We start from the raw sequence: 115,343 nt of genomic DNA on the forward strand, positions 1-115,343 counted from the left end.
TTCAATCGATCGTTGGTCATAGTTCTGACACGACCAAAGGTATTACCTACAACAACTGGATCTCCAACATGTAGAGTACCTTGTTGTACAAGTAATGAAGCAACAGGTCCGCGACCCTTATCCAACTTAGCTTCAATAACAGTACCGACAGCTTTTTGTTCTGGATTAGCTTTCAATTCAAGAACATCAGCTTCAAGTAGAATCATTTCTAGCAATTGGTCAATATTTGTACCTTGTTTAGCAGAAATATTAACAAAGATAGTGTCACCACCATAATCTTCAGGAATCAAATCATATTCCATCAATTGTTCAGTAACATGTTGTGGATTTGCACCTGGCTTATCGATCTTGTTAACTGCAACGATAATTGGGTCATTAGCAGCCTTAGCATGGTTAATAGCTTCAATTGTCTGAGGCATAACACCATCATCGGCAGCTACGACTAGAACAACGATATCAGTAATATCAGCACCACGAGCACGCATATTTGTAAATGCAGCATGTCCAGGTGTATCCAAGAATGTGATTAAACGATCTTGAAGTCTTACTTGATAAGCACCGATATGTTGTGTAATTCCACCAGCTTCACCAGCAGTAACATGGGTATGTCTCAAATGGTCAAGCAATGTTGTTTTACCATGGTCAACGTGTCCCATGATTGTAACAACTGGTGGTCTAGTAACAAGATTTTCAGTATTCTTTGTTTCAGCTTCAAAGTATTTGTCGATATCAGTAATATCTTCTTCAACTTTTTGCTCAGCATTAATACCGTAATCTGTTGCTAATAATTCAATTGTATCTTTATCCAATGATTGGTTTTGGTTGATCATGATTCCAAGCATAAATAACTTCTTAACGATTTCTGCTGGTTCACGATGCAATGTCTTACCCAAATCTTGAGCGTTCATACCCACTGTATAATTAAGTGTTTCTGGCAATGGACGTTCTTTTCTTTGTGGCATAACCTTCTTTGGTTCAGTACGTTTACGTTGTTGACGTTTTCTCTCTTTTTTCTTCTTACGAGTACCAAATGGGTTAGCTAAGTTAGTCTTATGACCAAAATTACGGTTTGGTGTTGCATTTGGCTTCTTGTATTCTGCCTTTGGAACTTCAACCTTTGGAGTTGGTGTAGTCGATGGCTTAGCTGCTGCAACTGGTTTACGAGTTGCATTATTGTTAGAAGAATTATTTGAGTTTACTGGTCTATTATTGTTGTTATTAACACGTCTTGAATCGTTAGGACGATTGTTTGAATTGTTATTACGGTTATTCGAATTATTTCGTCTATTGTTGTTAGGACGGTTAGTAACACGACTAGCATCTTGGATATTTGTCTTGTACTTATCTAGATACTTATTACCAGCACTTTGTCTTGGTCTTGGTGCTTGAGCAGTTGTTTGATCACGTCTCTGATTATTGTTTGTACGACGATCACGAGATTGAAAACTTCTGTTGTTATTGTTGTTTCTATTGCCGTTGTTATTGTTATTACTATTGTTGTTGCGACTAGTATTGTTGTTATTACTGTTGTTATTTGGACGATTGTTTGAATGACTGTTAGTGTTATTCGAACTGTGGTTATTATTGTTGTTATTGTTACGTCCATGATTGTTACTATTGTTGCTGTTATGGTTGTGTTCGAAATGACCCTTACCTTTGTTTGGATCACGTCTTACAGCAGTAATTTTAATTTTTGTCTTATGGTCACCACTTTCACCATTAGACTTTTCTGATGTGTTTTTTGCATCAGAATGAGCAGCTGCTTTATGGGCAGCTGGTTTTGTATTTTGTGTACTTGTTTTAGCACTTGAGGCTAGTTTAGCATTAGTTGCTACAGGTTTTGAACTTGTGGCTGGCTTACCACCTTTTAAGTTACTAACAAGTTTCTTTTCAGTTGCTTCATCAACTGAAGACATATGATTCTTAACATCAATACCTAGTTTGGCAGCAGCATCAAGTACAGCTTGATTTTCAACACTATTTTCTTTGGCAATAGTATAGATTCGTTTTTTGGCCATCCTATCACACTCCTTATTTTTCCATAATTTCGTTTAACCTTCTAGCAATTCCAAGATCAGTTATACCCATAACTTTCCTATCCTTACCAATTGATTTTTTTAACTCTTGACTCGTAAAAGATGCATTCAATGGAACTTTATAAAAATCAGTTTTGTTTGAAATCTCTTTTTTTGTTCTATCACTACAGTCACTTGCAATTATAACCAATTTCACGGTATTGTCACGAACTCCTTGCAAAGTTAGCTCTGTACCTGAAATAATTTTGCCAGCACAGACTGCAATTCCTAAGAAATTTAAGAAATCTTTTTTCAATGTTTCTTACCTAAATCCCCGAATAAGTCCATTCTAGCCTTTTGATGGTCGACAAATTCAAACAACTCATCATAAAAATCAGGAGAAACCTTAGTAGAAAAAACTTTTTCAAGAATTTTCTTTGATTTGGCTTCTTTAACGGCTTCTGGATCTAATCCGACATATGCTCCTCGACCAGATTTCTTTCCAGTTGGATCAATGGAAATATTGCCATCTTTGTCTCTGACAATTCTCACCATTTCTCTTTTTGGATACATCTTATCTGTCAGCACATCTTTTCTCATAGGTATTTTTCGTGCTACCAAATCCATCCCCCCTTTATTCTTGATCAGTATCAGAATCTGAAGTTGTTGTATCTGTATTATCATCAGAATTGTTTTCTGGAATGTTCTCGACATCATCAATATCGACATCTTGGTCATTATCGTCAACAAATTCGACTTGTGATTCAGGCTTGATATCAATCTTATATCCTGTCAATTTAGCAGCAAGTCTAGCATTTTGACCTTTCTTACCAATTGCTAATGACAAATGATAATCAGGAACAATAACCATACATTGTTGTTTATCTGTTTCATCAAACTGAACAGCAATAACTTCAGCCGGATTCAAAGCATTAGCAATATAATCGACTGGATCATCGACATAAGGAACAACATCAATATTTTCGCCACTAAGTTCATCAACTACAGCTTGTACACGTGCACCCTTAGGTCCAACACATGTTCCAACTGGGTCAACATCAGGATTATCTGATTTAACAGCAATCTTTGTCCTGTCTCCAGCTTCACGAGCAATAGAAACGATTTCTACTGTTCCATCATAAATCTCAGGAACTTCTTGTTCAAAAAGACGTTTTACCAAATCTGGATCTGTTCTTGAAACAAACACTTGTGGTCCCTTAGTTGCGTTCTCAACTTTCGTTACATAAACACGAACTCGATCACGAGGGTTGTAAGTCTCATTTGGCATCTGATCATTCTTTGACATAACAGCTTCGATTTTACCAAAACTAATATATACAAATCTATTATCGCTACGTTCAACGATACCTTGAATTATTTCATGCTCATACTGACTATATTCATTATATATGATGTCACGCTCAGCTTCACGTACACGTTGCATAATTACTTGTTTAGCTGTTTGAGCAGCAATTCTACCAAAGTCTTTAGGTGTTACTTCATATCGAATATGATCACCTAATTCATAACCTTTACTCTTTTCTTGAGCTTGAGCCAAAGTAACTTCTAAACGTTCATCAGCGACTTCCTCAACAACTTCTTTAACAGAGTAAACGTGAATGTTACCTTTTTTTGCATCAAATTCTACTTCAACGTTTTGAGCTTGATTGTAATTACGTTTGTAAGCAGCAACAAGTGCGGCCTCAAGTGATTCGATCACATACTCTTTTTTGATACCTTTTTCTTTTTCAAGCGCATCTAATGCGTCAACCATTTCTTTTGTCATGCTATTCTCCTTAGAATTCTATCGCAAGTCGAATTTTTGCAATCTTATCTCTAGTAATGTTTACTTGCTTTTTAAGATTTTTAACTTTAATTGTGAGTTTGATTTCGTCATCCGTTACTTCGGTCAAAGTACCTTCGAATGCCTTACTACCATCAATTTTTTGATAGAGTGAAACATTAACATAATCACCTTCATAATTACTTAAATCTTCATCATTCTTGATGGGACGTTCTGCACCAGGAGATGAGACTTCAAGGTAATAAGCTGGATCAATAGGATCTAACTCATCAAGCTTTTCACCATATTCTTCACTGATAAGTGCACAATCATCAATCGTGATTCCACCTTTTTTATCGGCGTAAACTCTTAAATACCAGTCACCACGTTCATGTACAAACTCCAAGTCAACTAAGAAAAAATCATGTTTTTCTAGGATTGGCTGTAAAATATCTTTCAATTCATCAATTTTATTGTTCAAATCGGCCCTCCAAAGTAATCGGCAATAAAAAGAGTGAGCATTTCTGCTCACTCGTTCACGATAATCAACTGTAATATAATTTAACACACATGACGCTAGAACGCAACCATGGAAAGCGTTGAAGCCTAAAATAGAGACAATTGATTTTCATCTGGCATTCCATCAAGTGCATGATTTTCTGTCATATATTCAATTACTGTTTTAGAAACCTTACCTCTGATGCCCAAATCCTCTTTTGAAAGGAATGGTTGTTCTTCTCTAGCAGCAACTATTTGCTTAGCAACGTTGTCACCTAGGCCTGGAATAGCGTTGAAAGGTGCCAACAAAGTTTTGTCGTCGATAATTTTAAATTCAAATGCATCAGACTTTTCCAAGTCGACCATTTTTATATTAAAACCTCTTTCAAGACATTCGTTAGCAATTTCCAAAACCGTCAATAAATTCTTCTCTTTAGTTGAAGCTTCCATACCTTTATTATTGATCTCTTGCATGGCATTTTTAACTGCCTGTTTACCTGAAGTCATGGCCACAAGGTCGTAATCATCAGCACGGACAGACATATATGCACTGTAATAGAACAATGGATAATGCACTTTGAAATAGGCAATACGTAATGCCATCAAAATATAAGCAGTCGCATGAGCCTTAGGGAACATATACTTAATTTTCAAACAAGATTCGATATACCAATCTGGCACATCAGCATCTTTCATCGCTTGTTTCCACTCATCTGGAATACCACGTCCTTTACGAACATGCTCCATAATTTGGAAAGCCATTTGTGAGTCCATACCCCAATGGATCAAATCCATCATGATATTATCACGACAACCGATAACTTCCTTCAGAGTAACAACACCTTTGTCTATCAATTCTTCAGCATTACCCAACCAAACATCAGTACCATGGGATAATCCAGAAATCTGTAGTAATTCAGCAAATGTCGTAGGATGAGTTTTTTCTAACATTCCACGCACAAATCTCGTACCAAATTCGGGAACTCCCAGTGTACCCGTCTTAGAAAAAATCTGTTCCGGAGTAACACCAAGTGCTTCGGTTCCAGAGAACAAAGACATAACATCTTTATCATCAACTGGAATAGTAAGCGGATCGATTCCTGATAAATCTTGAAGTGTACGGATCATCGTTGGATCATCATGACCCAGGATATCCAATTTCAAAATATTGTCATGGATAGAATGGAAATCAAAATGCGTTGTTTTCCAAGCAGCATTTTGGTCATCCGCTGGAAATTGATATGGCGTGAAATCAAAAATATCCATGTAATCAGGAACAACAATGATTCCGGCCGGATGTTGACCAGTTGTACGTTTAACACCTGTGGCACCCATTGCCAAACGAGTTTCTTCAGCATTTCTCAAATTTTGTTCAGTTGTCTCTTCATAATTTTTAACATATCCAAAAGCAGTCCTGTCAGCAATAGTACCAATTGTTCCGGCACGGAACACATGATCCTCACCAAAAAGTACTTTCGTATAATTATGTGCAACTGGTTGATAGTCACCAGAGAAGTTCAAATCAATATCAGGAACTTTGTCACCTTTAAAACCTAAGAAGGTTTCAAAGGGAATATCTTGTCCATCTTTGACCAATTCAGTCCCACACTTAGGACATTTTTTATCCGGTAAATCAAATCCCGAACCTACTTCACCTTTGGTGAAGAATTCAGAATATTTACACTTAGGACATCTATAATGGGGCGCCAAAGGATTAACCTCAGTAATTCCGGTCATTGTCGCAACGAAACTGGAACCAACGGAACCACGGGAACCAACTAAGTATCCATCTTTATTTGATTTGTAAACTAAACGTTGTGAAATCAGATAGATAACTGAGAAACCATTTCCGATAATACTCTTCAATTCCCTATCCATTCGTTTTTGAACAATTTCAGGCAATGGATCACCGTATAACTCATGTGCTTTGTTCAAAGTCAAATTGCGAATCTCATCTTCGGCTCCATCCATTTTGGGAGTATATAACTTATCTTTAACAGGCGAAATTTCGTCAATTGAATCCATTATTTTCTTAGGATTATCAACAATAATTTTTTTAGCTGTTGCTTCATCTAGGAAATTGAATTCATCAAACATTTCATTAGTCGTTCTAAATTGAACATCTGGCAATGTTTGTCTTGATAATGGATTACCCTTAACAGCTTTGATTACAATATCTCGATAAATTTTGTCATGCTCATCTAGGTAATGAACATCTCCAGTAGCGACGACTGGCTTGTTGATTTCCTCACCAAGTTTAATGATATTCTTTAAAATTTCTTCCAATGAGTTCTCATTATTAACAATTTTTGCATCAAGGAGATGTTGGTAAACAGGCTTTGGCATAACTTCAAGATAGTCATAATATTGCGCAACTTCACGGGTCTCGTCATAACCCTTTTGCATCATAGTTGTAAAGACTTCACCATCTTTACAGGCAGATCCAACAAGAATTCCCTTACGATATTTATTCAACATCCTTCGAGGTACCCTGGCTGTCCGGTAATAATATTGTGTCATTGAATACGACACAATTTTAAACATATTTTTTAATCCTTCTTGAGTTTGCGCCATCAAAATAGCATGGCTAGGACGAGCTTGCTTGTATGCCTCTTCTCCACCAACGTGATCATTCAACTGCGAAATATTTGTCGTAGAAAATTTTGCTTCCAATTCATCAAAAAGTTTATACATCAAATATCCAGTAGTTTCAGCATCAGAATTAGCTCTATGATGATGTTCCAAAACAATATTGTATTTTTTGGCTAAAGAATCCAATTTGTGATTTCTATACTCCGAATGCAGAGTACGAGACATTTCCAATGTATCAATAACGGGCACGGACACACGGTGATGACCTAATCTTCCTAATGCTGAATTCAAGAACCCAATATCAAAAGTAACATTGTGTCCAACCAAAACATCATCGCCAACAAAATCAATAAATTTCTGAATAATCGTTGCTTCATCAGGTGCATTTTCCACCATGTCATCAGTAATACTAGTCAAATTTGTCGTAATTTCAGAAAGTGGATGACCTGGATTGATAAACTCGTCAAACGACTCCAGTATTTCCCCGTCTTTCATTTTTGTTGCAGCCAACTCAATAATACTGTCATAAACAGCTGATAATCCGGTTGTTTCAACGTCAAAAATCACATATTCAGCAGAATTCAAGTCTTCATCTCGTAGATTGTACGCGATTGGATTCCCTTCATCGACTAGATCGATTTCAACACCATAACCAATTTTTACACCAAATTTTTTACCGGCAGAAAACGCATCTGGGAAGGCTTGAAGTGCATGATGGTCTGTAATGGCAATTGCAGGTTGACCCCAATCACTAGCACGCTTAACTAAAGCGGTCGCACTTGGAATTGCATCCATTTGGCTCATATTAGTATGTGCATGCAACTCAATCCGTTTTTCGCCTTCTTCAGCAGTGTCTTGGCGAGTATCATGCTTAATAATATTAATATCATTTGCCATAATGACCAATTCACGAGAAAAACTATCTTCTTGAATATTTCCACGAACTCTGACCCAAGCACCTTGATCTAATGCCTCAAAAAATGCTTCATCTTCTTCACCATTAGAAAATTTCTTAATACTGAATGATGAAGTATAATCAGTCACTTTTACAATCAATAACTGACGACCAGATTTTAACTTTCTAACATCCTTGTCAAAAATATACCCCTCAACGACCTTGTTACGATCCTCTTCGTTAATTTCTGACATTGAAATAATTGGTGTATCATCAGTGATTTTACGACCAATTTTTTTGATATTACCAGCCGAAGCAGACTTAGCAGGTTTATTTTTTGATATCTCTTGAGCTTTAGTCTGAAATTCTTTCGTCTTTTCAGCGTTGGATGCATTTAACTCGTCTATTTGAGCTTGTGACTGTGCTTCATCAACGTTTACCCGGATTTTAAAACTTGGGAAACCTAAATTACTGTACTCAGATTGAATACTATTAATTAGCTCACCATCCATGAAATCAGCCATGAAACCGTTAGACACAGTCAAGAAAACCTGACCGTTTTCAAAATGTGGTGGGTTTTCGACCATTAATTGGGAGACAACTGGTGAATTAACTTCAGCATGACTCAAGACATATTTCCAGTAATCGTGTACCAATTTCTCATCAAGTGGAGAATTAGGCACATTGATCGCAAAGTCAACATTCGCAATATCCTTAAATCCATTATTCAACGCTTCAGTAAAAATTTGGAAATCATTAAATTGAAGGACACTACTGAATTCAAAGAAAAAAGTCCACCTTCTAGATTTCTTGTGGACTTCCACTTTTGATAATTCTGCAGAATCAAAAATACTATTTGTCTGCAAAATATCATCAAGCTTTATTTGTTTGATCAGAATTTTAAATAATTCGTTATTATCTGACATATTTTACCTTTCGTAAATAAAAAAGGCCTAAGCCTCATTACTGATTCTTAAGCAATATTTTTACTGAATTTACTAATTCATCTTTGTTTACTTCAATTGTTTCGCCGGTACTTCTAATCTTAAGTTCAACAATTGAATCGGCGGCCTTTTTACCAACAGTGATTCTAATAGGCATACCCATTAAATCTGAGTCTGCAAATTTAACACCAGGACGTTCGCCCCTATCATCGATCAAGACGTCATAACCTTCATCTTGAAGTAATGATACTACTTCATCACTGAGTTTTCTTTGTGTATCATCTTTGTAATTAATAGGTACAACATGTACTTGGAATGGGGCCAAACGAACTGGCCAAATAATACCATTCTCATCATTATGTTGTTCAATAATTGCTGACAACAAACGAGAAATACCGATACCATAACTACCCATAATGATAGGTTTTGCTTTTCCATTTTCGTCCAAGAATGTAGCACCAAAATCTTTAGAGAACTTAGTACCAAGTTTGAAAATATGTCCAATTTCAATACCACGATTGAATTTAAGAACACCTTTTCCATCAGGAGATTTCTCACCTTCTTTAACGATTCTTACATCGTTAAATTCAGGCATGTTTTCGCTAATATCTTCAAAGTTAGCATTGATGTAATGTTTGTTTTCAACATTTGGACCAAGTGCAAAGTTTGATAATCCTTCTAATGAGCTATCGTAAACGACACGAACATCATCACTCATTCCTTTAGGACCAATAAATCCAGGAACACTGTGGAATAATGAAACTACTTGTTCAGGAGTTGCTTCGTCAAGGAAGTCAGCTTTGACCAAGTTCTTCAATTTAACGTCGTTTACTTGATAATCTCCACGGATCATAACTAATACTGGTTTTTCATCAGCAATATAAGCTACAGCTTTCATGATCTTTGAAGCATCAATGTTTAGCAGTTGTGCCAAACCATCAATAGTGTGTACGTCAGGAGTATCAACAGTTTCGATTGCTTTATGTTCTTCAACAGGAAGTGGATCAAGTTTACTTGATGCCATCTCCAAGTTAGCTGAGTATTCACTTGTATCTGAATAAGCAATTGTATCTTCACCAATTGCAGCAACAGCGTTAAATTCTTTAGAGTCTGTACCACCCATTGGACCAGCATCACCTAAAATAATACGGTAGTCCAAACCACAAGCGTCAAATATATTACGGTATGCTTGCTCCATGTCGTTAAAAGCAACATCGAGTTGTTCTTGGTTTGCACTGAATGAATAGGCATCTTTCATAATGAATTCTCTACAACGTAGTAGTCCATAACGAGGACGATCTTCATCTCTATATTTAGCTTGCATTTGATAAAGCAAAACTGGTAGTTTTTTATAACTATTGAGGTTTTCCTTCATTACTGTTGTGAAAGTCTCTTCATGTGTAGGTCCAAGCATGAATTCACGATCATGACGATCTTTAAATGTGAATAAAGTGTCTCCATAAGTCTCATAACGTCCACTTTCTTTCCAAAGATCAGCTGGAAGAAAAGCCGGCATGTTCATTTCAACACATTCGATTTTTGCCATTTCTTTACGAATAATGTTTTCAATTTTTAAAATTACAGACCATGAGAGCGGTAGATAACTGTATGCTCCAGCAGCTACTTGTCTGATATAACCAGCACGTAGCATGAGTTGGTGACTTACAGCTTCTGCGTCAGAAGGTGTTTGTTTCAATGTAGGAATATACATTCGAGATTGTTTCATGTGGTATGAGCCCCCTATTTAATAAAGAATCTTTGAATATCGTTCCAAGTTACAGCAACCATCAGAACTACAAGAATTCCGACACCTATCAATGATATAACTGTTTCATATTCTTCTGGGATCGGTTTTCTTCTAATAGCTTCGACAATGTTCATTACAATTTTCCCACCATCTAGAGCAGGAATAGGAATCAAATTAACAATTCCTAAGTTTAATGAAAGCATTGCCATAAATTGTATCACTTTTAGTAATCCCATTGAAGCCGCTTGCGAAGTCATTGAGTAAATCCCCACTGGACCAGCTAGTTGGTTAATATTAAACCCACCAGAAATCATCTTACCCAAAGCTCCGAAAATCTGAGCAGTAGTTTGGATCGTGTAAGTGAAACCATATTTCAATTTGGCCAAAACACTGTTATCGGTTGTAGCCTTAATACCAATCATACCGTATTTTTGACCTGATTGGGTAACAGTTTTGGGAATCAAAGTAACTTTGTGCGTTCCATCACTTGATTTAACTTTTAAATTAACTTTCTCACCGGGCTTTTGTTGAATTGCAGAAACTAACTTGACCCAGTTAGGTGTTGCTTCTCCGTCAACACTTAAAACAGTATCTCCAGATTTTAAGCCAGCTTTTTGAGCAACACTACCGCTCTCAATGCTGTTAAGTTTATTAGTATTGACGATTACGCTGTTCATCATAAATGCTGCAAGAATCGACAATAATATTGCTAAAACGAAATTATTAAATGGGCCTGCAAAGTTAGTGATCATTCTCTTCCAGACAGAAACTGACTGTAATTGAACGTCTCTAGGTGCAATCTGAACTTCAGTGCCATCTTCTTCAACAATTGTTGCATCGTGATCAACACTATATTTCTTTAATTCAGATTCATCACCGTTTTCGTAGCCCTCGATAAATAAATCATCAACAAGATCTGCTTTTGATACTTGAACGGGAACACCGTTAGCATCGTAAACTTTACTTGAAGTGATAATTTTTGAAACTTTTCGTTCATCATTTAAAACCAGTGAAGTCATTGTTCCTGGTTTAATTTCTGAATCGTCTTCTTGAGCCCCAGCCATGCGGACATAACCGCCTAATGGCAGAAGCCTCAAAGTATATGTAGTACTATTTTTGCGGTATGCAACGATTTTTGGTCCCATTCCGACCGAAAACTCGCGTACCAATATTCCTGATTTTTTGGCAGCATAGTAATGTCCAAACTCATGAACAATTACCAAGATACCAAAAACAATTATAAATGTAATTACCGCGGTCATTTTAACCTCCAAGAAGCGATTAGACTAAACCAAAAATGTGTAACATAGGTAAAACAATCAACATACTGTCAAATCTATCTAAGATGCCACCATGTCCAGGTAAAATATTTCCAGAATCTTTGACCTTATAAAAACGTTTATAAGCAGATTCTATTAAATCACCAATTTGGCCAAATGCAGATAGCACTAGAGCAATGATTAACATATTGATCATTGAATACTTCTGAGGAACAAAAATCATATATACGCCTGCAAGAACTAACGCGCAGATAACACCAGCAATAGTTCCTTCCCAAGTTTTGTTGGGACTGATAGCTGGCCACAACTTGTGCTTACCAATTTTACGTCCAAATGAGTAAGCTCCAATGTCAGTTGACCATACCACGATCAAGGCAAACATCAATAAACCAAGACCTCCAGCTGAATTTCTCACTGATGCCAAATAATGGAATCCAATTCCAACATAAGCCATAGTGATAACGGACACACTGGCATCTTCAAAATTAAACTTGTTCTTCGAAAATACAGTTACCATCAGCAACAAAACCACAAAGATATAAAAAATATCTAATCGATTAAATCCATTTGGTAACCACCCTTTGTAAAAATTAAGTGGCACTGCCAAAGACAGTGTCCCTAAAATAGTGATTAAAAAATCAATTGAAACAATAATACGCTTACGCATAATATATATTTCAAAAACTCCAACCATCGCTAACGCAGCAGCAGCAATCTCTAACCAAATTCCACCAAGAAGCAAAATCGGAATAAAAATAGCAAGTGCGATAACAGCTGTTATAACTCGTTGTTTCATAGTTATCCCCCAAAAATCATACAGTACCGAATCTCCGGTCTCTGTCATTAAATGTCTTAATATCCTCAATCAAATTATCAGATGTGAAATCTGGCCAATAAGCATCATCAAACACCATTTCGGTGTACGCCATTTGCCACAATAAGAAGTTGGAAATACGCTCTTCTCCACTTGTTCTTATCAATAAATCAGGATCTGAGTAATCACCAAGTACACTGGTAAATAATTCTTTCGAAAATAAATCTTCATCAATTTCGTCAGGATCGATTTCTCCAGCTTTAGATTTTCGAGCTAAAATCTTTGCTGCATTTACTATTTCTGCTCGTCCGCCATAATTAAACGCAAAATTAAGGATCATTCCTGTATTATCTTTTGTATCTTCCATTGCTTTTCGGACTACTTTTTTTGTCTTCGCTGGAAGATCATCTTTGAATCCAGTAATCACAACTTTGATATTTTCTTTGATCAAATCAGGCATGAAAACTCCAAAAAAATCAACCGGCAATTTCATCAAAAAGCTAACTTCAGTCGTTGGTCGTTTCCAATTTTCAGTTGAAAATGCGTACAAACTTAGCACCTTGACACCAAGGTGACTAGCTTCCGTAGCAATCCTTTTAACGTTATTCATACCTTCCTTATGTCCGGCAATGCGCGGTTGTCCACTTCTCTTAGCCCAACGACCATTTCCGTCCATAATTATCGCAATATGATTTGGCACTCTTAAATTTATGTTCTGCCCATCGATATTTTTTTCTGTCATAGCCAATCATTCCGAAGGTTCTATCCTTCAGTGATTTCCTTTTCTTTTGCTTCAGCAAGTTTATTGATTTGTTCAACTGATGAATCAGTTAGTTTTTGAATTTGATCTTCAATATCATGGAAATCATCTTCAGTAATGTCGCCATTTTTTTCTTGTTTCTTAATTGAATCCATAGCTTCACGACGAACATTTCTAACAGCAACACGTGCTGATTCAGCTTCTTTACCAACTTGTTTGGCAATTTCTTGTCTACGTTCACCAGTTAGCTGTGGAATAACCAAACGAATTACATCACCATCATTTGCTGGATTTGAACCTAAATCAGCAGAATTGATAGCATGTTCAATATCATCCAAAACTGTCTTATCGTATGGAGTTACCAATAGGACACGTGCTTCAGGTACATTGATCGATGCTACTTGGTTCAAAGGAACAGTAGCTCCGTAATAAAGTACCTTAACATTATTCAAAATCGAAGCATTAGCTTTACCAGCACGAATGTTAGCAAGACTACGGTTCAATACCTCGATAGTTTTGTCCATATTTTCTTTACCTTTTGTAATTGCAACGTTTTCAGTCATTTGTACCACCCTTTATAATTGTCCCTATATTTTCGCCTTGTACAACTTTACGAATATTTTCTGGTTCGTTTAAATTAAACACAATCAATGGAATATTGTTGTCCATTGATAATGAAGATGCGGTAGAATCCATAACCCCAAGGTTCTTGTTAATGATATCAAGTTGTGATAGTTCATCATATTTCTTAGCATGTGGATCTTTTTGTGGATCTGCAGAATAAACACCATCCACATTGTTCTTAGCCATAAGAATGACATCCGCTTCAATTTCTGCAGCTCTCAATACTGCGGTGGTATCGGTTGAGAAGTAAGGGTTACCTGTTCCACCGGCAAAAATTACAACACGGCCTTTTTCGAGATGTCTTACAGCTTTTCTTCTGATATATGGCTCAGCTACTTGACGCATCTCAATGGATGTTTGTACTCGAGTAGGAACATCTACTTGTTCCAATCCGTCTTGCAATGCCAATCCATTCATTACAGTAGCCATCATTCCCATATAATCAGCCTGAGCGCGATCCATGCCCATCTCTGCTCCTGTTTCACCACGCCAGATGTTACCGCCTCCACAGACGATTGCAACTTGGACTCCTAGTTGTTGAATACTTTTGATTTGTTCAGCAATTTTCTTAATTACTGGAGGATTGATTCCAAATCCCTTTTCTCCGGCTAATGCTTCACCAGAAACCTTTAATATAACTCGATTATATTTAATATCAGGCATAAGTGCTCTCCTTTAATTTTGCTATTAAACATTTTAACATAATCACTATAGCTAGTTTGACCTAACTTTTAATTTTACACGAAAATGTCCCAAGATAAAAGAAAAGACCGCCCAATTCTAAAAGAATTAAGCGATCCCCATCATTACTATTTATTATTTCATTTGGTCCATAACTTCTTGTGCAAAGTTTTCTTGGGCCTTTTCAATACCTTCGCCTACTTCAAAGCGAACATATGAAACAAGTTTACTGTTTTTTGATTCAACAAATTGTTGAACAGTTAAATCTGAATCCTTAACGAATTCTTGATCAGCCAAACTAATTTCTGACAAGAACTTGTTAACACGACCTTCAACGATCTTAGGAATGATCTTTTCAGGCTTACCTTCAGCTTTAGTTTCTTCTGTCATAACTTCCTTTTCATGAGCCAATACATCAGCAGGAACATGATCACGGTCGATATAACGAGGATTAATAGCAGCAACGTGCATAGCTACATCTTTAGCAGCTTGTTCGTCTGAGCCATCAAGAATTACAACAGCGGCAATTAAGCCACCATTATGTAGGTATGAACCGAATACTTGTGAATCAGTCTTGTCTAACACTTGGAAACGTCTCAAAGTAATCTTTTCACCGATAACAGCAGTTAAGCCAGTAACAGCTTCTTGAATAGTTTGATCGCCAATCTTAAGTGCAAGTGCATCATCCATTGTCTTTGGTTCATTTTCAACAACAGCTTTACCGATCTCATTTACGAGAGTCTTAAACTTGTCATTAGATGAAACAAAGTCAGTTTCTGAGTTAACTTCGATGACAGCAGCTTTGTTGCCAGAAATTTCGATATGTGCCAATCCTTCAGCAGCAATACGATCATTCTTCTTAGCAGCTTTAGCAATACCTTTTTCACGAAGTTCATCGATAGCTTTTTGCATGTCTCCATCAGTAGAAACTAATGCTTTTTTAGCATCCATCATTCCTACACTTGTTTTATCACGCAATTCTTTAACTTGAGCAGCAGTAATTTTAGCAGCCATTAAATATCCTCCAGTCAGAAAGAAAGCCATCCATAATAGATGACTCTCCAAAATCTAAATTATTTATTATCGTTAGCATCTACATTATCAGATTTTTCAGCGACATTTTCAATAGATTCGCCTTGATCTTTTGAATCTTCTTTAGCAAAGTCATCAGAAGTTACTGAATCTTCACCTTGTTTACCTTCAACGATAGCATCAGCCATCTTTGAAACGATCAAACGTACGGCACGAATAGCGTCATCGTTTGAAGGGATAATAACATCGATATCGTCAGGGTCAGTATTTGTATCAACCATAGCAACGATAGGAATATTAAGCTTTTTAGCTTCGTTAACTGCAATATTTTCTTTATGAGGATCAACAATAAACATAACATCAGGAATTCTTGGCATATCTTCGATACCACCAAGGAATTTCTCCAATTTAGCTTGTTGTTTCTCTAACAAAGCAACTTCTTTCTTAGGTAGGCGTTCGAATGTTCCATCTTCAGCCATTGCTTTGATTTCTTTTAATCTCTTAATACGTTTTTGGATTGTGTTCCAGTTTGTCAAAGTACCACCTAACCAACGATGGTTAACATAGTATTGACCGGCACGTGTTGCTTCTTCTTCAATAGCGTCTTGTGCTTGTTTCTTAGTACCAACAAACAAGAAGATACCATCATCACCGGCAACGGCCTTCATATAGTTGTATGCATCATCGATCATGCGTACTGTTTTTTGCAAATCAATGATATAAATACCATTTCTTTGTGTAAAGATGAAAGGTTTCATCTTAGGGTTCCAACGTCTTGTTTGGTGACCAAAATGTACACCGGCTTCAAGAAGTTGTTTCATAGAAATAACTGACATAAAAATTTCCTCCTGGTTTTTTCCTCCACTCTGAATCACTTTCAGTTGATACGCTATATGCGAACCTTCAACCAAATCATCAGGTGTGTGTATTTTCAATACAAACAAACATTATAATAGATAAATTTATCAAAATCAAGCAATACTACCAAGTAATTCCATTGTCCTTCAATAATTCTTCCTTGTGACTTCTGGACAATTTCTTGATTGCTATCTCTCTTTTGAGTGCTGCTGATTTATTTTCAAGTTTTTCCGTATACAAAAGCTTAACTGGCAACCGTACTTTTGTATACTTAGCTCCTTTGCCAGTATTGTGTGTAGCTACCCTTTTCTCGACATTATTTGACGTTCCCGTATAAAATGTCCCATCTGAACAAAGTAATATATAAACAAAATAACCTTTATCCGTTGATGATTTTTCTTGCTTCATTCGTTAATTCATCCCCACTGTACATAACTAAATCAGGAAGTATCTGGACGGACGCAGTCTTAACTGTTTTGATTGCATCAATCAAAATCAAGTTTGAGTTTGTATCCGACCTACTTCTGACAAACCTAATTCTCTTTGGTTGGATCATATTTTCATTCATTTTACTTAACAACTCGGTTAATCTTTCAGGTCTATAGACCATAAATAAATGAGAATTTTCCTTTAACAATATCTTAGAAACTTTCAAAATCGTATCCAAGTTGGTCATTATTTCATGTCTAGCAATTGCTAACACTTCATTATCTTTTATTTTCGTCGCTTGTTCTTTCAAAAAATACGGTGGATTGCAGACAATCGTATCAACGGTATCGTGATCAATATATTTTTGAATGTTCTTCAAATCGTCATTTATTTCTGTAACTTGTTCACTAAGATTATTTTCAACAATACTAGTCTGTGCCAGATCAGCTAATTTTTGTTGGATCTCGACCAAAAAAATCCTTGCTGACGTTTTTGCTGCCAAACTTAGACCAATCGCCCCATTTCCTGAACAAAGATCAACAACAGTACCTTTTTTTGACGGTTTTGCGAAGTCATATAGTAATATAGTGTCAAGATTAAATGAATACAATGATTTATCTTGATTTATCGTAATTTCACTGTTTGCTATAATATCCTTTGATATTTTTGTCATGATACACCTACTTTGTGGTATTTTAGAAAAGAATAATTTGTTGGGAGATCACTTTATGTTTTATAAATTCATTAGAGTTGTTGCTCGTGTAGTTGTTTTTATTGTAAATGGCAGATTTAAAATAGTCGGCAAAGAAAATTTACCTGATAAGCCATACATTGTGGTTGCACCACATAGAACTTGGTGGGAACCAATCTTCTTTGCACTAGCAATTTCACCAAGGGAAGCAACATTTATGGCGAAAATTGAATTGTTTAAAAACCCTATTTTACGCTTTATTCTGGAACATTCCCATGCCTTTCCTGTTGATAGAAAGCATCCGGGACCTTCGGTAATAAAGACTCCTGTTAAAGCACTTAAGAATAAAGGACAAGTATTGATCATGTTCCCATCAGGAACTCGATACTCAGAAGACCTAAAGGGTGGGGCTTCATTGATTGCAAAATTATCCAAAGCTCCATTGGTGCCAGTAGTATACCAAGGACCAGTCAAGTTTTCCGATTTACTGAAACACAAAAGAGTAACGGTTGGTATTGGTCCAGAGATCGACTTTGATTTTAAAGCAAGATTAAATGAAGAACAAACTCAAAAAGTTAATGATGATATGGAAAAGTCATGGAATGCTATTGATAAAGAAATTGATCCTAATTTTAAATACATCCCTGATAAGTCAAAACAAAAGCCAGAAGAATAATATTCTTCTGGCTTTTCTTATATAGAATTTTTTCCAATATCTGATCGATAAAAAACATTGTCGGTATTGATGTCTTCAAGATATGAATATATTTTATCTTTTGCATTTTGAATATTATTAGCATGCGTTTGAACACAGTATAATCGGCCACCGTCACTGATGAGATTAGTAGAGTTCTCTATTACACTGGCAAAATTTAGGTTATATCGACAACTTTGAAACTGTTCTTTTGTACCAATATCTTTACCAATATCAGGATTTTCTGGATATCCTTTACTTGCTACAAATACTCCCAAATCAACGCCATCGTCACGCCAATCCATATTATCGACAGTTTCACCATTTAAGAGAGTATCAATAACTTTAGACAAATCAGACTTAAGCCTTGGTAATACAACTTCAGTTTCAGGGTCACCAAATCTAACATTAAATTCAATAACTTTGATTCCGTCGCCAGTCAAAATTAGACCTGCATAAAGGATTCCTTTATAACCAAAGCCCTGTGCATCCATTTCATGAACAAATGGCTTTAGAACTCGTTTATATGCTTCGAAGACGACGTTTGATTCAATATTCTGAACTGGGCAAATTGCTCCCATACCTCCAGTATTCAATCCCTCATCGTTATCTAGTGCACGTTTATAGTCTTGCGCAATTGGCATTGGATAGAAGTTAGGCCCATCCACAAATGCCATTAATGAAAATTCCTCACCTGCTAGAAATTCTTCAATGACAACCTTGGTTGAATCATATTTATGATCAACTAGCAACGAGTGCAAAATATCTATTGCTGTATCTAAGCAGTCAACGATATAAACACCCTTTCCACTTGCCAATCCATCTGCCTTAATAACTATCGGATATTGATTCTTCTTCTCAATATATTCGATAGCTAATCCAAAATCAGTGAATTCTTCATAAAACGCGGTCGGAACATTCGCTGATTTCATAAGATTCTTAGCAAATATTTTGGAACCCTCGATCTGTGCTGATTGTTTATTTGGCCCAAAAATCTTTAATCCTTGTTCGTTAAAGCAGTCAACAATACCTTCAACTAACGGTAACTCTGGACCCACAATTGTGTAATTAATATCGTTTTCTATTGCAAAGTTCGCTAGTTTATCGAATTCTGTTTCCTTGATATCGACGGTCTGAATACCAAATAATCTCATTCCAGCATTACCTGGGGCACAGAAAACATCGTTAAATCGATCCGAATCTTGTAAAGATTTACATATCGCGTCTTCTCTTGCTCCAGATCCAACTACTAATATTTTCATATTATTCTCCATTAATTAATGTTTGAAGTGTCTTCTGCCTGTACATACCATTGAAATCCCATACTTGTTAGCCATATCGATTGAATCTTTGTCGTGAATAGAACCACCTGGTTGGATTATAGCAGTTACTCCGTGAGTTGCGGCAAATTCAACACAATCATCCATAGGGAAAAATGCATCTGATGCCATAATAAATGGTGTCTTGGGGTTATCCTTAAATGTATTTTCTGCTTGCTCAATCGCAATTTTAGCAGAACCAATACGATTCATTTGACCAGCTCCAACACCCAAAGTCATGTCAGTTGTTGCAATAACAATTGCATTACTCTTCACATGTTTAACGACTTTTTGACCAAATAACAGCGCTTTGATCTCTTCGTCAGTAGGTTGTTTTTCAGTTACCACTTCAAAATCATCGATTGAATCTACAACAGTATCTCTTTCTTGGACCAGTAATCCGCCAAGAACTGAAGTATAGTCAAATTTATCTGCTTCTTTTGCCTTACTGAAATCTAATGTAAGCAATCTGATATTCTTTTTGCTTTCAAGGATTTCAAGCGCTTTTTCTGAAAAACTTGGTGCAATGACAATTTCTAGAAAAATTTTATGCATTTCGTTTGCGATTCTTTCATCAACTTCACGGTTGACTACTACAATACCACCAAAAATTGACATTGTGTCGGCTTCATACGCTTTTTGCCATGCTGTATAGATATCTTCTTGATCTGTACCGATTCCACATGGGTTCATATGCTTCAATGCAACAACTGCAGGTGTATCAAAATCAGAGACGATTCTGATTGCAGCATCAGCATCTCGAATATTATTAAATGACAATTCTTTACCATGCAATTGTTCTGCTGATGCGATTGAATATGCTGTTGGCATTGAGTTCTTATAAAATGCTGCTGATTGATGTGAATTCTCACCATATCTTAATGATTGTTTGAATTCCAAAGGAATTGTTTTTGATTCAGGGAATGTTTCACCAGATATATCTGTTAAATAATTTGAAATAATTCCGTCATATTCTGCTGTATGTCTGAATGCCTTAGCTGCCAATCTTTGTCTAAATTCCAATTGACTATCGTCATTTCCATCCGCTATTTCTTCTAATACCGAAGCATAATCATTTTGATCAGTAACAACATATACACTTGCGAAATTCTTTGAGGCTGATCTCAACATTGATGGACCACCGATATCAATTTGTTCGATGGCAGACGCAAGATCTATGTTCTCTTTTGAAATAGTTTCTTTAAATGGATATAGGTTTACACATACCAAATCAATTGTTTCGATATTCATTTTTTTAAGTGTTTCCATATGCTTTGGATCTGAACGTTTTGCTAATAATCCTGCATGGACCTTTGGATGCAATGTTTTAACACGTCCGTCTAGTATCTCGGGAAATCCTGTAACTTCATCTATCTCAGTTACATCGATTCCATTATCCTGTAATTTTTTGTAAGTTCCACCAGTTGAAATGATTGAATAACCTTGAGTTATCAATCCTTGAGCAAATTCTACAATTCCAGTTTTATCTGAGACACTGATCAGTGCATTTTTCATTTTATTCCCACCTAATTAAATTTTTTTAGTAAATCTAAAACAACTTCTGGGTATATTTCGTGCTCTTTTTCATGAACTCTTGCTTCCAATGTATCAACAGTATCGGTATCTAAAATCGGTACTACTGCTTGTCGAATGACAGGACCTGTATCAACACCTTCGTCTATGTAATGTATAGTTACACCAGTTTGATTTTCTCCTGCTTCAAAAGCTCTTTCAATTGCTTCTAGTCCTGAATATTTAGGCAAACATGATGGATGAATATTGATTATTTTTCCTGGATATTGTGATAGCAAAGTTGGAGTAACGACCCTCATATAACCTGCTAATAAAATGTAATCAATTTTAAGTGGGGCCAGCTTTTCCACTATCGCTTGTTCATACTGAGAACGATTTTCATAATCAGACAATTTATTTACAAAGACCGGGATATTTCTATCCTGGGCTTTTTTTATGACTTTTGCTTTAGGTTTATCACAAACTAAAACAACTATCTCAAGTCCTGATTCTAGTAATCTTTTATCATCAGCAAGTGCTTCAAAGTTTGTTCCATTTCCTGAAGCAAAAATTGCAACTCTCATTTTATGCCTCCGATCAGTTCAACTGATTTATCTTTCCTTGAGACAACCTCACCAATTGTAAAGCCTTGGCCCGGCTTATCTTGATTTAAGATCCGCAGTATTTTTTCTTCTTCTTTTGGATCGACTGCAACTACCATTCCCACACCCATATTAAAAATTCCAAACATTTCTGAATCAGTCAATTTTCCATACTTTTGGACAACTTTAAATAACTTAGGAACATTCCAATATGATGGGACAATTTTTGCCGCCAAATTATCTGGTAACATGCGAGGAATATTTTCAAAGAATCCACCACCAGTTATGTGGGCAATTCCATGAATCAATTTTGTTTCTAGTAGCGGTAATATTTCTTTCGTGTAAATTCTAGTAGGTGTTAGAAGTAAGTCACCAAGTTTATCATCAGGAAACTCTTCTAACTTAGAATCATAATTAAAATCGTTATCCTTGAAGAAAATTTTTCTGATCAATGAAAAACCGTTGGAATGTAAGCCACTTGATGCAATTCCAATTAATTTGTCACCATCTTTAACATTGAGTGGCGACATTAATTGGTCTTTTTCAGCAATTCCGGCGGCGAACCCAGCAACGTCATATGTTCCGTTTGGATACATATCTGGCATCTCAGCTGTTTCTCCACCGACCAAATCAAGTTGTCCTTGTTGGCAGCCTTCCAATACACCCTTAATTATTTCCTTAACTTTGCCATCAACTTTTCCGATTGCAATGTAATCTAAGAAATAAGCTGGAACCGCACCTTGAGCTAGAATGTCATTCACACACATTGCTACACAATCGATACCCACTGTATCGTGTTTGTCGACTTGAACAGCCAAAAGTAATTTCGTCCCCACTCCATCATTACTAGAAATAATTACTGGTTTTTTATAACCTTCAGGAATTTCAAATGCTCCACCGAAATTTCCGATGTTTGTGTTAGATGAACCTTTTTTTGATAAAGACTGTTTAACAAATTTTGAAACTTCGTAGCCAGAATTAACGTTCACTCCGGCTTTCTCATAAGGATTCGTCATAGTTACTCCTTCCGAAAGTTATTACTCACCTGTAACATTTTTTTCATAATCATAAAGAGGTGTTGGATAATCACCATTAAAATACGATAGATCCAAACCTTTGTACGGAGCATCAAAATCTAATCCAATGGCAGAAATCAAACCTTCTTCACTTAAAAATTCTAGTGAATCTGCTCCAAATTGTTGTCTCATTTCTTCATTACTTTTATGTGCCGCAATCAATTCACTGCGGTTTTGAATATCTATCCCATAAAAGCTAGGAAACTTGAATGGTGGCGAAGCAATTCTAAGATGAACTTCAGTAGCTCCGGCATCCCTCAACAATTTAACTATGAATGCACAAGTAGTACCGCGAACAATAGAATCATCAACTAAAACAACACGTTTTCCGTCAACTACACCCTTTACTGCGGCCAATTTCTGACGGACACTTTTTTCTCTAAGTTCTTGATTTGGTTGAATAAATTCTCGTCCCATGTATTGATTCTTGATCAATCCCATTTCGTATGGCAATCCACTCGCCTCGGCATAGCCGCTTGCTGCTGACAATGAAGAATTAGGAACTCCGACTACAATATCTGCTGGGACGGGCTTCTCTTTGGCAAGATTGATTCCCATATGCTTTCTTGAAGTATGGACATTAACTCCCAAAATGTTGGAATCTGGACGAGCAAAATAAATATATTCCATTGAGCATATTGCCATCTTTGTTTTTTCAGTCCAATGATCAATCTTCATTCCATCATCGTTGATAGTAATCAATTCACCTGGATTAACATCCCTAACAAACTCAGCTTGAACGGCATCTAGTGCACACGTTTCACTGGCAACAACATAGCCACCTTCAGGAAGCTTTCCGATAGAAAGAGGTCTAAATCCATGAGAATCTAATGCCATATAGAGAGCATCTTTAGTCAGCAATATATATGCGAAACCACCATGGATTTGTCGTAATGAATCCTTTAACTGATCAACAAATTTTGATTCTTTAGAATGACGTATCAAATGCATTAAAACTTCTGAATCCGAACTTGATTTGAATATATCTCCAACTTTTTCAAGTTCCTTTTTTAATGTAATTGCATTTGTTAAATTTCCATTATGTGCTAAAGCAAATTGCTCATCGGTAAAGTCGAATAATAATGGTTGAACATTTTCAATCTTATTTTCACCTGCAGTTGAGTATCGAACATGACCAATTGCTGAATCACCAACTAGAGATGCAAGTAATGATGGTTTGTAGAAGACTTGTGATAAGAGCCCTAAGTTTCGATAACTATGTAATTTTCCATTATCGTTACTAACGATTCCGGCGCCTTCTTGCCCACGATGTTGCAGGCTGTGAAGTCCCAAATATGTCAGGTAGTTGGCATTCGATGCACCCCAAACTCCAAACACACCACACTCTTCGTGCAATCCTTTTATTTCATTAAGCAAGGTATAGCCTCTTTCCAGTTTGACAACGCATCATTAAAATCAATCTGAGCGTTAGAATCACTTGTTTTAATTTTTAAAGATTTGCTGTTAGAAACTTCCCCAATGTATGTACCTAATTTACCGATCAATTCTTCAAATCTATCTTTGTTTTCGGGAGCCACTGAAACTAAAAATCTTCCCGGTGTTTCTGAAAATAATTTTGCACTGTTCATTTGGATGTCAACATCAAAGCCGAGTTTATTTGCAAATGCAGACTCTGATAAAGCGACAGCCAATCCACCTTCTGATAAATCGTGTGCACTTTGTAAAAGTTTAGATTCAATTGCTTTTAGAACAGTTTTTTGAGTCTCCTCAACCTTTTCCAAATTAATTTCGTTTAGTAAGCCAGTGACATCTCCTGTTTGCATCTGTTGCAACTCAGAGCCATTAAAGTCATTTCCAGTATCACCAACAACATAAATCAGATCACCTGATTGTTTAAAATCCTGTGTAGTTACATTATCAATATCTGAAATAAGTCCGACCATACCGATCATTGGGCTTGGAAAAATTGCTTCATCATTGAACTCGTTATATAAAGAAACATTTCCAGAGATAACGGGAACTTCTAGTTTTTTACATGCAGAAGCAATACCTTCAACACTCTCATTGAATTCCCAGAATATTTCAGGTTTTTCCGGATTACCATAGTTCAAGCAGTCAGTAATACCAATTGGTGTTGCTCCAGAGGCAATCAAATTACTTGCAGCTTCCAGGACGGTAATTTGTCCACCAATGTACGGATCAACATATACCAATCGGGAGTTTCCATCATTAGTCATTGCGATGGCTTTCTTTGTATTACGTACACGAACAACTGCAGCATCACTACCAGGCTTTACCACGGTATTAGCCTTGATTTGAGAATCATAAGTCTTGTAAAAATACTCTTTGGATGCAATTGTTGGCTGCTTAAGAATGCTTAACCAAGTATCTTTTAACGAGGATATTTCAGGTTGAAATTGTTTTTTAGCTTCCTGAGACATGACACGCTCTGGTGCTACACCGACATGCTTATATTCTGGTGAGTCATCAACTAATCCTGCTACTGGGATATCACAGACCAATTCACCGTGTTGATAAATTCGATATTGTCCATCAGATGTAACTTTACCAATGACGACAGCATCCAACATTTTATCGGTGAAGAAATCGATAATGTCTTGCTTAAATTCAGGTTTTACACAAAGAACCATTCGTTCTTGAGATTCAGAAAGCATGATTTCATACGGTGTCATTGCAGTCTCACGTTGAGGAACTTCATCTAATTCTAAAATCAATCCGCTTCCAGCTTTAGAAGCCATCTCAGCTGTTGAAGAAACTAGTCCTGCAGCACCCATATCTTGAATACCCATTATCCAATCAGAATGTTTGTGAACCAACTCAATACAAGCATCCATCAAAAGTTTCTCCATAAAGGGATCTCCAACTTGAACAGCTGAACGTTGTGTTTTGTTCTCATCAGTAAATTCATCTGAGGCAAATGTTGCACCATGAATACCGTCACGACCAGTTTTGGCACCGACATAGACAATTAAATTATCATTTCCGGTGGCCTTTCCGTATTTAACATCTTCATGATTGATAATTCCTAAACACATGGCGTTAACAACTGGATTATTCTTGTATCTCTCTTGGAAGGATATTTCACCTCCAACTGTTGGTATACCAATACAATTACCGTATCCACCGATTCCGGAAACGATTTCCGAAGCCAGATATTTTGTATGAGTGTTATCCAAATTTCCAAATTTCAAACTATTCAACAGAGCTATGGGAGTTGCACCCATTGAAAAAATATCTCTGATAATACCTCCAACACCTGTTGCAGCACCTTGATATGGTTCAACAGCTGACGGATGATTGTGACTTTCAGCCTTAAACACAATAGCCTGATCATCCCCAATATCAATTATTCCAGCATCTTCACCAGGACCAGCTAATACTCGTTTACTTTTATTAGGTAATTTTCGTAACACATTTTTTGAATTCTTATATGAACAATGTTCACTCCACATAACTGAAAATAAGCCTGCTTCTGTATAATTTGGCAAACGTCCTAATATGTTTTCAGAAATATTTTTGTACTCTTCATCACTCAAACCCCAAGATTTATACAATTTGGTATCTAGTATCTTTTCGGCAGTTGGTTCAGTCATCTATAGATTCACCCTATTCATATGTGATTTTAAAATCGATTGAAACATTTTTAAACCGTCATCTGATCCTACAATTTTTTCCAAAGCACGTTCTGGATGAGGCATCATTCCTAATACGTTTCCTTTAGAATTAATGATTCCAGCAATGTTATCAACACTTCCATTGATGTCATTAACGTATCTAAAGACGATTTGATCATTCGCCTTCAACGTCGAAAGAGTGGCGTCGTCACAGTAGTAGTTACCTTCACCATGTGCAACAGGAATGTTAATACTTTCTTTTTTAGAATATTCACTGGTAAAAATTGTTTGATTGTCTTCAACAATCAACTCAACTGATTCACAAATAAATTTATTTTGACGATTTCTGATCAACGCACCAGGAAGTAAACCAATTTCAGTTAAAATTTGAAATCCATTACAGATACCTAAAACTGGCTTGCCTTCGTGTGCTAATTTTTTAATTGCTGGGATGATAGGTGCTTGAGCTGCAATTGCACCGCTTCTTAAATAATCACCGTATGAAAATCCACCTGGAATCATTACTGCGTCATATTCATCAAGTGAATTTTCACGGTAATCAACCATTTCTACTTCAGCGTGAATTCCGTCCTTGATTGCATAGAACAAATCCTTATCACAATTAGAACCAGGAAATACGATTACTGCAAATCTCATTTTGCACCCTCCGCATTGACAATTTCGTAACGATAAGTCTCCATATTTGGGTTAGCGAGCAATTTATCACAAATTGTATCAATTTCTGTATCAATATCTTTTGCATCATCTGTAAAGTTGATTTCGAAATATTTGCCCATTCGGACACCGTTAATATCATTGTGACCCATTCCATGAATTGCAGTTTCAATCGCTTCACCTTGGGGATCAAGAATCGATTCTTTGTAAGTTACATATACTTTTACAAGTGTCATATTATTTGGCTCCTTCTAATCGGTTCAATACTTTTTGATAGGTTGTAACTAAGTCAGCTTCATTTTTACGGAAAACATCTTTATCTAAGGATTGATGACTTGTTTGATCCCACAAGCGACAATTATCTGGTGAAAATTCATCAATCAAAATTATTTTGTTATCTACGCGACCAAATTCAAGTTTAAAGTCGACTAAATCTAAATCATCCTTATCAAACAATGTTTTCAATAAATCATTTATCTTCAATGTTTGAGATTTAATATTCTTCAATTCTTCAGCTGTAGCAATGTTTATCGATTCTATTTGAGATTCATTTATCGCAGGGTCACCCAATTCATCACTCTTGAAGTAATATTCAATAACTGGTGGGTTTAGTGACTTACCTTCTGTAAGTGCAAATTTCTTTGCAAAACTGCCGGCAATTTTATTTCTTAACACTACTTCAATTGGAATCAGCTCTGTTTTCTTGACCAATTGCTCATGGTCAGAAACATTCTTGATCAGATGTGTTTCAATACCATTTTTTTGAAGGTAGTCATAAATAAATGCAGAAATTTTACAGTTAAGACTCCCTTTTCCAGGAATCTTTTCCTTTCTAACTCCATTAAATGCAGTTGCTTGATCCTTATAGACAACCAACAATTCCTCGGTGTTATCAGTTTCAAACAAATCCTTGGCTTTTCCAGAATACAAAAGTTGATTACTCATTTAGATTGCTCCTAATCATTCCAAATTGGATTTTCTTTTATTTGTTGAATCGATGAATCTACATCTTCAGTCAAAATTGTGATGTGGCCCATTTTTCGATTGTATTTACTGTCACTTTTACCATAATCGTGAAAATTCCAGTCTTCATGATCGGTTATTTGATTTTTCGCAGGTTCTAGATGTTGCCCAAGTAGATTTACCATTATTGCTGGTTCAAACAATTTAACCTCTGGCATTTTCCAATCACACACTCCAAGAATATGAGCATCAAATTGTGAAATGTTACATGCCTCTATGGTCAAATGTCCGGAATTATGGGGTCTTGGAGCAATTTCATTCACATAGACTTTGTTTTCAGTATCGATGAAGAACTCAATACACATTGTTCCCACCAAGTCCAACTTATTTGCGATAGATCTAGCAATCTCATACGTTTCAACTGAGATCGATGTTCCAACTCTTGCTGGACAATTACTGATATGAAGAATGTTATTGTGGTGTTCATTTTCGATAAGAGGAAATACAGAATGTTCATGATCAGAATTTGACGATATAACGACTGAAACTTCCTTTGAAAGTGAAATCCTTGATTCCAATATGCAAGTCCCTTTTGAAATCAATTCTTCAACTTCATCCTTGTCGTAGCCTTCATCATCAATTCTTAGTTGGCCTTTACCGTCATATCCACCTTCAACGGTTTTTAAAATAATCGGATATTGAAGTTTTGATATTGCAATGACAAAGTCTTCCACTGAATTGACAATGGCATGAGGAACTACTGGAAAATGATTTTCTGAAATAAATTCTTTTTCTCTAATTCGATTTTGAGTTACTAATAACGCTTTTGAACCCTGGGGTACATCAGTGTATTTTTTTATTTCGTTAATAGTTTCAGCATCAACATTTTCAAATTCGTATGTTAGTACATCGCATTCTTTTGCCAATGTGATTAAAGAAGTTAAGTCGTCATATTCAGCGACAATTTGTTTATCAGAAACCTGAGCAGCTGGACAATTGTCTGTTGGATCCAAAATTATAACTTTAAAACCCTTTTCTTTGGCAGAAGCAGCCATCATTTGACCTAACTGTCCCCCACCGATAATGCCAATGGTTTCTCCGGGTAAATGTACTTTATTCAAACTGTTTCCCACTTTCTACAGATTTGTCGTGCATCTTATGTTGATATTCTGACAAAGTTTCTAAGTAAGTAGAGTTACTTAGTGCACAAATTCTAGTTGCCATAAGTGCTGCATTGATTGCACCAGCCTTACCAATAGCCATGGTTGCCACTGGAACGCCTCCTGGCATTTGCACAATGGAAAGTAATGAATCCATACCATTCAACGCCTTTGATTGAACTGGTACGCCAATTACTGGTAAATCTGTCGTTGCAGCAAGCATTCCTGGTAAATGAGCAGCACCACCTGCACCAGCAATAATTACCTTATTACCCTTGTATGCAGCAGTTTTTCCAAAATTGATCATTTCCTGTGGCATACGGTGTGCAGAAATAACATGAACTTCATAACCGACCTTTAATTCTTCTAAAGTATCGATTGTATTTTGCATCGTTGATAGATCCGAAATCGAACCCATAATAATTGCTACATCTTTCATAAGCCATCTTCTTCCTTTAAGCATGGTTTCAGTTTAGCAAGATTATCCGTGTTTTACAAGAAATTGACGTATATTATGCAATATTTGTTAATTAAAGTTCGTATTATAGGGTTAATTATTTAATTATTATATTATTGATATATCTTTAGTTCGGCTTTTATGAAATCCGTTGCATAAAAAAAGACCAGATATAAGTGAAGCTATATCTGATCATAAAATATTAGTTGTTTTTCTTTTGTTGTGCCTTCATAGAAGCCATTACTTGATTCAATTTCTTTTGTGAAGGTTTTTGTCCCATCTGAGACATCATTTGTTTTACCATATCTGCACTAATTGGTGGATTGTCTTGGAAATACTTCTTCATATACCATCTAGCAACGAAGAATCCAATTACAGCACCAGCTAGAATACCTATAACGGCAGCAATGATTATTGGCCACATAAAATTATTCACCCTTTCCTTACTGTACATATATTACATAAAAATATCATTAATTGAAAGGCTTAATCGTCCCGCAATCCCTTTTCACGTTGAATCTTACGAACTTTTTCAGGAGTTACTTCTTTCCCTGACTTATCAAAAACACGCATTGTTTCAATTTGAGACTTGAAACCTTCTCTAAAGTTCTGTAGATACTTCTTACGAAGAGCACGTTGTTCTTCTTCTTCTTCCTTAGTAATGGTGCCTTCCTTTGCCTTTTTGGCGAGGGCATTTAACTTTTGTACCAATGATTCATTTTCTGACATTAATTACACTCCCTATATACCGAACACTTGTTTGAATTATATACCATGTTTTGATACAATCTAAATAAGATACTAACAATGAGGTGTTCTAATGTCAAAGAATGAAGGATCTAAACAGGCTCAAATACTTGAGTGCATACACGACTACTTAGACGAACATGGTTATCCACCAACAGTTCGTGAAATTTGTGAGGCCGTTGATCTTTCTTCAACTTCAACAGTCCACGGACATATAACAAGGCTCGAGAAGAAAGGTTACTTACAAAGAGACCCTACCAAACCTCGAGCACTTGAATTAACAATGGCCGGATTGAATTTAATCGGTATTAAATCAAAAGAAATTCCTATTATCGGTGCAGTTGCTGCTGGTCAACCAATTTCAGCTGAACGTGATTATGAAGGTACTTTCCCACTACCACCAGACTTAACTCGTGATTCAGGGGAATTGTTCATGTTGGTAATTCATGGTGAAAGTATGATCAACGTTGGAATTCTTGATGGCGATCAGGTTATCGTCCATGAACAAAGTACTGCAAGTAACGGCGAAATCGTTATTGCAATGACAGAAGATATTGAAGCAACATGTAAGAGATTTTATGCAGAAAATGGTCATTATCGTCTTCAACCGGAAAATGATACGATGGATCCAATCATTTTAGATAACGTCGAAATCGTTGGTAAAGTTGTCGGTCTATATAGACCTCAGATTTTTTAACATTAAATTCAACCACAAAAAAAGGACTTGCATATGCAAGTCCTTTTTTAATTGCGATATTAGATATCACGACGACGTTCTTTGATACGAGCAGCCTTACCTTTACGATCACGTAGATAGTAAAGTTTGCTACGGCGTACACGACCGTATCTAACAACATCAATCTTGTCAACACGAGGTGTGTTTAGTGGGAATGTTCTTTCAACACCAACACCACTACTCATCTTACGTACAGTATATGTAGCTGAAATACCTGTACCATGTTTCTTGATTACAACACCTTCGAACAACTGAATACGTTCACGTGAACCTTCAACAACCTTAGCATGGACACGAACAGTGTCACCAGCGCGGAAGTCAGGAATATCAGAACGTAATTGTTCTTTGGTAATGTCTTGAATTAATTTATTCATTAATTATTTCTCCCTTACCGACACTCATACATATCTTCTTCATAATACACAGCGGAATATCGTTGATTATGTGTTTAAACACTCTTACTATATTACATTATTTGTTTTTGCTTGTAAACTAATTTTCAGAACGAATTTCACGAAGTAATTTTTTCTCTTCATCAGTCAATTCAATTGTTTTTAGTAAATCAGGTCGACGGTCTAAAGTCTTACGAAGTGCTTCTTTTAAACGCCAAATACGGATTTTTTCGTGATTACCGCTTATAAGGACATCTGGGACCTTTTTGCCTCGAAAATCTGCTGGACGAGAATACTGTGGATATTCCAACAAACCATGTGAAAATGATTCTTCTTCAGCTGAGAAATTATTACCGAGGACTCCTGGAACAAATCTCATGGTAGCATCGATCATACTCATCGTTGGTAGTTCTCCACCAGTCAAAATATAGTCGCCAATAGAAACCTCGTCAGTTACTAGATCCTTGATTCTTTCGTCAAATCCTTCATAATGTCCACAAATAAATACTAAATTATCTTCTTCAGCAAAATCTTTGGCCATTTTCGTATTGAAAGTTTTACCAGCTGGATCAAGTAAGATAACACGTTTCTTACCTGGTGTTTTCTTTTCAACAGCATCCATTGCATCGTAGATTGGCTGTGCCTGTAGTAACATCCCTGCCCCACCACCATATGGTGAGTCATCCACATGATTCTGCTTATCGGTCGTATAATCTCTAAAATCAACAATATTCAAATTAAGTAGACCTTTTTCTTGGGCCTTACCAATAACTGATTCGTTCAATGTATCAAACATTCTTGGAAAAATACTTAAAACTGTTATATCCATTAATCTATCAATCCATCCGGGATCTCAACATTTACTACTTGATTCTCAAGATCCACATTTTTTACAACATCGTCAATATAAGGTATCAAAACTTCTTTGTATTTGCGACCTTTAACGACCCATACATCATTAGGACCCAATTCCATTATTTCGGACACAGTCCCAATTTCACCTAATTCTTGGTCGATAACTTTCAAACCTATAATTTGATTGTATAAGAATTCTCCATCTTTTAGTTCAGTTGAAATTTCTGAATTAGTAAACAATTCATAATTCTTAAATTGCTCAACATCATTTATATTATCAAAGCCTTCAAATTTTACTAAAATAAAATTCTTGTGCTTTCTAGATGATTCAACTTTAAATTCTTTCAATCCATTATTTTGTTTCATAAATAATGTTGAACCTGGCTTAAATCTTTCTTCTGGAAAATCAGTGATTGCTACAATACGCAATTCTCCTTTGATTCCATGAGTATTGACTATTTTGCCAACTCGATAAAGTTTATCTGCCATAAAACTCTCCATTTGATAAAGAAATAGGACCATGATAAAAACAAGTTTTATCTGATCCCATCAATTATCATTATTTTGAATATTTGCTTTCATGGTATTTTTGCATTAAACCATGTTTTTTAAGCAAGTTATGAACTGTATCTGAAGGTTGTGCACCTTTTTGCAACCAGTCCATGATCTTGTCATCTTCAAGCTTCAATTCTTCTGGTTGTGAAATTGGGTTGTAGTAACCAACTTGTTCGATGAAGCGGCCATCACGTGGTGCACGTGAATCAGCAACAACGATTCTATAAAATGGTCTTAATTTACTACCCATACGTTTCATTCTAATCTTAACTGACATTTATTGTTCCTCCTAAGTACTTAACTTTGATAGTATACACAAAAAAAGGGAACGTGTAAAGTTTTTTTCTTTACACATTTCTTTTTTTAATTACTCTTAAAACGCTTGATCTTCTTCATACGTTTTTTCTTATTCTTTTTATTCTTACGAACCATTGAATGCATGGCCATTTTACCCAAACGACCAGAAACACCATTTCCCATCATTTGATCCATACCATTCATGTTACCTTTACTCATTTGTTTCATCATGTCACGTGATTGCTTGAATTGTTTGATCATTCTATTTACTTCTTGAACAGATCTACCAGAACCTCCAGCAATTCTCTTTCTTCTTGAAGGATTCAATAAACCTGGATCTTCACGCTCAGCAGGAGTCATAGAATAAACAATAGCCTTGAGATGAGAAATATCTTTCTCATCAATATTAATATTAGCTAAGGCTGGATTATTTGCCATCCCTGGAATCATCTTCATAATTTCATCCAGTGGACCCATCTTTTGGATCTGATCCATTTGGTCGATGAAATCATTGAAGTCAAAACTATTTTGTTTGATCTTTTCAGCCATATCTTCGGCTTGTTTTTGATCATATTCAGTTTGTGCTTTCTCAATAAGAGTAAGCATATCACCCATACCTAGAATACGATTTGCCATACGGTCAGGATGGAAAACATCTAATTGATCTAGTTTTTCACCTTGTCCTATAAACTTGATTGGTTTTCCAGTAACGGAACGAATTGATAAGGCAGCACCACCACGGGTATCACCATCTAATTTGGTCAATACTACACCAGTTATATCTAATTGTTCATCAAATCCAGCTGCAACCTTAGCTGCAACTTGACCAGTCATGGAATCAGCAACGAATAAAATTTCATTAGGATGTGCCAATTCTTTGATACGTGTTAATTCATCCATCAGCTTTTCATCAATTTCAAGACGACCAGCAGTATCAATGATCACATAATCGTTTTTATCTTCAGCGGCCTTAGCCAATCCATTTTTTACAATTTCAACAGGATCTTTATCGGTACCTTCTTCATAGACAGGAGCACCTACTTGTTGACCTACTGTTTTCAACTGTTCAATGGCAGCAGGACGGTAAACATCGGCAGCAATAAATAATGGTCTAGCTTTATCGTTGGCCATCAAATATTTTGCTAATTTACCAGCTGTTGTAGTTTTACCAGCACCTTGAAGACCAACCATCATGATGATTGTTGGAATATGTGGTGCTTTGTTTAATGGGACAGCTTCTGTACCCATTAACTTTGTCAGTTCATCATCAACAATTTTAATAACTTGTTGTGATGGAGTAAGACTGTCCATTACTTCGGAACCAAGTGCACGTTCGCGAACTTGTTTGACAAAGTCTTTAACAACATCGAAGTTAACATCAGCTTCGAGTAAAGCCATTCTAACTTCACGCATTACCTGACGGACATCATCTTCTGATAATTTACCTTTTCCTCTTAACGAAGAAAAAACCTTTTGTAGCCTTTCACTTAAACCTTCAAAAGCCATATTTAACTCCTATTACATTTCATTTATTTTTGAAATACGTCTAACCAACTTCAGTAATTCCTTATCACTGGAATACTTTGACCTTACTACATTATTCAACTGACTGGCTATATCGTCAATCTCTTGAGTTCTATCAACGAGCTGCAGGTCCTCTTCAAATCGTTCTAAAGAAGCAACTGAACGATGAATGTTATCCAGGACTGCCTGTCTCGAGACGCCTAATTGTTCAGCAATCTCGCTTAACGAAAAGTCCTCAACATAATACAAGTCCATGTATTTATCTTGTTTTGTAGTAAGTAAAGAATGATAAAAATTATATAACAAATTTATTTTATTTGTTTCATCAATATCCATTTTATTCTCCAGAACCGACGATCAATTCCTTGAATAAGCCATAAATAAATTTCTCAGCATCAAAGTCACGCAAATCATCCATCTGTTCACCTAGTCCAACCAGTTTTACAGGTATATGTAGCTCATTTCTGATTGCTAACACGATACCACCTTGTGAACTGCCGTCAATTTTTGTCAAAACTATTCCTGAAACATCGGTTGTTTCATTAAATTGCTTGGCTTGACTCAAAGCGTTTTGACCAGTTGATCCATCCAATACTAATAAAACTTCTTGTGGAGATTCTGGCAATTCTCTAGTGATAACACGTTTGATTTTTTCCAATTCGCGCATTAGATTTTGCTTATTCTGTAAACGTCCAGCTGTATCAACCAACAGTATATCAAAGTCTTCTTTAATTGCACGTTGAACAGCATCGTATACAACAGAGGCAGGATCGGTTTGAGCAGCCTTAGCTTCAACTGGAACATCCACACGACGTCCCCATTCTTGTAATTGCTCGATAGCTCCAGCTCTGAAAGTGTCACCTGCAGCAAGTAAAACTTTTTTATCTTCTGCTTGATAACGATGAGCTAGTTTTCCGATTGTTGTAGTTTTACCAGCCCCGTTGACACCAACAAATAGAAAGACTGTTGGTGTTTTGTCTTGACTAAAGTGTAAAGAATTATCTTCTTCCTTACCTTCTTCATCGTACATATCAACTAACTTTTGAACGATTACATCAGAAACTTCAGAACGTTTTTTAACATTCTTCAATTTAACTTCTTCACGCAATTCGTCTGAGATTCTCATCGCAGTTTCATAACCAACATCTGATTCAATCAAAAGTTCTTCGAGATCATCAAAGAAGTCCTCATCGACACTTCTAAAATTAGCCAAAAATTTATTGAAACGATCACTAAATGAAGTCCGACTTTTTTTAAGTCCTTCATCATATTCTTGAACATCATCAGTTTCTTCTGCAGCAGTTTCTGAATCTGAATCTGTTTCTTCAGAACCAGACTCTTCAGATTGTTCTTCTACATCTTCTTCTGACTCATCACTTGTATCGATTTCTTCATTTTCTTTTACTGATGAATCCGAAGCTTCAGAAACATCCTCATCTTGAGAATCTTCTGAATTCAATTCATCCGCGCTAGAAGCATTTGATTCATCGGTTTCGGTAACGTCAGATTCATCTGATGATGTTTCTTTATTGTCAGTTGCTGGTTCTGAATCGTTAGACTCCTCTTTAGCAATATCCTCGGAAGCAGATTCAACGTCAGATTCTTTGGATTCTTGACCAACTTCTTGTTGGTCTTTTTCTTCTTTTACTTCTTCATCATTTTTACCAGTAAATGCTTTTTTAATTCTGTCAAAAAGTCCCATGAATTACTCCTCTTCTTTTACCTCAACTGAAAGGATCCTCGAAATTCCAGATTCCTCCATCGTCACTCCGTATAGGCGATTGACATTCATCATAGTTCCCTTACGGTGAGTGATTACGATAAATTCGGTACTATCATCATAACGTTTTAAATAATTTGCGAATCGATAAACGTTTGCATCATCCAACGAAGCTTCGACTTCATCAAGGATACAAAATGGAACGGGATTTACTTTTATAATTGCAAATAACAAAGTAATAGCCGTTAAGGCTTTCTCTCCACCGGACAATAAACTTAATCGTTGGAATTTTTTCCCAGGTGGTTGAGCAATTATTTCGATTCCAGTTTCTAACATATTATCAGGTTCAGTTAAGACCAGTTTAGCACGTCCTCCGGCAAACATTTCAGGGAAAATCACTTCAAACGCTGCTGCGACATCATTGAATGTTTTTCGGAATCTAGTAATAACTTCATTATCCATCTCGGACATGGTATCTAGCAATTGCTGTCTTGCCTGGACCAAATCATTTTGTTGTTCAGTCAAGAATTCATATCTATCTTTAACAGCATCATAATCGTCGATTGCTGAAAGATTGACTGTTCCTAATTCATTAATTCCCATTTTCAGCAAATGTGCTTCATGTCTTAGCTTTTCAGTGTCTATCTCTTCATCTTCGATATCTTGGATTGCCGCTTCATAAGTTATCTGAAATTGTTCAGATAAAGTATCTAGACGAGAATCCATCTGATTAGATAATTTGGTAGATTTAATTGCTAAATTCTCTTGTTGATCTGATGCAGATTTTTGTAATTCAAAATTTCTCTGAGCTTCATCATTTAAAGTTTTTGATTCTTCATCTTTTTGAGCACGAGTATCTTGAAGTTTTTTCAATTCTGTCTTGATAGACTCGACCTGTTCTTCTAATGAAGAAACTTGCGTCTTGATTTCGGAATTGCTTGAATCTAACTGACTTCTTTCTGAATTCAATTCTTTAAGCCTTGATTGTAAAACCTTGTTTTGTTCATCATCAGACGATATTTCAGAATTGAGTCGATCGATCTGTTCTGACTCGTTTTTTTGATTACTTTTAACAACTGCTAATTGCGTTTGGTAATCCTGAACTTGTTTTGTAGTTTGAGCAAGCTCAAAGTCAAAATCGCTTAATAATTTCTGCTTTCTTTCAATATCAGCCTGAAGATCAACTATTCTTTCCTTTAGTCCTTTTGATTCAGAAACCTGTTTAGCAAGGTCATCTTCTATTTCTTGTCTCTCTTGCTGAGTGTTCTTTTGATTGTATTGGAGAGCTTCTTGCTGTTCTTGAAGATGCTTTTGTTCACTTTCAAAGTTAGAAAGTTGTGAATCCAAAGTATTTTTGGAATCATTATATTTTGTCAGACTTGTGCTTACTTCATTAAGTTGATTTCGATATTCGATCAAATTGTTTCGTAATCTTTGAACATTTGACTGTTTTTCATCTAACACATTTTGTTGCTCTGAAAGCTTCTTTGTCAATGAAGAAAGCTCTTCTTTACGGTTCAAAATTGCCGTGTTAACACGTCTCTGTTGACCACCAGTCATTGATCCACCTGCATTAACAACGTTTCCGTCAAGTGTGACAACGCGATATCGACGATTAACTGTTGCTGATACTTTAGTCGCAGCATCAATGTCATGCGCAATCAATAGGTTTCCCAAAATGTTTTCTACAATGTTTGAAACTTTCTGATCAAAATCCACCAAGTTACTTGCTACACCAATAAATCCATCAACATTTTCGGCTTTTGACAAATCATTAGAGTTTATATTACGCCCTTTAATGATATTGATCGGTAGAAAAGTAGCACGACCTCCGTGTTGTTGTCGTAAGTAATTGATTGCTTTTTTGGCAACATTCTCATTTTGGGTAACGATCGATTGGAGTTGATTACCAACGACTGTTTCAATTGCCAATTGATATTCTTGTGGAACACGGATAAGTTCAGCGACTGCACCGATAATTCCACCGATTTTTTCACTATTATTTAAAACATTTTTAGCCCCGTCATAAAAACCAGCATGTTCTTGTTCCATATTTTCAAGGACATTTTTACGCGCCTTGGTTTCTTGCATTCGTTCCAGTAACTGTAAATAGTCTTGATTTTCGCTTTGACCTTTTTCAGTTACATCTTTGATCGACTGCTCCAAAGATTGTGACTTATCCACTAATTCCTGATTATCATCAACAAGCTTTTTAATTTCAGCCTTAGAATTTGTGATTTTTACATTTGAACTATTTAGATATCTAACAACTTCGGCCAATCTTTTCTCTTGCCCAGCAGAAGAGGAAGCAATTCGAGTTAATTGCTTGTTGGAAAACTTTTGTTCATTGCTATTAGAAACTTGCTTCTGTAGTGCTTCAACATACTCATTTCTGGAATCAGTAATGCTCTTGTTGATGTCTGCAGGGGTTTTATCCTGTAACTGTTTAACTTCCCGTAGTTTTTTAGATAGATCATCGATTTGTTTCTGATAGTCTTTAACTTTTAATTGACATTCTTGTAATTTTTTAGTTCTATTTGATTTATCACTCGATAAATCATTTAATTGATTCTGAATTGAACTCTTAGTGGACTCATTAAAACCATTTCTTTCGTCTGAGACAGCGATTTGTCCATTCAATTGCTCTAATGAACGAGTTTTTGAAACCAATTCCGATTGTCTGTTATCAATCGAATTAGCAATTTGATTGATTTGAGAGCGATTATCATTTACTTGTCTGTTGGACGATTTGACCTTCTCATCAATTTTTTGAAGACTAGCTTTTACTTCGTCAAGTTCACGTTGAGTAGCTTTTTTTTGCTCAGATAAGTCTTTGATTTCCAATGCCAATATTTGTTGGTAAAGTGCATCATATTTACCTTTTTGCTCTTGGTAATCTCTGGCAATACTTGCTTGTTCTTTTAATGGTTCCACTTGTTTGGATAATTCTGAAACAATATCAGATACACGATGTAAATTATCAGTTGTATCTTCTAATTTGTTTTCCGCTTGGGTTTTCTTTTGTTTAAAAAGTGCAACTCCAGCAGATTCTTCAATGATCGATCGTCTTTCAACTGGTTTACTATTAAAAATTTCTTCAACACGGCCCTGGGAAATAATAGAAAACGACTGCTTACCCATACCAGAGTCCATAAAAATTTCATTAATATCTTTCAATCGACAGTTTTTATTATTGATCGAAAATTCGGTGTCACCATTTCGAAAAAGTTTACGCTTGATGGTGACATTTTCTTGATCTGACTTTAGTTCGTGATTGGAATTATCGAATTGTAAAGTTACTTCGGCACGATTCATTTGTGGTCTGGTAGCACTACCGGCAAAAATGACATCGACCATTTTGTCTCCACGTAAACTTTTGGCTGATTGTTCACCCATGACCCAACGAATTGCTTCTGTAATATTTGATTTTCCACTACCGTTTGGTCCAACGATACCCGTTATTCCCGATGTGAAATCAATTTTAGTTTTATCAGCGAATGATTTGAATCCGTTGATGGTTAACGATTTTAAAGGCATGAAATAACTCCTATAATTCTTCTAATGCTCTCTTTGCTGCCATTTGCTCAGCATGTTTCTTGCTATATCCAAAGCCCTTTGAGAGTACTTTCTTGTTAACGATAAGTTCTATTTCAAACTTTTTATCGTGGTCAGGTCCTTCTTCGTCTATCACTTGATAATTGATATCGACTTCACCTGCTTGTTGTAACTTTTCTTGAAGATGTGTCTTAAAATCTGTATCTTCAGAAAACTCACCAGATTCAATATGAGGATATACGACCTGAGTTAAGAATTTTTCAACAACGTCATTCCCCTGATCAAGGTACAGGGCACCGTTGAATGCTTCAAAAATATCTTCCAGTAATGTATGTCTTTGACGTGCACCTTGTTTTTCTTCACCACGTCCAATTTGTAAATACTTATCGATCTCAATCTGTTTTGCAAATCTAGCAAAACTGTCAGTTCGAACAATATCTGATCTCAAACGTGTTAATTTACCTTCTGGCAATTCTGGAAAATGCGTAAATAAGTACTCTGAAATATTAATTTCAAGCACAGCATCCCCTAGAAACTCTAATCTTTCATAATCACCGATATTCAAATCACGATGCTCATTGTCATAGGAGGAATGTGTCATTGCTCTTTCGACCAAATTATGATCACGGAATGTAATCCCATAATCTTTTTCTAGTAATTCAAAAAATTTTGGATCAAGCATAGTATGACCTCCTTCAAATACTTATCATTATACTAAATTTTACCTGTAAATAATTGATTAGCCAAAAAAAATAAGACCAATGGCCTTATTTTGTATGATTACTGATGTAAGTTACAGCATCTCCGACTGTTAAAATCTTTTCTGCATCTTCATCAGGAATTTCTGCGCCAAATTCTTCTTCAAGTTCAAGCACAAATTCTACCAAGTCAATTGAATCAGCGTCCAAATCTTTAGTAAATGAAGTTTCCTTTTTGATTGTAGCTTTATCAACTTCAAATTTATCTGCTAATAAAGCAGTGATTTTATCAAAAATTTCTTGTTCACTCATAGGTTCTTCTCCTCAAATATATTACTTTTCTTTATTCATTTTTTCAAAATAAGTATTTGCCTTATTTACTGTGTCGTTAAGCAACATATCATAAATTTGCTTAACTGTGTAGAAAATTGTTTCAACATTGGCTGCACCATGGGCTTTGATAACAGGCGATTTGAGACCCAATAACACGGCCCCACCAGCTCTGGAAGTATCAAACATATCTTTTATACCCTTTAGTGACGGTGCAACGATGGCGGCACCTAGTTTAGTAAAAATACCGTTATCCATCAAGGCCTTTTTTAATTCTTTCAACAGAATTGTAGCGGTACCTTCAGTAGCTTTCAAGGCTGCGTTTCCGGTAAATCCGTCAGTAACGATTACGTCGGCAACTCCAGCTAGTAAGTCCCCTGATTCAACATTTCCAATAAAATTGATTTCTTCAGTATTCTTTAATAGGTCAAAAGCTTCTTTATGAAGAGTATCGCCTTTGTCTTCTTCAGTACCATTATTCAACAATGCAACTCTAGGTTCTTTTATTTGTTTAACATCTGTTGCGTAGATTGAGCCCATTACTGCCCATTGTTGCAAGTATGTTGCTTTTGCTTCAGCATTTGCTCCAACGTCTAAAATGTTAACACCTAGTGGTGAATTTGTGACTGGCAAGGTTGGCATTAATGCTGGACGATCAACCTGTTTGATACGACCAACAATGAAGATACCTGCAGCAAGTAATGCACCAGTATTTCCAAGTGAAAATAATGCATCAGTTTCACCATCTTTAACGGACTTGGCTGCACGAACCATTGATGAATTTTTCTTAGATCTGATTGCTTTAACAGGCTCATCAGTTCCCAAGATTTCTTCATCAGTATGAACAATCGTTATATTCTTTGAATCTTTCAAATACTTCTTGATTTGTTCCTCATCACCGTAAAGGACGAACTCCAAGTCGGACCATTCGTCACGAGCTTTTTCAATACCCTCAACAACAACTTGAGGCGCATTGTCTCCACCCATTGCATCTACAGCTATTTTCATTTATTATTCCTCACTAATCGAAATTATTTATTTGCTCAAATTCAGCACTCAAGAAAGATTTTAACACTTTGTTTTCTGGTTTTTCCAGTTGATTTGAATCCTTAAATATTTGTTCAGCTTCTATTTGGGCTGTTTCCAAAATATTGATATCAGTAATGGGATTCCCAACTTTAAAGTCAGGTAGTCCAGATTGCTTATTACCTAAGAGATCACCAGATCCTCTCATCTTCAAATCTTCCTCTGCCAGAACGAATCCGTCAGTAGTTGAAGTCAGGATTTTCATTCTTTCCAATGCAATATCGTTTTTAGGGTCAGCAATCAAAATACAATACGATTGTTTATCCCCACGACCAACTCGACCACGCAACTGATGCAACTGTGACAAACCGAATCGGTTGGCATCATAGATTACCATTACAGTCGCATTGGGGACATCGACACCAACTTCGATAACTGTTGTCGAAACTAAAACATCAATTTTATGACTACTAAACTCATCCATAACACTTTCTTTTTCATCATTTGGCATCTGACCATGAAGAAGACCAATATGATATTTAGGTGCATATAACTCATTAAATTTATCAAAAATCAATTCAGCATTTTTCAAATCAATTTTCTCAGATTCACTTATCAATGGCGTGACCACATATACTTGTGCATCATCTTGTAATTGCTTCTGAACAAACTTATACATCTGCTCAATTTTTTGACTGCGGATCCAATAAGTTTCAATGGCCTTCCGACCAGCAGGCAACTCGTCTATTCGAGAGACATCCATATCACCATATGTCGTGATTGCCAAAGTTCTTGGGATCGGAGTAGCCGTCATTGCTAAAACATCAGGGTTATTTCCCTTTTCACGCAAAGCTTTACGCTGATTTACACCGAATCTATGTTGTTCGTCGATGACGATAAAACCTAAATTTTTGAACGAAACGCTATCTTGGATCAAGGCATGCGTACCGACAATAACGTTGATCTGGCCATTAGCTATATTTCCAGCAATCGTATCGTGCTCTTTTTTTGTCTGCGACCCAGTAAGGATCCCAACTTTTAATTTTAATGGGGTCAATAACTTACTTATTTTGTCAAAATGTTGCTGAGCAAGAATTTCAGTCGGCGCCATAATAGCCGCCTGATAACCTGCAGTGACAGAAGCTAACATTGCGATTACAGCCACAACTGTTTTACCAGAACCAACATCCCCTTGCAGTAATCGATTCATATGATGACTAGATTTCATATCCGCCAAAATCTCGTCGACAACTTTGCTTTGGGAATCTGTTAATTTAAACGGAAGAGTCGATAAAAACTGATCAACAAAACTCTGATCGTATTTCTCTTCTATTCCGTCACCATCTTGCCTGTCTCGAGCTTTAATACTCTGGATCCCACATTCAAATAAGAAAAATTCTCGAAATTTAGCACTACGCCTGGCAGTTTCACTTTCTGATTCACTGTCTGGAAAATGCATCCCTTTAACTATTTTTTGATCATCTAACAGTTCATATTTCTCACGAATCTCACTCGGAATGACTGTCTGAATGTCATCCTGATACTTATCAAAAGCTTGTTTTATCAAATTAACTAAAGTCTTTTGATGAATATTTTTGTTGACCGAATATACTGAATCAATTGAACCTTCAGAATGAGAGTCTCCAATAACTTTGATTCCAGTCAATGCTCGTCTGGTCTCATTCCACTTTCCATAAACCGCAACTTCGTTACCAGTTTCAAATTTATCCTTTAGCCAAGGTTGATTGAAAAAAGTGATCATAATAGATTCATTTTCAACCAGTATACGGACATTCAATCGGTTTTTTCTATATCCAAAATGAGCGACAACAGGATCGCTAGCAACGACACCTTTTAACAGTATCTTTTCCTGATCAACGGCTTCATCTAGACTCTTTACTTCCATATCCTCGTATCGAAAAGGAAAATAAAATAGTAAATCATAAATGCTCTTGATTCCAAGAGATTTAATTGCTTGCAAACGTTTTGGTCCTACACCTGGTAATGTCGAAACTTCGATGTTTTGTAAATTCATTTTCCCCTCCTCATTCAGAATAATAAAAGTTTATAAATATAATTTTAACACCGATAAATTTAAAATAGCCAATATCCCATTTTAGATATTGGCTATTTTTGAAATAATTTTATTCTACTGCGATCAAGTATGGATATACTGGTTGATCACCTTGATGTACTTCTGTCTCTAAGTCTTCATAATTATCTGAGAGATAATCAGAAATCTTTTGTGCATCGTTTTGATTACCATCTTTACCAACCAAAATAGTAATAGCTTCACTATCTTCATCGATCATTTTATCAAGCATTTTTTCAGTTGCTTGAAGAATGTTTTCATCATCAACAGTAATCTTACCGTCAACGATTCCCATGAAGTGACCCTTTGTGATCTTCAAACCATCAATTTCAGTATCACGAATTGCTTGAGTAACTTGACCACTCTTAACTGTATCTAGAGAATCTTCCATATTTTCTTTGTTCTCATCAATATCAGACTCAGGATTAAATGACAACATAGCAGTCATCCCTTGAGAAATGGTCTTAGTCCCAACAATAGCTACTGGAATGTCTACTAAACCAGCTGCCTGTTTTGCTGCCATTATGATATTACCGTTGTTTGGCAATACAATAGCACGTTTAGCGTTTGAAGACTTGATAGCATCAACGATATCATTTGTTGAAGGATTCATTGTTTGTCCACCACTAATGATGTTTGTTACTCCAAGGCTTTGGAACAATGTCGATAATCCATCTCCAGACGACACGGCAATTACCGCATAATCAACAGGCTTTTGTGGATCAGCTTTTGGCAAATTATTGACGGAAGTTTCTTCATCATCATCAACAATTGTTTCATGTTGAATACGCATGTTATCAATTTTTACTTTGACAAGGGAACCAAATTTGCGGCCCTCTTCCCAAACTTTTCGAGGATAATTCGTATGAACATGGACCTTAACGACCTCATCATCGGATACAACAATCAATGAGTCACCAATTTTACTTAAATAGTCTCTCATCTTGTCATTATCAAATGTTTCATCACTCGTTGCATCTTTGCCTAATTCAACCATCATTTCGGTACAGTAACCGTTCTTGATGTCTTCTGAAGTAAATTGACCTTGAACAGATTGATGATGAGTTGCATTCACCATTTCATCCATTTCAGTTTCATCAGGTGTATGTTCCTCACCCGCTGGAGAAGCTACGCCAGTCAATCCTTCCAAGAATCCTTCATATATAAATACAAGACCTTGGCCACCAGAATCAACAACTCCAACTTCTTTTAAAACTGGTAGTAATGATGGTGTCTTTTCTAATCCGACTTTGGCACCATCAACAACAGCTTGCATCAATTCAGCTACATCGGTACTACTCTTAACAGCTTTCATACCAGCTTCAGAACCGAATCTAGCAACTGTAAGGATTGTTCCTTCGACTGGTTTCATAACTGCTTTATATGCAGTTTTAACACCGTCATCAAATGCTTTCGCAAGATCTAATGCAGACAATTCTTCCTTAGATTCAATACTTTTTGAAAATCCTCTGAACAATTGAGAAGTGATAACACCAGAATTACCTCTGGCACCCATTAATAGGCCCTTAGCCAAAGCTTTACCTAAAACCCCTACAGATTCCGACTCTGATTCATTAACGGCCTTAAAACCGCTTTGAACGGTCAAACTCATATTTGTACCAGTATCCCCATCAGGAACAGGGAACACGTTGAGTGAATTTACGAATTTTGCATTTTTTTCCAGGCGATGTGACGCCACGCGGACCATATCAGAAAATTCTTTCTTAGTAATACGTTCTATACTCAAAATTTCTCCTCCAACCAGCAATTCCTATTTAATATCATCTAAAACTTTAATTCCCTGTACATAAACATTCACAGTGCCAGCTGGTGTTCCAAGCATTGTTTCTAGATTATATTTAACTTTTTCTTTTAAGTTTTTTGCTACTTCGGATATTTTAATACCATATCCGACAATGATATAGACATCAACGGCAAGTTTTTCATCTTCTTGATGAATAACGACACCTCGTGAAAAATCTTCACGATTCAAGATCGTGTTCATGCCATCACGCAATTGATTCTTGCTTGCCATACCAACAATACCGTATATGTCAGCAGCAGCGCCACCAACGATAGTTGCAACAGTATTATTTGATACATCAATTTCGCCATGCTTTGTTTTTATTGTAATTGCCATTATGGATCCTCCTATCTGGATCAATGTACTATAAACATTAAAATTCTATCATAGCAACATTTTTATTGAAAGATTTTCGCCCAATATAATTCGACTATTGATTTAGAACTTTCATTATGGTAAATTAGTCAGGTGATATTTTAAAGAAAACATGTAGCCAAAGGAGGTCGGTCCCATGGCAAAAGATATTATTACAGGCCGTAAGACTGTGTTCGGTAACAAACGTTCACATGCTCTCAATCAATCAAAACGTTCTTGGAAGCCAAATTTGCAAAAAGTTCGTATTTTAGTTGATGGTAAACCTAAACGCGTTTGGGTTTCAGCAAGAGCTTTGAAATCAGGAAAAGTTACTCGTGTATAATCTAATCATTTAAAAAAAGACTAACAATTAATTGTTAGTCTTTTTTTAATGCCTTCTTATCTCGACTTTGAATAACAGCAATTACGCCACTCTCAAAGTTAAAATCAATCGTTGAGTTAACAAACTCATTACTGGCCCAACTGATTGGATGATTTGAACTAAAATCCTTTAGTTGATATTTAGCGTCAACCAAATTCAAGCCTGTAACAGGTCCAAGATTAACAAAACCAACGTATTTCATTTTATTTTCATGATAGATGGTATAGCTACCTGGCCTAAAGAACCGGACTGTATTTGTCTCAGATTTAAAATACATTTTGTCATAAAAAGTTTGAAATCTTTTATCAAATGGAAGAAATAGGTTCACTAAGAAATGATCTATCCTACCACCTGTTGCTCCATAAATATAATATTCATCAGCATCAAACTTTTCATGAGCTGCTAATATGGTTAGTTCTGAATCAGTATCGTCTTTCTCAGGTGGAAATTTTTTGAAACAAGGAATATTCTCTTTTAGCAATTTTTGTTCTTTTTTATTAATCGAATCAAAATCACCAATGGCCATTTTTGGCATCACACCGTGTGAAATAAGATATAAATTGCCACGATCTGCCCCTACCCATTCACCAGGAATGGAGGCTGCATTATTCAGCAATTCATTTGGATATTCACTTGTTGGACCACCTAAAAGAATATTTATTCGTTTCATATTAATTACTCTGCCGCACTTTGTCTTAATTTATCTACCTTTTCAGCAAACTCGGCTTCACTTTCACCATTAAATAAATATGAGCCTGCTACAAAAATATCTGCACCAGCATCAGAACACTGTTTGATAGTTCCAGCATTTATACCACCATCAACTTCAATTTCAAAATCATCTGCTGCTGAAGTTTGTCTTAATTGATCTAATCTTTGAATTTTTCTAAGCATACCTGGAAGGAAACTTTGTCCACCAAAGCCTGGATTGACTGTCATTACCAAAATTTGATCAATTATTGGGAAAAGCTCTTTAACGTTTTCCAAAGGAGTTCCAGGATTAACAACGACCCCTGCTTTGGCGCCTAAACTTTTAACTAATTCAATAGATCTATAAATGTGATTTGTGCTTTCTGTATGGATCAAAACAGTATCTGCACCAGCATCAACGACTGGCTTGATGTATTGATCAGGATTGTCGATCATCATATGAACATCAAGTGGTTTGTCAGTTACTCGTTTCATCCCTTCAATAACACTAGGACTAAAAGACATGTTTGGAACAAAATGTCCGTCCATAATGTCGATGTGGAATAAATCTGCACCGGCTTTTTCTGCCATTTTTACGTCGTGTTCCAAGTTCATAATGTCAGCTGCAAGTATTGATGGAGCGATTTTCTTTGTCATAGGTTTTCCCCCTCAGTATCTCTTCTTGTAAGAATTTATTTCATTTAGAAAATATAAATAATTGTCATAGCGACTTCTCATAATTGTACCAGATTCGACCATTTCTTTGACCTTACAACCTGGTTCATTTACATGTTGGCAGCCTCTGAACTGACAATCAGCGCTGAATTTAACAAATTCAGGAAATAAATTAGGTAGTTCCTCTTTGTCGATCTCAATTAATTCTAGTGATGAAAATCCTGGTGTATCAGCAACCAATCCACCAGCAATCTCAAACAGTGAAACTTGTCTGGTAGTGTGCTTACCACGATTTAAAGTTTGAGATATTGGAGCTGTTGCGATAGATAATTCAGGATTGATGTGATTTAACAGAGTAGATTTTCCAGCACCAGACTGTCCGGTAAAGACAGTAACTTTATCAGTAAAAAGTGCCTCAAGTCGTTTTACCTGCGCATCATTATAACTATCTTTATCTTCAAATATCTCATAATCAGCCTCATGATAACCAGAAAGTGCTTTAATCAAATTCTGATATTCGTCTTCACTGATCAAGTCACCTTTCGTCAAATAGATAACCGGTTTAATATCATTATGCTCAATATTGACCAAAATTTTATCTAACAGATTACTAGAAAATTTAGGCTCTATTGCTGAAGTTACAACAATCGCTTGGTCGATATTTGCTATCGGAGGGCGAACTAAACTATTGGTCCGTGGTAAGAGTTCCATGATATAGCCTAGATCTCCACTAGCCTCGTATGAAACCATATCGCCGACAATTGGCTTTATCCCTCGTTTACGAAAATTCCCTCTAGCTCGCGTACGAACTAACTCGTCACTTTCACTATCAAGAACATCGTAAAATCCACTTATCGACTTGATAATTTTTCCTTCTCTAATCATTTACTACCCACTCACTGAACCACTAAGTATCGTCGAGTTATCTCGCTCCACTGTGTAGTTCCCAGTTTGACCATCTTTTACATTAAAGCTCAATATTAATGGCGTGTCTTGCGTAATACTCATAGTTCTATAAGGTGTTGAAATGCTATGTGATGAATCTCCGAGGTAAACTGTGACCTTATTAGGACTTCCAGTGCCGTCATCTTTATATGGTATCGTGATCGACCTGGACAAAGTCTTAGTATTCCCAGAATTATTATTATCTTTGTCTTTATCTGAGCCATCATTATCGGATGGATCAGTTCCTTTAGAAATTGTTACTGACAATGTTCCGCCAGATGAAATAACACTATTTGCTTCTGGACTCTGGCTGATCAATAGACCTTCAGCAACAGAACTTGAATAAGCATAATTAACATCCAGTTCAACATCGATCTCATTAGCATAGTCTTGAATACTCTTCAAATTGTAACCAGTTAAATCTCGAACATGAATAACCTTTTTCTTTTTAGCACTAGAAGCTTTGGCCAAAGTAAGCGTCAAAGTCTGTTTCTTAGCAACAACTTTTTCACCTTTTTGAACACTCTGTTTCAAAATAGTTCCGGCAGTATAGTTATTGTTTGAAGAATACTTTAACTTGACCGTAAATCCACGTTTCTTCAAATTATCGGAAACGTCTGAGTAATTCTTACCTACCAAGTTAGGCATGGTGTAATACGTTGCACCAAGACTAACAACTAAATTGACCCTTGCACTATTTTTGAGCTTTAATCCCTTGGTTGGAATTGAACGAATAACATGTCCAGCTTCAACATCATCATCATTTTCTTTTGAAATATTTCCAACTTGAAGATTCGAACCTTTTAGCATTACTTTAGCTTGCTTCAAGGTCAAATTACTCAAATCGGGAACAGTAGTTTCTCTATTGCCTTTAACGCCTAAGAAAATCATGAAAATAATCAATAACGCTGCAATAACAGACGCAATAATTATATTCCTACGTTTATTATCTTTACCTTTTGATTCTTCGTGGTTGGTATCCTTTTTATCAGGATCAATAGAGAATATTGGTGGCATAACCTTTGTAGCGCCTAGATCATCATGAACTATCGGTACAAATTTTGCTTCACCGGCACGTTCTGGCAACAAACAAGTATTCAAATCGTCGTACATCTGACTGACAGATTGATATCTTTGTTTTGGATCCTTTGCAGTTGCTTTCAGTACTACGTTTTCTAAGGCTGTAGGTATGTTAGAATCAATTTTCTGTAAATCAGGGACATCTTCCTTAGAATGCTTCAAAGCAACTGAGACAGCTGTATCTCCCTTAAAAGGCACAGTCTTAGCCAAAAGTTCAAACAAGATAATTCCCAGCGCATAAATATCAGAAAGTTCAGTAGCTGATCCTCCACGAATCTGTTCAGGTGACATGTAATGTACTGAGCCTAAAAGTGAATTGGTTCTCGTGATAGAACGGTCACTAAGAGCTAGAGCTATTCCGAAGTCAGAAACCTTCACCTGAATTGGATCTTTTGAATCATCAACTAAAATATTTTCAGGCTTTAAATCACGATGAATAATTCCATGCGCATGTGCTTCAGATACTGCGGAACAGATCTGCTGCATGATTGCGACAACCTCATGATAAGGAATTGGAAAATTATTTCTTATATATTTTTTTAAATTAGGTCCACTGACATATTCAATGATAATGTACTGATTTCCATGATCATTAACAACATCCAATATATTGACAATATTTGGATGTGACAATGTTCCTGTAGCCTTGGCTTCACGCTCAAATCTACGTTTAACTGATTCATCATCCTGTAAATCATAACGTAAAGCTTTAACGGCTACCTTTTGATTTGTTTTAGTGTCGTTGGCTAAATAAACATTGGCCATACCACCTTCGCCAAGAGTTCTAATAATCTCATAGCGTCCTCCAACTAGGTAACCTTTATCCATCTACTTGTTACCCCCGTCTTCCGAGGTAAAAAGTAGAGCCGTAATATTATCACGGCCACCGGCCTGATTTGCTTTTTCGATCAATAGATGGCATTTTGCGTCAAGACTTAGCTTTTGAGAAAGAACACTTTTGATTTCAGCTTCTGTGACCATATTTGTTAAACCATCGGTACATAACAAAATTATCGAATCATCTACATCATCGAAATTTTTGATCCGAGGCTGAACGGTCTGTGAAACGCCCAGTGTTTGAGTAATGATATTCTTCTGAGGATGGTTTTCTGCTTCTTCAGGACTGATCTGCCCTGTCTCAAGCAATTCGTGAACCAATGAATGATCAACACTAAGTTGTTCAAGTTCTCCGTTGTAATAACGATAGCAACGAGAATCTCCAACGTTTACGACCATCATTGTTTTTTCTACAAAGAAAACTCCGACCATCGTTGTACCCATACCACTCAAATCATCGAATTGATTGGAAACTGAGATTATACGATCGTTTTCTTTACTAATTTCCTTGATGACCCATTCGCGGAGGTCATCTAAGTCTGAAATATCTGTCTCCTCAAATGTATGTCCCAAATGTGAAACAGCCATATCAGATGCAACATCTCCACCTCTGTGGCCACCCATACCGTCTGCGACAATACCAAATATAATGCCTTTTTTATTCTTAAAGACATTTACATAATCTTGATTATTTTCTCTAAGTTTCCCAACATCAGTCAGCAATGCATAATCCATTTGTTTTGACCTTACCTCATTATTTTTTTCGTCTAAAGGCGGCTACAAAAAAACCGTCTGTGAAATAATCATCTGGTAATAATTTTAATACGCCGTCATGAACATTCTTGTCCAGAACATTTTCATGTTTAACTGGAACAACTTCATAATTATCATGATCAGCTAAAAACTTCATAACTACATCTTCATTTTCTTCAGCATCAAAGGTGCATGTACTGAACACTAACATGCCATTGACCTTTACTAAGTCCTTCAAACTATCCAAAATTTGTAATTGAATTTTTTGTAGATTCAATAAATCTTCTGGTTGTCTGAAATAACGTAGCTCTGGCTTACGACGAATCAATCCTAATCCTGAACATGGAGCATCAACCAAAATTTTGTCGAAACTCTCTGGGGCAAATTGATCCTTAGCTTTTCTGGCATCTAATGCCTTAGTTCTTATTATATCCTCATAACCCAGTCTATGGCTATTTTCTTGTATTAGTTTAGTTTTAGGTTTGTGAATATCTAACGCCATTACTGATCCGTTTGTCAAAAGACTAGCGATATGCGTCGTCTTACCACCAGGTGCGGCACAACTATCCAATACTTGGTCTCCATCCTGTAAATCTAATGCTGGAGCGACCATCATTGAACTTTCATCTTGGATCGTAAACAAGCCTTCACGAAATTCATCTGTTTCGATCAAGTTACCACTTGGACAAGTCAATCCAACTGAAGAAATCTGACTTGGTTTCATTTCAAATCCAGATTCTGCCAATCTAGCAGTCAATTCTTCAGGAGTGATTTTATTAGTGTTGACTCTAATAGAAATATGCGATGGTTGGTTGATCGATTGCAAGATGCTTTTTGTCTTATGAACACCTTGTTGTTTGACCATAAGTTCAACAAGCCATTGTGGTGTACTGTAACGAATACTCATTGAGTGCTCTGAATTTCCCTTTGGTAGATCTCTAAAACCATGTCGCTGATAATTTCTCAAAACCGCTGTGACAAAATTACCTAATCCATCATTTTTACCGTTTGCTTTAGCAATTTCGACAGATTCATTGAAAATAGCATGTTCAGGAACTTTATCCAGATATTGAATCTGATAAATCGCTGTCAGCAAAAGAATATTTACCCAATCTTCAACTTTCTTGCCAGCAATGTATGGTTCTAATTGATATTCGAGAATCATTTTATGTTGCAATACCCCATATACAATATTCGTCATCAATCTAGAATCAACGTTTGATACGTCACTTCTCTTTAAAATATTATTGATTTCAATATTTGAATATGCTTTATTCTTCAAAATTCTTGTCAGTGCTTCGACGGCTAATGCTCTTGGATTATCTTTCATTTATGTTGACCACAACTTGTCCTTCTTCTAAATTTTTACCAGTTCCATTTATATAATTTGCTACGTCCATTACTTTCTTACCAGCAGGTTGAATTTTTTTGATAGAGACGCCATTTCCATCCCCTGCAACTATAACTAATTTCTTTTTTGTGATTTCAAAAACTGTCCCAGCTTTTAAATCTGTATCGATATTTTCAACAGCCGATTTGTATATTTTGGTTCTTTGACCATCTATATTGACCCAAGCTCCAGGTTCGGGACTCAATGCTCTGATATGATTAAAAATTTGTTCGGCTGATTGACTGAAATCAAGATGCTCTTGTTCTTTTGAAATGTTTGGTGAAAACACAACTTCATTTTCATCTTGTTCAATAGAATCTGATGTTCCATCTAAAATATCTGGAATTGTCTTCAATAATAAATCCCGACCGATAACGGCTAACTTTTCAAATAAACTGCCATTATCGTCATCAGCTTCGATCGGTAACTTTGCAGAACTAATAATATTACCAGCATCCATAGCTTTGACCATGTACATTATTGTGATACCAGTCTCCTTGTCACCGTTGAGTAATGACCATTGGATAGGTGCGCCACCACGATATTTGGGTAACAATGATCCATGGACGTTGATAGCAGCAACTTTGGCAGATTCCAGAAATGAATTTGGTAGGAACTGTCCATATGCAGCAGTTATTATCAAATCGACATTCAAAGCTTTTAATTCGCTGACCTCTTCACTGCCAGGCAATTTTGCTGGTTGATAAATTTTGAGACCATTTTGTTCTGCCAGCTCTTTTACAGGGCTTGCTTGCAATTTTTGCTTTCTACCAACTGGCTTATCTGGTTGAGTTACAACTGCTTGAATATCGTATTTGGCATCCAATAAACCTTGGAGAACAGTTGCAGAGAAATCTGGAGTTCCTAAAAATATCACACTTGTCATTTAACATACCTCACTTAGTCAATGTGTTGTGGTTCATTATCGATCGCAATGGAAAAACCACGTCTGGCTTCCCCTTGTGTATCATTTAATATTTCCATTAATTTTTCGTGTAATTTTGGTTCATGCTTATATTTTACAATAATTTGATAAAAATATTTATTCTGTTTTCTAGCTATCATAGTTGGACTAGGTCCAAGCAAGATTGCTTTATCTGATAATGCTGTCTGTAACTGTTTTTTCAGCCAAAAACTTTGTTTCAATGCCTGACTCTCAATTTGATGAGAAACACTGATCAAGGTCGTGAAATAATATGGTGTATATCCGGACTGATGTCGTAAATACATCTCTTGTTTATAAAAGGTCTCATAATCCTGCATCGCGGCATCCTTAATAGCATAGTGATCTGGATTATAAGTTTGAATTATAACGTGACCTTCTTTTTCAGCACGTCCAGCACGACCACTTACTTGCGTCAATAATTGGAATGTACGCTCACTGGCACGATAGTCAGAAATACTCAAAGTCGTATCAGCATTTATTACCCCTACTAAAGTAACATTTGGAAAATCTAATCCTTTGGCAATCATCTGTGTACCTAACAAAATGTCGGCCTCATGCTTACTAAATTTTTCAATTAAGGCAGCATGAGAACCTTTCCTACGAGTCGTATCGACATCCATTCTCAAAACTCTTGCATCTGGATAAATTTCATTTAACTGTTTCTCGATATTCTCTGTTCCGGTTCCATAAAAACCGATTTTCTTACTCTTACAGTTAGGACAGATATGAGGAACATTTTCTTCGTGACCACAATAATGACACTTCATTTTTCCCAAGTTTTTGTGGTAAGTCAAAGATACATCACAATTGGGACACTTCAGAACAAAACCACATTCACGGCACATCAAGAATGATGAATAGCCTCGACGATTAAGCAAAACTATCGCCTGTTCTTTTCGTTTCAAAACACGCCACAAATTATCTTGCAATAATGGTGAAAAATCGCCTTTTACAGCAGAATTTTCAGCATTACGCATATCAACGATTTGAACATGTGGCAAAGCATGATTATTGATACGTTTAGTCATATTGATCAGCTTATAAACACCTTTTTGAGCACGAGCTCTAGATTCCAAACTAGGTGTTGCACTTCCCAATACTAATGGACAATTATTATAGTCTGAACGCCATTTTGCGACATCCCTAGCATGATATCTAGGATTGTCATCTTGCTTATAACTTGCCTCATGTTCTTCATCGATGATTATCAAGCCAATATTATCAAGTGGAGCAAACACTGCACTTCTGGCACCGACGACAACTTTGACACTACCATTTTCAATTCGTGACCATTCATCGTATCTTTCACCACTCGACAGACCACTGTGCAAAACCGCCACCTGATCTCCAAATCTACCAATAACTCGATTGACCATTTGCGGAGTTAAAGATATTTCTGGAACCAACATTAATGCCGTTTTTCCTTGTTCTAAGGCTTTCTGGATAGATTGGAGATAAACTTCAGTCTTTCCACTTCCAGTGACTCCTTCTATCAGAAAGGTATCAGATTTATCATCAACAATTGAGTCACTTATATCCTTTACGGCAGTAGATTGTTCTTCGGTTAATTCTAAGTTACTTGTTCTTTCAGGGTTTATCCCAACTGGTTTACGTCGTTTAGTTATCTCAATAAACTTCAATAAATTATTTTTTTCAGCTGTCTTGAGTGTGGCTCTTGTGATTTTAAATTGATTTTCCAGATTGCTTACTTCAATTGGTAAATCATCATGATGAGACAACAAAAAATCAACAAGGTTATGTTGAGCCTTGGCGTTACTACGTAATTTGTCTTTGGCTTCAAGTAGTTGATCAGTATTTAAATCGGTCGTTATTACTTGTCTAGTTAATGAATTAGCTTGATTTTCCACCACATATTCAATATCTATTTTATGAGCACGCTTCAATTTTGCAATTTTTCTCAGAGTTTGTTCTTCGGTGTCTTTGGTGATTTCCAAGGTTAATTGGTTGTCTAATAACTTCTTTACGTCCGCATCGTTTTCAAATCCTTCTGATGCAACTACAAATTGTTTGTATTTGGCGCGCATTACATTTGGTAACATCGTTTGTAAACAGGAGATTTGGAACGCATACGTGGTGTCGGCCAACCAATATGACAACTTGATCATTTCTTGAGATAGAACTGGTTTTACATCAATTACCCTCTCGATTGGTTTCAACTTACCTGTGAAGTCACTATGGTCTCTGACTTCCATTACAAATCCTTGAACTTTACGTTTACCTTTACCAAAACCAACTTCTACTCGAACTCCAGGTATCACGACTTCAACTAATGAATCTGGTATTTCATATTCAAAAGGACGATTCGTTTGCATTGTTGGTACATCAACAATTACTTCAGCTACTGCCATGATTTCACCTGCCTAACCTCAAAATATTATTTCTAATAAAAAAACCTTCACAATTATCATTTTGACAATCAGTGAAGGAACAAATTAATTTTCGTCTTTTTTCTCTTCTTCAACTTTTTCGGCTTCTTTTTCAAGAAGAATTGAATCTGGATCGATTTCAATTTTATCATCAGCAATTTCTTCAAATGCTTTTCCGATAGTTCTTGGTGATTCGTAGTGGTTCAATAATTCAATATCCCCAGCTTCTAATTCATGTGCTCTTTTGGCTGCTAAAACAGCAAGTGAGTATCTCGAATCAACTCTGTCTAATAATTTATCAATTGATGGATAGCTTATCATATTAGTCTTCTCCTATTATTTTTTTATATTTATCAATAACACGTGGCACTCTTAAGTGTTCACTTCTTATTATACCTTCAATTTTTTTGACTGCGTTAGGTATTTTATCATTAACTACGGCATAATCATAGTTTGACATCATTTCGATTTCTTTTTTAGCTTGTTCCATTCGCTTATCGATCGTCTTTGCATCATCTGTTCCACGATGTGTAATTCGTCTTCTCAAACTAGGAAGGTCAGGTGGTGTTAGGAAGATATAAACACCATCAGGCATCTTCTCACGAACTTGCATAGCTCCGTTGACTTCGATTTCAAGCAGGACATCAGTACCAGCTTCTAGTTTCTCGTTAACGTATTTCAATGGTGTTCCATAATAATGATCAACATACTTGGCATACTCAAGCATACCACCATTTTTTATTTCATCCTCGAATTGTTCGTTCGTGCGAAAATAATAATCTACACCATCTTCTTCACCTGGACGCATCTCACGAGTTGTCATTGAAACAGAATAGTCGAATCTAATTGAAGACTTATTCAACATTGCTTTTCTAACTGTCCCTTTACCAACACCTGAGGGGCCAGACAAAACTATTAACATACCTTTTGCTGACATTAACTTATCCCTACTATCTATATATATTGTTATCTATCTTGCAATAGAATTGGTCTATTTTCAAGAGTTTGCGAGCATAACAAAACAAAATAATTAAGAAAACTTAAGAATAAGTTGCTAATGCGAACAGAAGTTCGTATACTTGTGATACAAACAAATGTTCGGGGGAAGTAAAAAATGCAACTACAAACACGTTTAAATAATAATTTTGCTAAAAATTTGATCCACTCTACTACAGATTTTATTGATCGTAACTTCGATATCAGATTCGGTGAAAATGATATGTCACAACTAATTCAAATGCCAATGAATCAATTAAGTTTATTTGCTCACCAAAGTCTTGAAAACAGATATTTGGTCGTAATAACTATGTTAAACGAAGAGCAATACCATGGCAAGCTAATAAAGGCTGTTGATCAAAATAAATATATCATGAAAATCACAGATGGCTTTTACAAAATTGTCGAATTAGATCAATTGAAATCAATTAATTTAATCTAACTTCTCCTGTTCACCTTGTGCTAATTCAAGTAATTCCTTTGCATGCTCTCGTGTCAGGTCGGTAATTTTTGTACCTGCTAACATTAATGAAATAGCTTCAACTCTTTCGTGATCGTCCAATAATGAGACTTCAGTTTCAGTCTTGTCATGGGCGGTCTTTTTTTCTATCTGGAACTGTTGCTCACTCATAGCAGCAACTTGAGGTAAATGTGTAATACACAGAACTTGTAATGATTGCGCTACACGATAAATTTTATCACCAATTGCTTGAGCAACTCGACCACTGACACCGGTATCTATTTCATCGAAAACAATCGTCTCAACATTCATTTTGGCAGCAATGATTGCTTCAAAGGCCAAAATAACACGTGAAAGTTCACCACCCGAAGCAACTCGAACCAACGGTTTAAAGTCTTCACCAACATTAGTCTTCAGATTAAATCTAATTGCATCCATTCCGTTTTCGTTTAAAGTGTTATCACCTAAACTGTTAAACTCGACGTCAAACTTTGCATTCTTCATATATAAATCTTTTAACTCATGATTGATCGATTTAGACAATTTAGTGGCTGTCTTATGTCTTTCATCAGATAACTCTTTGGCAAGTTCTAAAAGCTCAGCCTGCATTGATTGCAACTCCACCTTTAATTGTTCTTCCGAAGTATCATCGATATTGATTTTTTCTAATTCATCATGAGCATCTATCCCAAACTGAATGACCTCATCTAATGACGGACCATATTTCTTTTTAAGATTATCGATCACAATCAATCTTTTTTGAATTTCATCAAGTCGATTTTCATCAAAGTCCAGACTACCGATTTCATCAGAAATAGTCGTAAGGTCATCCTGAAGCTGGTAATAGGCACCATTAATAGAGTTATACAACTCTTGATATGCAGAATCATACTCTTGAATGCCGTCTAGTTGATCTCGGACATTTCCCAAAGCATCGACTACACCAGTATTGTTCTCAGATAATAATTGATAACTAGCCTGTAGGGCACTGCTGATTTTTTCAAAATTTGCTAAATGGTTTTTCTCATCGTCTAATGAGTCATCTTCACCACTGGTCAAATTTGCGCTATCAATTTCGCTGATTTGAAATTTCAACATATCAATTCTCTGGACGATATTTTGAGAATCCTTTTGAATGGCACGTAATCTCGCTCGTTTATCTTGGAATTCATGGAATTTATCTCTATAGGTATTTAATAGGTTATGTGCCTTTTCGTTAGAAAATCTATCTAGAATTATTATGTGGTTATCTTCATCCAATAGCTCTTGTGATTGATTTTGACCATGAATCTCAACCAAATATTTTCCTAGATCTTTAAGTACATTGGTTTTCACTAATTCATTATTAACTCTACAAACGTTTCTACCTTTACGGTTGATCTCCCGTTTGATTATTATTTGGTTATCATCATGTTTTATTCCAAAACTATCCAAGACATTGAAAATAGGACTATTTGAATTAACTTCAAATAATCCTTGTACTTTCAAACTATTTTCGCCCGTTCGAACAAAGTCGATCGATGATCGACTTCCGACTAATAAACCTAATGCATCAATAATGATTGATTTACCAGCACCAGTTTCACCAGTTAATGCGGACATTCCATTTTTAAAATCCATCTGTAATTGACTAATGATTGCAAAATTATTTATGATCAATTTTTTTAACATTGAGTCACCTATTTTTTATTCAAATTTGCATATGCTGCTGCCATTGTATCTTCGATTGAAACTGAACTCAATATTGCTCCATCAGACTCTTCTGAAGGTTTGCGGATATGCATCAGAAATTCTATATTACCTTCTCCACCTTTGATGGGTGAAAAATCCAATCCTTCAACAATAAATCCGGTCTCCTTTGCAAAATTCAATATTTTATTCAATACCATCTCGTGAACTTTATGATCACGAACTATCCCGTGTTTTCCAACATTCTCTGGTCCAGCCTCAAATTGAGGTTTGATCAAGCATACTGCATCTGCTCCAGGAATAATGATATTGAACATTGGTCCCAATATTAATTCAAGAGAAATAAAAGATACATCGGTCATGGCAAATTCGGGCAAACCTTCGTGGAAATCTTCAGGTTTACTGTATCGGAAGTTTACACGTTCCATTACAATTACTCGTTCATCTTTTCGCAACTTCCATGCTAATTGATTGTAACCAACATCTAGTGCATAGACCTTTTTAGCACCATTTTGTAAGGCAACATCTGTAAATCCACCTGTCGATGATCCGATATCTAAACATGTTTTATCAGTCAAATCAATGTTAAAGGACTCAACTGCTTTCTCCAGTTTATAACCACCACGACTGACATACTTACTATGTGCACCCTCAACAACATGAAAAATTGTTTCTGGATCAACTTTTTCACCAGGTTTATCAAATCTAAGATTATCTTGATTATAGACTTCACCGGCCATAACAGATCTCTTTGCCTGTTCACGTGATTCAAATAAATTTTGTTCTACTAATAGAACATCTACACGTTCTTTTGCCACAGTATTCTCCTATTTCTTGAAATAATCTAAAAAGCTTACCAATAACTTTTTATCGAATTTTTCTTCTCGTAAAACAGCATTTAATGCATCTTTAACTAAATTACGCAGTTTTTCTTCAGTTTCTTTTTTACCGATCAAATTAGGGAAAGTATTCTTATCTACATCTTCACCATCATCCGCATCGTCAAGATCATCCTTTAATTGAAATGCTAATCCAACTTTTTCAGCATATTCAACTAAATTCTTTGAAAGGCTGTGATCTGCACAAGAAGCACCAATCGTTATTGCTGCAGTAATTAAATCTGCAGTTTTTTGTTTATGTAAAGTTGTCAATTCATCAATATTTAATTGCTTATCTTCTTTGGTAATATCAGTCATCTGACCGGCTACCATACCCATAGGGCCGGCATTATGAGACAGAATCCTCACTGCGGCCATTCGCTTACTTGTATCCAATTCAGATTTTGCTAACCAATAAAACGCATGGGTCAATAGGCCATCACCCGCTAGTACAGCTGGGCCAGTACCAAATTTCTTATGACTTGTTAACTGCCCTCGACGATAATCATCATTGTCCATTTCAGGCAAATCATCGTGAATCAAGGAATATGTATGAATAAGCTCAATCGCACCAGCAACTTCAAAATATTTTGGAAGGTCGGCCTCGGCAACTCCAGAAGAATAGACAGTCGCCAGCAATAACATTGGGCGAACTCGTTTACCCCCTGAATTTACAGAATACAACATCGCATCACGTAATGTTGGTTGTTTAATTTCAGTAGTCAGCCTATCTGTTAAAAATTGATCAAAAGCAGGCAATATTCTTTTATGAAACTCATCAAATGTGGTAATTTCCAAAATTAATTTTCGTCCTTATCATTTTCATCGTTGATTGTTGATTCAGATCCATCTTTAGCCATAACTTTGGTAACAGTAGATTCAGCTTCGGAAAGAGTTTTCTCGAGACTCTTGCTCAATGCTACTCCAGATTTGAATTTTTCCATAGCTTGTTCTAATGGAACATTACCTTTTTCCAAATCAGTAACGATTTGTTCTAGATCTGCCATATTTTCTTCAAAACTTTTTTTCTTTTCAGCCATCTTTTTCCTCACTAATATCTTTTGTCACCAATTTTACTGAACCATTATGAACTCTTAAATTAACGTTTTTACCAACTTTGTAATCTGAAACGTCCTTCAATACTTTTCCATCATCATCTGATGCTACGGCATATCCACGACTAAGAGTTTTTAAAGGACTCAATGAATCCAACGAACCGACTTGTTTCCCAAAAGCACTTCTTTGCCTGCTAAGCAAAGCACTAGTTGAACGTGCCATTCTTTGGAAATCATTTGCAACACGAGCTTGATAATTCTTGATTTGAGATTGTGGTGATACTTGAACTAATCTGTTTTCATTGTTCCAAAGTCTTTCTTTGCCACGTCCAACATAATTATTGGTGTCTTGAATCAATTTTGTGGTCAAATTATCAACTTTTTGCAAATAAACTTCATAGATTCTTTCTGGATGTTGCAAAACACCAGTCTCAGCTAGATTCTTTATCTTATCTCGATATGTATCAAGAATCTTATTTTGTGCAGTTTCCAATCTGATCTCCATTTTTTGAATATCTGTTAAAACATCCCTCAAAACTGGAGTTGCCAATTCTGCTGCTGCAGTTGGAGTCGGTGCACGTAAATCTGCAACTAAGTCGGCAATTGTAGTATCAGTTTCGTGACCAACAGAAGAAATTACTGGAATTTTACTATTAACAATAGCCTCAGCGACTATTTCCTCGTTAAACGGCCATAAATCTTCAATAGATCCACCACCACGACCAATAATTATCGTGTCAAAATCCCCAATAGCATTAATCTGATTCAAACGTTCAACGATTGCTGGTGCAGCCGCATCCCCCTGCACTTGTGCAGGAAATAAGACTAATTGAACAATCGGATATCGTCTTTTAACAGTTGTCATAATGTCGTGAATAACCGCTCCTGATTCACTAGTAACGACCGCAATCTTTTTGGGGAACTTTGTAATTGGCATCTTGGGTTGACTAAATACACCCAATTTTTGCAATCTCTGCTTCAATTGTTCAAAAGCAAGATACAAAGATCCCAACCCATCAGGCTCCATTGAATCTACATAAATCTGATAGGCACCAGTCGATTCATAAAGGGAAACACGACCTCTAACTAAAACCTTCATACCTTCTTCAGGTTGAAACTTCACCTTGCTGAATGCAGATTTGAACATAATTGCAGAAATCTTAGCTTTGTCATCTTTCAACGAGAAATATTGATGAGCATTTGGTCTTAACCTAAAATTAGAAATTTCTCCCATCAAATAGACGTGTCCCAAATAGGGATCCACGTCAAATTTGCGTTTAATATATTGTGTTAATGCAGTAACCGTTAAATATTTATCTGAATCAGGCATTTGCTCTCGCCTCTGCAAGTTCAAGGACCTGGTCCATCAATGCAGTAATTGTCATAGGTCCAACTCCACCAGGCACTGGAGTCATCATTGAAGCTGTATTCTCAACGTCAGCAAAGTCAACGTCTCCACAAAGCTTATCGTTTTCATCACGATCCATTCCAACATCAACGACCACGGCACCGTCTTTCACATAATCCTTAGTAACAAATTTAGCTTGTCCAATTGCAACAACTAAAATATCAGCAGTTTTTGCCAATTCTTTAAGATTCTTTGTATGCGAATGTGCAATTGTGACTGTAGCATTTCTAGCAAGCATCATTGCTGCAACGGGTTTACCAACGATATTACTACGTCCAATGATAACGACATTCTTGCCATCCAGATCAACATCGTAATAATCTAACATCATCAAAATACCTGCAGCTGTTGCAGGTTTTGTGTGTGGTTCACCGATCCAAAGATTTCCAACGTTGTCTGGTGCGAAGCCATCGACATCTTTTTTCGAATCAATTGCTTGGATAACACGTTCTTCGTTAATACTCTTTGGTAATGGCAATTGAACAATAAATCCATCAACAGTTTTGTCGTTATTAAGTTCGTCAATTTTAGCCAAAAGTTCATTTTCAGACACATCATCTTTGTAGTGAATCAGTTGAAAATCCATACCCAGTTTTTCAGCACGTCTTCTCTTATTTCTAACGTAAACTGAACTAGCACCACTGTCACCAACTAAGATAACAGCAATACTTGGAGTAATACCCTTTTTCTTTAAATCTTCAACACGGAGAGTCATCTTTTCATCTAATGCTCCCGCAACTTTTTTTCCATCTAATAATTTCATGTCATTTACCATAAAAAGGCTGGCACGTTTACTGTACCAGCCTACCCTTCAACAAAGTTAGATAAGATTCCATTAACAAAGGCTTTTGAATCCTTTTCGCCAAAATCACCGGCTAATTCAATCGCTTCATCAATAGCAACCTTTTTTGGAACTTCTAGACTATTTTCCATTTCAAATAGCCCCATACGTAAAATGGTACGGTCAATCCTAGACAAACGTTTTACTGTCCATTTGTCTTTCAATTGTTTGGAAATTTCTGAATCTAATTCGTCTTGTTTATCAAGCGTCCCAGAAACTAGGAACATCAAATAATCTGGTACCTCTTCTTCAGTTAGATCACATAACTGCATCGTTGACTGAATAGCGGTCTCAGCATCATCCTCGGTCGTCTCTATGGAAAAAAGTGATTGAACTGCAATTTCTCTGATTTCGTGTCTATTTATACTCAATGATTTATTCCTTTTTATCCGCAGTTACTCGTTCTAATTCACCATTTCCTTTTTTGGCAATTAGACCAACAACATGCACATTGATTTCTGTTAAATCTAAATCAGTCATGAATTCTAGTTGTTCAATAGCTGATCTTTGTATCTCTAGTGATACTTTGGGAATTGAGACTCCGTACTCTAGATAAACATAGACGTTTGCAGACACTTTATCGTCACTAAAGACTACATCTACACCTTTTCCATGATTCATTCTACCAAATAAAGAGTTTATTCGGTTAGATATTGTACCGCGCATCTCATAAACGCCATCAACTTGATTTGTGGCGATTCCGAGCAATATTTCAACTACTTGATGAGAGATTTCGACATTACCTTGAACTCTACCATCATCTTGTAATGTTACGTATTTTTGATCAGCCATTAACTTCTATCTCCAATAACTATAAATTAATTTGCACGTGAAATATAAGTTCCATCTTGAGTATTAATAGTTAGCATATCACCTTCGTTAACGAAGAATGGTACTTGAACTACTAATCCTGTTTCCATAGTTGCAGGTTTTGATCCACCAGATTGTGTATCACCTTTGATACCTGCTTCAGTGGCAGTAACTTTTAAGTCAACAGTGTTAGGAACATCAACACCAAGTGTTTCAGTACCGAACATCATAATGTTAACTTCCATATTTTCCTTCAAATATTTCAATTCATCTTTGATTTGTTCTTCAGGAAGTGAAAGTTGTTCGTATGTTGTAGTATCCATGAAGACATGGTTAGTACCATCAGCATATAGATATTGCATCTTCTTGTTCTCGATAGTAGCTTTCTCAACTTTAGCAGTTGATCTGAAAGTCATTTCTTGAACAGCACCTGTTCTCAAGTTCTTGAGCTTTGAACGAACAAAGGCACTACCTTTACCTGGCTTAACATGTTGGAACTCGATAACACGCCAAATGCCGTCTTTTACTTCAATTGTCAAACCGTTCTTAAATTCATTTACTGAAATTGACATAATTCTCTCCTCAATTTTAAACGTTAAAAAAATCTGTTCCCTTTATTTTACCAATATTACCGCGCTTATGGCAATATTAAGTGGTTTATATATAAAAAAAAGAGGACAATGTCCTCTTTAGCGGTTTATTAGTATACTGAAACCTTTTTCTTATCTTTGCCAAGTCTTTCGAACTTAACAACACCGTCTGCAAGAGCGAACAATGTATCATCGCCACCACGTCCAACATTAGCACCTGGATGAATCTTTGTACCACGTTGTCTGTAGATAATTTGGCCAGATGTAACAGGTTGTCCATCAGCACGTTTTGCGCCTAATCTACGACCAGCTGAGTTACGGCCGTTAGTAGTTGAACCTCCACCTTTATGGTGAGAGAAAAATTGTAAATTCATTTTAAGCATGAAGTTTACCTCCTAATCAAATTCGATCGTATTTTTTTCATTTTTAACTGTGATATTTTTTGGATAACTTCCTTCGATATCGATTAATATCTCCGACAGATTCTCCAACAACAATCCGGTGTCGTGTGACACCGTTCCAGTTATACGACAGCCAAGATGACCACCGTTTACCTCGTCTAAAACGACTTGAGGCGTGATCTTGGTAAGTTTTTCAAGATTGTTGATAGTTCCAATTGTTACTGCTGAAACAGCGGCACAAACTAAATCTTGACCATATGGGCCAGAATCAGCGTGGCCTAGAATCAGAAATGAATCAATTTTGTTATCATCGTTTCTATGAAAACTTGCTTTAATCATAAGTATTAACCTTTGATACTATCGATAAGTACCTTTGTATATGGTTGGCGGTGACCAGTCTTTGTATGTGAGTGCTTCTTAGGTTTGTATTTGTAAGTAACGACTTTCTTGTCTTTACCTTGTTTTTCTACTTTACCTGAAACTGAAGCTCCCTTAACAACTGGATCTCCCACTTTAATGCTATCTCCGTCAGAAACTAAAATTACATCATCAAATGTAACTGCGTCCCCTTCTTTAACATCAAGTTTTTCAATAAAGATTGAATCATTTTCTTCAACCTTATATTGCTTACCACCGGTTTTGATTACTGCGTACATATATTCGTACACTCCCTTCTAAGACTCGCCAATTAGGTGCCGTTAGGCTTTAACCTAATTTTGAGCGGTTGTAGATGCAATAGTGATTGCAACTAATAAAATATAGCAAAGATTAATATAATTTTCAACTATTTTTAGACTTTAGTTCTTTTGTATCTGTATCTTTTTTCTTTTTATAAAGTAGCTTGCCATCATTGACGCATAACCAAATCAATAGTCCTGCACTGACAACGTTCAATCCTATTGCTGCTTTTGCCACAGTTGAATAGTGATATGAAAGTTGAATTACATTTTGGCCTGGTTTGGTTTTTACTTCAACAGTTCCTCGTTTGGAAATCGTATAATTAGTTTTTTCATTATTAATAGTGACATCTAAACCTTTATAAACTAAAACAGGTATATCCATCGTGACGGGGTCTTGATTATAGTATTTAACAGTATAATTGGAATCCGTATATTTATAATGAAGTTTTGTTTTGTGGTCATTTACTATAAAGTGATGTCTTCCGATATCCTGGAAGTATTTTAAGCTTCGATTTGGATAATAATCATGTTGATTATATCTTCTTACGATATAGTTGGATTCCGATTGTTTCACAACAGGTGTATCTTTCACCAACGTGATCTGACCATTCAACTTAGTTCCGCTAACATAAATTTGGAAGCTACAAATCAGTATCATGACAACTGCGACTGAGACTTTCAAAAGCCCAGACCTCTTATCAACTAGCATTGCTAGAATATGACTCAAGTAAATTGCTATGAAAAATGTGAAGGGATTTAAAAATCTCCAAGGGAATTGTAAATAATTCAAAAAGCTATCTTGCAGCGTATTCCATGGGATCAAGTTAGTTGATAACAAAAGTGCAAGTACTGCTTCAATCGCGATAATTTTATACTTCAGTTGATCTCGCCAAACAAATATCAGTAACAAGATTAATGCAAATACAAAAATGGCCCCAAACGAGTAACTTCGAACGTCAGCCTTCATTGCATCTTGGAATAACAATACTGGATCTTTCGCAGTCGACCATAGATCAATCACTGCTGGCCTATTCACTGAAATATACTTTTGCTGTTGATACATTGGAAGAGTAAATCCAATAGTTGTCAATCCAACAAAGAAAATTGATTTAACCCCTGAATAGACCAAATCTAACCAATATTTCCAGCTATGTGAAGTTTTAGAAAATAAAACAAGTAGAACTAGTGGCACTAACATGATGGCGGTCGTAAATGCTGACAAGGGATGTGTCATCACAACTAATGCAAAACTCAATGCGAACAATGGCCACTTGTTGAATTTACCTATCAGTAACTGATAGAACTCATAAAAGATCATTGGAATGAATATGTACGAAATATACTCCGCTAGGCCGGCTCGGTAAAAAACACTTGCCGCTCTAAAAAAGGCTAAAGTATATATAATAGAAAACAAAAACGATTGCAATGTATTGTTAGAAAACTTTTTCATGAAATAATAAGCACTAACAAATGTACAGAAATTGATTACTGTAAGATATACTAGAAAGCCTAAAACTGGATTTCCAAACAATTGAAAAATCAAAAAGCCAGGGAAAATAGTCAGCCACGGATAAAACAAGCTTGTCATGTTACCTGCATGACCCCAACTACTGAAGTTTACAGGCGACACAAAAATATTGCTCAAACTTTGAATTCGATTCATATGGAACAGCAAATCATAACTATCCATGAGCCGAACATTTCCGTTTGGTGCAAACAGCATTGTATATAAAATACTTAATACTAAAAATATTATTCCAAAAATAATTGTTCGAAGCTTTTTACTAGTCATTTAAAGTTCCCCTAATTTTTAACTACCTAATAATCTACACTAAAAAAGGACTAGGACAAAACGAAATTGTCCTAATCCAATAATATTTATAATTTAAACAACAATTTGCGTTGTTACTAGTGGCAAAACTGATAGGAAAATGAATACTGCGCTAAGTAGTGATATTGCCAACCTACCCCGGCGCCAGTTCACTCTGGTAATAGTCCTGATGATCACATACAGTGCAACTATAAGCACTGCCCCTACGATCATACCAACTAGATTATCAACTATGCCCAATTTGGTTAAAACTGAAAAGACTAAATCAATCACGATAAAAGTAATGGTAATAAAATACAAATACTTTCTTTTCAAGTATGCCACCTCGAATAATCCCCAAGTCGCGGTTCGACTTTGTACTATAAAACACAACACTCTTATTTTATGATTATTTTTTTAACATTGCAATATGATATTTTTATTTAAAACAAAATATTTGCGACATTTATAATATATTGTCCTAATATTCCCAAATACTTAATATTTATTACTTTTACCATTATATTTTTTCACTTTTATTGTATTTTTACATAATTATTTTTATATTGCCTTGCTTTCATCATGCTTTACCGTTTATAATTTCATCATTAGTAAAAGCTTTTTGTAGGGGAGTAATTATGGTACTAACTGAAGCACAAAAAAGAGCCAACGAAAAATGGCATCGAAAAAATAGAAAAAGAGCAAATTACATCGCCATGAGATCTTCTGCTCGTAGTTTTATTAGGAAAAAGTCCACTTTGACTGACTTAGATGAACTTGAAAAAATCATTCAAAATCGTCGTAAGGAATTACTTTAAAATAATTTTTGCCGGAAGTATTTGTCTATAGACGGATACTTCTTTTTTTTATGCATTGTAATAATTTGTAAGGTTTTACCACATACATGACTTAATTGTTTATAATTGAACTATATTGATGTATTTATTAGGAGGAAATTATGGAAATCACTTTACTCATTATCAAAATTATTTTAACCGTGGCAATTATTACCGGTGTGGTTTTAATCACCATCCCCCTCTTTAGGCTCAACAATTACCTTAAAGAAATCAATCGTCCCTACTTTGTCGTTAACAAGGTAGACGAAAGTACTTTTACGATAAAAAATACTGGTAGATCAAATGCTGAAATTGCAGAAATCTTTCTCAATCCTGATTACAAATACGTCGAAGAATTTAATGGTGTTAATTTTGTCCCTGGACAATCTGCTAATTTTACAATTGTTCCGGATGAAAATAAAAAAATTGAAACTGTCGAAATCAGCTATATCGATAAACTTTTGAAAAAGCCATATCGCCAAAAAATTGAATTCTCTAGCATAGCAAAATAAGTTTCATTTACAAAAGGACCGATCATTATGAACGACAAGGGAAAATTACCTGAATGGAATAAAAAACAAATAGAAGAGCAGAAGAAAATTAACAAAAAGCTCACTTTTCGAGCAGGATTGGCACTAATCATTACAATTGCTGTGATTATTGTCGCAATTATTGTAGGTTTTGCTTCCTGTGATAGGAACTCCACACCTCAGAAACCAGCCAATAACGCATCAGTTTCGGCAATCGAAAAGTATGAGAAGATCAAGTTCTCTGACAATAATGCATCTTCTATCAATAAAATATATAAATCCAAGAATACCGGAAAATTAATTGTCAAAGTAGACAATGTTGACGCATCCTCTGACACTAGTGCATCCAATTCTTTTGGTCAGTTGACTGATGAGTTACAGTCTGTTGGTTCCTATGATGCGGCCAAAAAAGGAGTTATTTTTTACGGCGACGGTGCCTATACTGATGAAACAGGCAAAGAAGTTGATGAACTATCATTCGCAATTTTCTTCACACAAGCAGATGTTAATTCATTAGACAGCAACTATTCCGATTACGTTGGATCAGGAAATTATGACTCGTTGTTCAAGAGCTCAGATGCATATTACTTATATGAGCCTTTTGCCCAACCCAATAAGCTATTGAATAAGATGTCGTTGAACAAGGGCAAAGCTACGATTACAGACTCATTGAAAATCAATATCAAATAATTATAAATAAATGGAGATAAACTATCATATTGTTTTACCTCCATTTTTTTGACCAATCTGAGGTTATTGCCCATTTGAATATATCCACTTTAAAGCTTCATAACGGATTATTTTCTTAGACATGCCTAATTTCCGTACCGACCAACAAAACACCGTCATACCCTTAAAATTACTATCCTATGCAGTATAGGCCCATCAAATGGCACACAATAATCGGCTCCAATTTAAAAATGATTCTACCTTATTACTTGGTAGGATCATTTTTTGATAATTTATCCTTTTCAGTTACCTTTCTGATTACACGGCATGGACTTCCAACCGCAACTACACCAGAGGGGATGTCTTTATTGACGACACTTCCAGCACCGATAATGCTCCCCTCACCGATTGTTGCGCCACCAACTACTACTGAATTGGCACCGATCCATACGTTATCTTCAAGAGTTATTGGTGAACTAGTCCCAATTCCTGACGCGCGTTCCCCAGCATCCATAGAATGACCTGAACATGCCAAAACGACTCCCGGAGCTATAAAAGCTCCTGCTCCAATATGTACGGGTGATGTATCCAAAATCGTACAATTATAATTTATTACCGCCAGACCGTGAGAATGGATGTTAAAACCATAATCACAATGAAAGTCAGGTTCTATGAAGGTCAAGTCAGTTGAAGTGCCAAATAATTTATTGATCAAACGACTTCGTAATTTTGTATCAGTTGGCTTGGACTGATTATATTCCCAGCAAATTTCCTTAGCCGTAGTTTGCAATTCGTGTGGCATCTCAAAATTTTTTGAGACATAAGTTTCTTGACTAGTCATCTTTTTTAAAATATCCAAAATTTCCCTCCGTCATTTTGTAGATACATCATTCTATTAGCGTGCGCCAAACTTTTTAAAATAAATACAGTACAAATTTACCATACATTCGATAAAATTTTATATTACTCAATACTGTTAATTGATATACTGAAGTTCAAATAAGCGTTTCCAAAAAGTTTCCTTCCCTATCTATCCCACAAACGAGATCGTCCAAAATATGAAGACGTTAAAAGCTGATAAACATCCTGGGGAGGATTACATATTATGAAGAAAAGAAGTGTTACTTTAGGTCTAATTACTACCATCTTACTTTCAACAGCGCTGGTTGGGTGCTCGAATGGAAATAGTGACAGCAAATCTAGTAAGTCAACCGATGAAAAAACAGAGAAAGCAGAAAAGAGTACCCAAGTAAAAACAGGTGCTGATGCAAAAAATAACAAGTGGTCTTTTAAGAACGATGTATTCAGTGCCGGAATTTTAACATATAAACTTACAAAATCAGAAGTTAGAGATTCAAGCGAAGACGGGAAAAAGGTATTAGTTATTTATACTGATGTTACTAACAATTCAAACAAGGAACAGGATCCATCAAATATCTATATAGTCTCACACGCTTATCAAAAGACCGATACAGCAAACAAACAGTTACTTCCAGGAATGGTCGCACTGGATGAGAATGCTGACAGTCCACTTCAAAAATATGAAGATGCATTGAATGACAAATTATTACCGGGAAAAACCACTCAAGCTGTGATGATATATTCACTTGAAAACGATTCACCAGTTAAAGTATCTTTTGAAAATAGTGATTTTAAAACTTTAGGTAGCAAAACTTATAACGTCCAACAATAGATAAAGTAAGCCTGAAATGGGCTTATCTTTTTGAATAATCTCTGGAGAATAAAACACTTCTTTCAAGAATGACAAGAAGTGTGCAAAAGGTGTGCAAAAAATATAAAAAGTGTATAAAATCATACATTTGTCCCAAATAATTGGGTAATAAAAAAGACTACCAAACGTTGTTTTATCAACGATTAGTAGTCTTTTTATTGTTTCGACATACGATGTACATATGCATAATATGCCGCAGATGAGATTCGAACTCATGACCTACGGTTTAGAAGACCGTTGCTCTATCCAGCTGAGCCACTGCGACATCACTTGAACTATTATATATAAACGTACCTATAACTGTCAACGATGTATTTAAAAAAATATTTTTTCACTGGTATTATTTTTGTAGAAAATCAGTTACCTTATGCTCTATCTTCACCTGGTAGTCTGGTTCATCGGTAATATTGTACCAATCAACATCCATTTGGTTCCTGAAATATGTCATCTGTCTTTTAGCAAAATGTCTGGAATTCTTTTTGATTTCAGACACACAATCTTCAAGTTCAGCTTTTCCTTCAAAATACGGAAACAACTCTTTATATCCAATCCCATTCTTAGCTTGAGGTATATTATCTTGATTCTCAAAAACGGATTTTGCTTCATCCAATAGACCCATTTCAATCATTTTATCGACCCGTGAATTAATCCGGTTATACAGTTGTTCCCTATCATCGGTTAAACCTATGATACAGAATTCAGCAAGATCATCACCATTTTGTTGGCTGACAATAGACTTCCCTGTTGTCTTGTAGACCTCAATTGCTCTCATAATACGGCGTGGATTATCCATATCGATTGAATTCAGTGCTTCTGGGTCTGTATTTTCAAGCTCAGATTGTAAACCTTGGATCCCTTGTTCTTTTTCAATTAACAATAATTTTTCACGTAAATCAGGATCAGTTGTAGAATCTCCACCTAATTCTAAGTTCTTAACTAATGAATTCAAATAAAACCCCGTACCACCAACTATGAAGGGATTTTTATTTTCTTTGATAATTTCATCGATCAAATGTAAAGCATTAGTTTGAAAATCCTTTACTGTATATCTTTGGTCAACATCGCAAATATCCACTAAATAATGTTTAACAAGCTTTAATTCTGCTTTTGAATCCTTGGCAGTACCAATATCTAGTCCTCTGTATATTTGCATTGAATCTCCAGAAATAATCTCTCCTGAAAACTTTTGTGAAAGTTTTAATCCTAATGCACTTTTACCAACTGCTGTTGGACCAACGATTGCAACTACTTTTTGCAAAATAACACCTCAATAAATTATGTAATTTATAGATTTTTTTAACAAAGTAATACATAATGGAGAATGAAGACAGGAGGTAACCAACTATGGCACAAAAACAAAAACATTTCCGCTTCGTTAAGGGCTTTTTATTCGGCTCATTAACAACTGCTACTGCAGTTTATGGAGCATTGCACGCTTTCAAGAAATCAGTTATTGAACCAGAAGATGCTGAAAACGACCGTATTGAAGCAAACCGTCGTCGTGCAAACAGAAAGAGCCTACAAGCTCATCAAGGTTAATTAAAATAGAAATAAAATGAGTGGACATCATGTTCACTCTTTTTATTTACCCTAAATTGATCCATTCTTCATTATCAAAAGCAATTTGAGCCATGTGACTTAGATTGACTCCGATTCCATCGCCTTGAGGAATCGACATTTCTCCATTATTAATCATGAAACTTTGTTCAGTAATATCATTAATATAATATCTATCTGAAGCAGAAATGTCTCCTGGAAATTGGAAGAACGGCAAACTTGCAAATGCAAGATTAAATGCACGCCCAACGCCTGTCTCCAGCATTCCACCACACCATACTTTTAATCCATTTTGAATTGCTAAATTTGTCATTGCCAGAGCGTTAGACACCCCACCGACTCTGGCAATTTTCATGTTGATATACTGACCACTGTGCTTATTAAAAACCTTCATGACATCATCACTAGTAAGTATATTCTCATCCAAACAAATTGGCGTGCGAATAATACTTTGAAGTTTTGCATGATCCTTAAAGTCCTTTTTTCCAAAAGGCTGTTCGATCATGGCAAAATCCAAATTGTCGATACTTTGGAAAAAACTTTTGTCCCGCAATCCAAATTGAGAATTACAATCAATCATCATTAAAACTTTTGGAAAATGACGTCTTATCTCAACTAAGTCAGAAATTTTTGTGCCACGATTTATCTTCAGTTTAATTCGATTATATCCCTTATCTATCTGCTTCTGAATTTCATCAATCATCTGAATTGAGTTGTTGTGAATTCCGATTGCGACTCCAACTTCAACTTTGGCAGGTAAATTGTTCATCTGTCCGATAGTTGAAAATAGCAATTGCTGAAATGACACATTATTTCTTTTTGAAAACAAATCCCAGACTGCCATCTCAACTGCTGCACTAGCCATTTTGGGACTGTTCATGGAGTTAATGAAACGACTGAATTCAAACGGTGTCTCATAGTTTTTGCCACCTAAAAGTGGCATTATTCTTGTATTTATCGATCTAACACACTGTGATTGGATTTCGTCCACATAATTTGGAAATTCAAAAGCCTCTACTTCGCCCAAACCGATATTACCAAGTTCATCCTTGATCATCAATATATTGATTGGTCGAGTTCGATATTCATAACTAGCAAATCTATAAGGCTGTTTAAGTCTCATAATTAACTGATGCATTTTATATTCAACAATTTTCATTTTTTCACCGCATACAAATAAAGACCGAAGCTACGCTTCAGTCTGCAATATTTTATAATTTTGTAGTCTTCTTTGTTTTGCCTTCCCAATCAGAAAACTTATCTTCCAACCAGTTAACATCTTCAAAGCCCCATTTTTTAAACTTCAAAGCTGCACGAACACAAATAGATTTACGTTCATCATACAAATAAACTGGTAAATCAGGACGTAATTCTCCTTCTACATATTTGAGTTGTGAATAAGGTAAATTTCTTGCACCTAAGATATGTTTGGCGTCAAAACTGTTTTTCTCACGAAGATCAACAATTTGGGCACGTCTCATATTTTCTTCAAACTCTTTTTGACTAATAGCTCCATTGAGTTTTTTGCCTTGGTATCTGTAATATAACCATGAACCAGCAAAATAAAGTAAAAAGCCAATAGCAATAACATATAAAACGATATTTACAATTTGCATCTAAAAAATCCCTCTAATCAACTTTTATCAAAGAAGCTGCTCCTATAACACCAGCTTCATTACCTAAACTTGCAAGCTTCAACTCAGTAGACTCTCTGATAGTTGCAAATTCATTTTTCTTCATTGCAGCATCAACTTTGTCAGTCAAATACTTACCGGCACCAGAAACACCACCGCCAATGATAACGTACTTAGGATTTAATGAGTTAGCAATATTTGCTAACGCAAATCCAAGTGAATCACAAACATAGTTAACAACGATCAAGGCAAGATCATCGTTTTCTTTAGCCAAGTCAAATACATCCTTTGCAGAAATATCCTGACCATCATCTAGCATTGCTTTTAATTCTGATTTACCAGCATATTCGGATGCACGATCACGTGCTACACGAACGATACCAGTTGCAGATGCGATAGTTTCAAGGCATCCACGTTTACCACAAGTACACATGAACCCATTTGGATCAACTGTAACATGTCCAATTTCACCGGCAGCACCAGCTGCACCATGCAAAATATTACCGTTAGCGATGATTCCACCACCAACACCAGTACCAAGCGTAACAAAGACAACATCATTTGCGTTGTTACCGGCACCCATCCATCTTTCACCTAATGCGGCCACGTTAGCGTCATTTTCAATTTTAACAGGAATACCTGTACCCTTTTCGATATCTCGAACGGGATAAACTGAATTTTGCCAATTAAGGTTATATGCACCCTTAATAGTGCCTTCTTCAAAATTGATTGTACCAGGAGATCCCAAACCGATTCCTACGAATTGATCAGCTTTCATTCCGTACATTTCAATGTGATGATTGATTGAATCAATAATATCAGGAATAATCAATTGACCGTCAGAAAGAATATTAGTCTCCATACTCCATTTTTGTTGAATCTCACCCTTTAATGTGAGAATGGCAAATTTGATAGTTGTACCACCGAGGTCAACACCGATTAATTTTTTATCTGTCACTTTGAACTTTCCTCTTCTTTTTTTTCTTCTTTACGATGCTCAGATTTTAGGACTAACTGAGCTTTTATAAATGTAGGTTTATCTATCATTTCATTTTTATAAATGTTTCTTAATTCAATTGACATCAGTTCAATATCCCAGATACGTTTACCAAGATGAACATAGGTGCCATATTTTTTTAAAAGTTGCTGAACGTCGTACATCGTACGCAAGTTCATTTTATTATCCATACACTACCATTCCCTTTGTGTACATATAATACGATATTACTAGTAAAACAATTAGTGATGCTATCCTGATTAAAACATTTGGACGTTTCACACCAGGTATCCCTAACGAAATTCCTAGCAAGAACCCACCTAATGCTCCACCAAGATGACCCCAAATATCGATACCTGTCATAGTCAAATCCATCAACAAGTTTATCACGATAAGAGCTAAGAATGTTTTACCAAGTTCTCTCAGGAAATTATTTTCTTTATAGATCAAGGCTAATGCAAGAAAAGCAGCAAACATTCCAAACAATGAAGTACTGGCACCGGCAGAAATAGCATTGTTGGCACCAAAAGCAAAACTGGCTAAATTACCAACGATTCCACTCAGCATAAAAATAACAAAGTATCTTGTATGCCCTATCATAGGCTCTAAAATCGAACCTACATAAAATAGTGTGAAACCATTAGTCAAAATATGAATAACACCTATGTGTAAGAAAATTGGTGTTATTAAACGCCACCAGTCTCCACCTTGGACCGCAAAATTAGTTTTTGCACCAAGTGCTAATAGTGTCTGAACACTTGTAGATCCACCACTTAATGATTCCAAAACAAACATAATGGCAATTGCCATCAAAAGGATCCAGGTTACAAAAGGCTTTTCTTGTCGAGCTGACATATTATTCATCCTCTGCTACTGAAATGATTTGGTCTACTGGTTTATCTAGTGTGAATACTGGCCAAGGAGTCTTGATAAAGAACTGTCTTGACACAGCTAATGCGATAGTTTTAGTTGGATATTGGGCCAAATAACGATCATAATATCCGGCACCAAAACCAAGTCTATTGTTACCCTCACGTGAAAATGCAACACCGGGAACAATAATTAATTCTGGAGGATCTAAAATTTCTTTTTTATATTCCTTTGGTTCTCTAACTCCAAACGAACTTGTTTCCAATTCAGTATCTCGTTCATACTTAACAAAATTCATCGAGTAATCTGAGAAAGTCTTAGGAATATAGACTGATTTTCCGTCTTCCCAACACTTATTGATTATTGGAAAGGTTGGAATTTCATTTTCAATACTTAATGTTATACCAACAGATTTTGCTGCTTTAAAATCTGCATTATCAAAGAGCTGAAAGTATATCTCATTGATTTCTTTTTGGGCTTGATCTGTTTTCATGAAACTATTTACTGTATCAATTTGTTGTTTTCTAAAGCTAACTTTATCCAAAAACTTCACCTCCAGTAAAAAAAAACAACAGGAATTTTACCTGTTGTTTATTTTGTTTCACGATGCAATGTAACGGTACGTTCGCGAGGACAGTATTTCTTAAGTTCTAAGCGATCAGGGCTGTTACGTTTGCTTTTGCTTGTTAGATATGTACGTTCATGACATGATGTACATTCCATAGTTATATTTACTCTCATTACTGGAACATCCTTTCATATGTTACTTAACTAAATTCAACTAATAAAATATACCATTTTTTTGAACATTTTAAAAGACCGAATTTATTATTACTTTTGACCAGTTAACTTGTAATAGTCCTCGTACATCTGATGTGCTACCAATTGAGGATAGCTACCAGACTCTGAAGTCAAGTTTGGAAATACAATTGCCATCGCAATGTTGGGATCATCTGATGGTCCATATGAAACCAAACTTGTAGTAATGGTTTCAGGTGGATCAGGATTATTAGGGTCATCAGGGTTGTAATAGAATGACTGTGCTGTACCAGTTTTGGCTGATACAGATGGAGACAAGTCTCTCAATCTTGTTCCGGTAGTCCAATATTGACTACCATGAGTAACCTTGTATAATCCACGTTTTACAACGCCTAATTCTGAATTTGTAAAACCAACTCGATTTAATACTTTAGGTTGAGTTACAGATTCGATGGCACCCTTTTTACCGTCATTTCTAGTCTTTTGAATAGAATTTACGATATAAGGCTGCATACGATATCCACCATTAGCAATTGTTGAAATATATTGTGCCATTTCAATCAGTGTATAGGCATCGTAGTTACCATAGGCCAAATCCAGTGCAGAACCGGTCTTCAACTGACCATTAAGATGAGTTGAACCTTCAATACCTTTTGTTTCACCAGAAATATCAATACCCGTTTTGACACCTAATCCGAATTGGTTGAAGTAACCTCTTAATTTAGAAAAGATGTCGGGATTCATTTTGATTCTCTTGTTGGGAACATAATCCGCATGTGCCTCTTTCAAAGCCAATGCCATCATGTACTCATTAGATGAAACTTCCAAAGCAGATTCAGCATTCAAACTGCTGTATGTACCAATTGGATAAACTGACTTTTTAACTGGTGTACCAGGAAGATAAATAGGATTATCTGGCAATGTATTATTGTCGGGAGTAATGACTCCATCCATCAACGCACCAAGTACCGTGGCACCTTTAACCGCAGAACCCATTACGAAGGTTCTGTTGATAACTCCAAGCGCATCCTCAGTAGTCTTACCAGTTTGAGGATTGTTTCTCACACCGGCCATGGCCAAAATAGCACCAGTTTTTGGATTCATTGCGACTGCATATGCACCGTCAGAATATTTGGTAATACCAGCAGCCTTTGCAGAGCTGAATTCCGTTGATAAAGTACTTTGGACTTTTTTCTGGAAATCCGAATCAATAGTTAGGTTAAGGTTTCCACCTTTTTGACCTGGATAAATTTCAGTACTCTTCTTAACTTGATTATTGGATCCGATCGAAACCTGTTTCTCACTCTTAGTACCAGCCAAAATTGACTCGTAACTCTTTTCAAGATAACTTGTTCCGACACGGTCATTACGTGAATAACCTGATGCCAACATTGTATTGATCTCATCATCAGGAATTCCTTGTTTCTCAGTCGATACGCCACCAATAACACTGGCAATTGACTTTCCTTGAGGATATTCACGATTCCAGTTTGTTCCAACACTAACACCAGGAAGTTCGGTCAAATGCTCACTTACTTGGGCTATCTCTTTTGAAGTCAAATCCTTATCTTTTAAGAAAACTGTCGATAACGAATAAGCAGAACTCATAGTTTTGAATAATGTTGCTTTTGCTAAGTCCTCGTCACTTAAATGTATACCTTGTTCTTTGATATATTTAACTTCATTTTGATAGATTTTTGCATTGGAATAAGTACTTCCATCAGATGCCTGACGATATGACTTTGGCATCTGTTTAGCAACTTTGTCAGATCTTCCAGGTGCAGACAAAATATAATCGGCTTTATCTTGATCAGTAAGTTTCCCTTTGTCGATTTTTACATATTTAGTCAAACGATTAACGATTTGATAAATATTGCTCGATTTAACTCCAGCACTCTTTGTGTATGTAATTGCGCTCTCGGTCGAATTTCCGACTAATAATCTACCTTTTGAATCGTAGATCATCCCTCTTGGAACGCTACCCTTCATTACAGTCTTATCAGTTCTATCTACCTCGGCTTGGAACTTGCCACCATATACAATTTGTAAATATGCAAGTTGTCCAACCAATAAGGCAAACAACGCAAAGACAATAAAAAAGAGCAGGTTTAAACGAAAGGGAATAGTAGACTTCGCTTGACTACCTGTTCTTTTTCTAATTATATCCAGTATTCTCTTCATAGGTTTCCCTTCAAAATACTAAAGCATTATTCATTCGATTTAAAAATGTAATCTGGTCCATCAGTCTTAGGATCATATTGTACTTCTAAATCATATCTTGCGAAAAACCAAGTGTCATTGTCGGTAATAAAATATGTAATACCATCAACAACTGTACTTGATTCGGGCTTGATTGGTTCCTCTTTACGAAATGCGATAGAAAAACCTTCATGGACCATGGTTTTACCGTAAACTTTACCGTAAAATCTGATACCGTCTCCGGGCTTTAAATCACATGCATCTTGATACCATTTTGAAGCTTCTTCTGTAATTTCAATCTTCATTCCGTTCACCTCAGTAATAATAATAAACTACATGTGGTTAGCTTACCAGAAAACGCTTTCGTTAGGCAACATCGACGGCTTTAATTGTTAAAGTATAACTTCCAGCAGGTGTTTGAACAGTAACATCATCACCCACGTGCTTACCAAGCAATGCTTGAGCAATTGGTGAGTCGTTTGAGATTTTACCTGAATCAGGATCTGATTCAGCTGATCCAACTATTGTGTAAAATTCTGGATCGTCGTCATCTTCCTGAACAGTTACTTTCTTACCAACTGATACTTCATCTTCTGCAACTTCATCAGTATCAATAACATTAGCGTATTGCAACATTTCAATTATTTGTGAAATTCTTGATTCAACAACACTTTGTTCATCTTTAGCGGATGTATATTCTGAATTTTCTGATAAATCACCAAAGCCTCTGGCAATTTTAATACGATTAATGACTTCGGGACGCTTAACTTGTTTCAGATTATCTAACTCTTCCTCAAGTTTTTTCTTGCCCTCAGCTGTCATTGGATAGCTTTTGTCTGCCATTTTGAATTCCTCCATGAATCAATAGATCTAATTAATTTGGACTTTTTTACGGGATTCCTACCCTATTCTAAAATTTCAAAATGTCATCTAATCAAAATGACTAGATGACATTTAGTATTTATTTATTCTACCTTATTTGCTTCCTGAAAAATACCCATTGTTGTGTTCTTCCAATGTGTGTGAGTAAGTAACCTTACCAGTTGACAAGTTTGCGTAGAAGTATAAGTAGTTATCACTTCTATCTCTAGGATTTAGAGTTGCCTCGATCGACATCAAACTTGGTGAGTTGAAAGGTCCAGGACCATAACCTGTATGTTTGTACAAGTTATATGGAGATTTCACACTAGTATCTTTGTTGTTCAAACTCTTCTTATGAGTGTTCAGTGCATACATTACCGCAATATCAGATTGCAAAGGCATGTCAACATCGAAACGGTTAAAGAATACTCCGGCAATCTTTTCACGATCTTTCTTAGTAACACCTTCACGCTCAACTAATGAAGCCAATGTCAAGACTTGTTGAACAGTCATATCCTTAGACTTGATCTCTGAATAGAATGGTTGGAGTTCAGTATCTTCCTTTTCAACCATTGAATTGACAAGCTCTTTAAGTGTCATACCCTTGTAAACCCCATATGTTGCAGGGAATAAGTATCCTTCAAGGTGATAACGAACGTTATCCTTTTCCATTGAAGAATCCAAAAGTTGAGGGTACTTGCTCTGAAGCTGTTTCATGTAACTCTCGTCCTTCATAAGTTTCAAGAAATCCTTCTTCTTGAAATTAGTACTCTTCTGGATCTGGTCACCGATCTGATCGATCGTGACACCTTCTCTTACAAGTACCGAGTTGGAAGCTGTTCCGTTTGGTTCATAACTTCCACCCTTTTGAAGTTGATTAACAATGTCACTCATTGACATAGATTGTTTAAATGTATAATAACCAGCTTGAAAGTCAGTATAGTTATGAGCTTTTATGTAGTAATTAAATACGGTTGCACTCTTAATAACCTTATCTGATTCAAGTTTCTTTGCGATTTCTTTACTTGATGAACCAACAGGAATCTTGACGATAACATCCTCTTTGCTGTTGGAATTATATGGTTGCAATGAACTATTAACATAATTAAAGCCAATAATTGCAACAATTACCGCAAGAACAGCGATAACTCCAACAATCCAATATGCTATATGATTAGCAACTGAACGTTCTTTAGCACGAGTAGATATCTTTTCTTCAGACTCACGTTTTAGTGCATCTCTTTTTTCACCTTTTTGGCTCAAGATGCAGCCTCCCGATTTGATTTATTAAAATTATACCATTAGTTCGTCTGCAATTATCTAACTTCAACATTAAATTTACTTACCAAACTATTCTTAATATTAGTAAATGATTTTTCAACAGTTTCGTCTGTCAATGTATCATTTGCGTTCTGGAAAATCAAATGATATCCGAGAGACTTGAATCCAGACTCAATGTTACTTCCTTGGTATACATCGAAAATATTAACATCAATCAAATAGTCTCCGCCATTTTCAAAGATATCTTTAACAATTTGTCCACTAGAAATATTTTTTCCAACTAAAATAGCCAAATCACGCGTAATACTTGGATATTTTGGAGCACTCTTGGCTTGAACTTGTTTTCTGCTTAATTCAAACAATTTGTCGACATTAATTTCGAAGACATAAGTATCAGCAACATTATGATCACTTTGATAGTTAGGATGTAGCTTACCAATATATCCAATAACATCACCATCAACTGAAATGTTAGCTGTTTGACCAGGATGTAAGTTAGGAATTTGATCAGTAGCTGAATATTCAAACTCAGCGTCACTGTTTGTGAACATCAACATTTCTTCCACAATCCCTTTTACATCATAAAAGTCGACTGTTTTGGATGTTGTATTCCATGAGTCTTCTAACACGTTACCACTGACGGCACCGGCAATATACTCTAATTCTTCAGGACGGTCAGTTCCTTCTTTACGGTCAAAAATTCTACCTTGTTCAAAAATACTGATATTGTCATTACCACGAGCTTGATTATATGCAATATCTTTTATCAATCCAGGTACCAAGCTAGTTCTCAAATATTCATGATCTTCAGTCATTGGGTGCAAGAGTCTTGTTAAATTAGTATGGATGGTATTGAAATCTTCAACTTCATGTTTGTTGATCAAAGCAAAGTTAATCGTTTCGTCCATGCCTTCGCTTAGTAATACACTGGTTAACTTATTGATGAATTCACGAATTGGAGTGTAACCACCTCTGGTTTCATGTCCAGAAGGAAGTGTACCTTTCAAATTGTCATATCCAAAAATTCGAATAATCTCTTCAATCAAATCAGCTTCAATCGTCATATCCCAACGTCTTGTTGGAATTGAAACAGAAATCTCATCGCCATTTCTTTCAGCAGTAAAACCAAGTCTATCAATAATTTTAAGCATTTCTTCTGGTGATAATTCAATTCCCATCAAACTATTGATATGAGAAATTTTACCATCGATAATGATTGGCTCAGCTTTTGTTTGAACTCCAACGATTTCTTGTGAAATGGATTCAACATTTGTAATGGAATCTATCAATTGAACTGCTCTTGTTAGAGATTCACTTACAGCTCCATTGTCGACACCCTTCTCAAAACGATTAGAAACATTACCACGCAGATCATGTCGTTGTGCAGCTTTTCTGACAGAAGTTCCATCAAATACTGCACTTTCAACCAAAATATTTTTTGTGTCTGAAGTAACTTCAGCGACTGAACTTTTTTGAACTCCGGCTAAACCTAAAGCTTGACCACCTGAAGTAATAACAAGATCATCGTGACTTAAATCCTTCTTGTTACCATCATTCAGTTCAAGTTTATGGCCCTCTGCAGCCATTTCAACAGTAATTTCTTTATCTGTTAATTTATCTAAATCATAAACTTGGATAGGTTCACCAAATTCAATCATAACGTAATTTGCCGCATCAACAATGTTGTTAACTGGCTGAATATCTTGATTCCATAAACGTCGTTGGATCCAAAGTGGACTTTCAGTAACAGTAACATTACTCATTGTTCTAACTAAATAATCAGTAACTAAATCCTTTGCTTTAATGTTTATTTTGACGTCATTGTTTTTAACAACCTTAGATTCAGCAATTTCAGGTTTAGTAAATGATGGCTTGTGATCATAAGTAGCACCAATTTCCCAAGCTGCACCACGCATACCTAAAGTATCGGCACGGTTGGGTGTGATATCCATATCGACCATTGTGTCATTTAATCCTAAAAGTTCTTTAGCATCTGCACCAGGTTGTTCTTCAGCTGGGAATACATAAATACCTTTTTGAAATTCCTTGGGAACAAATTTTTCTTTAACTCCAAGTTCGTCCAAACCACAAATCATCCCATTAGAAAGTTGACCGCGGATCTCACCGCTTTTGATTACCTTACCTGCTGGAAGATTGGCTCCATTTTTTGCAACAATGACGTATTGTCCGTTAGCAACATTTGATGCACCACAGACGATTTGAACAGGCTCTTTCTCGCCGATCTCAACTTGACATAAGTTAAGATGGTCTGAATCTGGATGCGGTTTAACATCAATAATATGTCCAACGACAAGACCTGAAAGGTCAGTCCCCAACTCTACAGGTGCTGATTCGATTCCTGTTAATGAAACTTTGTTCGCAATCTCTTCTACATTGTGTTCAACTGGCAAATATTCTTTCAACCAATTCATTGATATTTTCATATTAATTTACTCCTTTGAATTGTTCTAAGAATCTAACGTCATTTGTATAGAAGTCACGGATATCGGTTACTCCGTACTTCAACATAGCAAATCTCTCAGGTCCTAATCCGAATGCAAAAGCACTGTATACAGTGTGATCAATTCCGGACATTTCCAAAACGTTAGGATGTGTCAATCCAGCACCAAGAACTTCGATCCAACCAGTATATTTACAAATACGGCATCCTTTTCCACCACAGTTGAAACACGAAACATCAACTTCTACAGATGGTTCGGTAAATGGGAAGAAACTTGGTCTAAATCTGATTTCTCTTTCAGCACCAAAGACGTGACGACAAAGTGCTTCCAAAGTACCTTTGAGGTCCGCCATACTGATATTTTTGTCGACAACTAAACCTTCAAGTTGATGGAATTGATGTGAGTGAGTCGCATCATCATCATCACGACGGTAAACAACTCCGGGAGAAATCATTTTCAATGGTCCCTTTGAGAAATCGTGAGCTTCCATATCACGACCTTCTTGGGCAGAAGTTTGAGTTCTCATTAATAATTCATTAGTTAAGTAGAAAGTATCTTGCATATCTCTAGCAGGATGATCCTTAGGAATATTTAATCTTTCAAAGTTATAATGGTCTTCTTCGACCTCATATCCGGGTGCAACTTCATATCCTAAACCAATGAAGAATTGTTCGATATCTTCGACAGTTTGGTTAAGAATATGTTTTGTTCCTAATTCATGAGATTGAGCAGGCAAAGTAACGTCAACAGTTTCCTCTTGAAGTTTTTGTTCAACCATGCGTTTGTTAAGATCATTCATACGAGCTTCAATAGCTTCTTGGATTTCTTTCTTAACATTATTTGCTAAAGTACCAATTTCTGGACGTTCTTCCTTGGGAACATCTTTCATTCCACGAAGTGCCTGTGTGATTGGTCCCTTTTTACCTAATAAATTAACTCTAAGATCATTTAATTCTTGTAAATGTTCTGCGCGTTTGGCATCATCAATACCACTTTCACGCAATTTTTTTAATTTATCATTTAATGACATATATTAGCCTCCTAAATAAAAAAAGTCCTCATCCCAAAAAAGGGACGAGGACTCGCGGTACCACCCTAGTTCACGTATAAAACGTGCACTCGAAAGTTATATAGTAACTTAACTATTAGATTCCGAAAGTGAATTCACTGAATTATTCATTAGGCCTTTTCAGTTTGACGACCCTTCCTGTAATGAATAACTTTCAGTTACTACTTTTCATCAACATCTTTACTATTTATATACCATTGATTATACAAAATGAAAAAACTTTTGCAAGTTTAGATATTCTTTAATCCGTACATCAAAACTCCTGCTGCCACTGCCACATTAAGAGATTCAGCTTTTCCTAAAATTGGAATATAGATATTTTTATCTGTCATTTTCAGAGTATTTTCACTCAATCCGTGTGCTTCATTTCCCATTACTAATGCAAAGTTATCAGTTTTATCTAACTCTTTGTAAGGAACTGCCTCTGAATTTACTTCTGAGCCATAAACTGTTAAATCAGCGATTTTGGCTTTCTTAATTGCATCTTCCAGGTCCATTCGATAGATTGGTAAGTGAAATTGACTACCTTGCATCGAGCGTTGAACCTTGGGTTGGTAAATATCGGCAGTCTCAAGACTAGTTACGACACCATCAAAACCTGCAGCATCAGCTGTTCTAACAATTGTTCCCACATTTCCTGGGTCTTGAACGTCAGCTAAAATTACCCATTGTCCTTTAAAATCTGGAGTTTTATCTTCAGTTTTAATTTTCAAAACGGCAAATATCCCTTGTGGTGTTTGTGTTTCGGATAGGTCTTTAGCAATCTCTTCAGAAATAATCAATGTATTATCGTAGTATTTCTTGACCAATCTATCCTCTTCATTTTTTTCAGTTGCCAACAAAGTAACAATTTCTTGTTCGTTTTCATCAGCTTCTCTTACTAAATGAAAACCTTCAATCAAATAAGTACCTGTCTTTTTGATTTGTTTAGTCTTTGATAACTTATTTATTTGTTTAATTTCATCATTTTTTCTAGATTCAATATATTTCATTTGTTTTTTCCCTCTTGTTTTATAATATTAGAGTAACATATTCAGTGATATGGAGTGATTGTTATGAGACATGTTTCTATTAATGTTTACGGACGAGTTCAAGGTGTTGGCTTCAGATATACTGCACTACAGATCGCAACTGACATGGGCATCGTTGGTACGGTCAAAAATGAGTTGGATGGTTCTGTTTCAATTGAAGCAGAAGCAGACGAGCGAGTGCTGTATATTTTCCTAGGTAGAATAAAGGACTTCCCATCACCTTTTGCAAAAGTTAATACAATAGATTATGATTTCTCAGATAACCTAAAATCTTACAAAAATTTTTCCGTCATTGGTTGAAACGCTATATGACTTAACGTATATTGTTTTTATATGACAAAAAGGTGGTTTATAAGTGAATAAAAAATTAATCAAATATATCTCTGTCCTGTCATTAGTTGTGATATTTGCAGTGGTCTTATCTGGATGTGCACAAACTGGTATCAACCAGCATGCGCCAACAGGTGGTCCCTACGGATTCATCTACAAATGGTTAGGAACACCTTTCCAAAACTTGATTTTAGCAACTGCTAAGGCCATCGGTGGAAAGAATGCTTATGCGTGGGGAATTGTAATCATTTCCTTCGTGGTACGTCTTTTGTTGCTTCCTCTTTCATTGAACCAACAATACAAGTCAACTGCACAACAAGAAAAAATGCGTGCGGTTCAACCACAATTGAAATTGATTCAAGCAAAACAAAAAGAAGCTTCAGATCCTGCTACTCAACAAAAAATCAGTGCCTTGATGATGGATGTTTATAAAAAGAACAACATCAGTTTGACTGGTGGTATCGGTTGTCTACCTCTACTTCTACAAATGCCAGTTTTGATTGGTATTTATCAAGCTGTACAATATTCAAAAGAAATTGGTGTTGCCACATTCCTTTCAATTCCACTTGGAAAACCAAGTTTATTGATTGCTATCATCGCAACCGTCTTCTATGTGATACAAGCATGGTTATCATTACAGATTGTTCCACAAGAACAAAGAAAACAAATGCAAACAATGATGTTTATGAACCCACTTATTACTTTCTTCATTTCAATGGTTTCATCCGCTGCTCTTGCATTGTACTTCTTAGTTGGTGGTATCGTGTTCTTGATCCAACAAGTAATCGTCAATTACTTTATGGTTCCTAAGATTCGTCGCGAAGCCGATGAAAACCTTAAAGAACACCCTATTGAAGTTGTTGTTACTGAAGAATCACTTAATGAAATCCTAAATTCATCAAGTAGCTCAAGTTCTTCAAGCGCTTCTGATAATAACGGTAAAAACGATGGTCCTTCATCTACAAACGATTTACATAAAAGTATTAGAGAGTTAAACCAAGGCAAACAAAATAAGCCAAAGAAATAAGCACACAAAAAGCTAGGTCTTAATGGGACCTAGCTTTTTTGCTGTTTCGTTTTGATTTTTTTGAATTAGTATCATCTGATTCTTGATCTGCATCAATACCATCTTGAACGATAGGCAATTCGATTCTGAAAACAGTTCCTGAACCAACGACACTTTCAACAGTTATGGTTCCTTTATAGATCTCAATCAATCTACTTGCGATAGAGAGGCCTAGTCCATTGCCTCCGCGTTTTCTTGAACGAGCCTTGTCAACTCTATAAAAACGGTTGAAAACGCGTTTAAGGTCGTTTTTAGCGATACCAACACCATAGTCTTGTACTACAATTTCTAGTAAAGCCTCATTAGTGGAAGCAGCTAAATTGATTTCTTTTCTATCTCCAGAATATTTAAAAGCATTATCTAGCAGAATGACCAAAACTTGTTCCAAGTGATTTCGGTATATTCTGACTTCACTTCCGTCTTGGATATCATCATCATAATTGACAACAAAATCGGGATGAAGCATCTTAAAGTCATTATAAACCTGCTTAAATAACGGTTTGACTTCAGTTGTTTGGCTCAAATATTCATTATCGATCTGTTCAACTCGAGTCAAATCAAGCATTTCTTGAATCAAAGACTGCATTCGTTTTAATTCTTGCAATGAAGAATTTATCGAATCATTCAAGACTTCCGGATCATCTTTACCCCACCTTTGGAGCATGCTTAAATGACCCTCCAAAACTGCTACTGGAGTACGTAACTCATGTGATACGTCTTCAACGAATTCTTTTTGTTGATTAGTATAAGCTTGCATTCTATCAAGCATTTTATTGATGTTAATAGTAAGATCATAAATTTCATCATTACGTTTCCGTAATTTTATTCGTGAGTCTGAGTCTGGCTTTTTATTCAAGTCATCAATGGTTTCATTGATAGCCTTGATGTTTCTCAATACCATAGTCACTGCCGCAAAGCTTACTGCTATACCAGCAATGACGACAATAATACCGACCCAAATAAGCTTAATATAAAATCCATGGGCAACTGATGCAGAGGCAACATTATCAACAGTTTGATAGGCAACATATGCAACAATAAGATACGCTGCTAAAATAACTGCTGAAATCAACGATGTCCACTTGACGCGGATTGAAATTCTCATCGTCTCATTACATATCCTTTACCACGAACAGTAGAAATGTAACTTGGAGCGCCCCCACGATCAATCTTGTTTCTCAAGTATTTGATGTAAACATCTACAACGTTCGTCTCGGTACTACTTCCTGTTCCCCAAACACGTTCCAGAAGGTCATCACGACTCAATACAGTGCCAACATTTTCCATTAAAGCACTCAATAAATCGTATTCTCTTCTAGTTAAGTCGATTACTTCACCATTACGTTTAAGAGTTTGGGTAGTCTTGTCGATTACCAAATTCTTGTATTTCAGAACTTGGTCATTATTTCTAGTAACATCGATGTCCAAGTCGATACGTCTTAATAAAGCACGAATTCTGGCAAGTAATTCCTCGATTGCAAATGGTTTAACAATATAATCATCTGCACCATGATCAAGTCCTGAAACTCGATCAATGATTGAATCTCTTGCTGTCATCATGATAATTGGTGTGTTCTTTTCTTGACGTACTCTACGGCAAACTTCGATACCGTTTAATTCAGGCAACATTAGATCCAGTAAGATCAAATCCCAATCCTCATTCAATGCTGCGTCAAGACCTGTTCGACCATCTTGCTCAACTTTCACTTCATAGTTTTCATGCTGAAGCTCGAGTTGAACGAATTTGGCCATGTTTTCTTCATCTTCAATAACTAATATCTTAGCCATACCCATTTTCTCCTGTATATTAGATTAAATTTAATTAATACCTAATTATTAATCAATTATTGCACCTTTACAAGGCAATGCATTAATGATTTTAACATAACGCAAAAATTAAAAATAGGAAAAGCCTTAAATTCCTTTAATTTAAATAAATTTCTATAAGAAAAAATACCAAGATGAATTAGATTCACCCTGGTATTTATAAAATTTAACTTTAATATTATTGTTCTTCATACCATGTGTAATGGAAAATACCTGGTTTGTCATTTCTTTCATAAGTATGAGCACCAAAGTAATCTCTTTGAGCTTGGATCAAGTTAGCTGGCAATACTTCTGAACGATATTGATCATAGTAAGAAATAGCAGCCATGAATCCAGAAACTGGGATTCCAGCTTGAACAGCATAACTCACAACGTCACGAATTGCAGATTGATATTCTTCGACAATATCTTCAAAATATTTGTCTAATAATAAGTTGTCCAATTTAGCATCTTTATCATATGCATCTGTGATTTTTTGTAAGAATTGAGCTCTGATGATACATCCGGCACGCCAGATTTGAGCAATTTTACCAAAATCAAGATCCCAGTCATAGTGCTCACCGGCAGCCTTCATTTGAGCAAATCCTTGCGCATAGCTCATGATCTTGCTGAAGTATAATGCCTTACGGATTTTTTCAACAAACTCATCGATATTTACATCAGGGGCACTCTTTGGAGCAGCAAGTACTTTACTTGCATTGACACGTTCATCCTTATAAGCCGAGATATAACGTGAGTAAACAGCAGCTGTGATCAATGATTGTGGAACACCTAGTTCAAGAGCACTTTGTGAACTCCACTTACCTGTTCCCTTGTTACCGGCTTTATCCATGATTTTGTTAACAATGAAATCGTCGCTGCCTTCATCATCTTTTCTTGTCAAAATGTTTGCAGTGATTTCGATAAGGTAACTTGAAAGTTCACCTTTGTTCCATTCTTTAAATGTATCAGCAACTTTGTTCAAATCTTTATTGTATAGGTGTGAAAGTAAGTTGTAACTTTCTGAAATTAGTTCCATATCACCATACTCGATACCGTTATGAACCATCTTTACATAATGGCCGGCACCATTTGGTCCGATATAAGTAACACAAGGTGTGCCATCTTCAGCTTTAGCTGACATTTGTTCCAAGATAGGAGCAACTAGATCATAAGCTTCTTTTTGACCACCGGGCATCATTGAAGGTCCTTCAAGGGCACCTAATTCACCACCTGAAACTCCCATTCCAATAAAGTTAATACCAGATTTATCAAGACGTTCGTTTCTTTCCATGGTGTCTTCGAAGAATGTATTACCACCATCGATCAAAACATCACCTTTATCAAGAAGTGGTAGTAGTTCATTGATAACAGCATCTGTACCTGCACCAGCCTTGACCATCATAATAATACGACGTGGTTTTTCTAGTGAGTTTACAAAATCTTCAATTGTATAACTTGGAACTAATTTTTTATCAGCGTGTTCTTTAACAACATTTTCTGTTTTTGAACCCGTTCTGTTATAAATAGCTACTTCGTAGCCTCGGCTTTCAATATTCAAAGCCAAGTTTTTACCCATAACAGCCATACCAATAACACCAATTTGTGGCTTACTCATAGTATCCCTCCGATTAATAACTTATTTCATACTCTATATTAACAAAAAATTATAAAAGAGGAGCATTTTATTCATCCTTATCTTTGAACAAATTTTTCAATTTGGCAAATTCGGGATTAACATGCTCCTCTTTCTTTTGTTTATCGAACTCTTCTTCAGACAAAACAGTCCAATTTTTACCTGAAGGCATAATGTCTTCAGATTTTTCTTTTTCCGTCAAAATTTGTGTGGGAATGTTCAATAAAATATTATCAATAATAGACTCGTAAACATTAATTGTCGGATTATCATCATCGATTGGAATAATTATCGCATAGTCATCAATATCTTCAGTATCGATATTATCAATGTTATATGCTTCATTAATCCTGAATCTTAACACTAATTCGACTGGTTCCAAACTTCTGGTTGAAGGTACAGTTAGCTTAGTACCAACTTTTACGTCAGAAATCACTAAGCCATTATCATTAAATAATTGACCGTTTACTTCAACTTTATCCACCTTAATAATCTCTTCAGAGCGAGTTTTTAACTCGTCCTCCAAGTCTAATGTTTCTTTAAAATCAAAGGGTTTATCCTTGTACTTACGTACATCTTGAATGTCCCAATTTAGCATTGATTTGCCCCTTTCATAAACGGAATCACTCCGTAATTCTGTTGAACCCCACTGGTCATTTCGATCAACGAATCAACTTTTAACTCTAACGACATCAAATCATTCTCAGCCTTACCAACTTTAGTTATCAGTGGAAAATCTAGGTTTTTTTTGACGTTGTTTAAATATGTTTGCCCAACTTTATTAAATGCCAGAATCCGAAGATAAGGATGTTGATACACCTCATTTATCTCTTCGTCCTTAACATTCAACAACGTATAGATACTAAGGCGTTTTAGGCGAGAACGCGTGTATCTTTTTGACTTAATGTTGAATAAAAACTCTTCAAATGTTTTGCTGGTTAAAATGTCTTTTTTAAATTTATTTTCTAGTCCCTCCACCATTTGGTATATCAATTGTAATTCATTGGTGGAACTAGTCAAAATATTATACTCCAGAAATTTGTAAAATGTGTCCCACGACACTAACTGGTCACCATTCAATTGATCTGATGTTTCTTTTGGCACTAGCTTATCAACCGATAAATCATTTTGCTTTGATAATCTTTTTCTGATTTCAGAGGAACTGTAGTCATTTTCTTTACGCAAGATTGTGTCGACTAATATATCATAATGATTATCAACGATACTTTTTGCGTAACTCAAGCCTAATAACTTATTTGGTTTCCCAACAAGGTCAATGCCTTCATTAGCATATTGATTATTCAAATTGCTAGCATAATTTTGCGTATAATCCTGTGTAAAATCAATTTTGGAATCATTGATTTTTGTAACCAGATCGATAAAATCAACATCATCTTCAGTTCCAAAGACTAGGTGGTCAATACCGATGGAATTTAATAAACGGATTGCTCCATTGGCAAACAGTTCTGCTGGTTCAACTGCATATGCAAATGGTAATTCAATTACTAAATCTACACCATATTCAACCGCAATCTGTGCTCGTTTCCATTTGTTCATAACCGCAAAATCACCCCGTTGAACATAATTGCCAGACATAACTGCAATTAATACATCAGGGTGATATTTTGTTTTTATCTTATCAATGAATAATTTATGTCCCAAATGGAACGGATTAAATTCAGCTACAAAGCCATATATACCAGCCATAACTTCACCTATTTTTCAGAATCGAAAAACCATCTAGTGGCATTGTCATCAACTTTTGATTCACCAAAGTTTGCGGAAACCGAAGTATTTTTGAAACCAACGTCAGCAAGAATGTCCAAGTATGTCTGAATTGGATATGTCCGTTCATGATGGATCTCAGTATTAACTGAATAACCACCAATTTCGTCATTCCAATTAAAAAATGTCAATTCATGCTCAATGCTGTGAGGAAATTCTCCCTCATAGCTACTCCACATAAATGCTGAATCCTCTGCTTTATGATTGAACATATAACCTGGGAAAATATCATCCATTTGATGTAATGAATGCGCATCAAATAGATATTTACCGCCCTTGTTCAGATGTTTATATGCTTGTTCAAATGCAAGATACAGTTCATCTTCGTCACCTAAGTAGCAAATTGAATCATCAAAACAAGTGATTGCATCAAAACTATCAAACGTATAAAGATCCATCATATTTGCTTGCTCAAAAGGTATGGAAACCCCTGCCTTTTTAGCCTTATCGTCAGCAATACTCAACATTTCTTCAGAAAGGTCTGTTCCGGTGACATCAAAGTCATCAGCCAACAATATTGTCATGTCCCCTGTACCACAAGCAACATCTAATAGAGTTTCTGTTTCAGACCCAACGTGATTTTTGACATAGTTTGCCCATTTTGCGTAAAGACTGTCATCCATCAATTCACTATATACTTTGGCAAATGAATTATAGATCATTTACAGTTACCAAATCAGAAATATCTACTTCTGGAGCATCTGACCATAACTTTTCAAGATTATAAAACTCACGTTGTTCTGTAGTAAATACATGTACAACAATATCGTGTAAATCAATCAAGATCCATTCTGAATCACGTTTTCCTTCAACGTGGCCAACTTCGATATCGTTCTCTCCAACTTTGTCCAAAATTTCTTGAACAATGGCTCCAACTTGACGTTGTGAACTAGCATCCATGATGACAAAGTAATCAGTCATAATACTTACTTTACTGATGTCCAACACTTCAATATTATTTGCATGTTTACTATCAGCTGCCTTAACGGCAATTTCCATAATTTCTTTTGAATTCAAATTATAATTCTCCTTTAGTTATCCAGTAATTATAGCTTTCGAAAGTTACCGGATAAATTGTTCTATTGTTATCAACTAAATGTTCGATCGTATGCTTCAATTCAAATGCAACACCGGTATTCAATGATGTATCTGCGGCTTTTCTGGCATCATCGACACCAGGAAAATCTCGTTTGGGTTCGATAAAATCTGCAATGAAGACACATTTATCAACACCTGTCATACGAGTTGACCCAACAGTGTGACGTCGAATTGCATTTAAAACGTCCTCATCATAAATACCAAGTTCATCTTTTATTATTTCTGCACCGACAATCCCATGCCAAATTCCGTTTCCGTAGTTAAGCAAATCACGATTAAGATTATGAGACTTAATTGCAGCTTTAAATTCGTCAGCTGGGCGTTCTTTAGCATAATCATGCAACAATCCTGCCAATCCAGCCTTATCAACATCTACATTATACTGTGCTGCCAATCCTCGGGATACTTTTTCGACCCTCAGACAGTGCTTGTATCTGAAATCACTTAGTTGTGACTTCATTGAAGTTAACAATTTATCACGATCAAATCCTGGCTTTATACTGTCATAATTAAAATCTGTCATTTATATAATCCTCGATCCTGAATGTAATCTGCAACACTATCTGGTACAAGATACTTGATCGACTTGCCAGTTCTAACTTTATTCCGGATCATGCTAGAACTGATTTCAAGTTCGGGAGTGTTGACCCAAAGTATTGGATATTTTGAACTCTTCTCGTACCCTTTGCGGCAGACACCAACGAAATGAACCATTTGTACGAGTTCATCGATGTGTGCCCACTTGGGAAGATTTTCGACCATATCTCCACCGATAATAAAATAATATTCAGTGTCAGGATTGCATTGCTTCAAAATTTTTATGGTTTCATAAGTATAACTGACTCCGCCACGATTAACATCGGTTAAATCGAGGTCAAAATGCATATTATCTTCAATAGCCAGCTTGATCATTTTTATCCGATCATCACTACTTATCGGCTTTGTCTTACTTACACCACGATGTGGTGGAACTTTGTCCGGTAAGAATAGGACCTTGCTAAGTCGTAATTGCTGATATACTTGCTCAGCAATAACTAGATGTCCTAAATGGATCGGATTGAACGTACCACCTAAAATGCCAACATGGCGTCTAGGCATATTTGTTCTGATTTCTGCTTTTACTTTAGTTAATAACTGCTTTTTTGTATTCATTATTCATCACTTAATAAATTAAATTTTTTCAAGTTCGATTGAATATTTACGATTCTTAACCTTTGGAGATTTCTTATATAAAACTACTTTTGAACCAATAGTTTGAATATGAACGATGGCTCCATCGAATTCAGTCAATGCATCAACTAATTGATCAGCGTCTACCAAAGTGTTTTGTAATAATGAAACCTTGATCAATTCGTCTTTGCTTAATAGCAATTGAATTTGTTTTAATAAATTCTCACTGAGTCCATCTCGGCCAACTTGAACAACTGGCTTCATTGTCTGTGCTTGGCTTCTCAAATAACGATTCTTTTTGCCTTTTATAATCATATTTTCTCCTTAAATTATGGCATCTCTCATAGATACACTGACACCTTCAGGCACATAAACTCTCACCTGACAATTGGCTGGAATTGTTACCCAGCCTAATCCATAAATAACTATATCTGATTTAGCATGTGAGGTAAATTCCTCTTTTTTAAGTTCAGGGAATTCAGAAACTTCATATGGTGGGCTCAAAATTTCGCCAAGATGCTTTTTGTAGAAATCATCAGCATTTTCTGTCTTAGTTCTATGTAAAACTAGTCCTTGATTCACGTAGAAGACCACATTAGATTTTTCATCTAAGAAATCAAATCTAGCTAAGCCAGCAACAAAAATGGTTTGACCGTCACGCAATTGGAAAGTGGAAGGTCGCAATTGTTTCTTTGGCGTCACAGCTTTTAATTCTTTCTCATTTAAATAATGAGCCAACTGATATTTGTGGATAATACCTGGTGTATCTACCAAGCTATGACCATCATCAAGCGGAATATCGATTCGATCCAAAGTAGTTCCAGGGAATCTAGAAGTTGTGATCAAATCTTTAATGTCAGAATTTTGACTAATTATACGGTTTATCAAAGTTGATTTACCGGTATTAGTTGTTCCAACAACAAAAACATCTTGGCCATCACGATACTTCTCGATTTTTTCCATCAATTCATCGATATTAGTACCTTTTTCAGCTGAAACCATAATTTGATCAACCGACTTGATACCATTTTCTTTACTCTTTTGTTGTACCCAATTTAGCAATTTATTTTGATTTACTGAGTGTGGTAGTAAATCTACTTTATTACCAACCACAAGGATCTTTTTATCTCCTACAAAACGTTGTAAACCGGGGATAACACTTCCCTCGTAGTCAAAAATATCGATAACATTTACAATCAATCCATCTTGCTCTGAAATGGAATCTAACAGTTTTAAGAAATCATCATCATCGATATTTACATCAGTGATCTCATTATAATTTCTCAATCTGAAGCATCTTTTGCATAATAATTCTTTTGAATCATCCTCTAAATACTTATTTAAAGTGGATTGTTGAACATATCCAGGTGCATCTTTATCAGTTGTCTGAATTTCAGCTCCACAACCTATACAATTTAATACCTCATTCGTTTCTGTCATGTAATGAGTCCTTCCAACGCAAATTTTTATCTTTAATTTGTAAGTACTTTAAGATTGGTCTTTCAAAGAAACGGTTTACACGTGTTTTCTTGGCATCTGTTTCAACAATTGGTTTGACCAGAACTGTCTTGATACCCGATAAGCTACCAGCCAGAACATCTGTCAAAATTTGATCCCCAACGAATAAAACGGTTTCTTGATCAATTTTATTTTGTCTTAAATATTTTTTTATCACAAAAGGAAGTGGCTTTTTCGCACGTGCAACAATTCCCATTGGCAACATATTCACGGCTTTTTCCACTCTTTTATAACTATTATTTGAAACAACCAGAACATCTATACCTGCATGTTCCATTATATTCAGCCATTTTCTTAATGACAAGGTATATTCGTCACTATTCCATGGCAATAATGTGTTGTCTAAATCAGTCATAATAGTTGTTATCTTTAGTTTTTGTAAGTCACTGACTTCTATATCAGTTATCTTATTCAGCATAATGCTAGGTTTAAACATATTACTGACCCCTATTTATGATTGTGTACATTAGTAAAAAAACGTAATTTGGATTGTCCAAATTACGTCTTCATAATATTAAGCTAAAGCTTTTTTAGCAGTATCTGCTAAACTTGTAAATGCCTTAGGATCTTCGATAGCGATTTGTGCTAACATCTTACGGTTGATATCAACATTTGCTAACTTCAAACCATGCATTAATTTGCTGTAGCTGATTTCATTCATTCTTGCAGCTGCATTGATTCTTGCGATCCATAACTTACGGAAATCACGTTTTCTTTGACGACGATCACGGAATGCATAACGGTATGAAACCATGATTTGTGTATGTGCTGCTTTAAAAGTGATATGTTTTGATCCACGATATCCCTTAGCTAATTTTAAAATCTTTTTACGACGTTTGCGAGTTACTGTTCCACCTTTAACACGTGGCATAATGACTCCTCCTTTGAGTTACAATTACTGAATTAATATGTTGCTAGCATTTGTTTGATACGTTTCATATCACTTGCGCTAACCATGCCTGGCTTAGCTAATTGACGACGTTGCTTCTTAGTCTTTCCATGGAAACGGTGACTTGTGTAAGCGTGACTTCTTTTCCATCCACCATTAGCAGTTTTCTTAAATCTCTTTGCTGATGCGCGGTGTGTTTTTTGTTTAGGCATTTAAAATCCCTCCACTATTTTTTCTTATTCTCTTTTGATGCGATTGGATCAAGCATTAAGAACATGCTACGGCCATCCATCTTAGGCCTTGTAGTAACGTTGGCAATATCTTTTGTCTTGTCAGCTACACGGTCTAAAACTTTTTTACCTATCTCTTTATGAGTAATTGCTCTACCCTTAAAGCGAAGAGAAACTTTGACCTTGTCGCCTTTTTCCAAGAACTTACGTGCGTTATTAAGTTTAGTATTGAAGTCATTTTCCTCAATAGTTGGACTTAAACGTACTTCTTTAAGACTGACAACTTTTTGTTTTTTACGAGCTTCACGATTTTTTTTCTGCAGTTCGAACTTATACTTACCATAGTCCATAATTCTTGCAACTGGTGGTTTTGCACCAGGCGACATAAGAACTAGGTCCATATTAGCTGCGTCTGCCAAACGTTGGGCTTCTGCTTTAGGTTTTACACCAACTTGATCACCATTCTCGGTAATCAAACGAACTTCTTTTGCACGAATTTGATCGTTTACTAATAAATCTCTTGCTATGAGTAGTCACCTCCGAAAAATGATCCCACTAAAAAAGTGGGCGCATACGCACGCCCACTTATATATACAAGTTATATTTACCTAGAGGCGTTAGCATAGGTGAGAAGCGGGCGCTTCTGCTTAATCTCAACAGTCATTAACTATATCAGATAATACATCCACTGTCAACAAACATTCTTACCATTCGAAAATTTCATCAATGGTATCGAGTACACCTTCATGATTGTTGTCTACACGTGTGATTCTATCGGCGGATTTCTTAAGTAGATCCGTTCCATTCAACATCGAAACGCCGATGCCAGATTCTTCAAGCATTTCTTTGTCGTTACTATTATCACCGAATGACAATATTTCATCAAGTGCCAAATCGTAATAACTAGCAATTTTTCTTAAACCAAAACTCTTGTTGATACCACTTGAAATAATGTCAATGCTACCAAAGCCACTAGCAGTAGCATGTATCATCCCTTTATACTTTTCGTTTAAGTAATCTTCAGTTTCTTGAAGGTCATTTGTAGTTAAGCCAACGTTGATCTTAAAGATGTTGTCATGGACATCATCAATGCTGCTTACCAATTTGTAATTACTAATATAGTAAGTATCTACTTCGGCATAATCATTTTCATGTACATAAGTTGCATTGTCACCTGATAAAATATATGCACGTAAATTATCAATTTTGTCTAAATCTGCCATAACTTGCTGTAATATTTCAGGGCTTAAATAAGATGTAAATACTTTCTTACCATCTGCTTCAATATTTGCTCCATTTTCAGCAACGAATGCGTCAACTGGTGAAGCATCCATAACAGTTTCAAGATGTCCCAAATAATTACCACTAGCAACTGTGAATTTAACATCCCTAGCATGGAGTTTCTCAAGCTGATTATTGAATCTTTCTATATTGTAGTGATGCTGATCATCAAAGAAAGTACCATCAATGTCAGTTGCAATAAGTTTTATCATTGTTTACTCGTCCTGTCTGTCTTTTTCACTAATCTATCGCTGTTCATTTTAACATGTATCAAGACCTCAATCCAAAAATAAAGCGAGCAAGCTAATTATTTATTAGCCTACTCGCTTATTTTTTTATTTATGAATTTAGTTTAGCCATTTGAACGACTAAAGTTTTCAATATCGGCAACGACACTACCTACAAACATACCTAAGTATTCTGAGTTAGATTCGTCTTCACCATATTTTCTAACTGATACAGTTGCATCAGCCATTTCTTCGTCACCAACAACGGCTGTGTATGGAATCTTCATTGTTTGAGCGTCACGGATCTTGTAACCCATCTTCTCGTCACGTGTATCGATTTCAGCACGGATATTGTGTTTACGAAGTTCACCAAGTAATGTTTCAGCATAATCACTGTGTAATTTTTGATTAACAGGGATAATACGTACTTGTGTTGGTGCTAACCATGTTGGGAATGCACCCTTATACATTTCAATCAAGTATGCAATAAATCTTTCCATAGTTGAAACGATACCACGGTGGATCATAACAGGTCTGTGATCTTCACCATCTGAGCCAACGTATGTCAACTTGAATTTCTCAGGTTGCATAAAGTCTAATTGAATAGTGGAAAGTGTTTCATCATTTCCAAGAGCTGTCTTTGTTTGAACATCCAGTTTTGGACCATAGAATGCAGCTTCACCTTCAGCTTCATAGTAATCCAAACCAAGATCATCCATAGCTGCCTTAAGCATTGTTTGAGATCTGTTCCACATTTCGTCATCATCGAAATATTTAGCTGTGTTAGCTGGGTCTCTGTAACTTAGACGGAATGAGTAATCTGTGATATCGAAATCTTTGTAAACTTCAACCATCAATTGAAGTGTACGTTTGAATTCTTCCTCAATTTGATCAAGTGCAACGAATGTGTGTCCATCGTTCAATGTCATTTCACGTACACGTTGTAATCCACTTAAAGCACCTGATTTTTCATATCTGTGCATCATACCAAGTTCGGCAATACGAACTGGTAATTCACGGTATGAACGTGTGTGATGTTTGTAAATTTGAATATGTGATGGACAGTTCATTGGACGAAGTTCAAGCATTTCGCCGTCACCCATGTCCATTGGTGGGAACATGTCTTCACGATAGTGTTCCCAGTGACCTGAAGTCTTGTATGCATTCAAGTTCATCAAGATTGGTGTATATACGTGTTGGTAACCCCAAGCAACTTCCTTATCGATGATATATCTTTCGATGACACGACGGATAGTAGCACCATTTGGCATCCAGTATGGAAGTCCGGCACCAACTTCTGGGTCAACGAAGAACAAGTCAAGGTCACGGCCAATTGTTCTGTGATCACGTTCTTTGATTTCTGCACGACGTTTCATATCAGCGTCAAGTGCATCTTCTTTGAAGAAAGCTGTTCCGTAAATTCTTTGAAGCATTGGGTTACTTGACTTACCTTGCCAATAAGCACCGGCAACTGAAAGTAATTTGAAATGCTTCAAGTTTTTGATATTTGGTAATACGGCATCATAACCAAAATCAACAAATCCATCCAATGTGTAAACTGGAATTTGAACTGATTCGATAGCACCGATCAATGATGATTTGTATGGATCGTCTTTGAACATTTCAACTAATTCTGATTTGTCCATCAATGATCTTTCAACTTTGTCATTCTTCTTGATGATTTTGTTCATCAATGCTGAAATTTCGTCTAATTGATCAACTGTAATTTGTTCTTTATCATCAGTATCTACAAAGAAACCATCATCGTTTGATTGTTTTTCACCAAAGTGAAGATCAGCTTTAAATTCCTTAGCAGCTGCACTGAATACTAAACTAGCTGTATTTCTCAATACTTCTAGTGCATCATCTTCATCTTTGTTAGTAATAATTTGAACTTTACCATCTTGCTTGATAGGTCTTTCCAAATCAACCAAAGTATCATTGAGCTTACCAGCTACTGCACTTTTACCCAATGAAGTACTAATTGATTTAGCTACCTCCAATGTTGTTGTGCCTTCATCAAACTCCTTAACTGTTCCATCTGGGAATGTTAATTTGATTTTTGACATTATCCACGTTACCTCCTAAATTTAGACAACAAAAAATGCGTCTCTAAAGTATAAATACAATAATTGTACTCATACTTTAGGGACGCATTCTGCGCGGTTCCACCCACATTAAAACTGTACACAAACAGTCTTCACTCTACGGTTATAAAGTAAACCAACATAAATATACAGTTTTAATATGAAAGTGGTAGCTCCAGTAATGGGTAAGCTTTCAGTAAATGTACCCTCCCTGAATAGAACCGAAGTGTTGTCTTTCATGTGTTCATTGAAACATTTATTTTTTTATTTTGCAAGAACTATTGTTTAATTCTTCTATTTTCACCCGTCACAAAAACTTCCATCGAAAGGTATCTGACACGTTCCATGATTCGAGCTGCCTTTACTGGTTCACGCTCTCCACGCTGATTGATACCAAGATGACTTTCCAATTCTTTCATTGAAAAATTCGATGAGAAAAATGTTGGAAGACTTTCTTGCATTCTGTACTGCAGGATAACACCAAGGACTTCATCACGGATCCAACTGGACATTGAATCAGCACCGATATCATCAAGCATCAGAATTTCCGCAGCCTTAACTTTATTTACTTTGTCCAAAACATTATTTTTACCAATAGAATTTTTCATCTCAACGGCAAAGGTAGGAAAATGCATCATTGTGGTTTTAACGTTGTGATGATGTAACTCATTGGCTATGGCACCCAATAAATATGTTTTACCGACACCAAAGTCTCCAGACAAGTACAATCCAGGAATAAAGCCATCAGAATTTAAATAACTATCAATAAATTTGATTGCAGCATCAAAAGCTTGTTTTCTACCAACACCGGTATAGTCATTCAAGTTAGCATTTCTGATATCTTTTGGCATATCCATTAAAACTAAGCTGGAATCATATGCTTTACGTTGATCAGCTTCAACCTTTTGCTTATTGGGAAAATATGCTACTTCAATATTATGATTGCTGACAATTAATTTTGGATAATAATTGCGATTGATCTCGCTCTTATTATTCTTTTGATTATAAAACTCATAAATGGCAGCTGCACTGACATCAATAGCATCACTGCTGATATTGTCTTGATTTTCAACTAAAAACTTTTTAACATCTGGATCGTTTAGAGCCTTAGCTAATAAGCGATTGTAATCTTGACTATTAAAATGATAATTTTTCAATCCTTCGGCTAATGCATCGCTAAATTTTTCCATAATTATTTACCCTGATCTCTTAGTTTTCTTAATTGTTCCATTCTATCCTGCTCGACCTTTTTAGCATCGGCATTAGTAACAGACTTGTTCTCTATTTTACTCCAGTCGGTCGCTTGTTCGACTCTGTTTGAAGAATTATTGTAACGACCACGAGGATTCCTTGGCTTATTTTGGAAATCACTGATTCGTTTTAACGCATCTTCAGGCGTTTTAACGCCATTCATTTTCCAATCATTGGCAACTGTTTCCATAAATGGTCTAGTTAAAGCTGAAGAGCTTTCCAAAATATAGTGGATCATGATGTTTAATACAGGTACTGGCAAGAAGGATTGATTAGCAATCTGTCTCAGTGCATTGCTTTCTGCTGTTCCAGTAAATCCACCTTTACTCTGCTTCTCAGCTGCCAAAAAGTCAGCCGGTGTCATTGAATTGGCACGTTCTATCAAAGTACTCTGTGGATTATTGGAACCGGGTTTAGAAGGAGCAGACTCTTGAATTTTTTCTTTGGGAACTCTGGCAGAAATATTGACACGATTCTCAAATCGTTTCTGTGCCAAGCGTTTCAAAGCATCCGAATCTATCTGATTCTTTACTAGATCTTCAGTTTTACCAATAATATCAATCAATTCAATCTCATCGATGCCATAAAATGAATGAAGATTATTCAAAGTATCCTCATTCTTGATCAAATCTTCTCGACTAATTTTGTAAAGTTGAGAGACTCGCTCAGATATCAACTCGAAGTCCAATTTTGTTGATGGCTTTTCATCAACTTTAGGCGTGTTCACCAACTCAGTGTTTTTGAAATTCTCTCGAGAATTTGAAACTTCAGCCGGCGTATTTATCAAGTCATCATCACTCAAACGAAATACATCTAAAAAGCCTTTTGAAATATCTTCAGCATCATCAATGATATCAATCTTAGTTCGATACTTATCAGATAATTTTGTATACTCAGATTCACCTATTTTTTCAAGAAGAAACACACTGAGCAAATCTTCGTTAAAGAATTCTTTCGCAGATAAGGGACTAAAAAGTTGGTATACCAAATAACTTCCCATTTCGTCTTCTTTTTGGAAAGTTTTTAGTAAGCCAAGGGCTTCTAGTTTGATACGCTCATTTAAAAATTGATTTGTATCTATATCTAATAAACTAAATAACACTGAATGACTTTGGCGTTGAGTGACAATCTGCTTTACTGGAATCTTTTCCCATAGTAACTGATAGATACTAAATGCTGTCGTTCCAATAAGAGGTAAATACAGGTCAGTCAAAAGCCTCCTGGAATTATCATCAAACTGATTATTTGTCACACACCAAAATCCGGTCAAGGGAGTCAGATTTTCTTGGTTAGATTCAAAAGGCACAGTAGTCCCCCTTTATTTCGTTTGCTTGTCTTTCTTGTTATCTTCAGGTTCATTTCCCATCATTTCTTGAACCTCTTTCATGAATCCGTTCATGTCTTTAAATTCACGATAAACACTGGCAAATCGAATATAAGTGACATCATCGACATCGGCTAATTCTTTCATGACATGTTCACCAATGACTTGTGATCTTATTTCATTTTCACCAGTAGCACGCAATTCATTTTCGACCTTGTCAACAATGGCATTCATTTGATCCATTGTAACTGGTCTTTTTTCAGCAGCACGAACTAATCCACGCAAAAGTTTTTCACGTCTGAACTCTTCACGGTTACCGTTTTTCTTAATTACTAGTAGTGGCGATTTTTCAATTCTTTCAAATGTGGTAAACCTTGTACCGCAATATTCGCATTCTCTTCTACGTCTGATAGCACGGCCTTCATCGCTTGGTCGACTATCAACAACTTTGGAAGAATCATGATGACAATGTGGACAAATCATAGCAATGACCTCTTTTCCCGATTAAAGTTGCTTTAATAATTTATCAATTTCATTATTTAGTGATTCAAGATCACCTGAGTTATCAATTAAATAGTCTGCTCGAGCTTTTTTCTCATCAATAGACATTTGAGAATTAATTTTTGCACGTGCAGCTTGTTCATCTAAACTATTACGTTCCATCAAGCGCTGTAACTGTTGCGGTGGCTTGACGTATACAGTAATTGTAGCATTGAAATAGTCTTGGTAGTTAGCCTCAAATAATAATTGGATTTCAAAAAAGTATATCTTTTTATCGCTACTATTGCGAACTTTTTCAATTGTTTGGACAATATTCTTACGAATTATTGGACCAGTAATTTGAGTCAATGCTTGTAACTCATCAGAATTATTAAAAACTATTTTACCTAATTTCGCCCTATTTAAAGAACCATCTGAATTCAAAATTCGGTCACCAAAATGTTCAGCAATCTGTTCTAGGCCAGGTGTCCCAGGCTCCACTATTTCTCTAGCAACTTGATCAGCGTCATAAACTACGCAACCACGTGATTTTAATATTTCCAAGACTGTGGATTTCCCAGTAGCAATACTCCCAGTCAATCCATAAATCTTACTCATTTGATCACCTGACACTTAGGACAGAAGTGAGTCCCACGTCCACCAACTTTGATTTTCTCGATCTCAGTACCGCAGCGTGCACAGGGTTCTCCCTCTTTGCCATAAACTTTTAAACTATTTTGCATAGTTCCAGCATGACCAGCTGCATCAAGATATGAACGAACCGTTGATCCACCTGACTTGATTGCAATATCAATTTCATGATTTGAACATTCGATTATTTTTTTGATATCGTCATCAGTTAAATGATTTGCAGGAGTCTCCGGGTGGATTTTAGCTTGCCATAATACTTCATCAACATAAATATTTCCTAAACCACTCATTACCGATTGATCTAATAAAACAGTTTTTATATCTTTCCGATGTCTAATAATTCTGGGTTTAATATTTTCAAAAGTAAATTCAGTGGAAAGTGGTTCTGGACCAAGTTTAGCTATCGACTTATTTTCAGATAATCTATCTGTTGGCCAAAGTTGCATGCGACCAAACTTGCGGACATCATTGTAAATCAGTTTTTGCCCATTATCTAAACTAAAAATAGCATGGGAATGCTTGTCAATCATAGCCGGATCAGCTGACACTCGGTACTTACCTTCCATTCTTAAATGACTGATGATCGTATAACCATTATCAAGATGGATCAATAAGAATTTTGCACGTCTGTCTATATCAGTAATCGTCGCACCAGTAACGGTCTCTTTGAATACATCAACATCCCCAGTGATCAGGTTCTGGTATCTAATTTCTACATTTTCAATTCTTCTATCTTTAACTAAATCTAACAAGCCACGTCTAACTGTCTCAACCTCAGGCATTTCAGGCATTATCTTCACCTACTATTTATTTTGCTTCGTACCAAGTTTTACCATGTGCTGATTCAACTTTCAAAGGAACATCAAGTTTCACAGCAGAATCCATTACGCTTGGAACTAGCTTTTCTAAAATTGGAATTTCTTCTTTTGGCGCTTCAAAAATCATTTCATCGTGTACCTGCAAAAGTAAGTTTGCTTGAAGATTCTCATCTTTGATCTTCTTTTGCATATTGATCATAGCAACCTTAATAATATCGGCTGCACTACCTTGAATTGGTGTATTCATAGCTGTTCTTTGAGCAAAATTTCTGAGCGCAAAGTTTTTAGCATGGATATCTGGTAGATATCTACGTCTATGCATAATTGTTTCAACATAACCATTTTCACGAGCAAATTTAACAATGTCGTCCATATACTGTTTAACTCCAGGATATTGTTCAAAATAATTTTCGATAAATTGTGCGGCTTCTTTACGAGTAATACCAATATTTTGAGAAAGACCGTAGTCACTTATTCCATAAACAATTCCGAAGTTCGTGGCTTTGGCTTTTCTTCTCATATCAGGAGTTACATCATCAGTGGTATCCAAACCAAAAATACGCATTGCAGTATGAGCATGGATATCATAATCTTCCTTAAAGGCTTCTTGCATATTTTCATCCCCGGAAATGTGGGCTAGAACACGCAACTCAACTTGTGAATAATCAGCTGAAAACATTTCCCAATCTGGATGTTTTGGAACGAATGCCTTTCTGATCTGACGTCCTTCATCAATACGAATCGGAATATTCTGTAGATTAGGATCGATTGATGACAAACGGCCTGTTTGTGTCAATGTTTGTTGATAAATTGTATGGATCTTGTTGTCTTGTTGAATGAATTTTTGTAATCCAATAGCATATGTAGAATTGATTTTTGAAATTTGACGATAATCCAAAATCATTTGTACTACTGGTGACTTGTCCTTTAATTTTTCTAGAACATCGACAGCGGTTGAATACCCGGTCTTAGTCTTTTTAATTACAGGCAATTTCAAATCTTCAAATAAAACTACACCCAACTGTTTTGGAGAATTAATGTTGAATTCTTCGCCAGCTTCTTGATAGATCTTTTGTTCGATTGTATTCAATCTTTCAGCAAATGAATTTTCCATTTCCTTCAGTTTGGCAGCTTCGACAGTCACACCTTTGATTTCCATAGATGCCAACACGATTGATAATGGCAATTCAATCTCATCGTATAGACTATCTTGGTCATTATCTTTCAACTCTTGCATCATCTTGTCATGTAATTCGTTGATGATTTGGGCCTTTTGACATAAAAAGTTCATCAAAACTTTTTCATCTTCAGGTATGGCACGTTTTGTACCTTTACCATAAAATTCGTCGGCATTAGGTAAGTTATGACCATAATTTTGGGCAACGATACCAATGTCTGTTTTGTTATTGTTAGTATCCAAAAGATAAGAAACCAGCAACATATCAAAACTAACTCCATTGAATTCACATCCGTATCGATTCAATAAAGCAATTGTCTTCTTGTTATCAAAAACATATTTTTCCTTTTTACCGTCAGCAAGCCATGATTTGAAATTGGCATCTTCTAAGATTGTCACATCAGTCGTTGCGTAAAAGTTGCCTTCACTCTCAACAGCTAATCCAATGATCGGAGAAATATGATAATTCTCACCCAAGCTTTCAACAATCAAAGTTTGAGTTTTATTGGATGAAGCAATTTTTTTAGCAGCTTCGGCATCCAATTCAGCAAATTTGATTTCTGGAAGTTCTGCTTGAGTTTCGCCAGTGTCAACGTCCATTTTTTCTAGGAATGAGTTGAAGCTCATTTTTTGATAAAACTGGATCAATTGTTCTTGATTGTCACCTTGATATTCAACATCTGCCAACTTCACTTCAATAGGAGCTTCGCAATTGATAGTCGCTAACTTCTTACTCAGGAATGCTTGATCCTTGTCATTTATCAAGTGTTCCTTTAACTTGCTTTTCTTCATTTCATCAACATGTTCATATAGGCCTTCCATAGTCCCATATTCATTTAGAAGTTTAATGGCAGTTTTTTCACCAACTTTTTCTACACCAGGATAATGGTCAGAATTATCTCCCATCAGTCCCTTCATATCAATGATTTGTTCAGGAGTGATGCCCAATTTTTCTTTGACATGAGTAGGTGTATAAGCTTCGGTCTCAGTCACACCTTTGATATTTACTTTTACGGTAACCTTGTCAGTAGTTAACTGGGTCAAATCTCGATCACCAGTAATAATCGTGACGTCCATACCGTCTTTTTCGCCCTCTCGCGAAAGAGTACCAATAATATCATCAGCTTCATAATTCTTGAGTTCGTAAGTTTTGATTCCACGAAGATTTAGCATTTCTTGAATCAATGGTAATTGTTCCATTAATTCAGGTGGAGTCTTGGCTCTAGTACCTTTGTAATCGGAAAACATTTCTGTTCTAAAAGTTGTCTTTCCAGCATCAAACGCCACTAGCGCGTGTGTAGGTTTTTCATCTTTTAAAATAATATCAAGCATATTATTGAACGCATACAATGCATTAGTATGGATTCCATCACCTGAAATAAACTTGTCCAAAACATTATGCATAGCAAAAAATGCCCTGAATGAGACACTATTTCCATCAATCAAAAGAAGCTTCTTTTTATCAGCCATATTCTCTCCCATTAAAAACGAAATTAATCATTACTATTCTAACAAATACCGAGGGTTTGTGATAGTTAACTACCTTTAGACATTAAAAGAGATATCGAATGTTTCAAAGTTTTCACTTCAATTCGATATCTCTTTTGATTTAAAAATTTAGTTCAAATGATGAAAAGTGCATCTCCGCTGATTGCTCCGATTCACTTTTCTGCTTTGATTCTTTGGGTAACCTAGTTATGTTTTATAGCATAAACGGGTTCCGAACTGCAGGCTCCTAGCATAACTGCACCACTTTGAGCACGCTACGCGCGCTTTCAAAGTGGCACTGTTATGTACGGAGTCTGAACGCAGTTCTCCACCCTCTTGCCACTTCTACTGCTGATTTGGATTCAATGTACTTAATATTTGTTCATATGCTGACTCATACTTTTGTACATCTCCTGCACCCATGAAGATCATGACTGCATTGTGGTAATCAAGAAGTGCTGACATATCTTCTAGTGTCAACACTTCTCCACCTTTATGGATCTTGTCGCCTAAATCTTTACTTGTTATATCTCCGTGTTTTTCACGTATTGATCCGAAGATATTTGTTAAATAAACTTTATCTGCCAAATCTAATGATTTAGCGAAATCGTCCATTAGGGCTAATGTTCTTGTGTATGTATGTGGTTGGAAAACAGCTATTACTTCTTTATCTGGATATTTTTGTCTTGCGGCATCAATTGTAGCTTTGATTTCTTGTGGATGATGGGCGTAATCATCAATGATTACCATATCAGCAACTTTCTTTTCACTGAAACGACGTTTAACTCCACTGAATGTTTGTAATTCGCGGTTGATCAAGGCATGGTCTAGATGCTCCATATGACCTACTCCGATTACTGCTAGTGAGTTTAATACGTTATGTTCACCATATAGTGGTACTTGGAAGTTACCGATATCCTTGCCGTCGATCGATACATCAAACGATGAACCTTTTACGGTTCTCTTGATATTTGTTGCACGGATATCATCGGATTCATCTAATCCATAATAGTAGATTGGGGCATCAGCATTTATAGCTTTAGCATGTTTATCTTCTCCCCAAATGAAAATACCTTTTTTAGTTTTACGTGCTTCGGATTCGAAAGCATCTACAACGTCATTGATTCCACCAAAGAAATAGTCTGGATGATCAAAATCAATATTTGTGATTACTAAATAATCAGGTGAATAATCTAAGAAGTGACGACGATATTCGTCGGCTTCAAATACAAAGAATTTTGCATCTTTTTCACCCTTACCAGTACCATCACCGATCAAGTAAGATGTCTTAGCAATTCCACTTAAAGTATGTGCTAAAAGTCCTGTTGTACTTGTCTTACCATGTGATCCGGCAATACCAATTGATGTATATTCTGAAACTAACTTACCAACCATTTGTGGATACGTTACGACTGGCAAATGCATGTCGTTAGCTTTTTTGATTTCAACTTGATCATCGTCAAAAGCATTACCCTTAACTATAGTCAATCCTTCATGAATATTTTTCTCATCAAATGGAAGAATCTTGATTCCAGCTTGTTCCAAGCCTCTTTGGGTAAAAGTATACTTATCAATATCTGATCCTTGTATTTCGTATCCCAAATCTTTCAATATCAATGCTAGGGCACTCATACCAGTACCCTTTATTCCGACAAAATGATAAACTGTTTTTTCCATAATTACTCCTAATTGAACATTTTTTCAGCTGCAGCAAAGTCGAATCCGTCTCCTGCTGTACCATTTTCCAAAACTAAGATTCCTCGTTGCTTAGGTGCATTCGGAATACCAAGCTCTTTTGCGGAACAAATCATTCCGTAACTATCGACACCACGTAATTCACCTGGCCAAATTTCCATACCTGTTGGCATTACGGCACCTGGCAAGGCAACAACTACTAGTTGTCCTTGATCAATGTTTGGTGCACCACAAACAATTTGGACAGGTTTATCGAGTCCAACATCAGTTTGTGTAATGTGCAAGTGATCTGAATCTGGATGTTTAACCATCTCTTCAACGTGACCAACTACGAATTTAGGTGCATTATCGACTTCCAAACTTTCTGAGAAGCCAGCATCCTTAATTGCACTGTTTAAAGTATCTACTTGTTTTTGATCAAGTGATATCTGTCCATTTTCTTTTTCGATTCCAAGTGATTTACCTAGACCAAAAAAATTGAAACCAATGGCATCATTAGTTTCATTATTATAAATTTTAACTACATTACCTTTTTTTTCGAAAGATTGCTCGACGTTGGTATCATCTGCCAATTCAACGATCAAAATATCGCCCAGAACATCTGGATTATAAAAACTTAATAGCAAGTTCTTTCCCTCACTCAAATTTATTTATTAATTACCGAGTCAACAAAAGTCTCAACTTCTTCTTTTGTCTTACGGTCTTTATTTACTAGTCTACCAATTTCTTGACCATTTTCAATTATAACAAAACTTGGAATACCCATGATACTTAATTCTTGAGCAATTTCCATATTGTTATCACGATTGAAGCTGATCCATTCAAAATCTGAGTATTCTTGTTCTAATTCTGGAATTTTTGGTTCAATAAATTTACAATCTGGGCACCAATCTGCGTGGAAAAATAAAATAAATTTTCCTTCTTTAGTTACCTTGTGCCAGTCTTTTTCACCATAATCTTCAAAATTTTTCATAATATTCTTCACCTCATATTGAAAATATACTTTTTAAATCTAAAACGGTCAATTAAACGCTCTTATGGTAGCCGGAAATAATATAATAGTGTTAATATAAAACTATAAAACATCAAGGAGTGATTTAATATGAGTAAAAAAGGTTTCGGTTCAGTTATTCTTGCTGGTACTGTACTAGCTGCTGGTGCAGCTGCTACTGTTTTGGTTAAACATCATTTAGACAGCGAAAAAATCATCGACAAAGTAAAATCAGTTCTCGGAGAAGACAGTAAAGTCATTGGATCATGGGTTGAACCATTCTATCAACGCGTTGACGTGAATGGTCAAACTTCATGGGGCATTGTTGGTGGCGTTACAACTATGGACGACTTCGACGTTGCACAATATCACTTCATTGCTGATGCTGTTTCTGGCGAACTACTCAACATTAAAAAGGTACAATAATCAAATAACTTTTAAAAATGGGCTTTCAGGTAATTTATCCTGAAGCCTTTTTTTGAAAACTTTTCTTCATATTCAGTTTGAATATTGTTTAAATTCAATCCTTCATTGTTATGTAAATCTAATGAAATCTCATCAAATTTCATTCCATAATTATTCATACTGATCAGTGAATACTCAAATAGACCTTGGTTGTCAGTCTTAAACTTGATGTGACCATCATCTTTCAAAACATATTTGTATTGTTCAAGGAAGGCTTTATAAGTAAGCCTTCTTTTTTCGTGTCTTGTTTTTGGCCAAGGATCTGAAAAGTTCAAATACAAACCGTCTATTTCATTTTCCGCAAATAATTCTGACAATTTAGATCCATTATCCAAAAGTAATTGAAGATTAGGAAGTTTCATTTCAACTTGCTTTTTGAGAAGCAAAGAAATTGCTCCCTCTTGAACTTCCATAGCTATGTAATTATTTTGAGGATTTTGCTTAGCTAAATCGGTAATAAAACGACCTTTTCCCGAACCTAATTCAAGAAATAATGGTTGTTCTTTTTCGAATTTACTTTGCCACTTACCCTGCATATCTGTTGGTTGAACTGAAATTAAATCAAGATTATCATTGATCATTTCTTTAGCCCACGGCTTATTCCTTAGTCGCATTAAAATTCTCCATTATCTAAATATTTTTTTAATTGTCTTGGCATATAAATATAGTTTAAGAAAAGTATTACTGCAAGACCAGCAATTATTATAATCACTGAATTTATACTGAAACCAAATTTATAAATAATTGGGAAAATACTTACTACCCATTGAATCAATAACATTACATTACTTATTTTTGTAAATGAAGCAATTTTATCCTTACCGCCAACTGGATAAAGACGTTGCATCAAGTTTTGCATTACTTCTTTGAAGTATGGCTTTAATTGGAAACCTACTAGATATATAAACAAAACTTCAACAATCAATGAGATATAGAAATTATCAATAAAACTCATCAAAATAATTTGAAGAATCGTTAATCTCAAAAATAATCCAAGGTATTCATTATTTCTAACGACCCCTCGTGCGAATAAATAGGTATATGTATTCTTTGATTCCAATTTAATACTACTGAATAACCAATCAAGCCATTTACGGCGTTTAATTTTGCTAGTAACACCAGGTACATCAGTAAATAGGTTATAAAATCTCTTAACTCTAAACATTCTTTGATCTTCATCAGAAATTGCTTTTTGCCATTGAAGTTGTCCTGATTCACATTGTTTCTTATTTTGAAGAGCAAAATAAATCCAGCCAATTAAAGTGACGATCGGAGCAATTATTCCCGAGGTGTATACCGATATAAACATTACAATCAGGTACACAATATTCAACAATAATTTAAGACTTACTCCAGAAATGCTTCCCTTATTGTAAATGCCTAATAGTTCAACATCTAATAAATTCATTTTGAAGAAAATAGTCGACAAAGCTAACATCGACATATCAAAAACTGGAATCGAACCTGCTTGGAATGCAAACGGTGAAACGACTCCACTGACAACTATCAAAAGTACGATCGGTATTGCCCTGCTATAATTTTCTGCAGATTTGAAATACTGATAGAACTGCTTTTCTCTGACTAATAAAAAGGTACTGTCAGGATCCTCCAACAATGTTGCCAAATGTCCACTTTGAACCGTGACAAATAAGATCAATACTACGATGATTTTCCCGAACCATAATTCGCTATGTATTGTATCTAGCAAATTTGAATACCAGAAACCTAAAGCTCCTAATAAAACAATAAAAGCCAAAACGAATGTATCGTTGAAAATCAATCTAAGATATTTAAACTGACCTAGCTGATGTCTTCTTAAACGTTCTTTCCATAAACCTGTCATTATAGATCCTCGTGTGACATCTTGATATAAATATCATCTAGATTGGCATCTTGCATATCAAATTTGGCTTTTAACTCATCAAGTGTTCCATCAGCACGAACTTGTCCATGATTAAGTAAAATAAATTTGTCAGCATGGTCCTGAACTGTTGCCAAAATATGTGTCGACATCAATACAGAACAACCAGCATTTTTCTTTTCTTCAACAATATTCAGTAAATCGTTAACAGCTAGTGGATCAAGGCCAGTAAATGGTTCGTCAATAATAAATAATCTGGCATCTGTCATAAATGCGCAGACAATCATGACTTTTTGCTTCATACCTTTAGAAAAGTTTTGAGGGAACCATTCCAATTTATTATCCAATCTAAATGTCTTGAGCAAACGATTAGCATTTTCCCATGTCTTGTCATGATCCAAGCCATAAGCCATTATCGTTAGATCAATATGTTCTTTTAATGTTAACTCTGGATATAAGATAGGCATTTCGGGTACATATGCAATTTTCTTCCTATAACCCTCAACGTCCTGATTCAGACTCATTCCGTCAATTAGAATTTGACCTCCTCTAGGAGTAAGCAATCCAATAATATGTTTAATAGTAGTCGACTTACCGGCACCATTTAATCCAATGAGACCAACAACTTGTCCATCTTCAACTTTAAATGATTCCTTTTTTAAAACGGAAACTTGACCGTAACCACCAGTCAATTCTTTTATTTCTAATGTCATGGATAAACCACCTATAATCTGTTTTTAATAACTTTTTTATGATAGCATTGTATTAATTGTAATGCTTTATTTGAAAGGGGAAATTTTTATGGATGACTGTATTTTTTGCAAAATTATTCGAAACGAGATACCTAACATCACAATCTACGAAGATGATGATATTAAGGCATTCTTCGATATCTCACAAGTTACACCCGGCCATACTTTAGTAGTTCCTAAAAAACATGTTCAAAATATTTTTGAATACGATGAAGAATTAGCACAAAAAGTATTCAAAAAGGTCCCAATGATTGCTCGTGCAATCAAAGAATCTAACGACAAAATCATTGGAATGAACATTTGCCTCAACAATGGTGAAATCGCCTATCAAAGTGTTATGCATTCACATATTCACCTAGTACCTCGTTATTCTTCTGACGATGACTTCTCAATGACTTGGGGAGATAACACAGGTAAAGCTTCAAACGACGAGTTAAATGCCCGTGCAGAGAAAATTAAAGAAAACTTGGAGGCCTAATATGAGTTTCATTGCAGGTTTTATTTTAGGTTCAATTTCCGGAGTAGCTGCTGAATATTACCAATCAACATACGCCACGCCTAAACATAATAATAACAACATAATCAATAATATAAAAGATTTAAAGTCCGATTTCACCAACTTAAAGGATCAATCTTCAGTTGCTGTTAAGGCAATTTCAGGTATTAAAGACGACGTTGTGAATTATACAGAAGAC

126 protein-coding genes, 1 tRNA gene and 3 other annotated features (2 of these 130 running past the window's edge) are annotated in these 115,343 nt (G+C 35.9%); of the genes, 14 read left to right on the forward strand and 113 right to left on the reverse strand.

Translation table 11 applies throughout. The annotated features are described in order from the left end of the window. The 16 genes from infB to EKM63_RS01725 form a co-directional block, all read right to left on the reverse strand. Nucleotides 1–2,018 carry the 5' portion of a translation initiation factor IF-2 gene (infB, locus tag EKM63_RS01650; protein ID WP_125703068.1) on the reverse strand. Its footprint begins 823 nt before the window's first position, so 2,018 of the gene's 2,841 nt are visible here — the first part of the coding sequence; it begins with the start codon at nt 2,016–2,018; the stop codon falls past the left edge of the window. A 13-nt stretch (nt 2,019–2,031) separates the two neighbouring features. After that, the gene (locus EKM63_RS01655) at nt 2,032–2,331 is read right to left on the reverse strand and encodes a L7Ae/L30e/S12e/Gadd45 family ribosomal protein (RefSeq protein WP_125703070.1); all 300 of its coding nucleotides are present in this window, start codon (nt 2,329–2,331) and stop codon (nt 2,032–2,034) included. Then, entirely contained in the window at nt 2,328–2,642 is a 315-nt protein-coding gene (gene rnpM, locus EKM63_RS01660; protein WP_125703072.1) for an RNase P modulator RnpM, read from the reverse strand. Before rnpM ends, EKM63_RS01655 begins: the two co-directional genes overlap by 4 nt. A 7-nt stretch (nt 2,643–2,649) precedes the next feature. After that, nucleotides 2,650–3,801 carry a transcription termination factor NusA gene (gene nusA, locus EKM63_RS01665; protein WP_125703074.1) on the reverse strand — a complete coding sequence of 384 codons (1,152 nt, stop codon included), beginning with the start codon at nt 3,799–3,801 and terminating at the stop codon, nt 2,650–2,652. Nucleotides 3,802–3,811: 10 nt separating this feature from the next. Further along, nucleotides 3,812–4,279: a ribosome maturation factor RimP gene (gene rimP / locus EKM63_RS01670; RefSeq protein ID WP_125703077.1), complete on the reverse strand. Its 468-nt coding sequence runs from the start codon at nt 4,277–4,279 to the stop codon at nt 3,812–3,814. A gap of 125 nt (nt 4,280–4,404) precedes the next feature. Further along, entirely contained in the window at nt 4,405–8,709 is a 4,305-nt protein-coding gene (locus tag EKM63_RS01675; RefSeq protein WP_125703079.1) for a PolC-type DNA polymerase III, read from the reverse strand. Nucleotides 8,710–8,746: 37 nt separating this feature from the next. Next, nucleotides 8,747–10,453 (reverse strand): proline--tRNA ligase, encoded by a 1,707-nt coding sequence (locus EKM63_RS01680; RefSeq protein WP_125703082.1) that lies wholly within the window; start codon nt 10,451–10,453, stop codon nt 8,747–8,749. A gap of 14 nt (nt 10,454–10,467) precedes the next feature. Further along, nucleotides 10,468–11,736, reverse strand: coding sequence for an RIP metalloprotease RseP (rseP, locus tag EKM63_RS01685; RefSeq protein WP_125703083.1), 1,269 nt, complete (start codon nt 11,734–11,736; stop codon nt 10,468–10,470). A gap of 19 nt (nt 11,737–11,755) precedes the next feature. Next, nucleotides 11,756–12,550, reverse strand: coding sequence for a phosphatidate cytidylyltransferase (locus EKM63_RS01690; RefSeq protein ID WP_125703085.1), 795 nt, complete (start codon nt 12,548–12,550; stop codon nt 11,756–11,758). A gap of 16 nt (nt 12,551–12,566) precedes the next feature. Continuing rightward, complete coding sequence (locus EKM63_RS01695) at nt 12,567–13,310, reverse strand: isoprenyl transferase (protein WP_125703087.1); 744 nt, start codon at nt 13,308–13,310, stop codon at nt 12,567–12,569. Nucleotides 13,311–13,330: 20 nt separating this feature from the next. Next, nucleotides 13,331–13,891: a ribosome recycling factor gene (frr, locus tag EKM63_RS01700; RefSeq protein ID WP_125703089.1), complete on the reverse strand. Its 561-nt coding sequence runs from the start codon at nt 13,889–13,891 to the stop codon at nt 13,331–13,333. After that, complete coding sequence (gene pyrH, locus EKM63_RS01705) at nt 13,884–14,615, reverse strand: UMP kinase (protein WP_125703091.1); 732 nt, start codon at nt 14,613–14,615, stop codon at nt 13,884–13,886. Before pyrH ends, frr begins: the two co-directional genes overlap by 8 nt. A gap of 153 nt (nt 14,616–14,768) precedes the next feature. Then, nucleotides 14,769–15,647, reverse strand: coding sequence for a translation elongation factor Ts (gene tsf / locus EKM63_RS01710; protein ID WP_125703093.1), 879 nt, complete (start codon nt 15,645–15,647; stop codon nt 14,769–14,771). A gap of 59 nt (nt 15,648–15,706) precedes the next feature. Next, nucleotides 15,707–16,501 carry a 30S ribosomal protein S2 gene (gene rpsB, locus EKM63_RS01715; RefSeq protein WP_125703095.1) on the reverse strand — a complete coding sequence of 265 codons (795 nt, stop codon included), beginning with the start codon at nt 16,499–16,501 and terminating at the stop codon, nt 15,707–15,709. A 145-nt stretch (nt 16,502–16,646) separates the two neighbouring features. After that, nucleotides 16,647–16,931 (reverse strand): GIY-YIG nuclease family protein, encoded by a 285-nt coding sequence (locus tag EKM63_RS01720; RefSeq protein WP_125703096.1) that lies wholly within the window; start codon nt 16,929–16,931, stop codon nt 16,647–16,649. Then, a complete protein-coding gene (locus EKM63_RS01725) occupies nt 16,903–17,625 on the reverse strand; it encodes a tRNA1(Val) (adenine(37)-N6)-methyltransferase (protein WP_125703098.1) in 723 nt (240 codons plus the stop codon). The genes EKM63_RS01720 and EKM63_RS01725 overlap by 29 nt, the downstream gene beginning before the upstream one ends. A gap of 55 nt (nt 17,626–17,680) precedes the next feature. Between EKM63_RS01725 and EKM63_RS01730 the strand changes: the two genes are divergently transcribed. Beyond that, entirely contained in the window at nt 17,681–18,319 is a 639-nt protein-coding gene (locus EKM63_RS01730) for a lysophospholipid acyltransferase family protein (RefSeq protein ID WP_125703100.1), read from the forward strand. 17 nt (nt 18,320–18,336) lie between these two features. On the opposite strand, the gene purD is transcribed toward EKM63_RS01730, so the two are convergent. The 13 genes from purD to EKM63_RS01790 all read right to left on the reverse strand — a co-directional run bounded on the left by purD (nt 18,337) and on the right by EKM63_RS01790 (nt 30,426). Next, nucleotides 18,337–19,599: a phosphoribosylamine--glycine ligase gene (gene purD / locus EKM63_RS01735; protein WP_125703102.1), complete on the reverse strand. Its 1,263-nt coding sequence runs from the start codon at nt 19,597–19,599 to the stop codon at nt 18,337–18,339. Between the two features lie 15 nt (nt 19,600–19,614). Continuing rightward, nucleotides 19,615–21,171 (reverse strand): bifunctional phosphoribosylaminoimidazolecarboxamide formyltransferase/IMP cyclohydrolase, encoded by a 1,557-nt coding sequence (gene purH, locus EKM63_RS01740; RefSeq protein WP_125703104.1) that lies wholly within the window; start codon nt 21,169–21,171, stop codon nt 19,615–19,617. Between the two features lie 11 nt (nt 21,172–21,182). Beyond that, the gene (gene purN, locus EKM63_RS01745) at nt 21,183–21,752 is read right to left on the reverse strand and encodes a phosphoribosylglycinamide formyltransferase (protein ID WP_125703106.1); all 570 of its coding nucleotides are present in this window, start codon (nt 21,750–21,752) and stop codon (nt 21,183–21,185) included. After that, nucleotides 21,749–22,786, reverse strand: a complete 1,038-nt coding sequence (gene purM, locus EKM63_RS01750) for a phosphoribosylformylglycinamidine cyclo-ligase (RefSeq protein ID WP_125703107.1) — start codon at nt 22,784–22,786, stop codon at nt 21,749–21,751. Before purM ends, purN begins: the two co-directional genes overlap by 4 nt. 21 nt (nt 22,787–22,807) lie before the next feature. Beyond that, complete coding sequence (gene purF, locus EKM63_RS01755; protein ID WP_125703110.1) at nt 22,808–24,223, reverse strand: amidophosphoribosyltransferase; 1,416 nt, start codon at nt 24,221–24,223, stop codon at nt 22,808–22,810. Beyond that, nucleotides 24,208–26,421, reverse strand: coding sequence for a phosphoribosylformylglycinamidine synthase subunit PurL (gene purL / locus EKM63_RS01760; protein WP_191988647.1), 2,214 nt, complete (start codon nt 26,419–26,421; stop codon nt 24,208–24,210). The genes purF and purL overlap by 16 nt, the downstream gene beginning before the upstream one ends. After that, nucleotides 26,422–27,099: a phosphoribosylformylglycinamidine synthase subunit PurQ gene (gene purQ, locus EKM63_RS11385; RefSeq protein ID WP_191988648.1), complete on the reverse strand. Its 678-nt coding sequence runs from the start codon at nt 27,097–27,099 to the stop codon at nt 26,422–26,424. Continuing rightward, entirely contained in the window at nt 27,096–27,353 is a 258-nt protein-coding gene (purS, locus tag EKM63_RS01765) for a phosphoribosylformylglycinamidine synthase subunit PurS (RefSeq protein ID WP_125703112.1), read from the reverse strand. The genes purQ and purS overlap by 4 nt, the downstream gene beginning before the upstream one ends. Nucleotide 27,354: 1 nt before the next feature. Then, nucleotides 27,355–28,062 carry a phosphoribosylaminoimidazolesuccinocarboxamide synthase gene (gene purC / locus EKM63_RS01770; RefSeq protein WP_125703114.1) on the reverse strand — a complete coding sequence of 236 codons (708 nt, stop codon included), beginning with the start codon at nt 28,060–28,062 and terminating at the stop codon, nt 27,355–27,357. A gap of 11 nt (nt 28,063–28,073) precedes the next feature. After that, a complete protein-coding gene (purK, locus tag EKM63_RS01775; protein ID WP_125703116.1) occupies nt 28,074–29,201 on the reverse strand; it encodes a 5-(carboxyamino)imidazole ribonucleotide synthase in 1,128 nt (375 codons plus the stop codon). Continuing rightward, nucleotides 29,194–29,679 carry a 5-(carboxyamino)imidazole ribonucleotide mutase gene (purE, locus tag EKM63_RS01780; RefSeq protein ID WP_125703118.1) on the reverse strand — a complete coding sequence of 162 codons (486 nt, stop codon included), beginning with the start codon at nt 29,677–29,679 and terminating at the stop codon, nt 29,194–29,196. The genes purK and purE overlap by 8 nt, the downstream gene beginning before the upstream one ends. Before the next feature lie 220 nt (nt 29,680–29,899). After that, nucleotides 29,900–30,121 carry a YneF family protein gene (locus EKM63_RS01785; RefSeq protein ID WP_125703120.1) on the reverse strand — a complete coding sequence of 74 codons (222 nt, stop codon included), beginning with the start codon at nt 30,119–30,121 and terminating at the stop codon, nt 29,900–29,902. Between the two features lie 62 nt (nt 30,122–30,183). Beyond that, nucleotides 30,184–30,426 (reverse strand): DUF896 domain-containing protein, encoded by a 243-nt coding sequence (locus EKM63_RS01790; RefSeq protein WP_125703122.1) that lies wholly within the window; start codon nt 30,424–30,426, stop codon nt 30,184–30,186. 91 nt (nt 30,427–30,517) lie between these two features. Here EKM63_RS01790 and lexA point away from each other — a divergent pair, with 91 nt between their 5' ends. After that, nucleotides 30,518–31,141: a transcriptional repressor LexA gene (gene lexA / locus EKM63_RS01795; protein ID WP_125703124.1), complete on the forward strand. Its 624-nt coding sequence runs from the start codon at nt 30,518–30,520 to the stop codon at nt 31,139–31,141. A gap of 59 nt (nt 31,142–31,200) precedes the next feature. Here lexA and rplS read toward each other — a convergent pair whose 3' ends face one another. From rplS to EKM63_RS01865, 14 genes are all read right to left on the reverse strand, one after another. Beyond that, the gene (gene rplS, locus EKM63_RS01800; protein ID WP_125703126.1) at nt 31,201–31,554 is read right to left on the reverse strand and encodes a 50S ribosomal protein L19; all 354 of its coding nucleotides are present in this window, start codon (nt 31,552–31,554) and stop codon (nt 31,201–31,203) included. Nucleotides 31,555–31,672: 118 nt separating this feature from the next. Beyond that, nucleotides 31,673–32,401 (reverse strand): tRNA (guanosine(37)-N1)-methyltransferase TrmD, encoded by a 729-nt coding sequence (trmD, locus tag EKM63_RS01805; protein WP_125703128.1) that lies wholly within the window; start codon nt 32,399–32,401, stop codon nt 31,673–31,675. Then, the gene (gene rimM, locus EKM63_RS01810; RefSeq protein WP_125703130.1) at nt 32,401–32,916 is read right to left on the reverse strand and encodes a ribosome maturation factor RimM; all 516 of its coding nucleotides are present in this window, start codon (nt 32,914–32,916) and stop codon (nt 32,401–32,403) included. The genes trmD and rimM overlap by 1 nt, the downstream gene beginning before the upstream one ends. 70 nt (nt 32,917–32,986) lie before the next feature. Beyond that, entirely contained in the window at nt 32,987–33,259 is a 273-nt protein-coding gene (rpsP, locus tag EKM63_RS01815; RefSeq protein WP_125703132.1) for a 30S ribosomal protein S16, read from the reverse strand. Nucleotides 33,260–33,345: 86 nt separating this feature from the next. Beyond that, on the reverse strand, nt 33,346–34,785 hold the full coding sequence (gene ffh, locus EKM63_RS01820; RefSeq protein ID WP_125703134.1) for a signal recognition particle protein: 1,440 nt from the start codon (nt 34,783–34,785) through the stop codon (nt 33,346–33,348). Nucleotides 34,786–34,797: 12 nt separating this feature from the next. Further along, a complete protein-coding gene (gene ylxM, locus EKM63_RS01825; protein WP_125703136.1) occupies nt 34,798–35,139 on the reverse strand; it encodes a YlxM family DNA-binding protein in 342 nt (113 codons plus the stop codon). A gap of 1 nt (nt 35,140) precedes the next feature. Continuing rightward, a complete protein-coding gene (ftsY, locus tag EKM63_RS01830; RefSeq protein WP_125703138.1) occupies nt 35,141–36,505 on the reverse strand; it encodes a signal recognition particle-docking protein FtsY in 1,365 nt (454 codons plus the stop codon). A 3-nt stretch (nt 36,506–36,508) separates the two neighbouring features. Continuing rightward, on the reverse strand, nt 36,509–40,060 hold the full coding sequence (smc, locus tag EKM63_RS01835) for a chromosome segregation protein SMC (RefSeq protein ID WP_125703140.1): 3,552 nt from the start codon (nt 40,058–40,060) through the stop codon (nt 36,509–36,511). A gap of 10 nt (nt 40,061–40,070) precedes the next feature. Continuing rightward, nucleotides 40,071–40,760: a ribonuclease III gene (gene rnc / locus EKM63_RS01840; RefSeq protein ID WP_125703142.1), complete on the reverse strand. Its 690-nt coding sequence runs from the start codon at nt 40,758–40,760 to the stop codon at nt 40,071–40,073. An 85-nt stretch (nt 40,761–40,845) separates the two neighbouring features. Then, nucleotides 40,846–41,088, reverse strand: coding sequence for an acyl carrier protein (acpP, locus tag EKM63_RS01845; protein ID WP_125703144.1), 243 nt, complete (start codon nt 41,086–41,088; stop codon nt 40,846–40,848). A gap of 21 nt (nt 41,089–41,109) precedes the next feature. Then, the gene (gene plsX, locus EKM63_RS01850) at nt 41,110–42,114 is read right to left on the reverse strand and encodes a phosphate acyltransferase PlsX (RefSeq protein ID WP_125703146.1); all 1,005 of its coding nucleotides are present in this window, start codon (nt 42,112–42,114) and stop codon (nt 41,110–41,112) included. 13 nt (nt 42,115–42,127) lie between these two features. Then, nucleotides 42,128–44,167 (reverse strand): ATP-dependent DNA helicase RecG, encoded by a 2,040-nt coding sequence (gene recG, locus EKM63_RS01855; RefSeq protein WP_125703148.1) that lies wholly within the window; start codon nt 44,165–44,167, stop codon nt 42,128–42,130. A gap of 109 nt (nt 44,168–44,276) precedes the next feature. Beyond that, on the reverse strand, nt 44,277–45,971 hold the full coding sequence (locus EKM63_RS01860; RefSeq protein WP_125703150.1) for a DAK2 domain-containing protein: 1,695 nt from the start codon (nt 45,969–45,971) through the stop codon (nt 44,277–44,279). 24 nt (nt 45,972–45,995) lie between these two features. Continuing rightward, nucleotides 45,996–46,364 (reverse strand): Asp23/Gls24 family envelope stress response protein, encoded by a 369-nt coding sequence (locus tag EKM63_RS01865; RefSeq protein WP_125703152.1) that lies wholly within the window; start codon nt 46,362–46,364, stop codon nt 45,996–45,998. A gap of 175 nt (nt 46,365–46,539) precedes the next feature. Between EKM63_RS01865 and rpmB the strand changes: the two genes are divergently transcribed. Then, nucleotides 46,540–46,725: a 50S ribosomal protein L28 gene (gene rpmB / locus EKM63_RS01870; protein ID WP_048703405.1), complete on the forward strand. Its 186-nt coding sequence runs from the start codon at nt 46,540–46,542 to the stop codon at nt 46,723–46,725. 34 nt (nt 46,726–46,759) lie between these two features. Here rpmB and EKM63_RS01875 read toward each other — a convergent pair whose 3' ends face one another. The 10 genes from EKM63_RS01875 to gmk form a co-directional block, all read right to left on the reverse strand. Continuing rightward, nucleotides 46,760–47,434 (reverse strand): thiamine diphosphokinase, encoded by a 675-nt coding sequence (locus tag EKM63_RS01875; protein WP_125703154.1) that lies wholly within the window; start codon nt 47,432–47,434, stop codon nt 46,760–46,762. Between the two features lie 5 nt (nt 47,435–47,439). Next, the gene (gene rpe / locus EKM63_RS01880) at nt 47,440–48,111 is read right to left on the reverse strand and encodes a ribulose-phosphate 3-epimerase (protein WP_125703156.1); all 672 of its coding nucleotides are present in this window, start codon (nt 48,109–48,111) and stop codon (nt 47,440–47,442) included. Between the two features lie 12 nt (nt 48,112–48,123). Next, nucleotides 48,124–49,011: a ribosome small subunit-dependent GTPase A gene (rsgA, locus tag EKM63_RS01885; protein ID WP_125703448.1), complete on the reverse strand. Its 888-nt coding sequence runs from the start codon at nt 49,009–49,011 to the stop codon at nt 48,124–48,126. Nucleotides 49,012–49,017: 6 nt separating this feature from the next. Beyond that, complete coding sequence (gene pknB / locus EKM63_RS01890; RefSeq protein ID WP_125703158.1) at nt 49,018–50,982, reverse strand: Stk1 family PASTA domain-containing Ser/Thr kinase; 1,965 nt, start codon at nt 50,980–50,982, stop codon at nt 49,018–49,020. Next, nucleotides 50,983–51,726: a Stp1/IreP family PP2C-type Ser/Thr phosphatase gene (locus EKM63_RS01895; protein WP_125703160.1), complete on the reverse strand. Its 744-nt coding sequence runs from the start codon at nt 51,724–51,726 to the stop codon at nt 50,983–50,985. Between the two features lie 19 nt (nt 51,727–51,745). Further along, the gene (rsmB, locus tag EKM63_RS01900) at nt 51,746–53,074 is read right to left on the reverse strand and encodes a 16S rRNA (cytosine(967)-C(5))-methyltransferase RsmB (protein ID WP_125703162.1); all 1,329 of its coding nucleotides are present in this window, start codon (nt 53,072–53,074) and stop codon (nt 51,746–51,748) included. Further along, on the reverse strand, nt 53,064–54,020 hold the full coding sequence (gene fmt, locus EKM63_RS01905; RefSeq protein WP_125703163.1) for a methionyl-tRNA formyltransferase: 957 nt from the start codon (nt 54,018–54,020) through the stop codon (nt 53,064–53,066). Before fmt ends, rsmB begins: the two co-directional genes overlap by 11 nt. Before the next feature lie 14 nt (nt 54,021–54,034). Then, the gene (gene priA / locus EKM63_RS01910; RefSeq protein WP_153494163.1) at nt 54,035–56,449 is read right to left on the reverse strand and encodes a primosomal protein N'; all 2,415 of its coding nucleotides are present in this window, start codon (nt 56,447–56,449) and stop codon (nt 54,035–54,037) included. A gap of 84 nt (nt 56,450–56,533) precedes the next feature. After that, a complete protein-coding gene (gene rpoZ, locus EKM63_RS01915) occupies nt 56,534–56,788 on the reverse strand; it encodes a DNA-directed RNA polymerase subunit omega (protein WP_125703170.1) in 255 nt (84 codons plus the stop codon). Between the two features lies 1 nt (nt 56,789). After that, nucleotides 56,790–57,404 carry a guanylate kinase gene (gene gmk, locus EKM63_RS01920; protein WP_125703172.1) on the reverse strand — a complete coding sequence of 205 codons (615 nt, stop codon included), beginning with the start codon at nt 57,402–57,404 and terminating at the stop codon, nt 56,790–56,792. A 177-nt stretch (nt 57,405–57,581) separates the two neighbouring features. Between gmk and EKM63_RS01925 the strand changes: the two genes are divergently transcribed. Then, a complete protein-coding gene (locus EKM63_RS01925; RefSeq protein ID WP_125703173.1) occupies nt 57,582–57,905 on the forward strand; it encodes a hypothetical protein in 324 nt (107 codons plus the stop codon). Here the strand turns inward: EKM63_RS01925 and recN are convergent. The 14 genes from recN to EKM63_RS01995 form a co-directional block, all read right to left on the reverse strand. Then, the gene (gene recN / locus EKM63_RS01930) at nt 57,897–59,594 is read right to left on the reverse strand and encodes a DNA repair protein RecN (protein ID WP_125703175.1); all 1,698 of its coding nucleotides are present in this window, start codon (nt 59,592–59,594) and stop codon (nt 57,897–57,899) included. The two genes, EKM63_RS01925 and recN, sit on opposite strands and share 9 nt — an antisense overlap. An 8-nt stretch (nt 59,595–59,602) precedes the next feature. Further along, a complete protein-coding gene (locus EKM63_RS01935; RefSeq protein ID WP_125703176.1) occupies nt 59,603–60,430 on the reverse strand; it encodes a TlyA family RNA methyltransferase in 828 nt (275 codons plus the stop codon). Between the two features lie 9 nt (nt 60,431–60,439). Then, the gene (locus tag EKM63_RS01940) at nt 60,440–61,288 is read right to left on the reverse strand and encodes a polyprenyl synthetase family protein (RefSeq protein ID WP_125703178.1); all 849 of its coding nucleotides are present in this window, start codon (nt 61,286–61,288) and stop codon (nt 60,440–60,442) included. 2 nt (nt 61,289–61,290) lie between these two features. Continuing rightward, the gene (locus tag EKM63_RS01945; RefSeq protein ID WP_125703180.1) at nt 61,291–61,530 is read right to left on the reverse strand and encodes an exodeoxyribonuclease VII small subunit; all 240 of its coding nucleotides are present in this window, start codon (nt 61,528–61,530) and stop codon (nt 61,291–61,293) included. Then, a complete protein-coding gene (xseA, locus tag EKM63_RS01950; RefSeq protein ID WP_125703181.1) occupies nt 61,523–62,875 on the reverse strand; it encodes an exodeoxyribonuclease VII large subunit in 1,353 nt (450 codons plus the stop codon). Before xseA ends, EKM63_RS01945 begins: the two co-directional genes overlap by 8 nt. Beyond that, nucleotides 62,868–63,716, reverse strand: a complete 849-nt coding sequence (locus EKM63_RS01955) for a bifunctional 5,10-methylenetetrahydrofolate dehydrogenase/5,10-methenyltetrahydrofolate cyclohydrolase (RefSeq protein ID WP_125703183.1) — start codon at nt 63,714–63,716, stop codon at nt 62,868–62,870. The genes xseA and EKM63_RS01955 overlap by 8 nt, the downstream gene beginning before the upstream one ends. A gap of 41 nt (nt 63,717–63,757) precedes the next feature. Then, nucleotides 63,758–64,165 carry a transcription antitermination factor NusB gene (nusB, locus tag EKM63_RS01960; RefSeq protein ID WP_172968567.1) on the reverse strand — a complete coding sequence of 136 codons (408 nt, stop codon included), beginning with the start codon at nt 64,163–64,165 and terminating at the stop codon, nt 63,758–63,760. Nucleotides 64,166–64,169: 4 nt separating this feature from the next. Next, nucleotides 64,170–64,586, reverse strand: a complete 417-nt coding sequence (locus EKM63_RS01965; RefSeq protein ID WP_125703187.1) for an Asp23/Gls24 family envelope stress response protein — start codon at nt 64,584–64,586, stop codon at nt 64,170–64,172. Between the two features lie 26 nt (nt 64,587–64,612). Beyond that, the gene (gene efp, locus EKM63_RS01970) at nt 64,613–65,176 is read right to left on the reverse strand and encodes an elongation factor P (protein ID WP_125703188.1); all 564 of its coding nucleotides are present in this window, start codon (nt 65,174–65,176) and stop codon (nt 64,613–64,615) included. A 128-nt stretch (nt 65,177–65,304) separates the two neighbouring features. Then, nucleotides 65,305–65,577 carry a 50S ribosomal protein L27 gene (gene rpmA, locus EKM63_RS01975; protein ID WP_125703190.1) on the reverse strand — a complete coding sequence of 91 codons (273 nt, stop codon included), beginning with the start codon at nt 65,575–65,577 and terminating at the stop codon, nt 65,305–65,307. A gap of 12 nt (nt 65,578–65,589) precedes the next feature. Further along, entirely contained in the window at nt 65,590–65,934 is a 345-nt protein-coding gene (locus EKM63_RS01980) for a ribosomal-processing cysteine protease Prp (RefSeq protein ID WP_125703191.1), read from the reverse strand. A 5-nt stretch (nt 65,935–65,939) separates the two neighbouring features. Then, complete coding sequence (gene rplU / locus EKM63_RS01985; protein WP_125703193.1) at nt 65,940–66,251, reverse strand: 50S ribosomal protein L21; 312 nt, start codon at nt 66,249–66,251, stop codon at nt 65,940–65,942. Between the two features lie 11 nt (nt 66,252–66,262). Then, nucleotides 66,263–66,331 (reverse strand) — a sequence feature (ribosomal protein L21 leader region). Between the two features lie 44 nt (nt 66,332–66,375). Continuing rightward, complete coding sequence (locus EKM63_RS01990) at nt 66,376–68,067, reverse strand: glycosyltransferase family protein (RefSeq protein WP_125703195.1); 1,692 nt, start codon at nt 68,065–68,067, stop codon at nt 66,376–66,378. 93 nt (nt 68,068–68,160) lie between these two features. After that, on the reverse strand, nt 68,161–68,421 hold the full coding sequence (locus tag EKM63_RS01995; RefSeq protein WP_125703197.1) for a hypothetical protein: 261 nt from the start codon (nt 68,419–68,421) through the stop codon (nt 68,161–68,163). A gap of 302 nt (nt 68,422–68,723) precedes the next feature. Here EKM63_RS01995 and EKM63_RS02000 point away from each other — a divergent pair, with 302 nt between their 5' ends. The 3 genes from EKM63_RS02000 (at nt 68,724) to EKM63_RS02010 (ending at nt 70,141) form a co-directional block, all read left to right on the forward strand. Continuing rightward, a complete protein-coding gene (locus tag EKM63_RS02000; protein ID WP_125703198.1) occupies nt 68,724–68,903 on the forward strand; it encodes a hypothetical protein in 180 nt (59 codons plus the stop codon). A 140-nt stretch (nt 68,904–69,043) separates the two neighbouring features. Next, complete coding sequence (locus EKM63_RS02005; protein ID WP_125703200.1) at nt 69,044–69,433, forward strand: hypothetical protein; 390 nt, start codon at nt 69,044–69,046, stop codon at nt 69,431–69,433. A gap of 27 nt (nt 69,434–69,460) precedes the next feature. Beyond that, nucleotides 69,461–70,141 carry a hypothetical protein gene (locus tag EKM63_RS02010; RefSeq protein ID WP_125703202.1) on the forward strand — a complete coding sequence of 227 codons (681 nt, stop codon included), beginning with the start codon at nt 69,461–69,463 and terminating at the stop codon, nt 70,139–70,141. Between the two features lie 244 nt (nt 70,142–70,385). On the opposite strand, the gene EKM63_RS02015 is transcribed toward EKM63_RS02010, so the two are convergent. Further along, nucleotides 70,386–70,979 (reverse strand): sugar O-acetyltransferase, encoded by a 594-nt coding sequence (locus EKM63_RS02015; RefSeq protein WP_125703204.1) that lies wholly within the window; start codon nt 70,977–70,979, stop codon nt 70,386–70,388. Nucleotides 70,980–71,225: 246 nt separating this feature from the next. On the opposite strand from EKM63_RS02015, the gene EKM63_RS02020 reads away from it, so the two are divergent. Next, the gene (locus tag EKM63_RS02020; protein WP_125703206.1) at nt 71,226–71,813 is read left to right on the forward strand and encodes a DUF5067 domain-containing protein; all 588 of its coding nucleotides are present in this window, start codon (nt 71,226–71,228) and stop codon (nt 71,811–71,813) included. A 230-nt stretch (nt 71,814–72,043) separates the two neighbouring features. Here the strand turns inward: EKM63_RS02020 and EKM63_RS02025 are convergent. Further along, nucleotides 72,044–72,117 (reverse strand) — tRNA-Arg (locus tag EKM63_RS02025). 75 nt (nt 72,118–72,192) lie between these two features. Next, a complete protein-coding gene (gene miaA, locus EKM63_RS02030) occupies nt 72,193–73,110 on the reverse strand; it encodes a tRNA (adenosine(37)-N6)-dimethylallyltransferase MiaA (RefSeq protein WP_125703208.1) in 918 nt (305 codons plus the stop codon). Nucleotides 73,111–73,196: 86 nt separating this feature from the next. On the opposite strand from miaA, the gene EKM63_RS02035 reads away from it, so the two are divergent. After that, nucleotides 73,197–73,391, forward strand: a complete 195-nt coding sequence (locus EKM63_RS02035) for a DUF3042 family protein (protein WP_125703210.1) — start codon at nt 73,197–73,199, stop codon at nt 73,389–73,391. Nucleotides 73,392–73,437: 46 nt separating this feature from the next. Here the strand turns inward: EKM63_RS02035 and menC are convergent, their stop codons facing one another. The 14 genes from menC to EKM63_RS02105 all read right to left on the reverse strand — a co-directional run bounded on the left by menC (nt 73,438) and on the right by EKM63_RS02105 (nt 86,533). Next, a complete protein-coding gene (gene menC, locus EKM63_RS02040) occupies nt 73,438–74,568 on the reverse strand; it encodes an o-succinylbenzoate synthase (protein WP_125703212.1) in 1,131 nt (376 codons plus the stop codon). 52 nt (nt 74,569–74,620) lie between these two features. Then, on the reverse strand, nt 74,621–75,025 hold the full coding sequence (locus tag EKM63_RS02045) for a rhodanese-like domain-containing protein (RefSeq protein WP_125703214.1): 405 nt from the start codon (nt 75,023–75,025) through the stop codon (nt 74,621–74,623). 13 nt (nt 75,026–75,038) lie between these two features. Continuing rightward, nucleotides 75,039–76,001: an ROK family glucokinase gene (locus EKM63_RS02050; protein ID WP_125703216.1), complete on the reverse strand. Its 963-nt coding sequence runs from the start codon at nt 75,999–76,001 to the stop codon at nt 75,039–75,041. Next, nucleotides 75,998–76,231 (reverse strand): YqgQ family protein, encoded by a 234-nt coding sequence (locus tag EKM63_RS02055; RefSeq protein ID WP_225418240.1) that lies wholly within the window; start codon nt 76,229–76,231, stop codon nt 75,998–76,000. Before EKM63_RS02055 ends, EKM63_RS02050 begins: the two co-directional genes overlap by 4 nt. Then, on the reverse strand, nt 76,224–76,895 hold the full coding sequence (locus tag EKM63_RS02060) for a rhomboid family intramembrane serine protease (protein ID WP_125703218.1): 672 nt from the start codon (nt 76,893–76,895) through the stop codon (nt 76,224–76,226). The genes EKM63_RS02055 and EKM63_RS02060 overlap by 8 nt, the downstream gene beginning before the upstream one ends. Before the next feature lies 1 nt (nt 76,896). After that, nucleotides 76,897–77,463 (reverse strand): 5-formyltetrahydrofolate cyclo-ligase, encoded by a 567-nt coding sequence (locus EKM63_RS02065; RefSeq protein ID WP_225418241.1) that lies wholly within the window; start codon nt 77,461–77,463, stop codon nt 76,897–76,899. A 38-nt stretch (nt 77,464–77,501) separates the two neighbouring features. Beyond that, a complete protein-coding gene (gene rpmG / locus EKM63_RS02070; RefSeq protein ID WP_010623697.1) occupies nt 77,502–77,651 on the reverse strand; it encodes a 50S ribosomal protein L33 in 150 nt (49 codons plus the stop codon). A gap of 90 nt (nt 77,652–77,741) precedes the next feature. Next, nucleotides 77,742–79,838, reverse strand: a complete 2,097-nt coding sequence (locus EKM63_RS02075; RefSeq protein WP_377768682.1) for a peptidoglycan D,D-transpeptidase FtsI family protein — start codon at nt 79,836–79,838, stop codon at nt 77,742–77,744. A 38-nt stretch (nt 79,839–79,876) separates the two neighbouring features. Beyond that, nucleotides 79,877–80,173: a HesB/YadR/YfhF family protein gene (locus tag EKM63_RS02080; protein WP_125703224.1), complete on the reverse strand. Its 297-nt coding sequence runs from the start codon at nt 80,171–80,173 to the stop codon at nt 79,877–79,879. Between the two features lie 61 nt (nt 80,174–80,234). Further along, entirely contained in the window at nt 80,235–80,711 is a 477-nt protein-coding gene (greA, locus tag EKM63_RS02085) for a transcription elongation factor GreA (protein WP_125703226.1), read from the reverse strand. A gap of 132 nt (nt 80,712–80,843) precedes the next feature. Next, the gene (gene mltG / locus EKM63_RS02090) at nt 80,844–81,992 is read right to left on the reverse strand and encodes an endolytic transglycosylase MltG (protein ID WP_125703228.1); all 1,149 of its coding nucleotides are present in this window, start codon (nt 81,990–81,992) and stop codon (nt 80,844–80,846) included. 53 nt (nt 81,993–82,045) lie between these two features. Next, a complete protein-coding gene (pheT, locus tag EKM63_RS02095) occupies nt 82,046–84,454 on the reverse strand; it encodes a phenylalanine--tRNA ligase subunit beta (protein ID WP_125703230.1) in 2,409 nt (802 codons plus the stop codon). A 1-nt stretch (nt 84,455) separates the two neighbouring features. Further along, the gene (gene pheS, locus EKM63_RS02100) at nt 84,456–85,502 is read right to left on the reverse strand and encodes a phenylalanine--tRNA ligase subunit alpha (RefSeq protein WP_125703232.1); all 1,047 of its coding nucleotides are present in this window, start codon (nt 85,500–85,502) and stop codon (nt 84,456–84,458) included. A gap of 37 nt (nt 85,503–85,539) precedes the next feature. Beyond that, nucleotides 85,540–85,725 (reverse strand) — a binding site (T-box leader). Between the two features lie 46 nt (nt 85,726–85,771). Beyond that, the gene (locus EKM63_RS02105; protein WP_125703234.1) at nt 85,772–86,533 is read right to left on the reverse strand and encodes a TrmH family RNA methyltransferase; all 762 of its coding nucleotides are present in this window, start codon (nt 86,531–86,533) and stop codon (nt 85,772–85,774) included. 63 nt (nt 86,534–86,596) lie between these two features. Here EKM63_RS02105 and EKM63_RS02110 point away from each other — a divergent pair, with 63 nt between their 5' ends. Together EKM63_RS02110 and yidC are read left to right on the forward strand one after the other, a co-directional pair. Beyond that, entirely contained in the window at nt 86,597–86,872 is a 276-nt protein-coding gene (locus EKM63_RS02110; protein WP_125703236.1) for an acylphosphatase, read from the forward strand. A gap of 55 nt (nt 86,873–86,927) precedes the next feature. Then, nucleotides 86,928–87,929 (forward strand): membrane protein insertase YidC, encoded by a 1,002-nt coding sequence (gene yidC, locus EKM63_RS02115; protein WP_125703238.1) that lies wholly within the window; start codon nt 86,928–86,930, stop codon nt 87,927–87,929. Between the two features lie 19 nt (nt 87,930–87,948). Here yidC and EKM63_RS02120 read toward each other — a convergent pair whose 3' ends face one another. From EKM63_RS02120 to EKM63_RS02245, 26 genes are all read right to left on the reverse strand, one after another. After that, entirely contained in the window at nt 87,949–89,073 is a 1,125-nt protein-coding gene (locus tag EKM63_RS02120) for a sensor histidine kinase (protein WP_125703240.1), read from the reverse strand. Further along, a complete protein-coding gene (locus EKM63_RS02125) occupies nt 89,070–89,756 on the reverse strand; it encodes a response regulator transcription factor (protein WP_125703242.1) in 687 nt (228 codons plus the stop codon). Before EKM63_RS02125 ends, EKM63_RS02120 begins: the two co-directional genes overlap by 4 nt. Before the next feature lie 217 nt (nt 89,757–89,973). Then, on the reverse strand, nt 89,974–91,392 hold the full coding sequence (gndA, locus tag EKM63_RS02130; RefSeq protein ID WP_125703244.1) for an NADP-dependent phosphogluconate dehydrogenase: 1,419 nt from the start codon (nt 91,390–91,392) through the stop codon (nt 89,974–89,976). A 67-nt stretch (nt 91,393–91,459) separates the two neighbouring features. Further along, nucleotides 91,460–92,008: a YceD family protein gene (locus EKM63_RS02135; RefSeq protein ID WP_125703246.1), complete on the reverse strand. Its 549-nt coding sequence runs from the start codon at nt 92,006–92,008 to the stop codon at nt 91,460–91,462. Further along, entirely contained in the window at nt 92,002–93,117 is a 1,116-nt protein-coding gene (locus tag EKM63_RS02140; RefSeq protein ID WP_125703248.1) for a nucleotidyltransferase family protein, read from the reverse strand. Before EKM63_RS02140 ends, EKM63_RS02135 begins: the two co-directional genes overlap by 7 nt. 8 nt (nt 93,118–93,125) lie before the next feature. Further along, the gene (locus EKM63_RS02145; RefSeq protein ID WP_125703250.1) at nt 93,126–93,857 is read right to left on the reverse strand and encodes a class I SAM-dependent DNA methyltransferase; all 732 of its coding nucleotides are present in this window, start codon (nt 93,855–93,857) and stop codon (nt 93,126–93,128) included. Continuing rightward, nucleotides 93,847–94,212 carry a ribosome silencing factor gene (rsfS, locus tag EKM63_RS02150; RefSeq protein ID WP_125703252.1) on the reverse strand — a complete coding sequence of 122 codons (366 nt, stop codon included), beginning with the start codon at nt 94,210–94,212 and terminating at the stop codon, nt 93,847–93,849. Before rsfS ends, EKM63_RS02145 begins: the two co-directional genes overlap by 11 nt. Before the next feature lies 1 nt (nt 94,213). Then, on the reverse strand, nt 94,214–94,816 hold the full coding sequence (gene yqeK, locus EKM63_RS02155; protein ID WP_125703254.1) for a bis(5'-nucleosyl)-tetraphosphatase (symmetrical) YqeK: 603 nt from the start codon (nt 94,814–94,816) through the stop codon (nt 94,214–94,216). Next, nucleotides 94,813–95,445 (reverse strand): nicotinate-nucleotide adenylyltransferase, encoded by a 633-nt coding sequence (locus EKM63_RS02160; RefSeq protein WP_125703255.1) that lies wholly within the window; start codon nt 95,443–95,445, stop codon nt 94,813–94,815. Before EKM63_RS02160 ends, yqeK begins: the two co-directional genes overlap by 4 nt. An 18-nt stretch (nt 95,446–95,463) precedes the next feature. Continuing rightward, nucleotides 95,464–95,778, reverse strand: a complete 315-nt coding sequence (locus EKM63_RS02165; protein ID WP_125703257.1) for a YhbY family RNA-binding protein — start codon at nt 95,776–95,778, stop codon at nt 95,464–95,466. Nucleotides 95,779–95,787: 9 nt separating this feature from the next. Then, on the reverse strand, nt 95,788–96,903 hold the full coding sequence (yqeH, locus tag EKM63_RS02170) for a ribosome biogenesis GTPase YqeH (RefSeq protein ID WP_125703259.1): 1,116 nt from the start codon (nt 96,901–96,903) through the stop codon (nt 95,788–95,790). Beyond that, nucleotides 96,887–97,417 carry a YqeG family HAD IIIA-type phosphatase gene (locus tag EKM63_RS02175; protein ID WP_125703261.1) on the reverse strand — a complete coding sequence of 177 codons (531 nt, stop codon included), beginning with the start codon at nt 97,415–97,417 and terminating at the stop codon, nt 96,887–96,889. The genes yqeH and EKM63_RS02175 overlap by 17 nt, the downstream gene beginning before the upstream one ends. 78 nt (nt 97,418–97,495) lie before the next feature. Beyond that, nucleotides 97,496–97,852 carry a 50S ribosomal protein L20 gene (rplT, locus tag EKM63_RS02180; RefSeq protein WP_125703263.1) on the reverse strand — a complete coding sequence of 119 codons (357 nt, stop codon included), beginning with the start codon at nt 97,850–97,852 and terminating at the stop codon, nt 97,496–97,498. A gap of 32 nt (nt 97,853–97,884) precedes the next feature. Continuing rightward, nucleotides 97,885–98,082, reverse strand: a complete 198-nt coding sequence (gene rpmI, locus EKM63_RS02185; protein ID WP_125703265.1) for a 50S ribosomal protein L35 — start codon at nt 98,080–98,082, stop codon at nt 97,885–97,887. Nucleotides 98,083–98,096: 14 nt separating this feature from the next. After that, nucleotides 98,097–98,627: a translation initiation factor IF-3 gene (gene infC / locus EKM63_RS02190; RefSeq protein ID WP_125703267.1), complete on the reverse strand. Its 531-nt coding sequence runs from the start codon at nt 98,625–98,627 to the stop codon at nt 98,097–98,099. A 22-nt stretch (nt 98,628–98,649) separates the two neighbouring features. Next, nucleotides 98,650–98,755, reverse strand: a sequence feature (ribosomal protein L20 leader region). A 49-nt stretch (nt 98,756–98,804) separates the two neighbouring features. Beyond that, nucleotides 98,805–99,593 (reverse strand): HAD family hydrolase, encoded by a 789-nt coding sequence (locus EKM63_RS02195; protein ID WP_125703269.1) that lies wholly within the window; start codon nt 99,591–99,593, stop codon nt 98,805–98,807. A 140-nt stretch (nt 99,594–99,733) separates the two neighbouring features. Continuing rightward, complete coding sequence (thrS, locus tag EKM63_RS02200) at nt 99,734–101,677, reverse strand: threonine--tRNA ligase (protein ID WP_125703271.1); 1,944 nt, start codon at nt 101,675–101,677, stop codon at nt 99,734–99,736. Between the two features lie 296 nt (nt 101,678–101,973). Further along, on the reverse strand, nt 101,974–102,885 hold the full coding sequence (gene dnaI / locus EKM63_RS02205; RefSeq protein WP_125703273.1) for a primosomal protein DnaI: 912 nt from the start codon (nt 102,883–102,885) through the stop codon (nt 101,974–101,976). Between the two features lie 2 nt (nt 102,886–102,887). Beyond that, complete coding sequence (locus EKM63_RS02210; protein WP_125703275.1) at nt 102,888–104,252, reverse strand: DnaD domain protein; 1,365 nt, start codon at nt 104,250–104,252, stop codon at nt 102,888–102,890. 12 nt (nt 104,253–104,264) lie between these two features. Beyond that, nucleotides 104,265–104,753, reverse strand: a complete 489-nt coding sequence (nrdR, locus tag EKM63_RS02215; RefSeq protein ID WP_125703277.1) for a transcriptional regulator NrdR — start codon at nt 104,751–104,753, stop codon at nt 104,265–104,267. A gap of 21 nt (nt 104,754–104,774) precedes the next feature. Next, entirely contained in the window at nt 104,775–105,368 is a 594-nt protein-coding gene (gene coaE, locus EKM63_RS02220) for a dephospho-CoA kinase (RefSeq protein ID WP_125703279.1), read from the reverse strand. Next, the gene (mutM, locus tag EKM63_RS02225) at nt 105,365–106,192 is read right to left on the reverse strand and encodes a DNA-formamidopyrimidine glycosylase (RefSeq protein WP_125703281.1); all 828 of its coding nucleotides are present in this window, start codon (nt 106,190–106,192) and stop codon (nt 105,365–105,367) included. Before mutM ends, coaE begins: the two co-directional genes overlap by 4 nt. A gap of 16 nt (nt 106,193–106,208) precedes the next feature. Then, the gene (gene polA / locus EKM63_RS02230; protein ID WP_125703283.1) at nt 106,209–108,866 is read right to left on the reverse strand and encodes a DNA polymerase I; all 2,658 of its coding nucleotides are present in this window, start codon (nt 108,864–108,866) and stop codon (nt 106,209–106,211) included. Between the two features lie 363 nt (nt 108,867–109,229). Next, complete coding sequence (gene murC, locus EKM63_RS02235) at nt 109,230–110,561, reverse strand: UDP-N-acetylmuramate--L-alanine ligase (protein WP_125703285.1); 1,332 nt, start codon at nt 110,559–110,561, stop codon at nt 109,230–109,232. A gap of 8 nt (nt 110,562–110,569) precedes the next feature. Continuing rightward, entirely contained in the window at nt 110,570–111,205 is a 636-nt protein-coding gene (gene ytpR, locus EKM63_RS02240) for a YtpR family tRNA-binding protein (RefSeq protein WP_125703287.1), read from the reverse strand. Between the two features lie 20 nt (nt 111,206–111,225). Then, nucleotides 111,226–111,552: a thioredoxin family protein gene (locus EKM63_RS02245; protein ID WP_125703290.1), complete on the reverse strand. Its 327-nt coding sequence runs from the start codon at nt 111,550–111,552 to the stop codon at nt 111,226–111,228. Nucleotides 111,553–111,681: 129 nt separating this feature from the next. Here EKM63_RS02245 and EKM63_RS02250 point away from each other — a divergent pair, with 129 nt between their 5' ends. Beyond that, nucleotides 111,682–111,996, forward strand: a complete 315-nt coding sequence (locus tag EKM63_RS02250) for a hypothetical protein (RefSeq protein ID WP_125703292.1) — start codon at nt 111,682–111,684, stop codon at nt 111,994–111,996. Nucleotides 111,997–112,007: 11 nt separating this feature from the next. Here the strand turns inward: EKM63_RS02250 and trmB are convergent, their stop codons facing one another. The 3 genes from trmB to EKM63_RS02265 are packed head-to-tail and all read right to left on the reverse strand — an operon-like array spanning nt 112,008 to nt 114,609. Beyond that, the gene (gene trmB / locus EKM63_RS02255; RefSeq protein WP_125703294.1) at nt 112,008–112,649 is read right to left on the reverse strand and encodes a tRNA (guanosine(46)-N7)-methyltransferase TrmB; all 642 of its coding nucleotides are present in this window, start codon (nt 112,647–112,649) and stop codon (nt 112,008–112,010) included. Beyond that, a complete protein-coding gene (locus tag EKM63_RS02260) occupies nt 112,649–113,878 on the reverse strand; it encodes an ABC transporter permease (RefSeq protein WP_125703296.1) in 1,230 nt (409 codons plus the stop codon). The genes trmB and EKM63_RS02260 overlap by 1 nt, the downstream gene beginning before the upstream one ends. Then, complete coding sequence (locus EKM63_RS02265) at nt 113,878–114,609, reverse strand: ABC transporter ATP-binding protein (protein ID WP_125703298.1); 732 nt, start codon at nt 114,607–114,609, stop codon at nt 113,878–113,880. The genes EKM63_RS02260 and EKM63_RS02265 overlap by 1 nt, the downstream gene beginning before the upstream one ends. An 88-nt stretch (nt 114,610–114,697) precedes the next feature. On the opposite strand from EKM63_RS02265, the gene EKM63_RS02270 reads away from it, so the two are divergent. Together EKM63_RS02270 and EKM63_RS02275 are read left to right on the forward strand one after the other, a co-directional pair. Further along, nucleotides 114,698–115,126, forward strand: a complete 429-nt coding sequence (locus tag EKM63_RS02270) for an HIT family protein (protein ID WP_125703300.1) — start codon at nt 114,698–114,700, stop codon at nt 115,124–115,126. 1 nt (nt 115,127) lies between these two features. Beyond that, nucleotides 115,128–115,343: the 5' portion of a hypothetical protein gene (locus tag EKM63_RS02275; RefSeq protein WP_125703302.1), read on the forward strand. Its footprint extends 84 nt past the window's final position; only the first 216 of its 300 coding nucleotides appear in the window; the start codon lies at nt 115,128–115,130; its stop codon lies beyond the right edge, outside the window.

It is taken from the genome of Companilactobacillus mishanensis, assembly GCF_003946505.1.
In the GTDB taxonomy this organism is placed as follows: Bacteria; Bacillota; Bacilli; order Lactobacillales; family Lactobacillaceae; genus Companilactobacillus; species Companilactobacillus mishanensis.

Excerpts from the sequence above, each read along its gene's own strand:
- rnpM (WP_125703072.1), bottom strand. The coding sequence starts at position 2,642 with ATGGATTTGGTAGCACGAAAAATACCTATGAGAAAAGATGTGCTGACA.
- nusA (WP_125703074.1), bottom strand. The coding sequence starts at position 3,801 with ATGACAAAAGAAATGGTTGACGCATTAGATGCGCTTGAAAAAGAAAAA.
- EKM63_RS01675 (WP_125703079.1), bottom strand. The coding sequence starts at position 8,709 with ATGTCAGATAATAACGAATTATTTAAAATTCTGATCAAACAAATAAAG.
- EKM63_RS01680 (WP_125703082.1), bottom strand. The coding sequence starts at position 10,453 with ATGAAACAATCTCGAATGTATATTCCTACATTGAAACAAACACCTTCT.
- rseP (WP_125703083.1), bottom strand. The coding sequence starts at position 11,736 with ATGACCGCGGTAATTACATTTATAATTGTTTTTGGTATCTTGGTAATT.
- EKM63_RS01690 (WP_125703085.1), bottom strand. The coding sequence starts at position 12,550 with ATGAAACAACGAGTTATAACAGCTGTTATCGCACTTGCTATTTTTATT.
- EKM63_RS01695 (WP_125703087.1), bottom strand. The coding sequence starts at position 13,310 with ATGACAGAAAAAAATATCGATGGGCAGAACATAAATTTAAGAGTGCCA.
- frr (WP_125703089.1), bottom strand. The coding sequence starts at position 13,891 with ATGACTGAAAACGTTGCAATTACAAAAGGTAAAGAAAATATGGACAAA.
- pyrH (WP_125703091.1), bottom strand. The coding sequence starts at position 14,615 with ATGCCTGATATTAAATATAATCGAGTTATATTAAAGGTTTCTGGTGAA.
- tsf (WP_125703093.1), bottom strand. The coding sequence starts at position 15,647 with ATGGCTGCTAAAATTACTGCTGCTCAAGTTAAAGAATTGCGTGATAAA.
- rpsB (WP_125703095.1), bottom strand. The coding sequence starts at position 16,501 with ATGTCAGTTATTTCTATGAAACAACTTCTTGAAGCCGGTGTACATTTT.
- EKM63_RS01720 (WP_125703096.1), bottom strand. The coding sequence starts at position 16,931 with ATGAAGCAAGAAAAATCATCAACGGATAAAGGTTATTTTGTTTATATA.
- EKM63_RS01725 (WP_125703098.1), bottom strand. The coding sequence starts at position 17,625 with ATGACAAAAATATCAAAGGATATTATAGCAAACAGTGAAATTACGATA.
- EKM63_RS01730 (WP_125703100.1), top strand. The coding sequence starts at position 17,681 with ATGTTTTATAAATTCATTAGAGTTGTTGCTCGTGTAGTTGTTTTTATT.
- purD (WP_125703102.1), bottom strand. The coding sequence starts at position 19,599 with ATGAAAATATTAGTAGTTGGATCTGGAGCAAGAGAAGACGCGATATGT.
- purH (WP_125703104.1), bottom strand. The coding sequence starts at position 21,171 with ATGAAAAATGCACTGATCAGTGTCTCAGATAAAACTGGAATTGTAGAA.
- purN (WP_125703106.1), bottom strand. The coding sequence starts at position 21,752 with ATGAGAGTTGCAATTTTTGCTTCAGGAAATGGAACAAACTTTGAAGCA.
- purM (WP_125703107.1), bottom strand. The coding sequence starts at position 22,786 with ATGACGAATCCTTATGAGAAAGCCGGAGTGAACGTTAATTCTGGCTAC.
- purL (WP_191988647.1), bottom strand. The coding sequence starts at position 26,421 with ATGACTGAACCAACTGCCGAAAAGATACTAGATACCAAATTGTATAAA.
- purQ (WP_191988648.1), bottom strand. The coding sequence starts at position 27,099 with ATGAGATTTGCAGTAATCGTATTTCCTGGTTCTAATTGTGATAAGGAT.
- purS (WP_125703112.1), bottom strand. The coding sequence starts at position 27,353 with ATGACACTTGTAAAAGTATATGTAACTTACAAAGAATCGATTCTTGAT.
- purC (WP_125703114.1), bottom strand. The coding sequence starts at position 28,062 with ATGAGTAATCAACTTTTGTATTCTGGAAAAGCCAAGGATTTGTTTGAA.
- purE (WP_125703118.1), bottom strand. The coding sequence starts at position 29,679 with ATGAAAGATGTAGCAATTATTATGGGTTCGATTTCGGATCTATCAACG.
- EKM63_RS01785 (WP_125703120.1), bottom strand. The coding sequence starts at position 30,121 with ATGTGGCCAATAATCATTGCTGCCGTTATAGGTATTCTAGCTGGTGCT.
- EKM63_RS01790 (WP_125703122.1), bottom strand. The coding sequence starts at position 30,426 with ATGTCAGAAAATGAATCATTGGTACAAAAGTTAAATGCCCTCGCCAAA.
- lexA (WP_125703124.1), top strand. The coding sequence starts at position 30,518 with ATGTCAAAGAATGAAGGATCTAAACAGGCTCAAATACTTGAGTGCATA.
- rplS (WP_125703126.1), bottom strand. The coding sequence starts at position 31,554 with ATGAATAAATTAATTCAAGACATTACCAAAGAACAATTACGTTCTGAT.
- trmD (WP_125703128.1), bottom strand. The coding sequence starts at position 32,401 with ATGGATATAACAGTTTTAAGTATTTTTCCAAGAATGTTTGATACATTG.
- rimM (WP_125703130.1), bottom strand. The coding sequence starts at position 32,916 with ATGGCAGATAAACTTTATCGAGTTGGCAAAATAGTCAATACTCATGGA.
- rpsP (WP_125703132.1), bottom strand. The coding sequence starts at position 33,259 with ATGTCAGTTAAGATTAGAATGAAACGTATGGGTAGTAAATTAAGACCA.
- ffh (WP_125703134.1), bottom strand. The coding sequence starts at position 34,785 with ATGGCTTTTGAAGGTTTAAGTGAAAGGCTACAAAAGGTTTTTTCTTCG.
- ylxM (WP_125703136.1), bottom strand. The coding sequence starts at position 35,139 with ATGGATATTGATGAAACAAATAAAATAAATTTGTTATATAATTTTTAT.
- ftsY (WP_125703138.1), bottom strand. The coding sequence starts at position 36,505 with ATGGGACTTTTTGACAGAATTAAAAAAGCATTTACTGGTAAAAATGAT.
- smc (WP_125703140.1), bottom strand. The coding sequence starts at position 40,060 with ATGCCTTTAAAATCGTTAACCATCAACGGATTCAAATCATTCGCTGAT.
- rnc (WP_125703142.1), bottom strand. The coding sequence starts at position 40,760 with ATGCTTGATCCAAAATTTTTTGAATTACTAGAAAAAGATTATGGGATT.
- acpP (WP_125703144.1), bottom strand. The coding sequence starts at position 41,088 with ATGAGTGAACAAGAAATTTTTGATAAAATCACTGCTTTATTAGCAGAT.
- plsX (WP_125703146.1), bottom strand. The coding sequence starts at position 42,114 with ATGAAAATAGCTGTAGATGCAATGGGTGGAGACAATGCGCCTCAAGTT.
- recG (WP_125703148.1), bottom strand. The coding sequence starts at position 44,167 with ATGAATTTACAAAACATCGAAGTTTCGACATTACCAGGTGTAGGACCA.
- EKM63_RS01865 (WP_125703152.1), bottom strand. The coding sequence starts at position 46,364 with ATGGCAATTACAATAAAAACAAAGCATGGCGAAATTGATGTATCAAAT.
- rpmB (WP_048703405.1), top strand. The coding sequence starts at position 46,540 with ATGGCAAAAGATATTATTACAGGCCGTAAGACTGTGTTCGGTAACAAA.
- EKM63_RS01875 (WP_125703154.1), bottom strand. The coding sequence starts at position 47,434 with ATGAAACGAATAAATATTCTTTTAGGTGGTCCAACAAGTGAATATCCA.
- rpe (WP_125703156.1), bottom strand. The coding sequence starts at position 48,111 with ATGACAAAGAAAATCGCTCCATCAATACTTGCAGCTGACATTATGAAC.
- pknB (WP_125703158.1), bottom strand. The coding sequence starts at position 50,982 with ATGGATAAAGGTTACCTAGTTGGAGGACGCTATGAGATTATTAGAACT.
- EKM63_RS01895 (WP_125703160.1), bottom strand. The coding sequence starts at position 51,726 with ATGGATTATGCATTGCTGACTGATGTTGGGAAACTTAGAGAAAATAAT.
- rsmB (WP_125703162.1), bottom strand. The coding sequence starts at position 53,074 with ATGAAAGATAATCCAAGAGCATTAGCCGTCGAAGCACTGACAAGAATT.
- fmt (WP_125703163.1), bottom strand. The coding sequence starts at position 54,020 with ATGACAAGTGTGATATTTTTAGGAACTCCAGATTTCTCTGCAACTGTT.
- priA (WP_153494163.1), bottom strand. The coding sequence starts at position 56,449 with ATGGCAGTAGCTGAAGTAATTGTTGATGTACCAACAATGCAAACGAAT.
- rpoZ (WP_125703170.1), bottom strand. The coding sequence starts at position 56,788 with ATGATAAGCTATCCATCAATTGATAAATTATTAGACAGAGTTGATTCG.
- gmk (WP_125703172.1), bottom strand. The coding sequence starts at position 57,404 with ATGTCAGCAAAAGGTATGTTAATAGTTTTGTCTGGCCCCTCAGGTGTT.
- EKM63_RS01925 (WP_125703173.1), top strand. The coding sequence starts at position 57,582 with ATGCAACTACAAACACGTTTAAATAATAATTTTGCTAAAAATTTGATC.
- recN (WP_125703175.1), bottom strand. The coding sequence starts at position 59,594 with ATGTTAAAAAAATTGATCATAAATAATTTTGCAATCATTAGTCAATTA.
- EKM63_RS01945 (WP_125703180.1), bottom strand. The coding sequence starts at position 61,530 with ATGGCTGAAAAGAAAAAAAGTTTTGAAGAAAATATGGCAGATCTAGAA.
- xseA (WP_125703181.1), bottom strand. The coding sequence starts at position 62,875 with ATGCCTGATTCAGATAAATATTTAACGGTTACTGCATTAACACAATAT.
- EKM63_RS01955 (WP_125703183.1), bottom strand. The coding sequence starts at position 63,716 with ATGAAATTATTAGATGGAAAAAAAGTTGCGGGAGCATTAGATGAAAAG.
- EKM63_RS01965 (WP_125703187.1), bottom strand. The coding sequence starts at position 64,586 with ATGGCTGATCAAAAATACGTAACATTACAAGATGATGGTAGAGTTCAA.
- efp (WP_125703188.1), bottom strand. The coding sequence starts at position 65,176 with ATGTCAATTTCAGTAAATGAATTTAAGAACGGTTTGACAATTGAAGTA.
- rpmA (WP_125703190.1), bottom strand. The coding sequence starts at position 65,577 with ATGCTTAAAATGAATTTACAATTTTTCTCTCACCATAAAGGTGGAGGT.
- EKM63_RS01980 (WP_125703191.1), bottom strand. The coding sequence starts at position 65,934 with ATGATTAAAGCAAGTTTTCATAGAAACGATGATAACAAAATTGATTCA.
- rplU (WP_125703193.1), bottom strand. The coding sequence starts at position 66,251 with ATGTACGCAGTAATCAAAACCGGTGGTAAGCAATATAAGGTTGAAGAA.
- EKM63_RS01990 (WP_125703195.1), bottom strand. The coding sequence starts at position 68,067 with ATGACTAGTAAAAAGCTTCGAACAATTATTTTTGGAATAATATTTTTA.
- EKM63_RS02000 (WP_125703198.1), top strand. The coding sequence starts at position 68,724 with ATGGTACTAACTGAAGCACAAAAAAGAGCCAACGAAAAATGGCATCGA.
- EKM63_RS02005 (WP_125703200.1), top strand. The coding sequence starts at position 69,044 with ATGGAAATCACTTTACTCATTATCAAAATTATTTTAACCGTGGCAATT.
- EKM63_RS02010 (WP_125703202.1), top strand. The coding sequence starts at position 69,461 with ATGAACGACAAGGGAAAATTACCTGAATGGAATAAAAAACAAATAGAA.
- EKM63_RS02020 (WP_125703206.1), top strand. The coding sequence starts at position 71,226 with ATGAAGAAAAGAAGTGTTACTTTAGGTCTAATTACTACCATCTTACTT.
- EKM63_RS02035 (WP_125703210.1), top strand. The coding sequence starts at position 73,197 with ATGGCACAAAAACAAAAACATTTCCGCTTCGTTAAGGGCTTTTTATTC.
- menC (WP_125703212.1), bottom strand. The coding sequence starts at position 74,568 with ATGAAAATTGTTGAATATAAAATGCATCAGTTAATTATGAGACTTAAA.
- EKM63_RS02045 (WP_125703214.1), bottom strand. The coding sequence starts at position 75,025 with ATGCAAATTGTAAATATCGTTTTATATGTTATTGCTATTGGCTTTTTA.
- EKM63_RS02055 (WP_225418240.1), bottom strand. The coding sequence starts at position 76,231 with ATGGATAATAAAATGAACTTGCGTACGATGTACGACGTTCAGCAACTT.
- EKM63_RS02060 (WP_125703218.1), bottom strand. The coding sequence starts at position 76,895 with ATGTCAGCTCGACAAGAAAAGCCTTTTGTAACCTGGATCCTTTTGATG.
- rpmG (WP_010623697.1), bottom strand. The coding sequence starts at position 77,651 with ATGAGAGTAAATATAACTATGGAATGTACATCATGTCATGAACGTACA.
- EKM63_RS02080 (WP_125703224.1), bottom strand. The coding sequence starts at position 80,173 with ATGAAGATTGAAATTACAGAAGAAGCTTCAAAATGGTATCAAGATGCA.
- greA (WP_125703226.1), bottom strand. The coding sequence starts at position 80,711 with ATGGCAGACAAAAGCTATCCAATGACAGCTGAGGGCAAGAAAAAACTT.
- pheT (WP_125703230.1), bottom strand. The coding sequence starts at position 84,454 with ATGAAAATATCAATGAATTGGTTGAAAGAATATTTGCCAGTTGAACAC.
- pheS (WP_125703232.1), bottom strand. The coding sequence starts at position 85,502 with ATGTCATTAAATGATAAATTAAAAAAATTGCGTGAAAGTGGTATTGAT.
- EKM63_RS02105 (WP_125703234.1), bottom strand. The coding sequence starts at position 86,533 with ATGAAATATATTGAATCTAGAAAAAATGATGAAATTAAACAAATAAAT.
- EKM63_RS02110 (WP_125703236.1), top strand. The coding sequence starts at position 86,597 with ATGAGACATGTTTCTATTAATGTTTACGGACGAGTTCAAGGTGTTGGC.
- EKM63_RS02120 (WP_125703240.1), bottom strand. The coding sequence starts at position 89,073 with ATGAGAATTTCAATCCGCGTCAAGTGGACATCGTTGATTTCAGCAGTT.
- EKM63_RS02125 (WP_125703242.1), bottom strand. The coding sequence starts at position 89,756 with ATGGCTAAGATATTAGTTATTGAAGATGAAGAAAACATGGCCAAATTC.
- gndA (WP_125703244.1), bottom strand. The coding sequence starts at position 91,392 with ATGAGTAAGCCACAAATTGGTGTTATTGGTATGGCTGTTATGGGTAAA.
- EKM63_RS02135 (WP_125703246.1), bottom strand. The coding sequence starts at position 92,008 with ATGCTAAATTGGGACATTCAAGATGTACGTAAGTACAAGGATAAACCC.
- EKM63_RS02140 (WP_125703248.1), bottom strand. The coding sequence starts at position 93,117 with ATGGCTGGTATATATGGCTTTGTAGCTGAATTTAATCCGTTCCATTTG.
- EKM63_RS02145 (WP_125703250.1), bottom strand. The coding sequence starts at position 93,857 with ATGATCTATAATTCATTTGCCAAAGTATATAGTGAATTGATGGATGAC.
- yqeK (WP_125703254.1), bottom strand. The coding sequence starts at position 94,816 with ATGACAGATTTTAATTATGACAGTATAAAGCCAGGATTTGATCGTGAT.
- EKM63_RS02160 (WP_125703255.1), bottom strand. The coding sequence starts at position 95,445 with ATGAATACAAAAAAGCAGTTATTAACTAAAGTAAAAGCAGAAATCAGA.
- EKM63_RS02165 (WP_125703257.1), bottom strand. The coding sequence starts at position 95,778 with ATGATTATAAAAGGCAAAAAGAATCGTTATTTGAGAAGCCAAGCACAG.
- yqeH (WP_125703259.1), bottom strand. The coding sequence starts at position 96,903 with ATGACAGAAACGAATGAGGTATTAAATTGTATAGGTTGTGGAGCTGAA.
- EKM63_RS02175 (WP_125703261.1), bottom strand. The coding sequence starts at position 97,417 with ATGTTTAAACCTAGCATTATGCTGAATAAGATAACTGATATAGAAGTC.
- rplT (WP_125703263.1), bottom strand. The coding sequence starts at position 97,852 with ATGCCACGTGTTAAAGGTGGAACAGTAACTCGCAAACGTCGTAAAAAG.
- rpmI (WP_125703265.1), bottom strand. The coding sequence starts at position 98,082 with ATGCCTAAACAAAAAACACACCGCGCATCAGCAAAGAGATTTAAGAAA.
- EKM63_RS02195 (WP_125703269.1), bottom strand. The coding sequence starts at position 99,593 with ATGATAAAACTTATTGCAACTGACATTGATGGTACTTTCTTTGATGAT.
- thrS (WP_125703271.1), bottom strand. The coding sequence starts at position 101,677 with ATGTCAAAAATCAAATTAACATTCCCAGATGGAACAGTTAAGGAGTTT.
- dnaI (WP_125703273.1), bottom strand. The coding sequence starts at position 102,885 with ATGGAAAAATTTAGCGATGCATTAGCCGAAGGATTGAAAAATTATCAT.
- nrdR (WP_125703277.1), bottom strand. The coding sequence starts at position 104,753 with ATGATTTGTCCACATTGTCATCATGATTCTTCCAAAGTTGTTGATAGT.
- coaE (WP_125703279.1), bottom strand. The coding sequence starts at position 105,368 with ATGAGTAAGATTTATGGATTGACTGGGAGTATTGCTACTGGGAAATCC.
- mutM (WP_125703281.1), bottom strand. The coding sequence starts at position 106,192 with ATGCCTGAAATGCCTGAGGTTGAGACAGTTAGACGTGGCTTGTTAGAT.
- polA (WP_125703283.1), bottom strand. The coding sequence starts at position 108,866 with ATGGCTGATAAAAAGAAGCTTCTTTTGATTGATGGAAATAGTGTCTCA.
- murC (WP_125703285.1), bottom strand. The coding sequence starts at position 110,561 with ATGGAAAAAACAGTTTATCATTTTGTCGGAATAAAGGGTACTGGTATG.
- EKM63_RS02245 (WP_125703290.1), bottom strand. The coding sequence starts at position 111,552 with ATGAAAAATTTTGAAGATTATGGTGAAAAAGACTGGCACAAGGTAACT.
- EKM63_RS02250 (WP_125703292.1), top strand. The coding sequence starts at position 111,682 with ATGAGTAAAAAAGGTTTCGGTTCAGTTATTCTTGCTGGTACTGTACTA.
- trmB (WP_125703294.1), bottom strand. The coding sequence starts at position 112,649 with ATGCGACTAAGGAATAAGCCGTGGGCTAAAGAAATGATCAATGATAAT.
- EKM63_RS02260 (WP_125703296.1), bottom strand. The coding sequence starts at position 113,878 with ATGACAGGTTTATGGAAAGAACGTTTAAGAAGACATCAGCTAGGTCAG.
- EKM63_RS02265 (WP_125703298.1), bottom strand. The coding sequence starts at position 114,609 with ATGACATTAGAAATAAAAGAATTGACTGGTGGTTACGGTCAAGTTTCC.
- EKM63_RS02270 (WP_125703300.1), top strand. The coding sequence starts at position 114,698 with ATGGATGACTGTATTTTTTGCAAAATTATTCGAAACGAGATACCTAAC.